The organism is Pseudomonas sp. GW821-FHT01D09, from assembly GCF_059422465.1.
Window position 1 is genome coordinate 1 of sequence record NZ_JBWKWY010000015.1, and the last position, 99,046, is coordinate 99,046.

At 60.7% G+C, this 99,046-nt stretch carries 85 protein-coding genes and 1 tRNA gene; 37 read left to right on the forward strand and 49 right to left on the reverse strand.

The genetic code is table 11. The annotated features are described in order from the left end of the window. The 10 genes from AC07W7_RS14990 to acnA form a co-directional block, all read right to left on the reverse strand. Positions 1–356 (reverse strand): IS110 family transposase (locus AC07W7_RS14990; protein ID WP_495039600.1); only part of this gene is annotated, 356 nt, incomplete at its 3' end. 232 nt (positions 357–588) lie between these two features. Then, complete coding sequence (locus tag AC07W7_RS14995; protein WP_076961249.1) at positions 589–2,154, reverse strand: methyl-accepting chemotaxis protein; 1,566 nt, start codon at positions 2,152–2,154, stop codon at positions 589–591. Between the two features lie 85 nt (positions 2,155–2,239). Next, positions 2,240–3,412 (reverse strand): glycosyltransferase family 4 protein, encoded by a 1,173-nt coding sequence (locus AC07W7_RS15000; protein ID WP_495039601.1) that lies wholly within the window; start codon positions 3,410–3,412, stop codon positions 2,240–2,242. Beyond that, positions 3,409–4,617, reverse strand: coding sequence for a glycosyltransferase family 4 protein (locus tag AC07W7_RS15005; RefSeq protein WP_236309407.1), 1,209 nt, complete (start codon positions 4,615–4,617; stop codon positions 3,409–3,411). Before AC07W7_RS15005 ends, AC07W7_RS15000 begins: the two co-directional genes overlap by 4 nt. A gap of 31 nt (positions 4,618–4,648) precedes the next feature. Continuing rightward, positions 4,649–5,461: a hypothetical protein gene (locus tag AC07W7_RS15010; RefSeq protein WP_495039602.1), complete on the reverse strand. Its 813-nt coding sequence runs from the start codon at positions 5,459–5,461 to the stop codon at positions 4,649–4,651. Then, the gene (locus tag AC07W7_RS15015) at positions 5,385–9,017 is read right to left on the reverse strand and encodes a glycosyltransferase family protein (RefSeq protein ID WP_495039603.1); all 3,633 of its coding nucleotides are present in this window, start codon (positions 9,015–9,017) and stop codon (positions 5,385–5,387) included. The genes AC07W7_RS15010 and AC07W7_RS15015 overlap by 77 nt, the downstream gene beginning before the upstream one ends. 13 nt (positions 9,018–9,030) lie before the next feature. Continuing rightward, positions 9,031–10,293 (reverse strand): UDP-N-acetyl-D-mannosamine dehydrogenase, encoded by a 1,263-nt coding sequence (wecC, locus tag AC07W7_RS15020; protein WP_495039604.1) that lies wholly within the window; start codon positions 10,291–10,293, stop codon positions 9,031–9,033. Further along, positions 10,290–11,429 carry a non-hydrolyzing UDP-N-acetylglucosamine 2-epimerase gene (wecB, locus tag AC07W7_RS15025; RefSeq protein ID WP_076961255.1) on the reverse strand — a complete coding sequence of 380 codons (1,140 nt, stop codon included), beginning with the start codon at positions 11,427–11,429 and terminating at the stop codon, positions 10,290–10,292. Before wecB ends, wecC begins: the two co-directional genes overlap by 4 nt. Positions 11,430–11,648: 219 nt before the next feature. Then, positions 11,649–12,440, reverse strand: a complete 792-nt coding sequence (locus AC07W7_RS15030; protein ID WP_076961256.1) for a CPBP family intramembrane glutamic endopeptidase — start codon at positions 12,438–12,440, stop codon at positions 11,649–11,651. A 141-nt stretch (positions 12,441–12,581) separates the two neighbouring features. Beyond that, a complete protein-coding gene (gene acnA, locus AC07W7_RS15035; protein ID WP_169897334.1) occupies positions 12,582–15,323 on the reverse strand; it encodes an aconitate hydratase AcnA in 2,742 nt (913 codons plus the stop codon). Positions 15,324–15,513: 190 nt separating this feature from the next. Between acnA and rlmM the strand changes: the two genes are divergently transcribed. Next, on the forward strand, positions 15,514–16,587 hold the full coding sequence (gene rlmM / locus AC07W7_RS15040; RefSeq protein WP_495039605.1) for a 23S rRNA (cytidine(2498)-2'-O)-methyltransferase RlmM: 1,074 nt from the start codon (positions 15,514–15,516) through the stop codon (positions 16,585–16,587). Between the two features lie 143 nt (positions 16,588–16,730). Then, positions 16,731–16,982, forward strand: coding sequence for a sulfurtransferase TusA (tusA, locus tag AC07W7_RS15045; RefSeq protein WP_076961259.1), 252 nt, complete (start codon positions 16,731–16,733; stop codon positions 16,980–16,982). Here the strand turns inward: tusA and AC07W7_RS15050 are convergent. Then, on the reverse strand, positions 16,979–18,364 hold the full coding sequence (locus AC07W7_RS15050) for an MATE family efflux transporter (RefSeq protein ID WP_495039606.1): 1,386 nt from the start codon (positions 18,362–18,364) through the stop codon (positions 16,979–16,981). The genes tusA and AC07W7_RS15050 overlap by 4 nt on opposite strands. A 142-nt stretch (positions 18,365–18,506) precedes the next feature. Here AC07W7_RS15050 and pdxB point away from each other — a divergent pair, with 142 nt between their 5' ends. After that, the gene (gene pdxB, locus AC07W7_RS15055; RefSeq protein WP_495039607.1) at positions 18,507–19,655 is read left to right on the forward strand and encodes a 4-phosphoerythronate dehydrogenase PdxB; all 1,149 of its coding nucleotides are present in this window, start codon (positions 18,507–18,509) and stop codon (positions 19,653–19,655) included. A 53-nt stretch (positions 19,656–19,708) separates the two neighbouring features. Here pdxB and AC07W7_RS15060 read toward each other — a convergent pair whose 3' ends face one another. Further along, positions 19,709–19,882: a PA1571 family protein gene (locus AC07W7_RS15060; protein ID WP_162843708.1), complete on the reverse strand. Its 174-nt coding sequence runs from the start codon at positions 19,880–19,882 to the stop codon at positions 19,709–19,711. 245 nt (positions 19,883–20,127) lie between these two features. Between AC07W7_RS15060 and AC07W7_RS15065 the strand changes: the two genes are divergently transcribed. After that, positions 20,128–21,903, forward strand: a complete 1,776-nt coding sequence (locus AC07W7_RS15065; RefSeq protein WP_495039608.1) for an ABC transporter transmembrane domain-containing protein — start codon at positions 20,128–20,130, stop codon at positions 21,901–21,903. A 63-nt stretch (positions 21,904–21,966) separates the two neighbouring features. On the opposite strand, the gene AC07W7_RS15070 is transcribed toward AC07W7_RS15065, so the two are convergent. Beyond that, entirely contained in the window at positions 21,967–23,895 is a 1,929-nt protein-coding gene (locus AC07W7_RS15070) for a transglycosylase SLT domain-containing protein (protein ID WP_076961263.1), read from the reverse strand. 212 nt (positions 23,896–24,107) lie between these two features. Between AC07W7_RS15070 and AC07W7_RS15075 the strand changes: the two genes are divergently transcribed. After that, positions 24,108–26,024, forward strand: a complete 1,917-nt coding sequence (locus AC07W7_RS15075; RefSeq protein WP_076961353.1) for an ATP-binding cassette domain-containing protein — start codon at positions 24,108–24,110, stop codon at positions 26,022–26,024. A 178-nt stretch (positions 26,025–26,202) separates the two neighbouring features. On the opposite strand, the gene AC07W7_RS15080 is transcribed toward AC07W7_RS15075, so the two are convergent. Continuing rightward, complete coding sequence (locus AC07W7_RS15080) at positions 26,203–26,640, reverse strand: universal stress protein (protein ID WP_076961264.1); 438 nt, start codon at positions 26,638–26,640, stop codon at positions 26,203–26,205. Between the two features lie 105 nt (positions 26,641–26,745). Between AC07W7_RS15080 and AC07W7_RS15085 the strand changes: the two genes are divergently transcribed. The 7 genes from AC07W7_RS15085 to AC07W7_RS15115 all read left to right on the forward strand — a co-directional run bounded on the left by AC07W7_RS15085 (position 26,746) and on the right by AC07W7_RS15115 (position 35,160). Beyond that, entirely contained in the window at positions 26,746–27,183 is a 438-nt protein-coding gene (locus AC07W7_RS15085) for a hypothetical protein (protein WP_099170775.1), read from the forward strand. Positions 27,184–27,656: 473 nt separating this feature from the next. Next, positions 27,657–29,804: a fatty acid oxidation complex subunit alpha FadB gene (gene fadB, locus AC07W7_RS15090; RefSeq protein WP_076961266.1), complete on the forward strand. Its 2,148-nt coding sequence runs from the start codon at positions 27,657–27,659 to the stop codon at positions 29,802–29,804. Between the two features lie 29 nt (positions 29,805–29,833). Continuing rightward, positions 29,834–31,009 carry an acetyl-CoA C-acyltransferase FadA gene (fadA, locus tag AC07W7_RS15095; RefSeq protein ID WP_003172567.1) on the forward strand — a complete coding sequence of 392 codons (1,176 nt, stop codon included), beginning with the start codon at positions 29,834–29,836 and terminating at the stop codon, positions 31,007–31,009. Between the two features lie 95 nt (positions 31,010–31,104). After that, positions 31,105–31,341, forward strand: coding sequence for a DUF1653 domain-containing protein (locus AC07W7_RS15100; RefSeq protein WP_076961267.1), 237 nt, complete (start codon positions 31,105–31,107; stop codon positions 31,339–31,341). A 114-nt stretch (positions 31,342–31,455) separates the two neighbouring features. After that, entirely contained in the window at positions 31,456–34,077 is a 2,622-nt protein-coding gene (gene topA, locus AC07W7_RS15105; protein WP_495039609.1) for a type I DNA topoisomerase, read from the forward strand. A gap of 129 nt (positions 34,078–34,206) precedes the next feature. Next, the gene (locus AC07W7_RS15110; RefSeq protein ID WP_076961269.1) at positions 34,207–34,728 is read left to right on the forward strand and encodes a DUF6586 family protein; all 522 of its coding nucleotides are present in this window, start codon (positions 34,207–34,209) and stop codon (positions 34,726–34,728) included. Positions 34,729–34,926: 198 nt separating this feature from the next. Further along, positions 34,927–35,160, forward strand: a complete 234-nt coding sequence (locus tag AC07W7_RS15115) for a hypothetical protein (RefSeq protein WP_026136850.1) — start codon at positions 34,927–34,929, stop codon at positions 35,158–35,160. Positions 35,161–35,308: 148 nt separating this feature from the next. On the opposite strand, the gene sulA is transcribed toward AC07W7_RS15115, so the two are convergent. Then, positions 35,309–35,788 (reverse strand): SOS-induced cell division inhibitor SulA, encoded by a 480-nt coding sequence (gene sulA, locus AC07W7_RS15120; RefSeq protein ID WP_076961270.1) that lies wholly within the window; start codon positions 35,786–35,788, stop codon positions 35,309–35,311. Positions 35,789–35,798: 10 nt separating this feature from the next. Beyond that, positions 35,799–36,407, reverse strand: a complete 609-nt coding sequence (gene lexA / locus AC07W7_RS15125; protein ID WP_029300096.1) for a transcriptional repressor LexA — start codon at positions 36,405–36,407, stop codon at positions 35,799–35,801. 263 nt (positions 36,408–36,670) lie between these two features. On the opposite strand from lexA, the gene AC07W7_RS15130 reads away from it, so the two are divergent. After that, positions 36,671–37,378, forward strand: a complete 708-nt coding sequence (locus AC07W7_RS15130; RefSeq protein WP_076961271.1) for a TetR/AcrR family transcriptional regulator — start codon at positions 36,671–36,673, stop codon at positions 37,376–37,378. A gap of 140 nt (positions 37,379–37,518) precedes the next feature. Continuing rightward, a complete protein-coding gene (nagZ, locus tag AC07W7_RS15135) occupies positions 37,519–38,529 on the forward strand; it encodes a beta-N-acetylhexosaminidase (protein ID WP_236309411.1) in 1,011 nt (336 codons plus the stop codon). Between the two features lie 93 nt (positions 38,530–38,622). Here nagZ and AC07W7_RS15140 read toward each other — a convergent pair whose 3' ends face one another. Genes AC07W7_RS15140 through mfd form a run of 3 tightly spaced genes read right to left on the reverse strand, consistent with a single transcriptional unit; the run spans position 38,623 to position 45,355 of the window. Beyond that, the gene (locus AC07W7_RS15140; RefSeq protein WP_495039610.1) at positions 38,623–41,316 is read right to left on the reverse strand and encodes an SNF2-related protein; all 2,694 of its coding nucleotides are present in this window, start codon (positions 41,314–41,316) and stop codon (positions 38,623–38,625) included. 9 nt (positions 41,317–41,325) lie between these two features. Continuing rightward, positions 41,326–41,895 carry a CsiV family protein gene (locus AC07W7_RS15145; RefSeq protein WP_495039611.1) on the reverse strand — a complete coding sequence of 190 codons (570 nt, stop codon included), beginning with the start codon at positions 41,893–41,895 and terminating at the stop codon, positions 41,326–41,328. A gap of 10 nt (positions 41,896–41,905) precedes the next feature. Beyond that, positions 41,906–45,355: a transcription-repair coupling factor gene (mfd, locus tag AC07W7_RS15150; protein ID WP_169864814.1), complete on the reverse strand. Its 3,450-nt coding sequence runs from the start codon at positions 45,353–45,355 to the stop codon at positions 41,906–41,908. A gap of 338 nt (positions 45,356–45,693) precedes the next feature. On the opposite strand from mfd, the gene AC07W7_RS15155 reads away from it, so the two are divergent. Then, a complete protein-coding gene (locus AC07W7_RS15155; protein ID WP_495039612.1) occupies positions 45,694–47,157 on the forward strand; it encodes a glyceraldehyde-3-phosphate dehydrogenase in 1,464 nt (487 codons plus the stop codon). A 177-nt stretch (positions 47,158–47,334) separates the two neighbouring features. On the opposite strand, the gene AC07W7_RS15160 is transcribed toward AC07W7_RS15155, so the two are convergent. Beyond that, entirely contained in the window at positions 47,335–48,633 is a 1,299-nt protein-coding gene (locus tag AC07W7_RS15160; RefSeq protein ID WP_495039613.1) for an MFS transporter, read from the reverse strand. Between the two features lie 263 nt (positions 48,634–48,896). On the opposite strand from AC07W7_RS15160, the gene AC07W7_RS15165 reads away from it, so the two are divergent. Together AC07W7_RS15165 and sthA are read left to right on the forward strand one after the other, a co-directional pair. Next, positions 48,897–49,922 (forward strand): FAD:protein FMN transferase, encoded by a 1,026-nt coding sequence (locus tag AC07W7_RS15165; protein ID WP_495039614.1) that lies wholly within the window; start codon positions 48,897–48,899, stop codon positions 49,920–49,922. A 190-nt stretch (positions 49,923–50,112) separates the two neighbouring features. Next, positions 50,113–51,507 carry a Si-specific NAD(P)(+) transhydrogenase gene (gene sthA / locus AC07W7_RS15170; RefSeq protein WP_495039615.1) on the forward strand — a complete coding sequence of 465 codons (1,395 nt, stop codon included), beginning with the start codon at positions 50,113–50,115 and terminating at the stop codon, positions 51,505–51,507. A 42-nt stretch (positions 51,508–51,549) separates the two neighbouring features. Here the strand turns inward: sthA and AC07W7_RS15175 are convergent, their stop codons facing one another. Both AC07W7_RS15175 and AC07W7_RS15180 read right to left on the reverse strand, forming a co-directional pair. Next, on the reverse strand, positions 51,550–52,272 hold the full coding sequence (locus AC07W7_RS15175) for a glycerophosphodiester phosphodiesterase (RefSeq protein WP_076961279.1): 723 nt from the start codon (positions 52,270–52,272) through the stop codon (positions 51,550–51,552). 43 nt (positions 52,273–52,315) lie between these two features. Beyond that, entirely contained in the window at positions 52,316–52,900 is a 585-nt protein-coding gene (locus tag AC07W7_RS15180; RefSeq protein WP_076961280.1) for a PilZ domain-containing protein, read from the reverse strand. Between the two features lie 94 nt (positions 52,901–52,994). Here AC07W7_RS15180 and AC07W7_RS15185 point away from each other — a divergent pair, with 94 nt between their 5' ends. Genes AC07W7_RS15185 through AC07W7_RS15195 form a run of 3 tightly spaced genes read left to right on the forward strand, consistent with a single transcriptional unit; the run spans position 52,995 to position 56,241 of the window. Further along, the gene (locus AC07W7_RS15185; protein ID WP_076961281.1) at positions 52,995–54,245 is read left to right on the forward strand and encodes a lipoprotein-releasing ABC transporter permease subunit; all 1,251 of its coding nucleotides are present in this window, start codon (positions 52,995–52,997) and stop codon (positions 54,243–54,245) included. Positions 54,246–54,252: 7 nt separating this feature from the next. Next, positions 54,253–54,936: a lipoprotein-releasing ABC transporter ATP-binding protein LolD gene (gene lolD, locus AC07W7_RS15190; RefSeq protein ID WP_162843709.1), complete on the forward strand. Its 684-nt coding sequence runs from the start codon at positions 54,253–54,255 to the stop codon at positions 54,934–54,936. 60 nt (positions 54,937–54,996) lie between these two features. Further along, positions 54,997–56,241, forward strand: a complete 1,245-nt coding sequence (locus AC07W7_RS15195; protein ID WP_495039616.1) for a lipoprotein-releasing ABC transporter permease subunit — start codon at positions 54,997–54,999, stop codon at positions 56,239–56,241. Between the two features lie 105 nt (positions 56,242–56,346). Here AC07W7_RS15195 and AC07W7_RS15200 read toward each other — a convergent pair whose 3' ends face one another. Both AC07W7_RS15200 and AC07W7_RS15205 read right to left on the reverse strand, forming a co-directional pair. After that, the gene (locus tag AC07W7_RS15200) at positions 56,347–57,711 is read right to left on the reverse strand and encodes a heavy metal sensor histidine kinase (RefSeq protein ID WP_076961284.1); all 1,365 of its coding nucleotides are present in this window, start codon (positions 57,709–57,711) and stop codon (positions 56,347–56,349) included. Beyond that, positions 57,708–58,388, reverse strand: a complete 681-nt coding sequence (locus tag AC07W7_RS15205; RefSeq protein ID WP_099170783.1) for a heavy metal response regulator transcription factor — start codon at positions 58,386–58,388, stop codon at positions 57,708–57,710. Before AC07W7_RS15205 ends, AC07W7_RS15200 begins: the two co-directional genes overlap by 4 nt. 157 nt (positions 58,389–58,545) lie before the next feature. Here AC07W7_RS15205 and copI point away from each other — a divergent pair, with 157 nt between their 5' ends. Further along, positions 58,546–59,070 carry a copper-resistant cuproprotein CopI gene (copI, locus tag AC07W7_RS15210; RefSeq protein WP_236309778.1) on the forward strand — a complete coding sequence of 175 codons (525 nt, stop codon included), beginning with the start codon at positions 58,546–58,548 and terminating at the stop codon, positions 59,068–59,070. Between the two features lie 67 nt (positions 59,071–59,137). Next, a complete protein-coding gene (gene queF, locus AC07W7_RS15215; RefSeq protein WP_495039617.1) occupies positions 59,138–59,968 on the forward strand; it encodes an NADPH-dependent 7-cyano-7-deazaguanine reductase QueF in 831 nt (276 codons plus the stop codon). Between the two features lie 139 nt (positions 59,969–60,107). On the opposite strand, the gene AC07W7_RS15220 is transcribed toward queF, so the two are convergent. Further along, positions 60,108–60,374 carry a DUF4404 family protein gene (locus AC07W7_RS15220; protein ID WP_099170784.1) on the reverse strand — a complete coding sequence of 89 codons (267 nt, stop codon included), beginning with the start codon at positions 60,372–60,374 and terminating at the stop codon, positions 60,108–60,110. 110 nt (positions 60,375–60,484) lie between these two features. After that, entirely contained in the window at positions 60,485–61,096 is a 612-nt protein-coding gene (gene pcrP / locus AC07W7_RS15225) for an HAD superfamily inactivated hydrolase PcrP (RefSeq protein WP_495039618.1), read from the reverse strand. A gap of 195 nt (positions 61,097–61,291) precedes the next feature. Between pcrP and AC07W7_RS15230 the strand changes: the two genes are divergently transcribed. Then, positions 61,292–61,978 (forward strand): MlaA family lipoprotein, encoded by a 687-nt coding sequence (locus AC07W7_RS15230; protein ID WP_076961290.1) that lies wholly within the window; start codon positions 61,292–61,294, stop codon positions 61,976–61,978. Between the two features lie 59 nt (positions 61,979–62,037). Here AC07W7_RS15230 and AC07W7_RS15235 read toward each other — a convergent pair whose 3' ends face one another. Continuing rightward, positions 62,038–62,334 (reverse strand): PilZ domain-containing protein, encoded by a 297-nt coding sequence (locus AC07W7_RS15235; RefSeq protein ID WP_076961291.1) that lies wholly within the window; start codon positions 62,332–62,334, stop codon positions 62,038–62,040. Positions 62,335–62,611: 277 nt separating this feature from the next. On the opposite strand from AC07W7_RS15235, the gene rssB reads away from it, so the two are divergent. Continuing rightward, the gene (rssB, locus tag AC07W7_RS15240; RefSeq protein ID WP_032863287.1) at positions 62,612–63,793 is read left to right on the forward strand and encodes a two-component system response regulator RssB; all 1,182 of its coding nucleotides are present in this window, start codon (positions 62,612–62,614) and stop codon (positions 63,791–63,793) included. Then, positions 63,793–64,275 (forward strand): anti-sigma factor antagonist RssC, encoded by a 483-nt coding sequence (gene rssC / locus AC07W7_RS15245; RefSeq protein ID WP_032863286.1) that lies wholly within the window; start codon positions 63,793–63,795, stop codon positions 64,273–64,275. Before rssB ends, rssC begins: the two co-directional genes overlap by 1 nt. Positions 64,276–64,410: 135 nt before the next feature. Here the strand turns inward: rssC and tal are convergent, their stop codons facing one another. The 4 genes from tal to AC07W7_RS15265 all read right to left on the reverse strand — a co-directional run bounded on the left by tal (position 64,411) and on the right by AC07W7_RS15265 (position 68,243). Continuing rightward, the gene (tal, locus tag AC07W7_RS15250; protein WP_076961292.1) at positions 64,411–65,337 is read right to left on the reverse strand and encodes a transaldolase; all 927 of its coding nucleotides are present in this window, start codon (positions 65,335–65,337) and stop codon (positions 64,411–64,413) included. Positions 65,338–65,578: 241 nt separating this feature from the next. Continuing rightward, positions 65,579–66,571 (reverse strand): tRNA dihydrouridine(20/20a) synthase DusA, encoded by a 993-nt coding sequence (gene dusA, locus AC07W7_RS15255; protein WP_495039619.1) that lies wholly within the window; start codon positions 66,569–66,571, stop codon positions 65,579–65,581. A gap of 90 nt (positions 66,572–66,661) precedes the next feature. After that, positions 66,662–67,210, reverse strand: a complete 549-nt coding sequence (locus tag AC07W7_RS15260) for a cytochrome b (protein ID WP_099170255.1) — start codon at positions 67,208–67,210, stop codon at positions 66,662–66,664. Between the two features lie 142 nt (positions 67,211–67,352). Next, positions 67,353–68,243 carry an alpha/beta fold hydrolase gene (locus tag AC07W7_RS15265; protein WP_495039620.1) on the reverse strand — a complete coding sequence of 297 codons (891 nt, stop codon included), beginning with the start codon at positions 68,241–68,243 and terminating at the stop codon, positions 67,353–67,355. Positions 68,244–68,754: 511 nt separating this feature from the next. Between AC07W7_RS15265 and mqo the strand changes: the two genes are divergently transcribed. Next, positions 68,755–70,401, forward strand: a complete 1,647-nt coding sequence (mqo, locus tag AC07W7_RS15270) for a malate dehydrogenase (quinone) (protein ID WP_099170259.1) — start codon at positions 68,755–68,757, stop codon at positions 70,399–70,401. Between the two features lie 107 nt (positions 70,402–70,508). Here the strand turns inward: mqo and AC07W7_RS15275 are convergent, their stop codons facing one another. After that, positions 70,509–71,357 carry a LysR family transcriptional regulator gene (locus AC07W7_RS15275; protein ID WP_076961296.1) on the reverse strand — a complete coding sequence of 283 codons (849 nt, stop codon included), beginning with the start codon at positions 71,355–71,357 and terminating at the stop codon, positions 70,509–70,511. Positions 71,358–71,478: 121 nt separating this feature from the next. Here AC07W7_RS15275 and AC07W7_RS15280 point away from each other — a divergent pair, with 121 nt between their 5' ends. From AC07W7_RS15280 to AC07W7_RS15290, 3 genes are read left to right on the forward strand one after another with little or no spacing between them, the layout of a single operon-like run. Then, positions 71,479–72,474, forward strand: coding sequence for a hypothetical protein (locus AC07W7_RS15280; RefSeq protein WP_076961297.1), 996 nt, complete (start codon positions 71,479–71,481; stop codon positions 72,472–72,474). A 15-nt stretch (positions 72,475–72,489) separates the two neighbouring features. Further along, positions 72,490–73,467 carry a HalD/BesD family halogenase gene (locus tag AC07W7_RS15285; RefSeq protein WP_495039621.1) on the forward strand — a complete coding sequence of 326 codons (978 nt, stop codon included), beginning with the start codon at positions 72,490–72,492 and terminating at the stop codon, positions 73,465–73,467. Further along, positions 73,467–74,390 carry a DMT family transporter gene (locus AC07W7_RS15290; protein WP_495039622.1) on the forward strand — a complete coding sequence of 308 codons (924 nt, stop codon included), beginning with the start codon at positions 73,467–73,469 and terminating at the stop codon, positions 74,388–74,390. The genes AC07W7_RS15285 and AC07W7_RS15290 overlap by 1 nt, the downstream gene beginning before the upstream one ends. A 36-nt stretch (positions 74,391–74,426) precedes the next feature. On the opposite strand, the gene AC07W7_RS15295 is transcribed toward AC07W7_RS15290, so the two are convergent. The 4 genes from AC07W7_RS15295 to ppnN all read right to left on the reverse strand — a co-directional run bounded on the left by AC07W7_RS15295 (position 74,427) and on the right by ppnN (position 77,072). Next, complete coding sequence (locus tag AC07W7_RS15295) at positions 74,427–74,801, reverse strand: hypothetical protein (RefSeq protein ID WP_197882547.1); 375 nt, start codon at positions 74,799–74,801, stop codon at positions 74,427–74,429. Between the two features lie 72 nt (positions 74,802–74,873). Then, positions 74,874–75,269, reverse strand: a complete 396-nt coding sequence (locus tag AC07W7_RS15300; RefSeq protein ID WP_076961301.1) for a type II toxin-antitoxin system VapC family toxin — start codon at positions 75,267–75,269, stop codon at positions 74,874–74,876. After that, entirely contained in the window at positions 75,266–75,580 is a 315-nt protein-coding gene (locus AC07W7_RS15305) for an AbrB/MazE/SpoVT family DNA-binding domain-containing protein (RefSeq protein WP_167376348.1), read from the reverse strand. The genes AC07W7_RS15300 and AC07W7_RS15305 overlap by 4 nt, the downstream gene beginning before the upstream one ends. Positions 75,581–75,698: 118 nt before the next feature. Continuing rightward, positions 75,699–77,072, reverse strand: coding sequence for a nucleotide 5'-monophosphate nucleosidase PpnN (gene ppnN / locus AC07W7_RS15310; RefSeq protein ID WP_076961302.1), 1,374 nt, complete (start codon positions 77,070–77,072; stop codon positions 75,699–75,701). Positions 77,073–77,399: 327 nt separating this feature from the next. On the opposite strand from ppnN, the gene fabV reads away from it, so the two are divergent. Next, positions 77,400–78,593 carry an enoyl-ACP reductase FabV gene (gene fabV, locus AC07W7_RS15315; protein ID WP_495039623.1) on the forward strand — a complete coding sequence of 398 codons (1,194 nt, stop codon included), beginning with the start codon at positions 77,400–77,402 and terminating at the stop codon, positions 78,591–78,593. A 186-nt stretch (positions 78,594–78,779) separates the two neighbouring features. Beyond that, positions 78,780–79,403, forward strand: coding sequence for an HAD family hydrolase (locus tag AC07W7_RS15320; RefSeq protein ID WP_495039624.1), 624 nt, complete (start codon positions 78,780–78,782; stop codon positions 79,401–79,403). On the opposite strand, the gene AC07W7_RS15325 is transcribed toward AC07W7_RS15320, so the two are convergent. Further along, positions 79,400–80,305 (reverse strand): LysR family transcriptional regulator, encoded by a 906-nt coding sequence (locus AC07W7_RS15325; RefSeq protein WP_495039638.1) that lies wholly within the window; start codon positions 80,303–80,305, stop codon positions 79,400–79,402. The two genes, AC07W7_RS15320 and AC07W7_RS15325, sit on opposite strands and share 4 nt — an antisense overlap. Positions 80,306–80,403: 98 nt before the next feature. Here AC07W7_RS15325 and AC07W7_RS15330 point away from each other — a divergent pair, with 98 nt between their 5' ends. After that, positions 80,404–81,570 (forward strand): aspartate aminotransferase family protein, encoded by a 1,167-nt coding sequence (locus AC07W7_RS15330; protein ID WP_495039625.1) that lies wholly within the window; start codon positions 80,404–80,406, stop codon positions 81,568–81,570. On the opposite strand, the gene punR is transcribed toward AC07W7_RS15330, so the two are convergent. Continuing rightward, positions 81,562–82,479 carry a DNA-binding transcriptional activator PunR gene (gene punR / locus AC07W7_RS15335; protein WP_099170267.1) on the reverse strand — a complete coding sequence of 306 codons (918 nt, stop codon included), beginning with the start codon at positions 82,477–82,479 and terminating at the stop codon, positions 81,562–81,564. The genes AC07W7_RS15330 and punR overlap by 9 nt on opposite strands. A 122-nt stretch (positions 82,480–82,601) precedes the next feature. Here punR and punC point away from each other — a divergent pair, with 122 nt between their 5' ends. After that, positions 82,602–83,786 carry a purine nucleoside transporter PunC gene (punC, locus tag AC07W7_RS15340; RefSeq protein WP_495039626.1) on the forward strand — a complete coding sequence of 395 codons (1,185 nt, stop codon included), beginning with the start codon at positions 82,602–82,604 and terminating at the stop codon, positions 83,784–83,786. Here the strand turns inward: punC and AC07W7_RS15345 are convergent. Further along, on the reverse strand, positions 83,783–84,616 hold the full coding sequence (locus tag AC07W7_RS15345) for a nucleoside-binding protein (protein WP_076961309.1): 834 nt from the start codon (positions 84,614–84,616) through the stop codon (positions 83,783–83,785). The genes punC and AC07W7_RS15345 overlap by 4 nt on opposite strands. Before the next feature lie 143 nt (positions 84,617–84,759). After that, entirely contained in the window at positions 84,760–85,710 is a 951-nt protein-coding gene (locus AC07W7_RS15350) for a LysR family transcriptional regulator (protein WP_076961310.1), read from the reverse strand. Positions 85,711–85,882: 172 nt separating this feature from the next. Here AC07W7_RS15350 and AC07W7_RS15355 point away from each other — a divergent pair, with 172 nt between their 5' ends. Next, entirely contained in the window at positions 85,883–87,394 is a 1,512-nt protein-coding gene (locus AC07W7_RS15355; protein WP_495039627.1) for a nucleobase:cation symporter-2 family protein, read from the forward strand. Positions 87,395–87,460: 66 nt separating this feature from the next. Here the strand turns inward: AC07W7_RS15355 and AC07W7_RS15360 are convergent, their stop codons facing one another. The 4 genes from AC07W7_RS15360 to AC07W7_RS15375 all read right to left on the reverse strand — a co-directional run bounded on the left by AC07W7_RS15360 (position 87,461) and on the right by AC07W7_RS15375 (position 91,902). Then, positions 87,461–88,213: an alpha/beta fold hydrolase gene (locus AC07W7_RS15360; protein ID WP_495039628.1), complete on the reverse strand. Its 753-nt coding sequence runs from the start codon at positions 88,211–88,213 to the stop codon at positions 87,461–87,463. A 142-nt stretch (positions 88,214–88,355) separates the two neighbouring features. Beyond that, positions 88,356–89,630 (reverse strand): MFS transporter, encoded by a 1,275-nt coding sequence (locus AC07W7_RS15365; RefSeq protein WP_099170271.1) that lies wholly within the window; start codon positions 89,628–89,630, stop codon positions 88,356–88,358. A 190-nt stretch (positions 89,631–89,820) separates the two neighbouring features. Further along, a complete protein-coding gene (locus AC07W7_RS15370) occupies positions 89,821–90,975 on the reverse strand; it encodes an acyl-CoA dehydrogenase family protein (RefSeq protein WP_076961314.1) in 1,155 nt (384 codons plus the stop codon). Positions 90,976–91,044: 69 nt separating this feature from the next. After that, the gene (locus AC07W7_RS15375) at positions 91,045–91,902 is read right to left on the reverse strand and encodes an IclR family transcriptional regulator (protein WP_495039629.1); all 858 of its coding nucleotides are present in this window, start codon (positions 91,900–91,902) and stop codon (positions 91,045–91,047) included. 279 nt (positions 91,903–92,181) lie between these two features. Here AC07W7_RS15375 and AC07W7_RS15380 point away from each other — a divergent pair, with 279 nt between their 5' ends. Then, positions 92,182–93,414: a CaiB/BaiF CoA transferase family protein gene (locus AC07W7_RS15380; RefSeq protein WP_495039630.1), complete on the forward strand. Its 1,233-nt coding sequence runs from the start codon at positions 92,182–92,184 to the stop codon at positions 93,412–93,414. A gap of 18 nt (positions 93,415–93,432) precedes the next feature. Here the strand turns inward: AC07W7_RS15380 and AC07W7_RS15385 are convergent, their stop codons facing one another. Beyond that, complete coding sequence (locus AC07W7_RS15385; RefSeq protein WP_495039631.1) at positions 93,433–94,053, reverse strand: hypothetical protein; 621 nt, start codon at positions 94,051–94,053, stop codon at positions 93,433–93,435. Positions 94,054–94,123: 70 nt separating this feature from the next. Then, on the reverse strand, positions 94,124–94,504 hold the full coding sequence (locus AC07W7_RS15390; RefSeq protein ID WP_099170274.1) for a DUF1640 domain-containing protein: 381 nt from the start codon (positions 94,502–94,504) through the stop codon (positions 94,124–94,126). Positions 94,505–94,790: 286 nt separating this feature from the next. Here AC07W7_RS15390 and AC07W7_RS15395 point away from each other — a divergent pair. Beyond that, positions 94,791–94,866: transfer RNA gene (locus AC07W7_RS15395), tRNA-Asn, on the forward strand. A 107-nt stretch (positions 94,867–94,973) separates the two neighbouring features. Next, complete coding sequence (locus AC07W7_RS15400) at positions 94,974–95,483, forward strand: hypothetical protein (protein ID WP_495039632.1); 510 nt, start codon at positions 94,974–94,976, stop codon at positions 95,481–95,483. Between the two features lie 40 nt (positions 95,484–95,523). On the opposite strand, the gene AC07W7_RS15405 is transcribed toward AC07W7_RS15400, so the two are convergent. From AC07W7_RS15405 to AC07W7_RS15415, 3 genes are all read right to left on the reverse strand, one after another. Next, on the reverse strand, positions 95,524–95,961 hold the full coding sequence (locus tag AC07W7_RS15405) for an N-acetyltransferase (RefSeq protein WP_169900633.1): 438 nt from the start codon (positions 95,959–95,961) through the stop codon (positions 95,524–95,526). Positions 95,962–96,105: 144 nt separating this feature from the next. Continuing rightward, on the reverse strand, positions 96,106–96,999 hold the full coding sequence (locus tag AC07W7_RS15410; RefSeq protein ID WP_076961320.1) for a bestrophin family protein: 894 nt from the start codon (positions 96,997–96,999) through the stop codon (positions 96,106–96,108). A gap of 77 nt (positions 97,000–97,076) precedes the next feature. Beyond that, positions 97,077–98,375: an MFS transporter gene (locus tag AC07W7_RS15415; RefSeq protein ID WP_076961321.1), complete on the reverse strand. Its 1,299-nt coding sequence runs from the start codon at positions 98,373–98,375 to the stop codon at positions 97,077–97,079. Positions 98,376–99,046 lie beyond the last annotated feature (671 nt).

Consider the following 99,046-nt stretch of genomic DNA (forward strand, 5'->3'; position numbering starts at 1 on the left):
TCAGGCGAAATGCGTTTTTCACGAGACCCATGAAGAACTTCGGCGAAATCGGCCAGAACAGCCGCATCAATCGGATCAGTTTTAGCCGTCTTGCCCATTGCCACGGCAAAGGCTCTGGCCCGGCGAGGATTGATCCGGAGTACGTTGAAATTTGCCTCCTGAAGCGCTGCCATAACCTGGCGCTCATAGCCTCCCGTAGCTTCAAGCAACACTCGGCCAACCTCGAAGCATCCTAAGCGTTTGATCAGTTCAGCAAAGCCTTCAGAAAGGTTTGAAACCTCAAATCCTTCGCCCTGGGGTTGAACCCAGACAACAAGATTTGATTTGGATATATCGATGCCGACCCAGGAAATCATGGCAAAACCCTCTTACACTCAGGAGTGAGAGCACTCTGGCTTAGCCCACGCTTGTGATTCGAGTGGCGCTCGTTCAACTGTTCGGGCTTATGGGCCAGAGTGGAAAGGTGGATGGCAGCTTTGCTCCCACTCGTGCTTCTAGCACTGCGGACTTACAGCTTGCCATCCACCCCTCTCACCTCAGAGTTTATTCCCAGATCAAGACACAAGCTGGCTTGCCTGCGATAGCGATCTAGCGGTTAAACCGCTCCACCAGCGAATACTGCGTATTGGCCGTATGGGTCAGCTCCTCACTCAACTGCGCCGAGTTCAACGCCTGCTCTGACGTCTGGTCCGCCAACAAGGCAATGGTGCTGATATTGCGGCTGATCTCTTCGGCCACCGAGCTTTGCTCCTCGGTCGCGGCGGCGATCTGGGTGGTCATGTCGGTGATGTGCGCCACCGCCTCGCTGATCCCCACCAGCGCTGCGTCAGCCTCCATCACCCGGGCCACGCCTTCTTCAGCCTGGCGATGCCCGGCATCCATGGTCTGCACGGCGGTGCTGGCGGTCTGTTGCAACTTGGCGATCAGGGCATGGATCTGCCCGGTGGACTCGCTGGTGCGTTGCGCCAGTTGCCGCACTTCATCGGCCACCACCGCAAACCCACGGCCCATCTCACCGGCACGTGCCGCTTCGATGGCGGCGTTCAGGGCCAGCAGGTTGGTCTGGTCGGCAATGCCCTTGATCACATCCACCACACCGCCGATTTCGTCGCTGTCCTTGGCCAGTTGGGTCACGGTGCTCCCGGTCTCCCCGACCACCACCGACAGGCGCTGGATGGCTTCGCGGGTTTCCCCGGCAATGTCGCGGCCACGGCTGGTCAGGCGATTGGCTTCCTGGGTCGCATCGGCCGTGCGCTGTACATGGCTGGCGACTTCCTGGGTGGTGGCGGCCATCTGGTTGACCGCGGTGGCCACCTGTTCGGTCTCCACGCGCTGGCGCTCCAGGCTCGTTGAGCTGTTGTGGGCCAGGGTGTTGGACTGCCGCGCCTGGTCGTTCAGATGCTCGGCGGTGTCCTGCAAACGGGTCAGGCAGGTCTTCAGGCGGGCTTCCTGGCTGAGGATCGACATCTCCAGGCGTGCTTGCGCGCCACGGCTGTCGGTGTACATCTGCGCGATCAGCGGGTCGGAGGTGGTCTGTTCGGCCAGGCGCAGCAGGCGCTTGAGGCCGCGCTGTTGCCAGCTCAAGCCAAGCAGGCCCAGCGGCACCGACAAGGCGGCGGCCAGGGCAAAGCCCCAGTGCGAGTTGAACCAGATGCCGATCAGGAAGCCCAGCTGGCTGACCAGAATAAACGGCAGCCAGTCCTGGAGCACCGGCAGCCATTGGTCGCTGCGTGGGATCGCCGACTTGCCCTGGTTGATCCGCAGGTACAGCGCTTCGGCGCGGCGGATCTGCTCGGCGGTCGGCTTGACCCGTACCGATTCGTAGCCGACCACCTGTTCGCCGTCGAACACCGGGGTCACATAGGCGTTGACCCAGTAGTGATCGCCGGTCTTGCAGCGGTTCTTGACGATGCCCATCCATGGCAAGCCTTGTTTGAGCGTCGCCCACATGTGCCCGAACACGGCCGCCGGCACGTCGGGGTGACGAACCAGGTTGTGTGGGGCGCGCATCAGCTCTTCCCGGGAAAACCCACTGATCTCGACAAACGCGTCGTTGCAGTAAGTGATCACGCCTTTGGCATCGGTCGTGGAGATCAACCTTTGTTGAGCCGGGAAGGTACGTTCGCGCTGGGTAACGGGTTGGTTATTACGCATGATTGATCAATCCGCAAGGCTTTGACGGGTTGTCGGCCGCGGCGGGCTTTTATTTAACTTAATTTTTGCAATAATCGGCGCGGCCTCAGCGGGTGCCCAGGATGTCGATAGCCATACGCTGTTGGATGGTGGTCCGGGCGTAGTCGCGGATGAAGGCCGAGCGGTCGGTGGGCTCCAGTTTCAAGCGGGCCAGGGCGGCGATGGCTGCCTCCAGGTCGGCGGGGGTAAACACCGAAGCGTTGGCGATATGAGTGGTAGCAAAGTGTTTTGGATAGCCGGCCAGGCCTGCCAGGATCGGCTTGCCGGTGGCGGCGTACTCGAACAGTTTGGAGGGGACGACCTTGAGGAACGCCTGGAATGTATTGAGGTGCAAAAAGAGCACATCGGCCTCTTGATAGTCATCAATGAGTTGGGAGCGGGGCCTGGGGGCAATCAGCTCGACATTGGTGATCTGCAGGCGTTGCAGCTCGTCGCGCAGCTTTTGCAGGGTGCCGCCATGGCCAATCACCGAGAAGCAGGCGCTGTCAGCCAGCCTTTGTGCCAGCGGCGGGATGATTTTTTCCAGGCCCTGGCCAGCACCGATATTGCCAGCATAGACAATTTTCAGTCGGTCGGTGGGTGCGCGGGCTGGGCCCTGTGGGAGCGGTGGCTTGAAAAAGGCATCGTCCACGCCATTGGTAAAGGTGGAAAACGTCTTGTGCGGATAGCGCTCGACGAAATAAGCGAGAAACCCCGGTGACACCAGGTTGACCCGCGACGCCTGGTTGATCGTCAGTCGTTCGACCACGGCAAACAGCCGGGCCAGGACCTTGCCCCGGATACCGGGGAAAAGCTCGGGCAACACATCGACGAAAATATCGCGGATATCCAGATAGAGCGCAGTCTTGCGCGTGTGGGCGATAGCGGCGGCCAGGGCGGCGGTCATCAGCCGCGAGGACGAAGCAAGGATCAAGTCGTACGCCTTGCCTTTTATCGCCTGGCGCACCCCACGGGCATAGGCCGTGAACCCCCAGGCCTGATCGCAGAAGTTGTTGGCGTGCCTGGGCAGGGCTATGCGCGTAATACAAAGCCCCGGGCGCTGCGGGTCAGTGCTGTCGGCGGTGTAGGAGGTGGCATAGCGGTTGGGGTGAGTGGTGAGCAAGTCGATCTGCACCTCGCCGCCAGGGTGCGCCAGCAGGGCCTCGACCATCGCTTCGACACGGAAGGCTGCCAGGTCAGGCGGGTAGTAGAAGCTCAAGAGCAGGATACGGGTGGTCATGGATGCCCCCGGCCCTTGCCCGCCAACCGCTGGTACAGCGTCACCAACTCTGCCTCCTGCTGTTCCCAGTTCAAGTATCTGGCGGCAATTCGTGTGTTGCCGGCATACCGGCGGCGTAGCGCGGGATCATTCAGCAGGCGCGTGAGAGCCGTTTGCAGTGGCAGGTCGTCGCCCGCCGGCACCAGCAGCCCGATGTCATGGGTCCTGACAATCCGACGAATTTCCGGGAAGTCCGTGGCGATCACCGGCAGCCCGGCAATCACGTACTCGAACAGTTTGTTGGAGTCGGTGGTGAAGTGGTTCAGGCAGGTGTTTTCGAGGGGCTGTACGCCAATGTCGGCCGATGCGGTGTAGCTGGGTAACTCCGCCAGGGGCACCACCGGGATAAAATGCACGCGTTCAGTCAAGCCCAGTTCATCGCGCAATGTCATCAGCGGTACGCTCAGTTTTCCGCCGCCGATCAGCACGAAGTACGCATTCTGTACGCTGGCTGCTACCCGCAGCAGGCGCTCCAGCCCGCGTCCCTGCTGCAATCCACCCTGATAGACGACGATCGGCCAGGGCTGCAACAGCCCCAGTTCCGCGCGGATCCGTTGTGTCGGCGGGCTGTTGCTGAACCGTGGCCGATTCTGCAGCACCTGCGGGCGGGCAATGGCGTAGGCCCGGGCAAAGAACTTCGCCCGGGCCTGGGTGGTGGTGATGTTGCCGTCAGTCCTGGGCATCAACGTGCGTTCGACCCGCGCCACCCACTGGCGATAGCGCCCGTAACCTTCGCGGCTGGTGCTGAGCTCATGGGCGTCATACACCAGCTTTGCGCCACTGAGCCGGGCGGCGAGCCAGGCACTGGGCAGGGTATTGACGTCATGGGCGTGGATCACGGTTGCGCGATGCCAGGCGATACGCGTTACCAGGCCGATATGGGTCCACAGCCGCGCCACGACGCGCAGGGCGGTCATGGGGTTGCCGGCAGCCGGCGCGCCCGTCGATGGGGGCACCTTGGCGCCGCGCCATCGCCATAGCGGACGGCGGGCTACCCGTATCACCTGGATACCCTCCGTGAGGGTTTCTTTACTACGGGTCACGCCGGGGGTATGCAGCGCGAATACCGTGACGTGATAGCCCGCCGACTGCAATGTCTGGGCCTGTTTCAAGACCCGGGCGTCGTGACGGAATTCGTTCCAGACGATCATGGCAATACGGGGCACGTGAACCCACTCCTGTTCGGGCAGTTGCAAATCAATGGGCCAAAAACAGGGCATTGATTTTGTGTTGGTGGCTTTTCAGATAGATCGCGTCCTCGATCAGCGCCTTGAGCCGGGCAAGACTTTGCCGGACCAGGATCAACGAGATCAGGGCGATATAAATGGGGGCAGGGTTCATGTACAGGAAGTCCATGACCATAAAGGCAAAGGTTCCCAGGAAACCCAGGGAGGACAGGGCATTGAGCAGTGGGTTGTGGTGGCGCTGCACAAGTGAGCGAATGCGCGCTTGGCGATTGTATAAAACGATGAGCAGTGTTGTGGCCACGACAATATAGAGCAGGGCAATGCTCAGTAACGCCGGGTAGATATACAGCAGGGTGCCGAGGGCGGTTGTCACAAAGGTGGCCGCGGACAAACCACGGGTGAACCTGGAAAACACCAGCACTGCCAAGGGTCGCTGATTATTTAAAGGGGCCGGCTTTGGGTGGCGGTTCATCAGTTGGTCGGCGCCCGTTCTTGAATAGCGCGACGCGATGAGTTCCGAGACTAAATACAGGCCGTAAAACACAGCGGTCAACACACTGAGGCCGATAATCAGCCAGGGCTTGCTGAACGCCTTGAATACCGGTGGTAAATACTCGGGTATCGAGTCGGAGCCCAGCAGGATGAGGATTTTGATCGGCAATAAGAACGTGACGATCAATAGGCCTTGTGCGCAGAAGTGTGCGGTATGTGCGGTCAAGGTGGCGGTTGGAGTGACCCGCATGAATTTACGAGCCAATGACATGCACCAACCGAGTGTCGAGAGCAGGATGATCTGTAGGGTCGACGCTTTCTCGATGGTCATTTGCATCTCGTATGAGGTTGAGTTCTGCCCTGGAAATCTGCAGCGTGTCGCTTTGCCTGACCACGCGTTGCCTGGCGTTCAGGGACTTTTCCTGGAAAATGCCCGGGTTCAGGAACAGGCTTTCAATGGCATCGCTCAGTTCGGTGAAACTGTCCGGGGCCGCCAGGAAACCACTGTCGTCATCGACAAATTCCGGTATTGCGCCGACCCGATTGGTGACGGGCACCAGGCCCGAGGCCATTGCCTCGTCGCGGGAAACACCTTGGGTGTCCATGCGGCTGGGGCACAGGAACACCCCATAGTGTTTATGCAGTTCAGCGATTTCGGATTGTTTCAGGTAACCCTTTTCAATCCGTACATTGGGGTATTGGCGCAGGGGGGCCAGTGTTTCCTCAAATAACGGCCCATCGCCGATCAGGCGAAACTCCAGTTCATTGAACCAGGGTTTTTGCGCCAGCAACTGGATGGCCTTGACACTCAGGTCATTGGCATAGGTGCGCGAGACATAGGGGCGGATCGAGAGGATTTTCTTGCGCTGCTCAGGCGGTTTTTCCTGATAGGAAAACAACTGGGTATTGATCGGGTTATGAATGATCCGGTACTGGTTGTTCGGCAGGCGAAAGCCCAGGTCCTCCATGACTTCCTCGGCAAAGTGGCGCGAGACGAAGACCAATTGCAAATTGGCCGGCATGGGGTTCAGCAGCGTGCGCCAGAACGCCAGGCGCCGGTCGCTTTCAAGTTTGCCCAATTGCCGTTGCTCTTCGCTGGCGTAGTTGTGCGCCCGTCGCCACCAGGGCTGGATTTCGGCGCCGTGGACCCAGACGATCATGCGCAGGCTGTGCACATGCAGGCGCAAGACTTCCCACATCTGCGGGTCCAGGAAGTGCACCAGCACCGAGGGGTATTCCCCCGACCCGAGCAGGGTGGCCAGGGCCGCCTGGGCGCCGGTGATGACATCCACATTTTCAAACTCTTGGTAGCTGACCGGCTCATTGGGCCGCAGGCGGAACACATCCACCGCCAGCCCTTGGGCTTGATAGGCGCTCACACGGGTGTGCAAGAAACCGTTGCGGTACAGGTCGTCATAGGCCGGGTAATGGTTGGTCAGCAGCAGGTGCCCGGCCTTGGCCAGCAGGGTCGATGGTTGGGTATCACGATGCTCCAGGACCAATGCCCGGATCGTCGTACTGCCGCCTCCATAAGCGCGTATTCCGAGGCGAACCCAGGCGGTTTCGGGTGGGACATCATAGGTCAGATGGCGATTGGCCGGCTGCATAACGTGGCTGATGCGTTGTTTCTGGGCATCAAGGAACAGGACAACCAACTGAATGTTCAGGCCAGGTGTGGCGTCGAGGTATAGCTTGAGGGGCGTGCTGCGTGTCAGTTGAGCAACGCTCAATTCCTGCCGGGCATAGCAGTACTCGTGCTTACCGTGTGCAAGGGAAGAGCTGATATGCCAGGCATCGGCATCAAGCCGATCTCGTATTTGGCGGTTGCCTATCGGGGTAAACAGTTTTGCCAAGGCCCTAGCGCTGATATGCGGAGCACGGGTACTGGTTACCTGTGCAGGGATGGTTTCTGCCTGATGTTGCAGCGTATCAAGGGTGATACCGCTGTCCATCCTAGGATCGTCCACTGTAGCGCTTACTTGCTGTGTAGGCAGGCCCGCAGCATGTTTGCAGTAGTTGAAGGCATCGGTTGCCAGTGCCTTCGGGTCCCGGTATTCAAGGGATGGCAAGGCATCGAGCCAATCGTGGGCAGCTTGCCCGGTCAGCAATGAGGTTTTGATCAGCGCGCATCGGGCGGCGATGGTGTCGGCACGACGGTAATCTTGCCCAGCGTTTAGCAGGTGGATGCCGTACTCGTCCCCCGCGTACTGCGCCACTTTGCCGAGCACATTGGCCTGGCTGTAGCGCGTGGCCAGGGCCAGGTCCAGCAGGTAATGAGGTCCGTAGTAATCCTCGGCGATCATCCCGCCGACCCAGTCCGCGCCGTTGGCCAACTCAGCCATGCTTGCAGCGTTCAGTTGCTTGCGGCTGATCAGGCGCAAGCGCGGGTCAGTGGAGGTTGCTCTGACGTTCACCACCACATTCATGGTGATATGGGGGTAGTGTTGGCGCTGCAGGTGTCGGGTCAGTGCCAGGAGTTCTGCGTTGTTGACTGCGTTGGCGATGAGGCAAATCGTGGGCAAGGGATTGTCTTGTAGCTTGCCGGTAACTTTGGCCATGACATAGCGCAAACGATGGGTGTAGGTATGTTCCTGCATCACCTTGCGTAGGCCGGCCAGGCGCAGTTTCGCGATGTCCAGGGGGGTATCCTCCAGCATCTTGAGCCGGCTTAGCATGTGTGCGCTGTCGTCGGTGGTGATCACCAAATCCCCCAGTAATAGGCGCAGGCCACGGGAGAAATTGCTGACGGTCAGGGTGTTGGAGCCCAGCAGCTCGAAGACGCGACGGGCAAACATGGATTGGGATTGTTTGACCGAGTTGAGATTGATGCCGTAGCGGTAGCCTTTGTAGGCTAGGGACATTTGGTCGGCACTCAGCGATCCCACGATGTAGGGCTGATACTCGTTTGGAAATTGATAGTTTGCGTGCTGGCGGCTGAGGTTACGATCAAAGATCTCCAATGGTCGAAAGCCGGGCAGTGCACTGAAAATATTCTCCAGATCGCGGATCCGAGCGGGATAACGGACGTAGTAGGAGCCGGCAAAGCAGAACCCGTCCTTGCGTTCATACAGCTCAATTGGGTTGTGCACTGCCGGCTGGCAGGCAAAGGGCAGCAAGTAGACGCGGTCGTGTCCCAGTGCGCCTTTATAGCGGTGAATGCAGTCGATATCAGTGGTGAATACAAAGTCGAATTGCTTGGCCGTGTTCAGGAAGGTTTCGTAGTGTACGGGGTCCTCCTTGTTCCAGAACACCGTAGGCACATCGTGCTCCCTGCACCACTGCAAGGCCCCGCGTAGCTCTTCACAGTTGTGGCCCACCTTGTTGCGCCACAAGTCATCCTGGCCGCGCCATGCCGACTCGATAAACAGTAGTTCGGGTTGGAACGCTTCGAGTTCCGCCAGGTAGTGGGCCGGGGTCAGTTGTAGCAACTGGCATTCGTGGCGGTAGGCGTCGTAGGTAAATGTGTCCATCACACAGGCCATTCTTAATGGCTTGGCATTGTCCTGGGCGGCTGGTAACAGATGGCGCTGGACATACTCGGCCTCTGCCAGCGGGCGGGGTGCGGGTGTCGCTATAACTGGAGCCGTGGCAGGCAGCGACTGCCGCATACGCTCAACCTTTGTGGGAGCGGTAATCGGGCGGTTCCTGCGGGTTTGCCGGTACAGATTGAACAAGGTCGCCGGCAGGCGCAGTAATGCACCCAGCGAGCGAGTGCCGGTCTTCAACTGGTAGCCCAATTGATAGGTGAGGCTGGCACGCGTCTTGATCAGCCGCTGTTCGGCCAGGTGGCGCTTGGCGTTGGCACTGTGCAGGTGGTCGTTGAGCGTGGCGATTTGCTCACGGGCCTGGGCCAGTTGTTTGCGTAAAGAGCGTTCCATCGCATTCATTCTCGGTATTTCCTCAAGCCGCCAGCACACCGCCAGCATCAATCACCAGGAGGTCATCGCGCAGGGCGGGCATTGACATGAATTCGCGGTGCCTGACCAGCAAGACATGAATCTGCGCCCGCTCAAGGGCGTCGGCGGCATCGGTCAGCGCGTGCATCGACAGGTCGGCGGGCAACGCCTCGATATTCGGCTCCACCAGCAGCAGCTTGACCCCCAGCTCCTGGCCTAGCTGCCGGGCGATACACAGGGCGGGGCTCTCGCGCAGGTCATCGATATCGGCCTTGAATGCCAGGCCATAGCAGGCAATCTGCACACTCCCTGCCGACAGGTCCGTGCGCTTGAGCAGCAGGGTGGCCAACGCCAGCTTGACCTGCTGGATCACCCACTGCGGCTTGTAGTCATTGACCTCACGTGCGGTGCGGATCAACCGCGCCAGTTCCGGGGCCTGGCTGACAATAAACCACGGGTCGACGGCAATGCAGTGCCCACCGACCCCCGGACCTGGCTGGAGTATGTTCACCCGCGGGTGATGGTTGGCCAGGCGAATCAGCTCCCAGGGGTTGATCTTCAACGGTGCGCAGATCATGGAAAGCTCATTGGCGAAGGCGATATTGACGTCGCGAAAGCTGTTTTCCGTGAGCTTGCACATCTCGGCCGTGCGCGCGTCGGTCACCAGGCATTGCCCCTCGACGAACGTCTGGTACAGCTGTGCGGCGGCGGCAGAACAGGCCGGCGTCAGGCCGCCGATGATCCGGTCGTTGCTCACCAGCTCGCGCAGTACATGGTCTGGCAACACGCGCTCCGGGCAATGGGCAACCCGGATATCGCTGGCTTCGCCGTGGGTCGCCGGAAAGCTCAGGTCGGGGCGCGCCCGGGCGAGCCACTGGGCCATGCGTTCGGTGGTGCCTACTGGCGAGGTGGATTCGAGGATGACCAGGTCGCGTTTTTTCAGCGCGGGGGCCAGGGCTTCGGCGGCGGCCCTGATGTAGCTCAGGTCGGGCTCATGCTGGTCCTTGAACGGGGTGGGGACGGCGATCAGGAACGCCTGCGCAGGTTCCACCGTGGTGGTTGCCCGCAGGTAGCCTTGGGTGATCACCGCGTGAACCAGTTGCTCCAGCTCGGGCTCGACAATATGCACGGCCCCGCGATTGATGATATCCACGGTGTGCGGGTTGATATCCACGCCGATCACCTGTTTTTTGCGCGAGGCAAAAATGGCGGCCGTGGGCAGGCCGATGTAGCCAAGGCCAATGACGCAAATCTGCTCGACACTCATGCGGCGGCTTCGTTTTTTTGGGGAAAGTCCAGCAGTGCTGCGCGGATACGCAGGCAAGCATTGCCATCGCCATAAGGGTTATGGGCAATGCTCATGGTTCGATAGGCGGCCTGGTTGTTGAGCAACATATTGAGGTGCTGGGTAATGCGCATGACATCGGTGCCCACCAGCTTGACGGTCCCCGCCTCGACCGCTTCGGGGCGCTCGGTGGTATCGCGCATCACCAGCACCGGCTTGCCCAGGGCGGGCGCTTCTTCCTGGATGCCGCCCGAATCGGTGAGGATCAGGTAGGCACGGGTCATCAGGTACACGAAGGGCAGGTAATCCTGAGGGGCAATCAGGTACACATTGTCGATCCCGGCCAACAGGCGTTTTACGGGCTGCTGCACATTGGGGTTCGGGTGCACCGGGTAGACAAAGGCCACCTCTGGAAAGTAGCGGGCGCTGTCAGCCAGGGCCCGGCAGATTCGCTCCAGGCCCTCGCCAAAGTTCTCGCGGCGATGGCCGGTCACCAGCACCATGCGTTGTTTTGGGGGCAGGAAGGAAAACTGCCGATCAAACCTGGCGCGCATTGGCACCAGTTTTTCCACGGCACTGAGCAGTGCATCAATCACGGTGTTACCGGTGACATGAATGTTTTGCGGGGCCACCCCCTCATTGAGCAGGTTCTGCCGCGACGTCTGTGTGGGCGCAAAGTGGAGGGTCGCCAGGCTGCCGGTCAGGCGCCGATTGCCTTCCTCCGGCCAGGGCGAATACAGGTCGTTGGTGCGCAGCCCGGCTTCGATGTGCGCAATCGGGATTTGCCGGTAATAGGCCGCCAGGCTGGCGGCGAAGGTGGTGGCGGTGTCGCCATGGACCAGGATCACATCCGGCTTGAAGTCGTCCAGCACCGCCTGCAGCCCCTGGATGATGGCGGTGGTCACATCCGGCAGGTTCTGCGCGGCTTTCATGATGTTCAGGTCGTAGTCAGGCACCAGCTCAAACAGCTCAAGCACCGGGTCCAGCATTTCGCGATGCTGCGCGGTGACGCAGATTTTCGAGTCGAAATGGGGGTCGTTTGCCAGTTGGATGGCCAGCGGCGCCATTTTTATGGCCTCTGGACGGGTACCGAAGATGGACAGGGTCTTGAGAGGCATGGGCATGGGTTCTTATTCGGTGCCTGGTGTAAAGGCGTGGGTTCCCTCAACACAGTCCCAGCACGTGAAGCCTGTGCTGGTTGGGTGAGTGCGAAAGCGCCTGGGCATTCTTGCCGAATAGGGTGATGGGCGACCACTGACCGTTCGGTTAGGTTTTTTGGCGGCCGAAAACGCAAAAGCCGCCCGAAGGCGGCCGTAGGGTCCAGGAAGAGGGTCGGTTCAGCCCGCCAGCATCGGGTAGGTAAACAAGCCGAAATGCAGCAGGTTCAAGCCAAAGTGCGTGGCAATCGCGGCGCCCAGGCCACCGAATCGATACGCCAGGCCATACCCCGCGCCGGCGATACTGGCCAGCAGCACCCACTGCCAGCCCGCGCCCACATGCACCAGGCCAAACAGCAGCGAGGCCAGCAGCAAAGCGAGGTTTTCGCCATAGGGCAACTGTTGGAAACGCCGGCTCAGGCCGCCCTGGATATAGCCGCGAAACAGCGCCTCTTCAACCAGGGTCACCAACAACAGGTTGTTCAACACCCAGAGCCAGGCCTGGTCCGGCCATTTGGGGGCCCAACTGATCATGCCCAGCAGCACTGCCCCGCCAAGGGCGGCGAGGGTGGTCAGGGTCAAGGCCAGCGCCGTGGCGTAGATCGACAGGCGCAACGGGCGGCGGGCGACGATCCACGGGCAGGCCAGCAGCAGCCAGAAGCCGATCAGCGGCTTGTCCTGGTTCAGGTACAGCGAGAAGGGCACGGCATCGGCCGTGAAGCGCTGCGGGTCGATCCCGCGCCCGTTGTAGAAACCCGGCAGCCAGTGCATTGCCAGGCCCAGGGCCAGGACGATGAACAGGCCGTGGCCGAGGTAGCGCGCCCAGGGGATGTGTTGCTGGCGCACGGCATAACCGGCCACCAGTAATAGGCCGATGGATACCAGGGCCAGTAACCCCAGTTGCCCGTAGGCCAGGGCCAATCCATAGCCAATGGAAAGAAGGGCCAGGTATAGCCAGGGTAAAGCGAACATCGGGAAATCCTTGTAACAGGTCGATGCAGGGGCGAGCCCGCTCGCGCCTACAGGAGGGATGGGCGCGCGATTATAGCGGCTGTCGCGGGCGGCAAAAATGAAAACACCGCCCGAGGGCGGTGTTTTGTCGGGCTTGACGCGTTAGGAAGCAATCAACTGGCGCAGCACGTAATGCAGGATCCCGCCCGCCTTGAAGTATTCAACTTCATTGAGGGTATCGATCCGGCACAGCACTTCGACCTTCTCACTGCGGCCATCTTCGCGGGTAATCACCAGCGTCAGGTTCATGCGCGGCTCGATCTCGGCATCGGTCAGGCCGAGAATATCGATCTTCTCCTTGCCGGTCAGTTGCAGCGCCTTGCGGTTCTGGTCCAGCTTGAACTGCAACGGCAGCACGCCCATGCCCACCAGGTTGGAACGGTGGATGCGCTCGAAACTCTCGGCAATCACCGCCTTGACCCCCAGCAGGTTGGTGCCCTTGGCGGCCCAGTCGCGGCTGGAGCCGGTGCCGTATTCTTGGCCTGCGACCACCACCAGCGGCGTGCCGGAGGCCTGGTACTTCATCGCCGCATCGTAGATCGGCATCTTCTCGCCGGTGGGAATGTAGAGGGTGTTGCCCCCTTCTTCGCCGCCGAGCATTTCGTTGCGGATACGGATGTTGGCGAAGGTGCCGCGCATCATCACTTCATGGTTGCCACGGCGCGAGCCGTAGGAGTTGAAGTCCCGGGGTTCCACGCCCTGTTCGCGCAGGTAGTGGCCGGCCGGGCTGTCGGCCTTGATATTGCCGGCAGGGGAGATGTGGTCGGTGGTCACCGAGTCGCCGAGCAGGGCCAGGATATGGGCGCCCTGTACATCCTTGATCACCGGCAATGGCCCGGCGATGTCATCGAAGAACGGCGGGTGCTGGATATAGGTGGAGTCTTTTTGCCACACATAGGTCGCGGCCTGCGGCACTTCAATGGCTTGCCACTGTTCGTCGCCGGCAAACACCTCGGCGTATTCCTTGTGGAACATGCTGGTGCTGACTTGCGCCACGGCGTCGGCAATCTCCTGGCTGCTGGGCCAGATATCGCGCAGGTAGACCGGCGCCCCATCCTTGCCGGTGCCCAGGGGCTCGCGGCTGATATCGATACGCACGGTCCCGGCCAGGGCATAGGCCACCACCAGCGGCGGCGAGGCCAGCCAGTTGGTCTTGACCAGCGGGTGCACGCGGCCTTCAAAGTTACGGTTGCCGGACAGCACCGACGCTACCGTCAGGTCGGCGTTCTGGATGGCTTTCTCGATAGGCTCGGGCAATGGCCCGGAGTTGCCGATGCAGGTGGTGCAGCCATAGCCCACCAGGTCGAAGCCCAGTTGATCCAGGTATTGCGTCAGGCCGGCAGCGTTGTAGTAGTCGGTGACCACCTTGGAGCCAGGCGCCAGGGAGCTTTTCACCCAGGGTTTGCGGGTCAGGCCCTTTTCCACGGCTTTTTTCGCCACCAGGCCTGCGGCCATCATCACGCTTGGGTTGGAGGTGTTGGTGCACGAGGTAATCGCGGCAATCACCACCGCGCCGTTTTTCAGGCGATAGGTCTGGCCTTCAAAGTCGTAGTCGGCTTCGCCCACCAGGTCGGCATTGCCCACTGCAACACCGCCGCCGCCTTCGCTTTCCAGGCGACCTTCTTCCTTGCTGGCGGGTTTGAACTGCAAGTCGAGAAAGTCAGTGAACGCCTGGCTCACATCCGGCAGCGAGACCCGGTCCTGGGGGCGTTTGGGCCCGGCCAGGCTGGCTTCGACGCTGCCCATGTCAAGGGCCAGGCTGTCGGTGAACACCGGTTCTTCCCCGGCATTGCGCCACAGGCCCTGGGCCTTGGTGTACGCCTCCACCAGCTTGACGGTGGCGGCCGGCCGGCCCGACAGGCGCAGGTAGTCCAGGGTCACCTCATCGACGGGGAAAAAGCCACAGGTGGCGCCGTACTCCGGGGCCATGTTGGCGATGGTGGCGCGGTCGGCCAGGGGCAGGTCGGCGAGGCCGTCGCCATAGAACTCGACGAATTTGCCCACCACGCCTTTTTTACGCAGCATCTGCGTGACCGTCAGCACCAGGTCGGTGGCGGTGATGCCTTCTTTCAATTTGCCAGTGAGCTTGAAGCCGATCACTTCCGGGATCAGCATCGACACCGGCTGGCCGAGCATCGCCGCTTCCGCCTCGATCCCGCCCACGCCCCAGCCCAGCACACCGAGGCCGTTGATCATGGTGGTGTGGGAGTCGGTGCCCACCAGGGTGTCGGGGAAGGCGTAGGTGCGACCGTCTTCGTCCTTGGTCCACACCGTGCGGCCCAGGTATTCCAGGTTGACCTGGTGACAGATGCCGGTGCCCGGCGGGACCACGCTGAAATTATCAAAGGCGCTCTGGCCCCAGCGCAGGAACGCATAGCGTTCGCCGTTGCGCTGCATTTCGATATCGACGTTTTGCTCGAAGGCGTCGGCATTGCCGAACTTGTCGACCATCACCGAGTGGTCAATCACCAGGTCCACCGGCGACAGCGGGTTGATGCGCTGTGGATCGCCACCGGCCTTGGCCACGGCGGCGCGCATCGCGGCCAGGTCGACCACGGCGGGCACGCCGGTAAAGTCCTGCATCAGCACCCGGGCCGGGCGGTACTGGATCTCGCGGTCGGAGCGGCGCTCCTTGAGCCAGGCGGCCAGCGCCTTGAGGTCGGCACCGGTTACGGTTTTTTCATCTTCCCAGCGCAGCAGGTTTTCCAGCAGCACCTTGAGGGACATCGGCAGCTTATCCAGGTCACCCAGGCTCTTGGCGGCTTCGGGTAGGCTGAAGTAGTGGTAGGTTTGGCTGTCGACTTGCAGGGTCTTAAGGGTTCTCAGGCTATCAACGGATGACATTACATGACTCCTTATGGTCCGCACGGCTACGGACCTGACGGGACGAACAGAGCTTATAAGCTAGCCCGGTTTTGAGTAGCAGGCTAATTACTGGACTCTATGGATAAGTCCAAGGTTCCGAACTCGGCTATCATGCGCGCGTTTTCATGACAGGCCTTGCGCTACAGCAAGCCAGTTGCCAGGAGATTCAATGAACACCCTTTTTATGCACTGCCGCCCGGGTTTTGAAGGCGAAGTCTGTTCCGAGATCGCGGAACACGCCGCGCGCCTGAACGTTTCGGGCTATGCCAAGGCCAAGACCGGCAGCGCCTGCGCCGAATTTGTCTGCACTGAAGAAGACGGCGCCCAGCGCCTGATGCGCGGCCAGCGCTTTGCCGAGCTGATCTTCCCGAGGCAGTGGGCGCGTGGGGTGTTCATCGATTTGCCGGAAACCGACCGCATCAGCGTGATCCTCGCGCACCTGCGGGATTTCCCGGTGTGCGGCAGCCTGTGGCTGGAAATGGTCGATACCAACGATGGCAAGGAGCTGTCGAACTTCTGCAAGAAATTTGAAGTGCACCTGCGCAAGGCCCTGCTGGTCGCCGGCAAACTGGTCGAAGACCCGGGCAAGCCGCGCCTGCTGCTGACTTTCAAGAGCGGTCGCGAAGTGTTTATGGGCCTGGCCGAGTCAAATAACTCGGCCATGTGGCCGATGGGCATCCCGCGCCTGAAATTCCCCCGTGACGCGCCCAGCCGCTCGACCTTGAAGCTGGAAGAGGCCTGGCACCACTTTATCCCCCGCGACCAGTGGGACGAGCGCCTGCACGGCGACATGACCGGCGTGGACCTTGGTGCCGCGCCGGGCGGCTGGACCTGGCAACTGGTCAACCGTGGCATGCTGGTGACCGCGATTGATAACGGCCCAATGGCCGAAAGCCTGATGGACACTGGCCTGGTGCAACACTTGATGGCGGATGGCTTTACCTTCACCCCCAAGCAACCGGTGGACTGGATGGTCTGCGATATCGTCGAGAAACCGGCGCGCAACGCGGCCTTGCTGGAAACCTGGATTGGCGAAGGCCATTGCCGCGAAGCGGTGGTCAACCTCAAGTTGCCGATGAAACAGCGTTACGCCGAAGTGAAGCGCCTGCTGGAGCGCATCGAAGAAGGCTTCAAGGCGCGGGGCATTCGCGTGGAAATCGGTTGCAAGCAGCTGTACCACGACCGCGAGGAAGTGACCTGCCACCTGCGTCGCCTGGACGTAAAGAAACCCAAGGCCCGTTGATCCTATGGCGGGCGCCGCTCCAAAATGTGGGAGCGGGCTTGCCCGCGATAGCGTTATAACAGTCGAAATCAATGTTGAATGTGCCCACGTCATCGCGGGCAGCCCGCTCCCACACAGGGGCGGGTCTGTTTTCGGAGTGAAGTATGAGTCAGTTTTCGGATGTACCCGTCGACGGCACCCTCGACGCCACCGGCCTCAACTGCCCGGAGCCGGTGATGATGCTGCACCAGCACATCCGCGACCTGGCGCCCGGTGGCCTGCTCAAGGTTATCGCGACCGATCCCTCGACCCGTCGCGATATCCCCAAGTTCTGCGTGTTCCTCGATCATGAACTGGTGGAGCAGCGCGAAGAGGCGGGGACTTACCTGTACTGGATCCGCAAGAAGCTCGCTTAACCCGCCGCGCGGATGCGCTTGCGCGCACTGCATGCCAGGCGCACCACCAGCATCGCCGCCGCGCAGCTGAGGCCGACGATCAGCCCCTGCCACAAGCCGCTTGGGCCGTTGGCCTGGCCCAGCCAGTCGGTGAGCCCCAGCAAGTAACCCACCGGCAGGCCCACGCCCCAATAGGCGAACAGGGTCAGGACCATGGTCACCCGGGTGTCCTGGTAGCCACGCAGGGCACCGGCGGCGGTCACCTGGATCGCATCGGAGAACTGGAACAGCGCCGCAAACACAATCAGCATCGCCGCCACCTGCACCACTCGCGGGTCGGCGGTGTAGATCGTGGCGATCTGCTCGCGAAACAGCAGCATCAGGCTGCACGACAGGCAGGCATACACCAGTGCGGTGCCCATCCCCACGCCGGCGGCGAAGCGCGCTTCACGGGGTTCGCCACGGCCCAGGGCCTGGCCGACCCGCACGGTCACGGCCATGCTCAGGGAGTAGGGGATCATAAACACCAGGGAGCTGAAGTTCAGGGCGATCTGGTGCCCGGCGACCACGGTTGCGCCCAGGCTGCCGATCAGCAGGGCGATCACCGCAAAGATGCTCGATTCGGCAAAAATCGCGATGCCGATCGGCAGGCCAATGCCCAGGATGCGCTTGATCACCGCCCACTGCGGCCAGTCAAAGCGCTTGAACAGCTCGCTGGCCTGATAGGCCGGGGCCCAGCGCGTCCACCCGACGAAGCCCAGCATCATCGCCCACATCACAATCCCGGTGGCCCAGCCGCAACCCACGCCGCCCATGGCCGGCACCCCGAAATGGCCATAGATGAACACGTAGTTCAGCGGGATATTCAACGCCAGCCCGCCCAGGCCGAGGATCATGCTCGGGCGCGTGCGGCCCAGGCCATCACTGAAACAGCGCAGCACGTAGTACAGCGCCACCGCCGGCATGCCCGCCGCGATGCCGTGCAGGTAGCCCATGCAGGGCGCGATCAGTTCGGGATCGACATTCATTGCATGCAGGATCGGTTCGGCACTGACCAGCAGCAATGACGCGGTAAACCCCACCACCAGCGCCAGCCACAACGCCTGGCGCACCAGCGGGCCGATCTGCGTGTGGCTACCGGCGCCAAAGCGTTGGGCGACTTTGGGGGTGGTGGCCAACAAGGTGCCGGTCATCAACAGATACACCGGGATCCAGATGGAGTTGCCCAGGGCCACCGCCGCCAGGTCCCGCGCACTGACGCGCCCGGCCATTACCGCATCGACAAAGCCCATGGCGGTGGTTGCCAGTTGCCCGATCATGATCGGCAGGGCCAGCGCCAGCAGGCTGTGGACTTCCCGGCGAACGCGGGCAGGGCGGGAAAGGGGCAGGGTGGCAGTGTTCACGTACAGATGTCCGATAAGGAGGAGCGCAGGACGGCGCATTCTACGCGTTGACGGATGGGTCAGGAAAATACCTGTGTAGCGGATTTGTAAACGCACCGCAGGCTGGTGCCTGTACACTGCGGGTCCGCCAAAGGAGCCTGCCATGCTGATTGTTGCCGACGAAAATATCCCGCTGCTCGATGCGTTCTTTGAAGGGTTTGGCGAGGTCCGCCGGGTGCCGGGGCGTGCCATCGACCGCGCCGCCCTTGAACAGGCCGATGTGCTGTTGGTGCGCTCGGTGACCAATGTCAACCGTGCGCTGCTGGAAGGTACGCCGGTACGGTTTGTCGGCACCTGCACCATCGGCACCGACCACCTGGACCTCGACTACTTTCAAAAGGCCGGTATCCAATGGTCCAGCGCGCCGGGCTGCAATGCCCGTGGCGTGGTGGATTATGTGCTGGGCAGCCTGCTGACCCTGGCCGAAATCGAGGGTGCAGACCTGACCCAGCGTACCTATGGCATCGTCGGTGCCGGTGAAGTGGGCGGGCGCCTGGTCAAGGTACTCAAGGGCCTGGGCTGGAAGGTGCTGGTCTGCGATCCGCCACGCCAGGCCGCCGAAGACGGTGATTACGCCAGCCTGGACCAGATCATCGAACACTGTGATGTGATCAGCCTACACACCCCGCTGAAAAAATCCGGCAGTGGCTCGACCTGGCACCTGCTCGATCGCCAGCGGCTTGAGCAGCTCAAGCCGGGCACCTGGCTGATCAACGCCAGCCGTGGTCCGGTGGTGGATAATGCGGCGCTGCGTGAGGTGTTGCTGGCGCGCGAAGACCTGCAGGCGGTGCTGGACGTCTGGGAAGGCGAGCCGCAAGTGGATGTGGCGTTGGCCGAGTTGTGCGTGCTGGCGACCCCGCATATCGCCGGCTACAGCCTGGACGGCAAGCAGCGCGGCACGGCGCAGATCTACCAGGCGTTGTGCGCGCACCTTGGCCAGCCGGCGAACATTCAGTTGAGCGACTTGTTGCCCGAGCCATGGCTGGCCGGGGTCAACCTCAATGCCAGCACCGACCCGGCCTGGGCCCTGGCGATGCTGTGCCGCAGCGTCTACGACCCGCGCCGCGACGATGCGGACTTTCGCCGTAGCCTGGTAGGAACGGTGGAAGAACAGCGCAAGGCATTCGACCTGTTGCGCAAGCACTACCCGGAGCGCCGGGAGATCGATGGCTTGCAGGTGCGGATCCATGGCGAGTCGACAGCCTTGCACGCCATCGTCAACGCCCTGGGCGCAACCCCGTCACCCTGGTAGGCGCGCATAAAAAACCCGGCCACCAGGGCCGGGTCTGAAAGAGCTTGGGCATATCAGCCTTGCTGGGCAGGCTTGACCAGTTTGCGTTCCAGTTCGGCGCAGGCGCCCTGGATCATCTCTTCGGTAATCTGCACTTCGCGACCCTGGGCATCGATATACGAGCAAGGCAACGGCTGTGGCTGGCGGATTACTTCAACTTTGTCAGTGCTGCGGGTTTGCAAGGACATGGCCTGTCTCCTCATCAGGGTGTGTAGCGACTCTAATTGCGCCGTATGACCGAGCTGTGACAACGCCTGGCTCAGGCGGCGGCTTGAATGCCCACTCCAGCAGAAATCGCTGCGGATTTCCAGCCGCAGTTTAGACCGATAGCCTCTAGGGCCTAGTCTTGCGGGGCATAATTAACCTGACTCATTGTGATTTACCCAAGTTCAATCCGATTGCGGTGTAGGCTTGGGTTTGTCTTCCTCAGGTGATGCTCTCCATGCTGTCAGCCCGTCAACGCCGCGCCATTCGCCTGGCCATGCGCTTTATCGCCCCGTATCGCTGGCAGGCCGTCGGCGCCTTGCTCGCACTGATCGTCACCGCAGGCATTACCTTGTCCATGGGCCAGGGCATCCGCCTGTTGGTGGACCAGGGCTTCATGACCCAATCGCCGCACCTGCTCAACCAGTCCATCGGCCTGTTTATGATCCTCGTGTTGGGCCTGGCGGTGGGCACCTTTACGCGCTTCTACCTGGTGTCGTGGATCGGCGAGCGGGTGGTGGCGGACATTCGCCGGCAGGTGTTCAATCACCTGATCTACCTGCATCCGGGGTTCTACGAGCACAACCGCAGCTCGGAAATCCAGTCACGCTTGACCGCCGACACCACCTTGCTGCAATCGGTGATCGGCTCATCCCTGTCGCTGTTCCTGCGCAATGCGCTGATGGTGATCGGCGGGATTGTGTTGCTGTTTATCACCAACCCCAAGCTCACCAGTATTGTGGTGGTGGCATTGCCGCTGGTGCTGGCGCCGATCCTGGTCTTCGGCCGCCGCGTGCGCAGCCTGTCGCGCCAGAGCCAGGACCGGATTGCCGACGTCGGCAGCTATGTGTCCGAGACCCTGGGCCAGATCAAGACCGTGCAGGCCTACAACCATCAGGTGCAGGATGAGCAGCGCTTCGCGGTGACGGTGGAGGAGGCGTTCGCCACGGCGCGCAAACGCATCGTCCAGCGCGCCTGGCTGATCACCCTGGTGATTGTGCTGGTGCTGGGGGCCGTCGGCGTGATGCTGTGGGTGGGCGGCATGGACGTGATCGCCGGGCGCATCTCCGGCGGCGAGCTGGCGGCCTTTGTGTTCTACAGCCTGATCGTCGGCAGCGCCTTTGGCACCTTGAGCGAGGTGATCGGCGAGTTGCAACGGGCTGCCGGGGCGGCGGAGCGGATCGCCGAACTGTTGCAGTCGAGCAATGACATCCAGGCGCCGGTCACGGGCGCGATTACGTTGGCGCAGCGGGTCAGTGGCCGCCTGGAGCTGCAAGACCTGTATTTCTCCTACCCATCGCGTCCCGACCGTTATGCCATCGAAGGCCTGAACCTGAGCGTCAAGGCCGGCGAAACCCTGGCCCTGGTCGGGCCATCCGGGGCGGGCAAATCCACCTTGTTCGATTTGCTGCTACGGTTCTACGACCCGCAACAGGGGCAGGTGCTGCTCGAAGGCCAGCCGCTTACCCGTCTCGACCCGCTGGACCTGCGCCGCTGTTTTGCCTTGGTGTCCCAAAGCCCGGCGCTGTTTTTTGGCAGCGTCGAAGACAACATCCGCTACGGTAACCCGCAGGCCACCTTTGCCCAGGTCGAAGCCGCGGCGCGCATTGCCCACGCCCACGATTTCATCCTGCAAATGCCTGACGGTTACCAGACCCATCTGGGCGATGGCGGCCTGGGCCTTTCCGGCGGCCAGCGCCAACGCCTGGCCATTGCCCGGGCCTTGCTGGTGGACGCGCCCATCCTGTTGCTGGACGAGGCCACCAGCGCCCTGGACGCCCAGAGCGAGCACCTGATCCAGCAGGCCTTGCCGCAATTGATGCAGGGGCGTACCACCCTGGTGATTGCCCACCGCTTGGCCACGGTAAAAAACGCCGACCGGATTGCGGTGATGGATCAGGGGAAGTTGGTCGCAGTGGGCACCCACCAGCAGTTGATCGCCAGCAACCCGCTGTATGCGCGGCTGGCGGCCCTGCAATTCAACGATGGCCACGACGAACTCTAAAAAAATGCCCGCGTCTCACAACGCGGGCACTTGCAGCTTCAAGTGTGCAGCTTTCGGCTGTTTTTACTGATCATCAAAATAACGCTCGTGCCAATCCACCAACGGCTGTGGCGAGTTGAGCTTCTGCCCGTAGATCACCGAATAAGACAGCACGTTCTGCACATACTGGCGGGTTTCGTCGAACGGGATGCTTTCCACCCACACGTCGAAACTCAGGTGATCGGCGCCGCGCAGCCATTGGCGTACGCGGCCGGGTCCGGCGTTGTAGGCGGCGGAGGCGAGCACGCGGTTGCCGTTGAACTGGCTGTGCACCTGGCTCAGGTAGGCGGCGCCGAGCTGGATGTTCTTGTCCGGGTCCAGCACCTGCTGCGGTGACGCCAGCGGGATGCTGAACTTACGCGCGGTTTCCTTGGCGGTGGCGGGCATCAGTTGCATCAGGCCGCTGGCACCGACGCCGGAACGGGCGTCATCCATAAAGGCGCTTTCCTGGCGGGTGATAGCAAACACCCAGCTCGAATGCAGGCCACGGACCTTGGCTTCACGCACCAGCGTATCGCGGTGGGCCATGGGGAAGCGGATGTCCAGGTCGTCCCAGTACTTGGCCTGGCTGATGGTGCGGATCGCCGGGAAGTACCACTTCATGTCGTAGGCGAGCTTGGCCTGGGCGACCATTTCGTCACGGTTGAAGTGGCGGCTGACGTGATACCACTCACGGCGGCCGTCGACGATCTGGCCACGGGCATAAAACTCCAGGGCGCGGCGCACACCCGGGGTGTTGCGCACCTTGTTGACCAGGGCGTGGCTCATTACCAGGGGCTGGTTATTCAACTGATACGGGGCCTGGGAGCGATCCGCCGCGAGGAAGCCATAGAAGTCCCGTTCCCGTGCCAGGCCCTTGTACAGCACCAGCGCTTGCGGGTTCTTCGGCTCGGCCAGCTCCAGGGCGCGGGCCTGCCAGTAGCGCCAGCGATTGGTGGTGGCCAGGTCCTGGGGCAGCTTGCGGGTCAACTGGTAGGCATCTTCCCAGCGGGCCAGGCGCAGCAACAGGCGCAGGCGCCATTCGGAGACGGTGTTGTCACGCAGTTCCGGGTCGTATTTGCTCATCACGTCCAGGGCGCGGGGGTCGTAGCGGCGTGCCAGGGTCAGGCCGATTTCCCGGGCGATGGACACTTTTTCGCCGCGCGAGAAGTGCATGCTGCTGGCATACCCATCCAGCAGGGCCATGGCCTGTTCCGGGTCCTGGCGCGCCAGGCGGCGCAGGCCCAGGCCGACGGCGTCGGCCATGGCTTCGGTGGCCGGCAGGAAGCGCGATGGGTCACTGAGCAGGGTGGGCTTTTGCGCCACGTCCACCATCAGGCGGCCCTGGGCGCCCAGGGTCGGCAAGGTTTTCACCAGGCTGTTGGCCAGCGGGTAGTTACGGGCTTCGGCGGCCAGCTTGGCGCGGTCCCAGATTTTCTGTTCGGTCAATTGCCCGGCGGCGGCCCACTGGCCAAAGGTGGCATCACAGGCGGCCGGCTGGGATTTGCCGGTCATCCACAGGGCTTCGGCGGTCTTGTAGCCTTCGGCCTTGAGGTTGTGGCTCAGTTGGTACTGGCCGTGGAGGCAGTCCAGTTCGGTGAAGTTGAGCTTGGCGTCGTAGTACTTTTCAAAGGTCTGCCAATCGCCACGCTCGGCCAGCCAGCGCAACCAGCGCAGTTTCATCCAGTTGGCCTGGGGCAGGTCGCCATGCTTGGCCAGGAACTGTTCGATTTCCTGGTTGCTCGCGGTCTTCAGGCGGGCGGTCAGTTCGTCGTAGGCCAGGTACGGCGTCAGCGGGTAATCGGCCAGGGCCTGGCGGTATTGCATATAGGGGCCGGTGTCACCCTTGGCCAGGGCGCGCTTGGCCTGGTCGTAATATTGGCGTTGGGTGGTCAGGTCCACTGCCTGGGCGGTCTGGACGGCGGTGGAGGAAAGAAGCAGGCAAGATAAAAAGCTGAAAAGGCGACTGCGCATGAGACGTCCGTGCAAAGAAATCAGGACTAGTGCCGGCGCCGCCGACACTGATTGCTCCTAGCTTAGCCTTTTGCCTACAGCCGGTGAAAGCTTTGCAGGGCGCTTCGCTGAAGTTCTCAAGAAATGTCCTACAGAACGTGTCGGGCATGAAAATGCCGGCCGCTTCACCCCCCAACTCAGGTAGAATGCGCGCCCAGTTTTTGGAGAAGCGTATGACCCTGCTCAAATTCAGCGATGTGTCCCTTGCTTTCGGCGCTATGCCGTTGTTGGACAAGGTGTCCTGGCAGATCGCCCGTGGTGAGCGGGTGTGCATCATCGGCCGCAACGGCACCGGCAAGTCCAGCATGATGAAGCTGGTAAAAGGCGACCAGAAGCCCGATGACGGCTCCGTGTGGCGCGCCCCGGGCCTGAAGATCGGCGAATTGCCGCAAGAATTGCCGGTGGCCGACGAACGGACCGTGTTCGACGTGGTTGCCGAAGGCCTCGATGGCGTGGGCGAACTGCTTGCCCAATACCATCACCTGGCGCAGAACTGCGTCACCGAGGAAGACCTGGACAAACTGATGCACGTCCAGCAAGACCTCGAAGCCCGTGATGGCTGGCGCTTGCAGCAACTGGTCGACAGTACCCTGAGCCGCCTGCAACTGCCGGCCGACAAGACCCTGGCCCAATTGTCCGGTGGCTGGCGTCGCCGCGTGCTGCTGGCCCAGGCTCTGGTATCCGAACCGGACCTGCTGCTGCTCGACGAACCGACCAACCACCTGGATATCGGCGCGATTGCCTGGCTGGAAGAAGCCCTCAAGGACTTCCAGGGCGCCGTGCTGTTTATCACGCACGACCGTTCTTTCCTGCAGAACCTCGCCACGCGCATCCTCGAACTGGATCGCGGCGGCCTGATCGACTGGAATGGCGACTACGCCAGCTTCCTGGTGCACAAGGAAGCCAGCCTGGCCGCTGAAGAAACCGCCAACGCGCTGTTCGACAAGAAACTGGCCCAGGAAGAAGTCTGGATCCGCCAGGGCATCAAGGCCCGCCGCACCCGTAACGAAGGCCGCGTACGCGCCCTGAAAGCCTTGCGTGTGGAGCGCAGCGAACGTCGCGAGCGCACCGGCAAGGCCAATATCCAGCTCGATACCGCCGACAAGTCGGGCAAGCAGGTTATGGTCCTGGAGAACGTCAGCTTCCATCACCCGGACGGCCCGTTCCTGATCAAGGACTTCTCCATGGTCCTGCAGCGCGGCGACCGCATCGGCCTGCTGGGCGCCAACGGCACCGGCAAGACCACCTTGCTCAAGCTGATGCTCAGCGGCCTGCAACCGACCAGCGGCACCGTGGAAGAGGGCACGCGTATCGACGTGGCCTACTTCGACCAGTTGCGCCACCAGTTGGACCTGGAAAAGACCGTGATCGACAACGTCGCCGAAGGCCGCGACTTTATCGATATCGACGGCCAGAGCCGCCACGTGCTGAGCTACCTGGGCGACTTCCTGTTCAGCCCGCAACGTGCCCGCACGCCGGTCAAGGCCCTGTCTGGCGGTGAGCGTGCGCGCCTGCTGCTGGCCAAGCTGTTCAGCAAACCGGCCAACCTGCTGGTGCTCGACGAACCGACCAACGACCTCGACGTGGAAACCCTCGAACTGCTGGAAGAGGTCCTGCTGACCTTCAACGGCACCGTGCTGATGGTCAGCCACGACCGGGCATTCCTCGACAACGTGGTCACCAGCACCCTGGTCTTTGAAGGCGAGGGCAAAGTGCGCGAATACGTCGGTGGTTACCAGGACTGGCTGCGCCAGGGCGGCTCGCCGCGCCTGCTGGGCGTGACCGAGAGCAAGTCTGGCAAGGCCGACTTGAACTCTGCGGTGGTTGCACCTGCCGCTGCCGAACCTGTTCAGGACGCTGCGCCGGCGGCCAAGAAAAAGCTCAGCTACAAGTTGCAGCGTGAGCTGGAAGCCTTGCCGGGTGATATCGACGCCAAGGAGCAGCAGATCGCTGCCGTGGAGGCCGAAATGGCTGACGCGGGTTTCTACCTGCGTCCTGCGGCGGAAACGGCCAAGGTCATCGAGTCTCTGGAGAAGCTGAACCAGGAGCTGGAAGTATTGGTTGAGCGTTGGGCCGAGCTGGATGCCTGAATGATTTCGCGGCAATAAAAAACCGGCGCTCTTACGAGCACCGGTTTTTTTATATGAAATGCACTTCAATAGGTAGGAGCTGGCTTGCCTGCGATAGCGGTATGCCAGCCACCAGATGTATCAACTGACAGACTGCTATCGCAGGCAAGCCAGCTCCTACATTTGATTTGCAGTGTTCTTACGAGCTTTTTACCAGCTTCACTGCCAGTACGTCGCACGGTGCGCCGTGCAGTACATCGTTGGCAGTGGAGCCCAGCAGCAACGCCAGGCCGTGACGGCCATGGCTGCCCACCACGATCAGGTCGCACTGTTGCTCCTTGGCCAGTTCGTGGATTTCCTGGCGCGGCTGGCCATATTTGAGGTGGTTTTGCTCTGCTTTCAACGCGGGATACTTATCGGTCAGCCGCCCCAGGCGCTCCTTGGCCTGGTCGAACTGCTGCTGTTGCAGTTGCGAAAGGTCCATCGGTACGTCGCCGCCAAAGGCCATGGCCATGGGTTCGACGATATGCACCAGGGATAGCTTGGCGCTATCGCCGGCAACGGCCATGGCGCGCTTGATCACCGGATCGCACTCTTCGGTCAGGTCCACGGCGACCAGAATATGTTCGTAAGTCATGAGGCGTTCCTCCAGGGGACTGCAATAAGTTCAGTATGGCTGCTTTCAAGCGGATGGGGTTGAGTCAGGTCAAATCCGCTCATCTAGAAATTCGGGAGTACACATATGACGGTCTGGATAGTGGTGTCAATCCTTCTCGTGGTCTTGAGCCCCCTGGCCTGGCTGCGCCCCTCGCGCCACCAGAGCGGGCGCATGGCCCTGCGCATGGAAGCGCGACGCATCGGCCTGGCCATGCAGCTGTCGCCCCAGGAATGGCCGCACTGGCTCAAGCAGGAGCCGCCCAGCCCTTGTGCGCAGTACTGTCGGCCACGGCGCGGCAGCAAACCCGCACTGTGGGTTTACTGGCAACTGGAGCCGGGTGTGTGGGTCAATCAATGGCAGGAAATCTGCGTTGACGAGAAGTTGTTGCCGCATTTTGCAACGCTGCCCGATAACGTCTACAAAATCGAAGCCGACGGGCAAATGATTGCCTTGTATTGGGGCGAGAAGGGCGAATTCAGTGACTTACAGGCCATCAATACCTTGCTCAAGGCCCTGGCCTGATACCTCGCCGCAATAAAAAGCCCGACATCATCATCGGGCTGGAGTTGGCCAGGCAGGCCGGTAAATTGTGCAATCCATCGCGCCGTGCATTCGCCCAGGCGTTCAAACGTGCCGCTAGCCTAGCCGGATATCTGCCGCTGTACAGGCACTTTCCAGGCTTTTTCGATTATTGATTCTGTGAATACCTGCGCATTGATTCGCCTTGGCGGTTCTGAAATGACTGAAAAGTCGCGTTTTGGCGGCTCTTTCGGGCGATTGACAATTGCCAGGAATTGGCTGAAGGTGGCGTACCCAAATCAAACGGGCGTATGAATTGAGTGTTTGTCTGTAAGGCATCTCATACATAATCCCGACTATCGCATTGGCGGGTGTGCCTGGCGCGTTGGCGTGAGCATTGACGACATGATCAATGCCCGACCAGGGGCCAGCGTCCGATGTGTACTGTTCAGCTTCCATATCGTGGAGATCAGTTGATGATTTACGAAGGTAAAGCCATCACGGTTAAGGCTCTTGAAAGTGGCATCGTCGAATTGAAATTCGACCTCAAGGGTGAGTCCGTCAACAAGTTCAACCGTCTAACCCTGAACGAACTGCGTCAGGCCGTAGACACCATCAAGGCTGATGCATCGATCAAGGGTGTGATCGTCTCCAGTGGCAAGGACGTGTTTATCGTCGGCGCCGACATCACCGAATTCGTCGACAACTTCAAGCTGCCCGATGCCGAGCTTGTGGCTGGCAACCTCGAAGCCAACAAGATTTTCAGCGATTTCGAAGACCTCAACGTACCGACCGTTGCCGCGATCAATGGCATCGCGCTGGGCGGCGGTCTGGAAATGTGCCTGGCCGCGGACTTCCGCGTCATGGCCTCCAGCGCGAAAATCGGCCTGCCGGAAGTCAAGCTGGGCATCTACCCGGGCTTCGGCGGTACTGTGCGCCTGCCGCGCATCATCGGTGCCGATAACGCCATCGAGTGGATTGCCGCTGGCAAGGAAAACCGTGCTGAAGACGCGCTGAAAGTGGGCGCCGTGGATGCTGTGGTTGCCCCGGAAAAACTCGCAGAAGCGGCACTGAACCTGATCAAGGGCGCCATCAGCGGCGAATTTGACTACAAGGCCAAGCGTCAGCCGAAGCTGGAAAAACTCAAGCTCAACGCCATCGAACAAATGATGTCGTTTGAAACCGCCAAGGGTTTTGTCGCCGGTCAAGCGGGTCCTAACTACCCGGCCCCGGTCGAAGCGATCAAGACCATCCAGAAAGCCGCGAACTTCGGTCGCGACAAGGCCCTGGAGATCGAAGCCGCCGGCTTCGTCAAACTGGCCAAGACCTCGGCTGCACAGAGCCTGATCGGCCTGTTCCTGAACGATCAGGAACTGAAGAAAAAGGCCAAGGCCTACGACGCCATCGCCAAAGATGTGAAACAGGCTGCCGTCCTCGGCGCCGGGATCATGGGCGGCGGTATTGCCTATCAGTCGGCGTCCAAAGGCACGCCGATCCTGATGAAAGACATCAATGAGCACGGGATCGAACAAGGCCTGGCCGAAGCCGCCAAGCTGCTGGTAGGCCGCGTTGATAAAGGCCGCATGACCGCTGCGAAAATGGCTGAAGTGCTTAACGGCATTCGTCCTACGCTGTCCTACGGTGATTTCGGCCACGTCGACCTGGTGGTCGAAGCCGTTGTCGAGAACCCGAAGGTCAAGCAGGCGGTACTGGCTGAAGTTGAGGCCCAGGTCAAAGAAGACACGATCCTGGCGTCCAACACCTCGACCATTTCCATCACCTTGCTGGCCAAGGCCCTCAAGCGCCCGGAAAATTTCGTCGGCATGCACTTCTTCAATCCGGTGCACATGATGCCGCTGGTGGAAGTGATCCGTGGCGAGAAGTCCAGCGAGCTGGCCGTTGCCACCACCGTTGCCTACGCCAAGAAAATGGGCAAGAACCCGATCGTGGTCAACGACTGCCCGGGCTTTTTGGTCAACCGCGTGCTGTTCCCGTACTTCGGCGGTTTCGCCAAGCTGGTCAGCGCTGGCGTGGACTTTGTGCGGATCGACAAGGTCATGGAAAAATTCGGCTGGCCCATGGGCCCGGCGTACCTGATGGACGTGGTCGGTATCGATACCGGCCACCACGGTCGCGACGTTATGGCTGAAGGCTTCCCGGACCGCATGAAAGACGACCGTCGCTCGGCCATCGATGCACTCTACGAAGCCAAGCGCCTGGGCCAGAAGAATGGCAAGGGCTTCTACGCCTACGAGACCGACAAGAAGGGCAAGCAGAAGAAAGTTGCCGACCCATCGGTTCACGAAGTGCTGGCCCCCATCGTCTACGAGCAGCGTGAAGTGTCCGACGAGGACATCATCAACTGGATGATGATCGCCCTGTGCCTGGAAACCGTGCGCTGCCTGGAAGACGGCATCGTCGAAACCGCCGCCGAGGCCGATATGGGCCTGGTGTACGGCATTGGTTTCCCTCCATTCCGTGGCGGTGCGCTGCGTTACATCGACTCGATCGGTGTGGCCGAGTTCGTTGCCCTGGCTGATCAGTACGCTGATCTGGGCCCGCTGTACCACCCGACCGCGAAGCTGCGCGAGATGGCCAAGAACGGCCAGAGCTTCTTCGGTTAAGCGCCCAAACGACTAGAGCGAGAATATTTATGAGCTTGAATCCAAGAGACGTCGTGATTGTCGACTTCGGTCGTACTCCGATGGGCCGCTCCAAGGGCGGCATGCACCGCAACACCCGTGCCGAAGACATGTCGGCGCACCTGATCAGCAAGCTGCTGGAACGCAACGTCAAGGTCGACCCGAACGAAGTCGAGGACGTGATCTGGGGCTGCGTCAACCAGACCCTGGAGCAGGGCTGGAACATCGCGCGCATGGCCTCCTTGATGACGCAGATCCCGCACACTGCGGCTGGCCAGACCGTCAGCCGCCTGTGTGGCTCGTCGATGAGCGCGCTGCACACAGCCGCCCAGGCGATCATGACCGGCAACGGTGATGTGTTTGTGGTCGGCGGCGTGGAGCACATGGGCCACGTCAGCATGATGCACGGCGTCGACCCCAACCCGCACATGTCGCTGTACGCGGCAAAAGCCTCGGGCATGATGGGCCTGACTGCGGAAATGCTCGGCAAGATGCACGGCATCACCCGTGAAGCCCAGGATGCATTCGGCGTGCGTTCCCACCAACTGGCCCACAAGGCCACCGTGGAAGGCAAGTTCAAGGATGAAATCATCCCGATGAACGGCTACGACGAGAATGGTTTCCTGAAACTGTTCGACTACGACGAAACCATTCGTCCAGACACCACCCTGGAAAGCCTGGCGGCCTTGAAGCCGGCGTTCAATCCAAAGGGCGGCACCGTGACAGCCGGTACGTCGTCGCAGATCACCGATGGTGCTTCGTGCATGATCGTGATGTCGGCCCAGCGTGCCCAGGACCTGGGGATCCAGCCTCTGGCAGTGATCCGTTCCATGGCCGTGGCGGGTGTGGACCCGGCGATCATGGGCTATGGTCCAGTACCGGCCACACAAAAAGCCTTGAAGCGCGCAGGTCTGAGCATCTCGGATATCGACTTCTTCGAGCTCAACGAAGCTTTCGCCGCACAGGCCCTGCCCGTGCTGAAAGATTTGAAAGTGCTCGACAAGATGAACGAGAAGGTTAACCTGCACGGCGGTGCGATCGCCTTGGGCCACCCATTCGGTTGCTCCGGTGCACGTATTTCCGGCACTTTGCTTAACGTGATGAAGCAAAATGGCGGCAACCTTGGGGTTGCAACCATGTGCATTGGTCTCGGCCAAGGCATTTCCACCGTCTTCGAACGCGTCTAAGCGTTGGGTTGACGGAAGCCGGGGCCCAGTGCCCCGGTTTTTGTTTTTTGGAATTTTTAATTTTTTTTTAACAAATTTTGTAAGAGGGCCAGAGCATGCAAGTCGAACCAGGGCTCTACCGGCATTATAAAGGTCCCGAGTACCGCGTTTTTAATGTGGCGCGGCACTCCGAGACCGAAGAAGAAGTGGTGTTCTACCAAGCGTTGTATGGCGATTACGGCTTTTGGGTACGCCCCTTGAGCATGTTCCTGGAGACCGTTGAAGTTGACGGCAAGCAGGTCCCGCGCTTTGCTTTGGTGCAGGTCGAACCCAGTCTTTTTTCAGGGCAATAACGGCAGGTTGCGCGCAATGCCGCGCTTGACCTCACTGTGTTGCCACTATATATAGCGTTGCCGCGTCAGGCGCCAACCGCCTTTCTCTTCTCGAATTCAGGAATTTTCCGATCCATGGGCAAATCGCTGGTCATTGTGGAATCCCCGGCTAAGGCCAAGACCATCAACAAGTACTTGGGCAACGAGTACGTGGTGAAGTCGAGTATCGGCCATATCCGAGACCTGCCCACCAGCGGTTCGGCTAGCGCCAGCAAGGAGCCTGCTGCCAAGCGCGGCAAGGCGGCTGCGGGCGAAGGTCCGGTGCTCTCGCCTAAAGAGAAGGCGCGCAAGCAGCTGGTCTCGCGCATGGGTGTGGACCCGGATCATGGCTGGAAGGCCAAGTACGAAATCCTTCCGGGCAAGGAAAAGGTGATCGAGGAGCTGCGCCGGCTCGCCAAGGATGCCGACACCATTTATCTGGCGACGGACTTGGACCGCGAAGGGGAAGCCATTGCCTGGCACCTGCGCGAAGCCATCGGTGGGGACGACAGCCGCTATAAACGCGTGGTGTTCAACGAGATCACCAAGAAGGCGATCCAGGAAGCCTTCTCCAAGCCGGGCGAACTGGACATTGACCGCGTCAATGCCCAGCAAGCGCGGCGCTTTCTCGACCGCGTCGTCGGCTACATGGTCTCGCCACTGCTGTGGGCGAAGATTGCCCGTGGCCTGTCCGCCGGCCGTGTACAGTCGGTAGCGGTCAAGCTGGTGGTGGAGCGCGAACGGGAAATCCGGGCGTTCATCCCGGAAGAATACTGGGAAGTGCATGCCGACCTCGGTACCGCCAAGGGCGCTACCGTGCGCTTTGACGTGGCCCGCGAGAAAGGCGAGGCCTTCAAGCCGCTCAACGAAGCCCAGGCCATGGCTGCGCTGGACAAGCTCAAGGCTTCCAGCTACAGCATCGTCAAGCGCGAAGACAAGCCCACCAGCAGCAAGCCGTCGGCGCCGTTCATCACGTCCACCCTGCAACAGGCCGCGAGCAACCGCCTGGGCTTTGGCGTGAAGAAGACGATGATGATGGCCCAGCGTCTGTACGAAGCGGGCTACATCACGTATATGCGTACCGACTCCACCAACCTGTCGGTGGACGCGGTGGCGATGGCGCGTACCTATATTGAAAGCGAGTTCGGCAAGAAGTACCTGCCGGAGAAGCCAAACGTCTACAGCAGCAAGGAAGGCGCACAAGAGGCTCACGAAGCGATCCGCCCCTCCGATGCCAATACCGAGCCAAGCAAGCTCACGGGCATGGAACGTGACGCTGAGCGCCTCTACGAGCTGATCTGGCGCCAGTTCCTGGCTTGCCAGATGCTGCCGGCGCAATACCTGTCCACCACCGTCACGGTGGGAGCTGGGGACTTCGAGCTGCGTGCCAAGGGCCGTATCCTCAAGTTCGACGGCTACACCCGCGTAATGCCGCAAATCGCCAAGCCGGGCGATGACGACGTGCTGCCGGATATGGCCCAGGGCGATGTGATGAAGCTGATCAAGCTTGATCCGAGCCAGCACTTCACCAAACCGCCGGCCCGTTATTCGGAAGCCAGCCTGGTCAAGGAGATGGAAAAGCGCGGGATCGGTCGTCCTTCGACCTACGCGGCGATCATCTCCACCATTCAGGACCGTGGCTACGTGGCCCTGCATAACCGTCGTTTCTATTCGGAAAAGATGGGCGATATCGTTACCGAACGTTTGTCCGAGAGCTTCTCCAACCTGATGGACTACGGCTTTACCGCCGGCATGGAAGAGAACCTCGATGACGTGGCCCAGGGCGAGCGCGACTGGAAAAACGTACTCGACGAATTCTATGGTGACTTCAAGAAAAAACTCGAAGTCGCCGAGAGCCCGGAAAACGGCATGCGCGCCAACCAGCCGGTGATGACGGATATTCCGTGCACCACCTGCGGGCGGCCGATGCAGATCCGCACCGCGTCTACCGGGGTGTTCCTGGGTTGCTCGGGCTACAGCCTGCCGCCCAAAGAGCGCTGCAAGGCCACGGTCAACCTGGTACCGGGTGATGAAATTGCTGCCGACGACGAGGGTGAATCCGAGTCGCTGGTGCTGCGTGGCAAGCACCGTTGCCCGATCTGCAGCACGGCGATGGATGCCTACCTGCTGGACGAGAAGCACAAGCTGCACATCTGCGGTAATAACCCGGATTGCAACGGCTACGAGATCGAAGAGGGCACCTACCGCATCAAGGGCTACGAAGGTCCGAGCCTGGAGTGCGACAAGTGCGGCAGCGAGATGCAACTCAAGACCGGCCGTTTCGGCAAGTTCTTCGGTTGCACCAACCCAACCTGCAAGAACACCCGCAAACTGCTGAAAAGTGGTGACGCGGCGCCGCCGAAGATGGACCCGGTGAAGATGCCCGAGCTCAAGTGCGAGAAGGTCAACGACACCTACATCCTGCGTGACGGCGCTTCGGGCCTGTTCCTGGCCGCCAGCCAGTTCCCGAAAAACCGCGAGACCCGTGCGCCCCTGGTGCTGGAAATCGTGCCGCACAAGGATGAGATCGATCCCAAGTACCACTTCCTGTGCGAAGCGCCGAAGAAGGATCCCGACGGTCGTCCGGCCGTGATCCGCTACAGCCGCAAGACCAAGGAGCAATACGTGCAGACCGAGGTGGACGGCAAGCCTACGGGCTGGAAGGCGTTCTACGACGGTGGCAAGTGGAAGGTGGAGGACAAGCGCCAGGGTGCTTGATCCCGCTCCTGCATTGAAATAAAGGCCGCCTTCACAGGCGGCCTTTTGTTTTGCGCTTGCAGTGGGCTTGTCTCATCCGTGACACTGTTCAGCCAGCATCACGTTTATGTCGTTGTGGAGACTGCCGTCATGGCCAACGAACTCTATACCCGTACCAACCAGAAAATTTACTTCGCGGGTTTGTCCCTGGAAGCCCTTGGTCGTGCCGAGGAAGGGAAGGAGATGAATGCTATTGCGCTGGTCCAGGCGGGGCGAGAGTCGGCCTTGTTCCATCTATATGGGGCTTTGCTGGGGTTGTGCCATGAAATTGCCGGATTTTATCGCCTGCCCCAGGCGAATGCGCCTCGGGCCGAGGATATCCTGACCCGTGAGGTGCTCGAGTCTATGGCCATCCCCGAGTTGGCCGAACTGGTGGAAATGGCCCGCAGCCCTGACAGTTGGCTGGCCCGTTTGTTGGCTGCCCATTCGGCGCTGTTCCAGCCGCCGCGTGTGCCGCACAAGCCCAAGGGCGATGTGACCCAGCCGTTGATCGTTGCGGTTAGCCTGGAAGAAGAAGGGCCGGAGCCGCTGAGCCGGGCTGAGTTGGAGAGCTGGCGCCAGGAGCTGAAGAAGCTGGCGATCCGCTTTCGGGATGGCTTGAACGAGTGCTGATCGGCAGGACAATGTAGGTGCCGGCTTGCCGACGATAACAATTGATCAAGCAATGCCAAGTTGACTGCCAGAGCGCTATCGCTGGCAAGCCAACGCCTACAGACCATTCATCAAGCCGTAAAGAAAGCTGTTCAGATCCTGAGCGAGGCCGCGTTGATGACTGATATAATGCCGGCCTTTCGTGGAGAACAGATTTTTATGCCAACGTCCTTTCTGGAAATTGTTGAATTGCCCGACGGCCGAATCGAGCTGCGCAGGGCTGAGGACGAGGGTTCTCTGGTGACTTTGGACTTTTCCGAAGACGCCAAAGCGTTCCTGCAAGGCCAGCACGTGGAAGTGGCAAAAGCCATGTTGAGCGTAGGTGTGCAGATGGCGGGGCGTCTGGCTGAAGGCGAACCAGAGAAAGACGACGGTCCACGGGTTCTTCACTGAGCCCGTTTGTCGTTTTAAGATTCAAATACTCAATCGGCTTCTTGGTTCTGTAGAAGCCTTGTGTCCATCGCAGGCACTGACCTGACGTCAGGCTGCAATCGGACGACCTGCAGTGCTCCCGATAACGCGTTGCGCGCCAGTCTCGGACTTATCCCAATCGAATATTCAAGCTTTGTGCATCGCCCGTGCGCGCTGCGCTGATCAACTGCTGCTTGGCCGAAGCACCCAGCGGGTTCAGCCAACTGACGACGGTGTGGCTACGCCCCAGGCGCAATGCCTCGCAGGTCAGTTGCTGAGCGCTCTGGGTGCCGCGTGGTTGCAACAGCAGGATACGCTCGCGGTTCAGGCCCGCATCGCGCAACCAGGCCTGGGTCAGGCTGGCGGGTGGGGCGATTAGGGTCAGCCAGCGGGCGTCCTGCTCCTCGCTCAATTCGCGCAGGATCGGCGCCAGCAGGCTCAGGCAGTTCCCGGCAGCGCCGCGCAACGACAATTCACTGAATACCTCAGGTTCAGCGGGGGCGGTCCATGGGGACTCCACCGCCTCGCTGAGGAGGGGGGCAAGTGGCTGGGCCAAAAAGGCCTCAAACAGCGGCAGTTGTGTGTGTTGTTGCGCGTGTGGGAACTGCATGATGCCTCCGTTAGCGGCGAATAACGCCGACACTCAAGCCTTCGATCACCAGGTCCTGATCCTTCAGGTTGACTTCAATCGGCGAAAACTCGGGGTTTTCTGCCAGCAGCCAGACTTTGCTGCCTTCGCGCTTGAAGCGCTTGACCGTCACTTCGTCGCCAATGCGGGCCACGACGATCTGGCCGTTGCGCGCTTCGCGGGTGGTGTGCACGGCCAGCAGGTCACCGTCGAAGATGCCCACGTCCTTCATGCTCATGCCATGGACCCGCAACAGGTAGTCGGCGCGAGGGTGGAAGAAGGTCGGGTTGATATTGCAGGATTCCTCGACGTGCTGTTGTGCCAGAATCGGCGCACCGGCAGCGACCCGGCCAATGATCGGCAGCGTCGATTCGTCGGCCTTGGCTTCAAAGCCGGGAATACGAATGCCACGGGATGCACCCGGGGTCATTTCGATCGCGCCCTTGCGAGCAAGGGCCTTCAGGTGTTCTTCGGCAGCATTGGGGGATTTGAACCCCAGCTCCAGGGCGATTTCTGCCCGGGTCGGCGGATAGCCGTTGTCGTCGAGGCAGCGCTTGATAAAAGCGAGAATCTCAGCTTGGCGTGGCGTCAGTTTTAGCATGTTGATCGCTCTGTCTTTTTATACAGTGACTGGGATTATATACAGTGAACTGCGCTTGGCAATCATCGTTTTTGCCGACTCCGCCGGACGGTCATCTGTCGGCCCTTGCAAAGCCTGGAGACAGCGCTGCCTACAGGTTGTTGAAGATGTGATTAAATAGGTGCGAATCGGGTGACTGCCCGGCCGGAAAACGGACCTGCAGGCTTGACATTGCACAAGGTGAAACGTATGTTTCAAACAAGTGTTTGTCAGGCGGAGTAGCCATGGCCCAGTCGGAAACCGTTGAACGCATTCTCGATGCTGCCGAGCAGTTGTTCGCGGAAAAAGGATTTGCTGAAACTTCATTGCGGCTGATCACCAGCAAGGCCGGGGTCAACCTGGCGGCAGTGAACTATCATTTCGGCTCGAAAAAAGCCCTGATCCAGGCGGTGTTCTCACGCTTTCTGGGGCCGTTCTGCGTTAGCCTCGACCGTGAGCTGGAGCGACGCCAGGCCAAGCCCGACAACAAGCCGAGCCTGGAAGACCTGCTGGAAATCCTCGTTGAGCAAGCCCTGGTGGTACAGCCGCGCAGCGGCAACGACCTGTCGATTTTCATGCGCCTCTTGGGCCTGGCCTTCAGCCAGAGCCAGGGCCACTTGCGCCGTTACCTCGAAGACATGTACGGCAAGGTATTCCGTCGCTACATGTTGCTGGTCAACGAAGCCGCCCCGCGTATTCCCCCCATCGAATTGTTCTGGCGCGTGCACTTCATGCTCGGTGCCGCGGCGTTCAGCATGTCCGGGATCAAGGCCTTGCGCGCCATTGCCGAAACCGATTTCGGCGTCAACACCTCCATTGAGCAGGTGATGCGCCTGATGGTGCCGTTCCTGGCGGCCGGCATGCGCGCGGAAAGCGGGGTTACCGACGCGGCCATGGCGGCCGCCCAACTGCGCCCGCGCAGCAAGTCCGTCCCCGTGGCCGCCAAGGTTTAACCGCTGGCGTCTGGGCGCAACTGCTTGCATCCGCTAAGCTAGCCGCCCATGCCGATTTCAACTCGTTACCCGCACCCCACCGCCTTGCCCGGCTCGACCAGGCGAGGTGGTGGCGCGCGCGCGTCATTCAAGGAAAATTTATGACTGCTGCCCTGCAAGGCTCTTTGATGGTGGACGTCGCCGGCACCTGGCTGACGGCTGAAGATCGCCACTTGTTGCGCCAGCCTGAAGTGGGTGGCCTGATCATTTTTGCGCGCAATATCGAGCATCCGCGCCAGGTGCGGGAATTGAGCGCCGCCATTCGTGCGGTGCGCCCGGACCTGTTGCTGGCCGTTGACCAGGAAGGCGGTCGGGTCCAGCGCCTGCGCCAGGGGTTTGTCCGCCTGCCGGCCATGCGGGCGCTGGCGGACAATGCCAATGCCGAATACCTGGCCGAGCAGTGCGGCTGGGTCATGGCCACGGAAGTGCTGGCGGTTGGCCTGGACCTGAGCTTCGCCCCGGTGCTGGACCTCGACTACCAGCGCAGCGCAGTGGTGGGCACACGCTCGTTCGAGGGCGATCCCGAGCGCGCCGCGCTGCTGGCCGGCGCCTTTATCCGGGGCATGAACAGCGCCGGCATGGCCGCCACCGGCAAACACTTCCCGGGGCATGGTTGGGCCGAGGCAGATTCCCACGTCGCCATTCCCAATGATGAGCGCAGCCTGGAACAGATTCGTGCTCATGACCTGGTGCCGTTCGCGCGCCTGAGCAAGCACTTGGCCGCCGTCATGCCGGCCCATGTCATTTACCCGCAGGTGGATAACCAGCCGGCCGGCTTCTCGCGCCGTTGGCTGCAGGACATCCTGCGCGGCGAACTGCAGTTCGACGGGGTGATTTTCAGTGATGACCTGTCCATGGCCGGTGCCCATGTGGTGGGGGACGCGGCGAGCCGGATCGAGGCTGCTTTAAGTGCTGGCTGCGACATGGGCCTGGTGTGCAATGACCGCGGGGCCGCCGAGCTGGCCCTGAGTGCTGCCCAGCGCATGAAGGTCACGCCGTCGGCCCGCATTGCCCGGATGCGTGGGCAGGCGATGGCGTCGACTGACTATAAGCAGGACCCGCGTTGGTTGGCGGCGCTCGGTGCGCTTCGGGATGCTCAGTTGATCGAATAAGACTGAGGCGCGTCTAGCGCAGGCAAGCTCCCACATTTTGAATGTATTCACAGAGCAAAATGTGGGAGCTTGCCTGCGATAGTGACCTAACGGTCAACGCTTCTCTTGCTTATTGGGCAGTGGCGCAAACAGCGCCTCGATCTCCTCGTTGCCCAGCTTCCAGTCGCCCGTGGTACGACCCTCCAGTACGCCCGCCGCCAGGTCTGATTTTTCCTGCTGCAAGGCCTGGATTTTCTCTTCTACGGTGCCGCGGGCAATCATCTTGTACACAAACACCGGCTTCTCCTGGCCAATGCGGTACGCACGGTCGGTGGCCTGGTTTTCCGTGGCCGGGTTCCACCAGGGGTCGTAGTGGATCACGGTGTCGGCTTCGGTCAGGTTAAGCCCCACGCCACCGGCCTTGAGGCTGATCAGGAAGATTTGCAGCTTGCCGCTCTGGAAGTCCCTGACCGGCGCGCGCCGATCGCGGGTCTGACCGGTCAGCAAGGCATAGGCGACCCCGCGTTTTTTCAGCTCGATTTCAATCAGGCTGAGCATCGAAGTGAACTGCGAGAACAGCAAAATCCTGCGTCCTTCGGCAAACAGTTCGTCGAGCATCTCCATCAGGCTGTCGAGCTTGCCGGAGCTACTGCCACGGGCGGGCGGGGTGGCATCGTTGACCAGGCGCAGGTCGCAGCAGACCTGGCGCAGCTTGAGCAGCGCTTCCAGAATGATGATCTGGCTACGGGCCACGCCCTTGCGGGTGATCTCGTCGCGCACCTTTTTGTCCATGGCCAGGCGCATGGTTTCGTACACGTCGCGCTGGGCTTCGTTGAGCTCCACCCAGTGGATGATCTCCGTCTTGGGCGGTAACTCAGTGGCCACCTGCTCCTTGGTGCGGCGCAGCAGAAACGGCTTGATCCGACCGTTGAGGTGTTGCAATCGCACGTCGCTGCCGCGTTTTTCGATGGGCACGCGGTAATCACGGTTGAAGCTTTTTACATCGCCCAGCCAGCCCGGCAGCAGGAAGTGGAACAGCGACCACAGCTCGCCCAGGTGGTTTTCCAGGGGCGTGCCGCTCAGGCACAGGCGCTGGCGTGCATTCAGCTCGCGGGCGGCCTGGGCGGCCTTGCTGGTGGGGTTCTTGATGTATTGGGCTTCGTCGAGAATCAAAACATGCAAGGGCTGCGCGGCCAGTTGCTCGATGTCTTTGGGCAGCAGGGCGTAGGTGGTCAGCAGCAGGTCGTAATCGTGCAACTGGGCGAAGTGTTTCTTGCGCCCGGCACCGTACAGCGCCAGCACCTTGAGCTGCGGGGTGAAGTGCGCGGCTTCGTCGAGCCAGTTGGGGATCAGGCTGGTGGGCATCACCACCATGCATGGCCGGTCCAGGCGCCCGGCGATTTTTTCGCTGAGAATATGCGCCAGGGTCTGCAGGGTTTTGCCCAGGCCCATGTCGTCCGCGAGAATCCCGCCCACTTCCAGTTGGCGCAGGGACTGCATCCAGCTCAGGCCTTCGAGCTGGTAGGGGCGCAACGTGGCGTTCAGGCCTTCGGGGGCGGTGCAGGTGAAGTCCTTGATGTCGCGCAGGCGCTGGGCAAAGCTGCGGATCTGCTCGCCACCTTCCCATTGCAGGGGCAGGTCTTCCAGCGGGTTGAGGCGAATGGCGTCGGCCTTGGCCAGGCGCAAGACGGTGGTGCCGGGCTCTTGCAGGTAGAACTCGCCGAGGGTCGCCAGCACCGGTTTGAGCCGGCCATAGGGCAGGGCGACTTGCAGCGGGCCGTGGCCGCCATTGGGCAGGCCGGGGATGTTCACCAGGATCAGTTCGTCGTCGCGGCGGCGCGCGAGCTTTTCCGGGTTGAGGATTTCGGTGTGGGAGCGCATCAGGTTCAACAGGATCGGCAGCAGGCTCAGGCGTTCGCCATTGACGATAATCCCCAGCTCCAGGTCGAACCAATCGCGCTCCGGCACTTCATCGACGCTGGCGTACCAGTCATCGACCGGGCTCAGGTCGAAGCCGAAATCTTCATCGATCTGCAACTCCCAGCCCTCGGCACGCAAGGTCGGTGAGGCATTGAGGGTGAAGTTCAGCCAGGCGCTGTCATTGACCATCTCAAATAGCTCGCCGGCGCTTTCCGGCAAGGCCTTGCTCTGGCGGGTGGCGATCTTGAAGCCCAGCAGGCGCAGTTGCTCGCGAAACCCTTGCTCGACCTCGGGGTGACGCTTGATCCGCAGGCTCTGGGTCTCCTGGCGCACCATGATATCGGCGTTTTTCTGGCCGCTGACGTAGTTGCCCAGGTAGTTGAACGACAGCGCCGCCCGGTGCTGGATATAGCGCTGCATCTTGCCGTTGCGCGGCTCAAAGGCGCTGAACTCGATGCTGGCCAGCCACAGCCGGGGAATGGGCTGCACATCCTCGAGCACCACTTGCGGCAGGACCACGCGGTTATCCAGCACGGCCTGCAGCTTTTCCAGCAGCTCGGCATCCTTGGCCGCTGCCGGGTAGGCCAGGGTTTCCTGGACTTGCAGCAGCACCGCCGCGATATGTTTGCAATTGGTGTGCACCGGGCAGGAGCAACGGCTGTCCACCAGGATCAGGGCGCCCTTGGCCGATTCGCGCAGGGAGATGGTCTGGCGATACACATTGCCGCCCGAGCCTTCGCAGCTGGCGATAATGGTGCTGTCGCCGGACTCGACAATCCGCACGCGGTTTTCCAGGGCGTAGCGCCGGCCGCGCTCCAGGCTTTGTTCCTTGAAGCGGTTGGCCCAGGAAGGGGCCAGGGGCTTGGTCAGCGGCGACGGCAGGGACATGGCGCTGGATCAGTCTGCCAGGCCGGGCGGCGGTGCGCTCGGTGGCTTGGCGGTGAGGGAGGTGATCTTGATCAGCAAGGCCAGGTGGCCGCCGTCCAGGTAGTTGAGCTGGTTGTTCTTGGTGCGCACGTCCGGCTGGCTCAGGTGTTCGCTGGCAATCACGCTACCGTTGTTGTCGAACTGGTTGAGCCAGAAGCTCGCATCAATGCTGGTGAAGCGCCCCAGTTTCAGCTCCAGGGCGCCCTGGATCGGGTACTGGCCGAACTGTTCCTGGCCGTCGGTGATTTTCACCTTCACCGGCTGTTCGCCCAGGGTCTGTTCCCAGGCCTTGTGCAGCAGCACAGTGTAGTCGCCGCTGGCCTGGAGTTTGTCGACGATGTTGTTCAGGCGCGGCGGGCTGATTTTCTCGCCTCCCTGGCGGGGTAGGCCGGCATCCCAGTTTTCCGGGGCCGGCCGGCTGTTGACCGGCGGCTCCGCATTCTGGCGGATCAGGATCATTTCCACCTGGTAGAGGCTGTCGGCAAACGCCGAAGGTGCGACTACTACCCACAACAGGCTCAGGATACGAAGCAGGCGCATGGGATGTCCTTCAAGCAGATTTCGGGATAAGGCGCTCAAACAGCGCCTCCAATGTATTAAAGCGTTCTTCGGCACGTTCCATCGGCACCATGAACTTGAACAGCGTGGCACCTTCGAATTTGTAACGGTTGGGCTGGCCCTGGATCAACTTGATCAGCACCAACGGGTCCACCGGCGTCTGTGCTTCAAACTCGATACGCCCGCCCTGGGGGCCGGCATCGACCTTCTTGATGCCCAATTGCTCGGCCTGCAACTTGAGCAGGGTCAGGCGCACCAGGTTCTTGGTCGGTTCCGGCAGCAGGCCGAAGCGGTCGATCATCTCCACTTGCAGGTCCTTGAGGCCTTCTTCGTCGGTGGCCGAGGCGATGCGCTTGTACAGGATCAGCCGGGCATGCACATCCGGCAGATAGTCCTCGGGAATCAACGCCGGCAGGCGCAGGTTGATTTCCGGGCCGCCGCCCAGGGGTTGGTCCAGGTTCGGTTGCTCGCCTTTGCGGATGGCCTTCACCGCACGCTCCAGCATCTCCATATACAGGGTAAAGCCCACGGCCTGGATCTGCCCGCTCTGGCCGTCGCCCAGCAGTTCGCCGGCGCCACGGATTTCCAGGTCGTTGGTGGCCAGCACAAAGCCCGCGCCCAGGTCCTGGGTGTTGGCGATGGCTTCCAGGCGCTTTTCGGCATCGCCGGTAATTTGCTGGCGCGGTGGCGTTAGCAGGTAGGCATAGGCCTGGTGGTGACTGCGGCCGACCCGGCCACGCAACTGGTGCAGTTGCGCCAGGCCGAATTTGTCGGCGCGCTCGATGATAATGGTGTTGGCGCTCGGCACGTCGATGCCGGTCTCGATGATGGTCGAGGCGATCAGCACGTTGAAGCGCTTGTGGTAGAAGTCGCTCATCACCTGTTCGAGTTCGCGCTCGCGCATCTGCCCGTGGCCGATGCCGATCCGCGCTTCCGGCACCAGTTCGGCGAGGTCGGCGGCGCATTTCTCGATGGTTTTCACATCGTTGTGCAGGTAGTAGACTTGGCCGCCGCGCAGCAATTCGCGCAACAGGGCTTCCTTGATCGTGCTTTTGTTCTGCTCCATGACGAAGGTGCGCACCGACAAGCGTCGCGCCGGCGGCGTGGCGATGATCGACAGGTCGCGCATGCCCGACACCGCCATGTTCAGCGTGCGCGGGATCGGCGTGGCGGTCAGGGTCAGGATATCGACCTCGCTACGCAGGGCCTTGAGTTGCTCCTTTTGGCGCACGCCAAAGCGGTGCTCTTCGTCGATGATCACCAGGCCCAGGTTCTTGATCTTCACATCGTCCGACAGCAGCTTGTGCGTACCGATCACGATATCGATCTTGCCTTCGGCCAAGTCGGCGACGGCTGCGTTGACTTCCTTGGCCGACTTGAAGCGGCTCATTACCTCCACGGTCACCGGCCAATCGGCGAAGCGGTCGCGAAAGCTGTTGTAGTGCTGCTGGGCGAGCAGGGTGGTCGGCACCAGGATTGCCACCTGGCGGCCGCCATGCACCGCGATAAACGCGGCGCGCATCGCCACTTCGGTCTTGCCGAAGCCCACATCGCCACACACCAGGCGGTCCATGGGCTTGGGCGCAAGCATATCGGCGCGCACGGCGTCGATGGTGGTTTGCTGGTCCGGGGTTTCTTCAAAGGCGAAGCCGGCGCTGAAGGTGGCGTAGTCGGCCTTCGGGTCGGCGAACGCATACCCTTCGCGGGCTGCGCGGCGGGCATAGATGTCCAGCAGTTCGGCGGCCACGTCGCGCACCTGTTCGGCGGCCTTGCGCTTGGCTTTCTGCCAGGTCTCGGAGCCCAGGCGGTGCAACGGCGCCAGGGCGTCGTCGCTGCCGGTGTAGCGGGCGATCAGGTGCAGGTTGGCCACCGGCACGTAGAGCTTGGCGCCCTCGGCGTATTCCATGGTGAGGAATTCGGCGGCCTGGTTGTCGATCTCCAGGGTCTGCAGGCCCAGGTAGCGCCCCACACCGTGGTCGATATGCACCACCGGCGCGCCTTCGCGCAGTTCGGTGAGGTTCTTGATCACCGCGTCGTTGTTGGCATCGGCGCGTTTTTCCCGGCGCCTGCGTTGCATCACGCGTTGGCCGAACAGCGGGCTCTCGGCAATCAGCGCCAGGGCCGGATCATCCAGTTGCAGGCCTTCGTTGAGCGGGGCAATGGTGATCGCCAGGCGATCCTTGCCAGCCACGAAGTCCGGCCAGCTGTCGACGGTTTTTGGCCGCAGCTTCAGGCGTTCCAGCAACTCCAGCAGCACTTCGCGGCGCCCGGCGGATTCGGCGGTAAACAGCACGCGACCGGGGAAGTCGCCGAGGAAGTCGGACAACGCTTGCAGCGGCTGGCTGGCCTTGGCCTCGATGGCCAGGTTCGGCAGGGTCTGGGCCGGGAAGCGTTCGCGACCGACGCCGGCTTCCACATCTTGCTGGCTGGCAACCACGCGCGGCCAGTTCTTGAGGCGGGCGAAGCAGTCTTCTACCGGCAGGAACAGCTCGGCAGGCGGCAATAACGGCCGGGATGGATCGACGCGGCGCTCTTCATAGCGGTTGCGTACGTCGTTCCAGAAGTTTTCCGCTGCCTGCTCGATGCCCGGCAACGAGAACACCTGGGTGTCCTGGGGCAGGTAGTCGAACAGGGTCGAGGTTTCGTCGAAGAACAGTGGCAGGTAGTACTCGATACCGGCGGGGGTAATCCCGCTGCTCAAGTCCTGGAAGATCGGGCAGCGGCGGAAGTCCACGTCAAAACGTTCGCGAAAGCGCGCCTTGAAGCGCGTGACCGCGTCTTTTTGCAGAGGGAACTCCCGGGCCGGCAGCAGTTTGATCGACTGCACCTTGTCGATGGAGCGCTGGTTTTCCGGGTCGAAGGTGCGCAGGGTCTCGATTTCGTCATCGAACAGGTCGATGCGGTAGGGCAGTTTGCTGCCCATCGGGAACAGGTCGATCAGCGCGCCGCGCACGGCGAACTCACCATGCTCGTACACCGTATCGACGCAGCGGTAGCCGCTGGCTTCCAGGCGCGTGCGCATTTGCTCCACGTCGAGCTTCTGGCCGATATCCAGCACCAGGCTGCTGCCCAGCAGGAACTTGGTCGGCGCCAGGCGGTGCAGGGCCGTGGTGATCGGCACCACCAGCACGCCGTGGGCCAGTTCCGGCAAGCGGTACAGGCTGGCGATGCGTTGGGAGATGATGTCCTGGTGCGGCGAGAACAAGTCGTAGGGCAGGGTTTCCCAGTCCGGGAAATGCAGCACCGGCAAATCGGGGGCGAAGAAGCTCAGCTCCTGCTCCAGCCGCTCGGCGCTTTGGCTGTCGGCGGTCAATAGCAGGGTAAAGCGCTTGGCTGCACTGGCAGCCTCGGCAATGGCCAGGCTCAGGGCGGCACCGGGCAAATTGCCCCAATGCTGTTTACCTGCCTCGGCAGGGAGTAGCGGTAGACGCAGGACGGGCACGGAAGGTTGAGCTCCAGCGTTGCGACAAAGTCGGTAATTGTAACGGCCTGGAGTGCCGCCTGTCAGTTGCTGACTGTGCCTAATACGGTTTGTAGGAAATGTAGTGGCTAAGACAAACAATGCGCGGTTTTGACTCGGTATGTAGTGCAAAAATGTACATATGTTTCGGAGGGTTACGGATAAGTCGCCAGGGCCTTTCCCCAAGGGGTGCGCTGGAAGCCGCGTATTTACTGGGCTGCGCCGCGGCAAAAATTATGTGCAAGGGCTTTTGTTGCGTGACGCGCATTGCTCAGGGGGCGGCCTGGCGGCATAATGTAGCCCCTTTTTTCAGCCCCTACATGTGGAAGGTTCCCGTGACTCAGAAGCCCGACCAGTGTCTTGGTGAATGGATCGACCGTGAAGCACTCGCAGAAGCGATGATCCCGCTTATCGGTCAGCTGTACCGCAATAACAATGTGGTGAGCTCGATCTATGGCCGCAGCCTGATCAACCAATCAGTCATCGCGATTCTCAAGGCTCATCGCTTTGCTCGCCATCGTTCTGCCGACGATAGCGAACTCTCCGTCCACGAAACATTCCCTCTGCTTAAAGCCATGAGCGAGCTCAAGCTCGGCGCGGCCTCGGTAGACCTGGGCAAGTTGGCGTTCAAATTCCGCGCCCAAGGCAATGGCCGCAGCGCCGAGCAGTTCGTGCGTGAAGAACTGGCCGACGTGGTTGGCCAGCAAAACGCCGCATCCCGTAAAGGCACCGACGTGGTGTTGTACGGCTTCGGTCGTATCGGCCGCCTGCTGGCACGCATCCTGATCGAAAAGACCGGCGGTGGCGACGGCCTGCGCCTGCGGGCTATTGTCGTGCGCAAAGGCGCCGAGAATGATCTGACCAAGCGCGCCAGCCTCTTGCGCCGCGACTCGGTACACGGTTCGTTCAATGGCACCATCACCATCGACGAAGAAAACAACACCATCACCGCCAACGGTAACCTGATCCAGGTGATCTACGCGAAGAGCCCGACCGAGGTGGATTACACCCAGTACGGCATCCAGAACGCCTTGCTGGTGGACAACACCGGCGTCTGGCGCGATGCCGACGGCCTGGGCCAGCACCTGGCCTGCCCGGGGATCGACCGCGTGGTGTTGACTGCGCCTGGTAAAGGCAAGCTGAAGAACATCGTTCACGGCATCAACCACAACGAAATCACCGCTGACGACAAGATCGTGTCTGCCGCTTCCTGCACCACCAACGCCATCGTGCCGGTGCTCAAGGCGGTGAATGACAAGTTCGGCATCATCAACGGCCACGTCGAGACCGTTCACTCGTACACCAACGACCAGAACCTGATCGACAACTTCCACAAGGGCGATCGCCGTGGCCGTAGCGCCGCGCTGAACATGGTGATCACCGAGACCGGTGCGGCCACCGCTGCTGCCAAGGCCCTGCCTGAGCTGGCCGGCAAGCTGACCGGTAACGCGATCCGTGTACCCACGCCGAACGTGTCGATGGCCATTCTCAACCTCAACCTTGAGAAAGCCGCTACCCGTGAAGAGATGAACGAGTACCTGCGCTACATGGCGCTGCACTCCGATCTGCATAAGCAAATCGACTTCGTCAACTCCCAGGAAGTGGTCTCCACCGACTTCGTTGGCTCGCGCCACGCCGGTGTGGTCGATGCTGAAGCGACCATCACCCAGGATAACCGCGTTGTACTGTACGTCTGGTACGACAACGAGTTCGGTTACAGCTGCCAGGTGGTGCGCGTGATGGAAGACATGGCTGGGGTCAACCCGCCTGCGTTTCCGCGCTAAGCATTAGCGGTAGATGAAAAAGCCCCGGCTGGTTCGGGGCTTTTTTGTGTCTGGGGATTTTGTGTTGGGTTTGAAGGCCTCATCGCGGGCAAGCCCGCTCCCACAGTTTGATTTGCGAATACATTCAAATGTGGGAGTGGGCTTGTCGGGCCGCCGCATCGCCGCGATAGCGATCTATCAGGCTCCACCGACTACCGAAGCCTGTGCAGTGCGCAGTTCATGCCGATTACCCTTGAACAGCACCAAGGTCGCAATCAACCCCAGCACCGCCGCCCCACTGAGCCAGATCCCCGGCGCGGCCTTGTTATCCAGCACATGGATCAGGTAGGTGCAGGCGGCCGGGGTAAAGCCGCCAAAGGTTGCGGTCGCCAGGCTGTAGGCCAGGGAGAAACCGGTGGTGCGGACTTCCACCGGCATGATCTCGGTCAGGGCTACCACCATGGCGCCGTTATATGAGCCATACAGGAAGGACAGCCACAACAGCACGATCAGCAGGTGGCTGAAACTCGGATTGACCACCAGCCACGACAACGCCGGGTATGCCGTGAGAATCGCCAGAATCGTCGCACCGAGCAGCAAGGGTTTACGGCCGATCTTGTCGGACACCGCCCCCATCACCGGCAGCCAGATAAAGTTGGAAATGCCCACGCACACGGTGACCAATAGCGCATCCAGGTCCGACAGGTGCAACTCGGCTTTGCCGAAGGTCGGGGTATAGGCGGTGATCAGGTAGAACGATACGGTGGTCATCACCACCAGCGCCATGCCCGCCAGGACGATGCCAAAGTTCTGGCCAATGGAGCGGATGATTTCCTGCAGGGTAGGGCGATGCTTGCGCGCCTGGAATTCCGGGGTTTCCTCCAGGGAGCGGCGAATCACGAAGATCACCGGCACGATCAGGCAGCCGATCAGGAACGGCACGCGCCAGCCCCATTCGCCCATTTCCTCGGGGCTTAGCCAGTGGTTCAGGCCTACCCCCAGCAGGCCGGCGAACACCACCGCAGCTTGTTGGCTGGCGGACTGCCAGCTGACGAAAAAGCCCTTGCGCCCCGGCGTGGCGATTTCCGCCAGGTATACCGAGACCCCGCCCAGTTCGACACCCGCCGAGAAGCCTTGCAGCAACCGGCCAAACAGCACGATCAGCGGTGCGGCCACCCCAAGGGTGGCATAGCCGGGCACGCAGGCGATCAACACGGTGCCGGCGGCCATCATGGCCAGGGTGATCACCAGGCCTTTTTTACGGCCATGGCGGTCGATGTAGGCGCCGAGGAAGATCGCCCCCAGCGGGCGCATCAGGAACCCGGCACCGAAGGTGGCCAGGGACAACATCAGGGACGCAAAGGCGCTGTCGGTAGGGAAGAAGGTCTTGGCAATGGCCGTGGCGTAGAAGCCGTAGACCATGAAGTCGAACATTTCGAGGAAGTTACCGCTGACAACGCGAAAGATCGCCTTGCCTTTGCCCGTGGTGCTGGCCATGTCATTTACTCAACTGGCTATCTTGTTGGAAATCCCTGGTCGTCGTTCATCCTTGCTGCAAGGTCTGGGCGCGAGCGGGCGCCGAAGAGTTTTGTAACCATATGTGTATCTGTCTTGGCGAGCAACAAAAACCGTTAGCAAGCTGGCTAGTTGCTCCACGCCAACCCTCGCCAGGCGACGACATGCCGCATAATGGCCCGCCCCGGAAATATGCTTGAGTGCGGCTTCATTCAGATTTCAGCAGCAATAAGGTTGTGTGGCTTATGAACGGTTTGCGGTACGCGGTGCTAGGCACTGTGCTGGGGAGTGCGCTGGCGATCCTGGCGGGCTGCGGTAAAGCGGAGTCCCTGGAGGCGTTTGGCGGCCCGACCATGGGCAGCACTTATTCAATCAAATATGTCCGCACCCCCGGCACGCCGGCAGCCAGTGAGGTGCAGCCGCAGGTCGAGAGCCTGCTTGCCGAGGTCGACCGGCAGATGTCGACCTATCGCAGCGATTCCGATATCGAGCGCTTCAATGACTTGCCGGCCAACAGCTGCCAGCCGATGCCCGAGCCGATCCTGCAGTTGGTGCGCACCGGCGAACAATTGTCCCAGGCCAGTGGCGGGGCTTTTGACCTGACCGTCGAGCCACTGCTCAACCTGTGGGGCTTCGGCCCCCAGGCGCGGCAGGTAAAAGTCCCGGATCCCATGACGCTGGCCCTGGCGCGCCAGCACGTCGGCCATCAGCACTTGCGTATCGACGGTCACCAGTTGTGCAAGGATGCGGCGGTGCAAGTGGACTTCAACAGTATTGCCGCCGGCTACACGGTGGACCGGATTGCCGAGCGGCTTGGGCAGTCGGGCATCCACCGCTACCTGGTCGAAGTGACCGGCGAGCTCAAGGCTGCCGGGCGCAAACCTGACGGTACGCCCTGGCGTGTGGCCCTGGAAGAACCGCGGGATGACCAGCAGGTAGCCGAGCGGATTATCGCGGTGGACGGCTTTGGCGTGTCTACTTCAGGTGACTATCGCAATTATTTCCAGCAGGATGGTCGCCGCTATTCTCACACCCTTGATGCCCGGACCGGCGCACCGATTACCCATCACCTGGCATCGGTCACGGTGCTGGAGCCTTCGGCGCTGATGGCCGATGGCTTGTCGACGTTGCTCTTGGTGCTGGGGCCCGACGAGGGCTGGGACTATGCAGAAAAACACCAGATCGCGGCATTTTTTGTGATGCGTGAGGGGGATGCTTTCGTCACACGCAGCAACAAAGCGTTTGAACAACTGACGGTGCTCAAGCCGTGATCAATACTGTGTAGTAAAGGCAAAACTGGCCTACGACGCGACCAAGGGTTAATGTGCGCGGCGTTGAGCCTTATATAGACTGTGCCCCGGCTCACACACCTGAGCCTATTTGATCCTTCATGACCGCTGGCCGCGGCATGATTTAGCCAGGCGCCCAACCGTGCGTCCTGGCCTGTTCTGAGGAGTACGCATGGCTGTCTACAACTACGACGTGGTGGTACTGGGTTCCGGCCCAGCTGGAGAAGGTGCGGCGATGAATGCCGCCAAAGCAGGACGCAAGGTGGCGATGGTCGATAGCCGTCGTCAGGTCGGCGGTAACTGCACCCACCTGGGCACCATCCCGTCCAAGGCCTTGCGTCACTCGGTGCGCCAGATCATGCAGTTCAACACCAACCCGATGTTCCGGGCCATTGGTGAGCCGCGCTGGTTCTCGTTCCCGGATGTGCTGAAAAGCGCCGAGAAAGTCATTTCCAAGCAGGTCGCCTCGCGTACCGGCTACTACGCCCGTAACCGCGTCGACCTGTTCTTCGGCACCGGCAGCTTTGCCGACGAGCAAACCGTCGAAGTGGTCTGCGCCAATGGCGTGGTCGAGAAACTGGTGGCCAAGCACATCATCATCGCCACTGGCTCGCGCCCGTATCGCCCGGCCGATATCGATTTCCACCACCCGCGTATCTACGATAGCGACACCATCCTCAGCCTGGGCCACACCCCACGCAAACTGATCATCTACGGCGCCGGCGTGATCGGCTGTGAATACGCCTCGATCTTCAGTGGCCTGGGCGTGCTGGTGGAGCTGGTGGATAACCGCGACCAGTTGCTGAGCTTCCTCGACTCGGAAATTTCCCAGGCGTTGAGCTATCACTTCAGCAACCACAACATCACCGTGCGCCACAACGAGGAATACGACCGCGTTGAAGGCCTGGACAACGGCGTGATCCTGCACCTCAAGTCCGGCAAGAAGATCAAGGCCGACGCCTTGCTCTGGTGCAACGGCCGTACCGGCAACACCGACAAGCTGGGCATGGAAAACATTGGGGTCAAGGTCAACAGCCGTGGCCAGATCGAGGTGGATGAGAACTACCGCACCTGCGTCACCAATATCTATGGCGCCGGTGATGTGATCGGTTGGCCGAGCCTGGCCAGTGCCGCCCACGACCAGGGCCGTTCGGCCGCCGGCAGCATTGTCGACAACGGCAGCTGGCGCTACGTCAACGATGTGCCGACCGGGATCTACACCATTCCCGAGATCAGCTCCATCGGCAAGAACGAGCACGAGCTGACCAAGGCCAAGGTGCCTTATGAAGTGGGCAAGGCGTTCTTCAAGAGCATGGCGCGTGCGCAGATCGCCGGCGAGCCGCAAGGCATGCTGAAGATCCTGTTCCACCGCGAGACCCTGGAAGTACTCGGCGTGCATTGCTTCGGCTACCAGGCCTCGGAGATCGTGCATATCGGCCAGGCGATCATGAACCAGCCGGGCGAGCAAAATACCCTCAAGTACTTTGTGAACACCACGTTCAACTACCCGACCATGGCCGAAGCCTATCGGGTAGCGGCCTACGATGGCCTCAACCGGCTTTTTTGAGCGGCTCCGGCCGGTGGCCTGAGCCGGCCGGGGAGACCGATTTCAGTAATTCCCGAGAGTGGCAGTGGCCAAACCGGGAAAGTCTGTAATCAGGCTATCTACGCCGAAGTCGGCGAGCCTACGCATCAGCGCAGGTTCGTTGACGGTCCACACGGACACGTGCAAGCCCTGGCGCTGGGCTTTTTCCAGTCGCTCAGGGGTGCACAACGTCCAGTTCAACGCCAAATACCCACAGCCATAGTTCTGCGCGACCTTCAGTGGGTCGAGCCAGGCGTATTCGGCCACCAGGCCACGGGACAGGTCCGGCGTCAGCTCCAGGGCGGCTTTCAACACTTCCCGCGAGCTTGAGGTCACGGTGACCTTGTCCAGCAGGCCAAAGCGCTGGGCCATTTCGCGGATCGCCAGCACGGTGGTCGCGGCGCGGGTGCGCGAGGCGCTCTTGACTTCCAGTTGCCAGTGGTCAAAGTCGCAGTGTTCAAACAGTTCTTCCAGGCGCGGGATCGGGCAGGGGCTGACCCAGCCCGGGCCGCCCTTGCGCGCGTCCATTTTCACCAGGTCGGCGGCGACGTATTCCACCACCTTTCCGCGCCGGTCGGCGGTGCGCTTCAAAGTCGGGTCGTGGATCACCATCAACTCGCCGTCCATGGACAGGTGCAAGTCCAGCTCGCAACGGCGCACGCCGTGCTTGAGGCATTGCTGGAAGCTGGTCAGGGTGTTTTCCGGTGCTTCGCCTTTAGCGCCGCGATGGCCATAAATCAGGGTCACAGATGCTCCTTTGCGCCAGGTGTATGGCGGGATAAATATCAAATCAGGTGTCTTGGCCGTCGCTTTGTTCCCGGGCCAGGCGCCGTTCCTGGGCCTGTTTTTGCAAAATATAGCGCGCTAGCAGCTGGCGCTGGGCGTCAGTCATGGATTCAAATTCGGTGCCCACGTCAAACCCATCGCCCTTCGGATCGCAATGGGTAACCTTGGCCCGCAGCAACAGGCCCAGCGCCTGGGGCAGCAGCACCAGCTTGACCGCCAGGTGGCTGCCGGGCGTGAGCGCCGTGGGGTGCTGGAAGTCGATACCGCCTTCGGAGATGATCACTGGCTGCGGCGCACCGATCTCGCCCAGCAGGCTTTGCGCCATGACCTGGCTGAGCAGATCCATGCGTTTGTTCTGCACCTTGAGGAAGGCGACGAGGGTGCGGTCGCGCTCGCCGAGCTGGCGCAGCAGGTGCTGGGACTCGAATTCGCTCAGGTGCAGTTCACTGAGCAGGTTGAACAGTGGGGAATCATCCAGCAACACTTCCTTGCTCGCCGCTTGCGGGGCAGACAGGCTTTTGATTTGGAGTGCGATCATGTCGTCGATACGGTAGTATTCGCGGCGATCTTCTTCATCTAATGTCGTCATGGCGAACCCCAGGTAACGGTAATGGTCTGAGTGTAAAGCTGCTTACCAGACCCCGCCACCGGGACGTCTTCTTTTCCTCCGAACAAGCCCCGACATGTTCAGACCTCTCTTCGTATTTATCGGCACGCGTTATACCCGTGCAAAGCGTCGCAATCATTTTGTGTCGTTCATTTCCCTGACCTCCATGATCGGACTCGCCCTGGGCGTTGTCGTGATGATCGTGGTGCTATCGGTGATGAATGGCTTCGATCATGAGATGCGCACCCGCGTGCTGGGCATGGTGCCCCATGCGACCATCGAGTCCGGCGAGCCCCTGGGTGACTGGCAAAGCCTGGCCGACAAGGTCAAGCAGAACCCCAAGGTGCTGGCCGTCGCGCCGTTTACCCAGATGCAGGGCCTGCTGACCAATGATGGCAAGGTGCAGAAAGTCCTGCTCAACGCCATCGACCCGGCGCAGGAGCGCAAAGTCTCGATCATTGATCAGTTCATGCAGCAGGGCCAGCTCGATGCCCTGTCGCCTGGCAGCTTCGGCATCGTGATTGGCGACCGCGCGGCGGCCAAGCTGGGCGTGGGTATTGGCGACAAGCTGACCTTCGTCGCCCCGGAGGTCACGGTGACCCCGGCCGGCATGTTCCCGCGCATGAAGCGCTTTACCGTAGTCGGCATCTTTCATGTTGGCGCCGGCGAGATCGACGGCTTCCTCGGCCTGACCAACCTCACCGACCTGGCCCGCCTGCATCGCTGGAAGCCGGACCAGGTACAGGGCCTGCGCCTGAAGTTCAACGACTTGTTCGACGCACCGCGCGGCGCCTGGGAAATCGCCCAGCAGTTGGGGGAAAGCGAGTATTACGCCCGCGACTGGACCCGGACCCACGGCAACCTGTACCAGGCGATCCGCATGGAAAAGGCCATGATCGGCCTGCTGCTGCTGCTGATTGTCGCCGTGGCCGCGTTCAACATCATCTCCACCCTGGTGATGGTGGTGAACGACAAGAAGGGCGATATCGCCATTCTGCGCACCCTGGGCGCCACGCCGGGGCAGATCATGGCGATCTTCATGGTCCAGGGCACGGTGATTGGCGTGGTCGGCACCTTGATCGGTACGGCGGTGGGGATTTTTGCCGCGCTGAACGTCAGTGCCGCCATCGCCGGCGTCGAAACCCTGATCGGCCACAAGTTTCTCAACGCCGACGTCTACTTCATCGACTATTTGCCATCCCAGGTGCAGAGCCAGGATGTGCTGATGGTCGGCGGCGCCGCGTTGGTCCTGAGTTTCCTTGCCACCCTGTATCCAGCCTGGCGCGCGGCACGTACCCAGCCGGCGCAGGCTTTACGTTATGAGTGAATCGGGCATGAGTGAAAAAGCAATCCTGAGCTGCCGCAACCTGGGCAAATCCTACGAGGAAGGCCCGGAATCGGTGGTGGTGCTGTCCAACCTGCAACTGGAGCTGCACCCGGGCGAGCGCGTGGCGATCGTCGGCAGTTCCGGCTCCGGCAAAAGTACCTTGCTCAACCTGTTGGGCGGCCTTGATACGCCGTCCCACGGCAGCGTGTGGCTGGCCGGTGAAGAACTCTCGGCATTGAACGAGAAGGCCCGTGGCCAGTTGCGCAATCGCTCCCTGGGCTTTGTGTACCAGTTCCACCACTTGCTGCCAGAGTTCACCGCCCTGGAAAACGTATGTATGCCGTTGCTGATCGGCAAGACCGCGATCCCAGAGGCGCGCCAGCGTGCCACTGCCCTGCTGGAGCGTGTCGGCCTTGGCCATCGCCTGGAGCACAAGCCGGCAGAATTGTCCGGCGGCGAGCGCCAGCGTGTGGCGATTGCCCGTGCCCTGGTCAACAACCCGGGCCTGGTGATGCTCGACGAGCCGACCGGCAACCTCGACTCCCACACCGCCCAGGGCATCAAGGACTTGATGCTGGAGCTGAGCACCCAGATGCGCACCGCGTTCCTGGTGGTGACCCATGACATGAGCATGGCCCGGCAGATGGACCGCGTGTTGCACCTGCAGGAAGGTCATCTGGTCGCCATCTGACCTGTTTCAAGCCCGGGCGCCTGTGCCTGGGTTTTCTATTTTTTCAGGCGGTGCAAGCGAATGTTCAGACCGTTATCGATTTTTATCGGCTCGCGCTATACCCGCGCCAAGCGCCGTAACCGTTTTGTCTCGTTTATCTCGATGACCTCGATGATCGGCCTCGCCCTGGGCGTGCTGGCGATGATCGTGGTGTTGTCGGTGATGAACGGTTTCCAGCGGGAAATGAGTTCACGCATTCTGGGCATGGTGCCGCACGCCACCATCGTCGGCGTCAACCCGATCAGCGACTGGCAGCCCGTGGCCGCCGCCGCCCTGAAAAATCCCGAAGTGACCGCCGCCGTGCCGTTCACCGAGATGGAGGGCATGCTGTCCTATAAGGGCTCGATGCAGCCGATCCAGATCAGCGGGATCGACCCGGCCCAGGAAGGCAAGGTGTCCATCGTCACCCAGCATATCGTCCAGGGGAACCTGGCAGACCTGCAGCCGGGTGAGTTCGGCGTGGTGATCGGGGAAATCACCGCGCGCCGTTTCCGCCTGAATGTGGGGGACAAGCTGACCTTGATCGTCCCGGAAATCAGCACGGCTCCCGGCGGCATTACCCCGCGTATGCAGCGTTTGAACGTGGTGGGGGTGTTCAAGGTCGGTGCCGAGCTGGATGGCTCGATGGCCTTGATCCATGTTGCCGATGCCGCGCAAATGCTGCGTTGGCAGCCCAACCAGGTGCAAAGCGTGCGCCTGGCGGTCAAGGACCTGTATGCGGCGCCCAAGGTTTCGGCGGACATTGCCGCCAGCCTGGGCGCGGCCTATAAGGCCGATGACTGGACTCACACCCAGGGCAGCCTGTTCAGCGCGATGAAGATGGAAAAGACCATGATCGGCCTGTTGCTGCTGATGATTGTCGCCGTCGCGGCCTTTAATATCATCGCCACGCTGATCATGGTGGTGAACGACAAGGGCGCGGACATCGCGATCCTGCGCACCATCGGCGCCACGCCACGGCAGATCATGGCGATCTTCATGGTCCAGGGCACGGTGATCGGTATCGTCGGCACCCTGATTGGCGGCGTGCTGGGGGTGATTGCCGCGCTGAACGTCAGCGCGCTGGTGGGCTGGATGGAGCGGGTAACCGGGCAGCATATCTTCAGTTCGGATGTGTATTTTGTCAGCAACCTGCCGTCGGAGCTGCAAGGTGGCGATGTGTTGCTGATTTGCAGTGCAGGGTTTGTGTTGAGCTTTTTGGCGACGATCTACCCGGCGTATCGGGCGGCGAAGATCGAGCCGGCGCATGCCCTGAGATATTCGTAGGTCTTCAGATCGCTATCGCAGGCAAGCCAGCTCCCACATTTGGATGTGTGAATCCAGTCAAATGTGGGAGCGGGCTTGCCCGCGATGAGGCCCGCCCAGATTGCCTCAAACCCCTTTTGGCAACTCAATCACAAACCGCGTCCACCCCGGCTGTGACTCACAGAAAATCCTCCCCCCGTGCGCCTGCACAATTGACTGGGTAATCGCCAGCCCCAGCCCTGCATGCTCACTGCTGCCTTCATGGCGTGCCGGGTCCGCGCGGTAGAACCGGTCAAACAGCTTGGGCAGCAACCCCTGGGGAATCCCGGTCCCGGTATTTTCCACGCTCAGTTTCACGCCCTGGGCGTTTTCGCTGATCCTCACCCGCACTTCACCGCCAGGCGGCGTAAAGCGCACGGCATTGTCCAGCAGGTTGGAAAACGCCCGGCGCAGCATGCTGCGGTCGCCGGCGGTCCTGGCGCGGCCGTCGCGCAGCAGGTTGACCTGGGCGTCCTCGGCCAACGGCGCGAAGAACTCCAGCAAGGCATCCACCTCGTCGGCCAGGGCCAGGGGTTCGCGCCTGGGGTTGAGCAGCCCGTGGTCGGCCTTGGCCAGGTACAGCATGTCATTGACCAGTTGGGCCATCCATTGCAGCTCTTCCAGGTTGCTGTGCAGCGCTTCGCGGTAATCCTCCAGCGGCCGGGGCTGAGTGAGGATCACCTGGGTCTGGGTCAGGAGGTTGGATAACGGTGTGCGCAGTTCGTGGGCGATATCGGCGGAGAACGCCGAAAGCCGTTGGAATGCATCGTCCAGGCGGCTGAACATGGCGTTGAAGGCCAGGGTCAGTTCCTCCAGTTCGGCGGGCATCTGTTCCTGGGGCAGGCGCTGGGTCAGGGAGTGGGCACGGATGCCGGCAGCCACTTCGGTCATCCGCCTGAGAGGGCGCAGGGCACTGCGCGCGGCCCAGGCGCCCAGGAGCGCAGTGGCCAGGGCGGACAGGCCGACCGTCAGCCAGATCAGGTGTTGCATGCTTTGCAGGAAGTGTTGGTGATGGGTGATGTCCAGTATCAGGATCAACTGCGCCGAGCCGCTCTGGGTGGGGTTCAATGGTGCGTTGTACGTCCGATAGCGGGTGCCGTCGCTTTGCAGGCTATGTAGGCCGGGCGCGGTGGGCAGGTTGGCGGGGATGCGCGGGGAGCTGTCAAACCAGCGCTGGCCATCGGCGGCGTTGATGCGCACCGACAGGTCGGGTTGATGGCTCAGTTCGCCCACCAGCGCGGCTTGGCGTTGGGCAAACAACGCGGGGGTGTCGGCGCCTTGCAGGGCACTGCGCAGGGCCATCAGCTTGCTGTCGAGCAATTGCTGGTCCAGCTCGATGAAGTGCTTCTCGCTGGCCTGGCTGAACAACACACCCGCCAGCAGCGAGACTACGGCGGTGCAGCCGGCAAACAACAGGGCCAGGCGGCTGGCCAGGGAGAGGCGCTTGATCAACTGAACCGCTCCTCCAGCACATAGCCCATGCCGCGCACGGTGTGGATCAGCTTGTTGGGAAAGCTATCATCGATCTTCAAGCGCAGGCGGCGAATGGCCACTTCGATGATATTGGTGTCGCTGTCGAAGTTCATGTCCCAGACCTGGGAGGCAATCAGTGACTTGGGCAGCACTTCGCCCTGGCGGCGCAGGAGCATTTCCAGCAGGGCGAACTCCTTGGCGGTGAGGTCGATACGTTGATTGCCGCGCTCGACACGGCGACGGATCAGGTCCAGGCGCAGGTCGGCCAGGTGTAGGCTGGTGTCCTGGGGAGTGCTGCTGCCCCGGCGCAGCAGGCTGCGCACCCGGGCCAGCAGCTCGGAGAACGCGAAGGGCTTGACCAGGTAGTCGTCGGCCCCCAGCTCCAGGCCGTGGACCCGATCCTCGACCGCATCCCGCGCGGTCAGGAACAGCACCGGGATTTCCAGGCCGGCACTGCGCACTGCCTGCAGGATCTGCCAGCCGGTGCGGCCCGGGAGCATCACATCCAGGATCAGCAGGTCATAGTCGCCCGTCAGCGCCAGGTGCTGGCCGGTGGTGCCGTCGGCCACCAGTTCGGTGTTGAAGCCGGCTTCGGCCAGGCCCTGGCGCAGGTATTGGCCGGTTTTGGGTTGGTCTTCGACGATCAGCAGTTTCATAGGCAAGCTCATGGCAGCGGGTGACGGTTGGCTTTATACCGTGTGCCTTGGAGGGCCGGGACAATCTGACAAAGTTGTAATCTAGCAGTCAGCTGGCTGGCAGCGGCACATTATTAGAGTGTCCCACAAGCGGATCCCGTACCTTTGGAGAATGAACATGTTATTGCGTAAAACCTGGTGGTGGGTGGGTTGCCTGATGGCGCTGAGCGCCCCGGCGCTGGCCGACGGCGCGCACACTTTTGCCTTTGGTGAGGCTGCGCCGGCGAGCAAGGCCACGCGTACTGTAGAAGTGCTGCTGCAGGATATTTCCTTTGCCCCTACATCGCTGGATGTAAAAGCCGGTGAGACGGTGCGCTTTGTACTGGTCAACAAAGGCCAGTTGCTGCATGAATTCAACCTGGGTGACGCGGCCATGCATGCCGATCACCAGAAGGAAATGCTCAAGATGCAGGCCAGCGGCATGTTGACCACCACCGGCATGGGCCAGATGGATCACGCGGCGATGGGCCATGGTGACATGGGCGGCATGAAACATGACGATCCCAACAGCATGCTGGTGGAGCCGGGCAAGACCGCCGAATTGACCTGGACCTTCAGCAAGGCTGGAGCCCTGGAGTTCGCTTGCAACCTCCCCGGGCATTACCAGGCGGGGATGGTTGGCAAGCTGAACGTCAACCCGTAAACCTCAGGCTCAAAGGCGGGAGCAAAGGCTGGTAGACTGGCGGGGTTTATTTAGCCAGGTTTCCGCCATGCATCCCGCAGCCGAACATTCGCCGCTGGGCAAGTCCAGTGAATACATATCCACCTACACCCCTTCATTGCTGTTTCCCATCCCTCGCGCCGCCAAATGGGCCGAACTGGGCCTGAGCGCCGAGACGCTGCCTTACAAGGGCGTGGATTTCTGGAACTGCTTTGAACTGTCCTGGCTGCTGCCGTCCGGCAAGCCGGTGGTGGCCATCGGTGAGTTCAGCATCCCGGCCGATTCGCCGAACATCATCGAGTCGAAATCCTTCAAGCTCTACCTCAATTCGTTGAACCAGACGCCGTTTGCCGATGGGCCAAGCCTTGAGGCCACCTTGCGTACCGACTTGAGCGCAGCGGCCGGCAAGCCAGTGGGCGTGCGTATCCGCAGCCTGGCCGAGGTGGAAGGTGAGGGTGTGGTCAGCCTGCCGGGCGTGTGCATTGATGACCTGCAGATCAGTGTCAGCAACTACGAGCACCCGCGCCCGGAACTGCTGCGCTGCGATGATTCCCGCGTGGTGGAAGAGAGCGTGCACAGCCATCTGCTCAAATCCAACTGCCCGGTGACCAGCCAGCCGGATTGGGGCAGCGTGGCGGTAGAGTACCGCGGCGCGGCCCTGGATCATGCGAGCCTGTTGGCCTACCTGGTGAGCTTTCGTCAGCACTCGGACTTTCATGAACAGTGCGTGGAGCGGATCTTTCTCGACCTGCAGCGGTTGCTCAAGCCTGAGAAGTTGACGGTTTATGCGCGGTATGTGCGACGGGGCGGGTTGGATATCAACCCGTATCGCAGCACCGAGGCTGTGCAGTTCCAGAACCTGCGCTTGGCCCGTCAGTAGCCTTCATACGATACAAATGTGGGAGCGGGCTTGCTCGCGATAGCGGTGTTTCAGTCAATATCTTCGGTGACTGGCACTCCGTTATCGCGAGCAAGCCCGCTCCCACATTTTTTGGTTCTGGGTTTGGCCTGGATGCGGATTAGATCCCGATATTGCCCAGGGTCACCACAATATTGCGCAATGTCCCGGCTATGCCCGGATGCTCCAGCTCGAAGCGTTCTACAGCCATGTTTACACCGTCGGCAAGGCTGGGGTTCTGAGTGGCAGGTTCCAGTTCCAGTTGCACTTCAAACTTGGCAATCAACGCTTCCAGCGCTTCGCGTTTTTCCAGCGACAGAGGCGGGTCCTGGTTCAATTGCTCGCGCAGGATGGAAACCTGTTCTTGCAGTTTTTCGCGGGCAGGCATGACGTTCTTCCTTTTATCGATAGGCACTGGCATAGACCACGGCACGCCGAGAAAGGTCTACGGGATGACCTGTAGATTAATCCACTGGCAGCGACTGTGCATGATCTTGATCAGGGCTTTTCGCCTTTGAGCCGGCGCAGGCGGATGTCCGCCAGGCAGGTGCCCAGTTCGCCCAGGTGATCGATCACCGAGTGTACGCCAAGCCCATATAGCGCGACGGTGGCTTTGGCGCGCTTGTGTTCGCGGGCTTGTTCGCTCAGCGCTTGCCATTGGGCAGGGGAGAGCCCGCACAGTGAGCCACAGGACGCCAGGCCAATCGTCCAGAGCCCGGCGTTGAGCCCGGATTGCAGCAATCGGGGTTCACCACTGACCAGCACACAGCCATCCAGGCGCTGGATATTCAGGTCCATCAAGGCTTGCCAGCAGGCATGGGGGGCGGGCCAGGGCAGGGTGGCCGGGCGGGTGCCTTGAACCCACTCCGGCAGGGCGGCGGCCAGCGGTGTGGTGACGCGGGTGGGCAACTCATCCAGCCAGGCGCTGGGGATGCCTTGGTCGTTGAGCCATTGCAGGATTTGCAGGGCGCCGGGGGTGGCCAGGGTTTCGCCTGTGGGGGCGGTGCTGGCGTGGGCCATGGAACCAAAGTCCACCAGGCAACCACTGAGGCCAAAGAGTACGGCGGTCAAGGGCGGGGCGTTATCTGCAACGATCTGAGGATGGGGCATGGGACGTCCCTGAAAATAGCTGTGACGCTATCGGACGGCCATGACAAGCAGATGACATCGGGTTGTGATTGTAGGAATTTTGTGCATTTTTTGAATGACAATTCCATCAAGCTGCCTAATCCTACACTTCCGTCATATAATACGGCCTTATTCAGGGCATAGCGCCCATGACAGACCATTCAAGGAGTTCAAGCTATGCGCTGGAGCCAGTGTCTTGCTCAACTATCCATGTGTGCCAGTGTCTTGCTGGTGCCTTTCGTTGCCCAGGCGGCGGAAGAAGACCCATGGGAAAGCATCAACCGCCCGATCTTCACCTTCAACGACACCGTTGATACCTACGCACTCAAGCCATTGGCCCAGGGCTACCAGTTCATCACCCCGCAATTTGTCGAAGACGGTATCCACAACTTCTTCCGCAACATCGGCGATGTGGGCAACCTGGCCAACAACGTGCTGCAACTCAAGCCCCACCAGGCCGGTGTCGATACTGCGCGCTTGCTGGTCAATACCACGTTTGGCGTGCTCGGCTTTATCGACGTCGGCACCAAAATGGGGCTGCAACGCAGTGATGAAGACTTCGGCCAGACCCTCGGCTACTGGGGCGTGGGCAGCGGTCCTTACGTGATGCTGCCACTGCTGGGCCCAAGCACCCTGCGTGATGCGCCGTCCAAGTATGTCGACAGCTACACCGAACCGTACCGCTACATGAACGACATTCCTACGCGCAACAGCGCTTTTGGTCTCGATATTGTCGATACCCGCGCCAGCCTGCTGTCGGCTGAAAAGCTGATCAACGGCGACAAGTACACCTTTATCCGCAATGCCTACCTGCAGAACCGTGAGTTCAAGGTCAAGGACGGCAATGTCGTGGATGACTTTTAAGGTTAAGCCTTGAATGAAAAAGGCGGCCTTCGGGGCCGCCTTTTTTGTGTGCATTGATTTCAGTACATCTTGAGGATTTTCAGGCCCAGGTGTTGGTCGTCGCCTTCCTTGCGGGCCCATACCACCTCAGTATCCGCCTCCAGACCTTTGAGCGCGGCGTGCTCTGAGTCGATACGCACCTTCAGTTGGTCGCCCACATTGAACGACTGCTTCGCCTGAACCTGCATTCCAGAGCTGGAGAGGTCCACGCAGACCCCGGCAATCTCTTGCCCGGCATGGATCAATGACACGTCGGCATCCACCCGCATGCGGATGAAATCGCGCTTTTCCGCATAGTCACGTTCGTTTGCGCTCATAGGTTTCATCCTTCCATTGCGTTGTGGTTTTGCCTGTTCTTATAACTCCCGGTGATTTGCGATGTAAAGACGCTCGGCGACCATCGGCATGAGCTTGAAACCCCTGGCGGATGGGAGTACCGTCTGCGCCTTAGAAGGGCACCTCTGCTTTACCTTTGTGCGTGAGCCAAGCGCTTATGTTTTGTAGGACAGAGAGGCTAGAAAGCGAATCCAGTAGTGCGAGCCGGGCCATTGCCTGACTGCCTACGCCAACCTAATTCTGGCGCCGTTTGCCCACATGCAAAAAACCAGTGCCACGCTGCTGATAATCGATGACGACGAAGTAGTGCGCGCGAGCCTCGCGGCCTATTTGGAAGACAGTGGCTTCAGCGTCCTGCAGGCCGGCAATGGTCTTCAGGGTCTCCAGGTGTTCGAGCGCGACCAGCCCGACCTGGTGATCTGCGACCTGCGCATGCCCCAGATGGGCGGCCTTGAGCTGATCCGCCAGGTGACCGAGCTTGCCCCGCAGACGCCGGTCATTGTCGTGTCTGGTGCCGGGGTGATGAACGACGCCGTGGAAGCCTTGCGCCTGGGCGCCGCCGACTACCTGATCAAGCCCCTGGAAGACCTGGCCGTCCTGGAGCACTCGGTGCGCCGAGCGCTGGATCGTGCCCGCCTGCTCCTGGAAAACCAGCGCTACCGCGAGAAGCTCGAAACCGCCAACCGGGAGCTCGAAGCCAGCCTCAACCTGCTCCAGGAAGACCAGAACGCCGGTCGCCAGGTGCAGATGAACATGCTGCCGGTCAGCCCCTGGAGCATCGACGAGTTCCAGTTCGCCCACCAGATCATCCCGTCGCTGTACCTGTCGGGTGATTTTGTCGATTATTTCCGCGTGGATGAGCGCCGCGTTGCGTTCTACCTGGCCGATGTCTCGGGACACGGCGCATCCTCTGCCTTCGTGACCGTGTTGTTGAAGTTCATGACCACACGGCTGTTGTTTGAATCCAAGCGCAATGGCACCTTGCCGGAGTTCACTCCCTCGCAAGTGCTGGGCCACATCAACCGGGGCCTGATCAGCTGCAAGCTGGGCAAGCACGTAACGATGGTGGGCGGCGTGATTGATGAAGAAACCGGTCTTTTGACCTACAGCATTGGCGGTCACCTGCCATTGCCGGTTTTATACACTCCAGACAGTGTGCGTTATCTGGAAGGGCGTGGTTTGCCGGTTGGCTTGTTCAATGAAGCCACCTATGAAGACCACATCCTGGAGCTGCCGCCGGCCTTCAGCCTGACGCTGATGTCCGATGGCATCCTGGACCTTCTTCCAGAGCCTACACTCAAAGAGAAAGAAGCCGCCTTGCCCCAACGGGTCAGGTCGGCGGGCGGCAGCCTGGATGGCTTGCGGCAGGTTTTTGGATTGGCCACGCTAGGGGAGATGCCGGATGATATCGCCCTATTGGTGTTGAGCAGGAATCTTTGATGAGTACCGGAAGAATCCAATTCGCCGAGCAAGAAGGGACCTTTGTCCTGAAGTTTGTCGGTGAAGTGCGCCTGACCTTGTGTTCGGCGCTGGATGCAACGATTGAGCGGATTTTCACAGCCCTGAACTTCTCGGCGATCGTGATCGATCTGACCGAAACCCGCAGCATCGATAGCACCACCCTTGGGCTGTTGGCCAAGTTGTCCATTCTGTCTCGGCAGAAGGTCGGACTGCTGCCGACCGTCGTCACCACCCACGAAGACATCACCCGGCTCCTGCAGTCGATGGGGTTCGATCAAGTGTTCAACATTGTTGACCGCCCGATCCCCTGCCCGGAATGCCTGACCGATTTGCCTTCCCAGGACCAATCCGAGGAAGTGGTGCGGCTCAAGGTGCTGGAGGCGCACAAGATCCTGATGGGGTTGAACGAATCCAACCGCGAAGCCTTCCACGATCTGGTCAACGCCCTCGAGCGGCACTGACTTCACTGTTGGAGCAGGGTCAAAATGTGGGAGCTGGCTTGCCTGCGATAGCGCCAGCTCAACCACCGCATATTGAACGGGTACAAAAAAGGGCGGCATCCTAACGGATACCGCCCTTTTTACCGCGCCCGCTTTTTACAGCTTGGCGCTCAACAACGCCTCCAGCTTCTCCTGGTCCCGGGCAAACTGACGAATGCCTTCCGCCAGCTTCTCAGTGGCCATCGCGTCCTCGTTGGACTCCCAGCGGAACTGCGCTTCTGTCATGTGTACACGGGCCTCACCGGCCTGGCCTGGCGCCAGCTTGCGCTCCAGCTTGCCATTGTCGGCCGCCAGCTTCTCCAACAAGTCCGGGCTGATGGTCAGGCGGTCGCAACCGGCCAGTTCCTCGATCTGGCTCAGGTTACGGAAGCTTGCGCCCATCACCACGGTCTTGTAGCCATTGGCCTTGTAGTAGTTGTAGATGCGCGTCACCGACTGCACGCCAGGATCATCGGCACCGGTGTAATCGTTGCCATTGGCCTTTTTGTACCAGTCGTAGATACGACCGACAAACGGCGAAATGAGGAACACCCCGGCTTCCGCACAGGCCACGGCCTGGGCGAAGGAGAACAGCAGGGTCAGATTGGTCTGGATGCCTTCCTTTTCCAGCTGCTCGGCGGCACGAATGCCTTCCCAGGTGGACGCGATCTTGATCAGCACGCGGTCGCGGCCAATACCTGCTTTTTCGTACAGGTCGATCAGGCGATGCGCACGCTTGAGTACTGCGTCAGTGTCGAACGACAGACGTGCATCCACCTCGGTGGAAATACGCCCAGGCACCACTTTCAAGATCTCCTGGCCCACAGCCACCGCAAAACGGTCACTGGCCAGGCCCACATCACCGTTGCAATCCTGCACACAGGCGTCCAGCAGCTTGGCATAGCCAGGAATGGATGCAGCCTTGAGCAAAAGGGAAGGGTTAGTGGTGGCATCCTGCGGCTTGACGCGAGCGATAGCTTCAAAATCGCCGGTGTCGGCAACTACAGTGGTGAATTGCTTGAGTTGTTCCAGCTTGGAAGTCATGGGCGTGCTCTGTCCTATGGGTCTGATGACATTACCCGAGGGTTGCTAGCCGCTCAAGGGCGCAAATGCGTTCGATCGTTTGCGAGGGCAACAACCTGAAAACGGCCGTTTGAATGACCGGCCGTGCTGCTAGATAGGAGGGCAAAATCGCCATCAGGTTCCACCTGCGCCGCGATCAAAAGGTGGGCTTGCCCGCGATAGCGATGGACCCGTCGCCCAATAAATCGGCTGGCCTGCTCCGTCAATGGCCCTCCAGCAACGCCCCTGCCTGATCCAGCAAAGCCAACGGATCGCTGGCCTTGTGAATATCCACCGACAACAACTGCCGAAACCTGCGCGCCCCTGGAAACCCGGTGCCCAACCCCAGCACATGCCGGGTAATGTGATGCATCGCCCCGCCCGTGGCCAGATGCTCGGCGATATACGGCCGCAGTTGCGCCAACGCTTCGGCCCGACTGATCACCGGCGCCGTACTGCCAAACAGCCGCTGATCCACGGCTGCCAGCAAATACGGATTGTGATAAGCTTCACGCCCCAGCATCACCCCATCAAACACCTGCAAATGCTCGTCGCATTGCTCCAGCGTCTTGATCCCGCCATTGAGAATAATCTCCAGCTCGGCAAAATCCCGCTTCAACTGCGCCGCCACGTCATAACGCAACGGTGGAATGTCCCGATTCTCCTTGGGCGACAACCCTTCCAGAATCGCAATCCGCGCATGCACGGTAAAACTGGTGCAACCCGCGTCCTTCACCTGCCCGACAAAATCACACAGCTGGGCATAACTGTCCCGGCCATTGATCCCGATACGGTGCTTCACCGTCACCGGAATCGACACCGCATCACGCATCGCCTTCACACAGTCCGCCACCAGAGCAGGGTGGCCCATCAGGCACGCGCCAATCATATTGTTCTGCACCCGGTCGCTGGGGCAGCCGACATTCAGGTTTACTTCGTCGTAGCCTGCATCCTGAGCCATGCGGGCACAAGCGGCCAAATCGGCGGGAACACTGCCGCCCAGTTGCAGCGCCAGTGGGTGCTCGGCTTCGTTGTGGCGCAGGAAGCGGTCATGGTCACCGTGGAGGATGGCGCCGGTGGTGACCATTTCGGTGTAGAGCAGGGCGTGCTTGGAGAGCAGGCGTAGGAAGTATCTGCAATGATGGTCGGTCCAATCCATCATCGGCGCAACCGAAAACCGACGGGAGAGTGGCATTGATGCAATTTGTAGGGACATTGAAGTATCTGGATGGGGAAGGCGAAGGGCAGTCAGTTTATCAGGAACGGAGTGGCCTCGTTGAGGCCAGGTACCGAGAGCCTTCCCACATCAGTCGACTCGCCCCGGCAGCATCCCCGCCAGGACCTTATCCTTATCAATAAAGTGATGTTTCAGCGCTACCACCATATGCCCGCCCACAAGAGCTCCGCATAGCCACGCGCTGTAGGTATGAATCGCCTTTGCCAGGTCATAGAGGCTTTTATCTGGTTCCACCAGCGGCGGCAGTAGGAATAAGCCGGCCACCAGGATGGGCTTGTCAGCCACCGAGCTCCAGTACCAGCCGGATATCGGCAGCCCGACCAGCGCCACGATGTATAGCAACAGGTGGCCAATGAAGGCTGCACGCTTGACCAGCGGTGTCATGGTGTCTGGCATCGCCGGTGCCGCATGGGTCAGGCGCCAGGCGATGCGCAGGACGATGAGGAATATCAGCGTGCTCGCCATCGCCTTGTGTAAAAAGGTGAGTTGATGCTGCGGGTTGAATTCGTCGCGCCAATGAACGGCCACGAGCCCCACCAGCCAGGCGGCAATCCAGATGAGTGCCATGCCCCAGTGCAGCCACTTTGCCGTGGCTGTGTAGCTTTTTGCCTCTGTCATCTGGATACGCGCCTCCCTTTTGGTAGGCGCGATTATCGACAATTGGGCATGGCGGAAAACAGTAAAAACTTGATGATTCCTATCGGCTTTTCTGATTTCTGAATTTTCCTACGTTGCCCCGTCACTCGTCTGGCACGGAGTTTCAGCTTTCAGGATGCGCGAGCAAAAACCCAAGCAAGTGCTGCAAAAAAGCCTCTGGTGCCTCCTCCATCACAAAATGCCCGCAATCGGCAATGATTGCCCCGCGCAGGTCAGTGGCGTGCCCTTGGAGCGTCACCAGTGGTGCATCGTTGGTGGCATGTTCGGCGCCGATAGCCAGTACTGGCATTGCCAGCCTGCGGGTGGCGCGCTCGGTGTTTTGTCGGATTGTGTCGGGAATTGCGCGGTAGTAGTCGAACCCAGCACGCAAGTCGCCGGGGGTCGAGTAGGCGCGAATGTAGACGTCGCAGGCCACGGCATCGCGGTGGAATGACCAGCGGTCGAACATGAAGTTGAGGTACGTGTCCTCCCGTCCGGTGATGAGGGCTTCGGGCAGGTCCTGGATCTGGTTGAAGAGGAAGTGCCACAGGAAGATGTTTTGTTCCGGCGCGACAAAAATCGGTGGCGGTGGGGCCAGGCCGGGGATGACGGCCTCGGTTACGGTGAGTGTGCGCACGGCGTGTGGCTGGTCACTTGCCAGGGCATAGGCTACCCACATGCCGACATCGTGCCCAACCAGGTGATAGCGCGGGATGCCCAGCCCCAGCATCATCCGATGGAGCACGTCGGCAATATTGCCGGTGTCGAAGCCCAGTGCCGGCCGGTCTGAGTTGCCCAGGCCTGGCGGGTCGACGGCAATGGCCTGCAAGCCCTGAAGTGCCAGGGCTTGCATGATGTGCCGGAAGGCGTACCAGGTTTGCGGCCAGCCTGGGATCAGCAACACCGGCTCCCCGGCACCGGCCATGACGCAGTGGATTTTCTTGCCGTCGATTCGCACATAGTGGTGTGTGAAAGCGTCGCTGGTATTGGGCGATGTGGCGGTGCGAGCGTTCATGGGCGTGCCTCGTGCTGCAGGCCGAGCATGGCCTGGATCTGCCGCTGATCGACCGGCGCACCGGCGAATGTGCAGGCGCTGGGGGACTTTTATGCGACCTTTTTGCACGGTATTTCCATCCAGGCGCGGGATGGGGTTGCACCCGAGCGTCTGCGCCAGTCTGTCGAGGTGGCGCTGAGCCTGTTGCCAACACGACCGTCAAGTCCAGAACAGACGCCCGATCCCGCCGGAGCATGATATTCTGCGCGCCATCTTGGTCTATCCTTTCTCTGGTACGCACTCCCGAATGCGTACCGGCAGAGAGCTGTCGCCGAGGTAGCTGAAGCCAATAATGATAAAAAGTCAGCGCAGAAGGGACATAAAAGTGAGGTCGATACGTCGGCCTTGTGTGCCCACCCTGCAGTGCTTGCGAGTACGGGAACCAGCCGGACATTGCCTGATGTTTGGCGTACCACGGTTGCCGGAAGGTCGAGGATGGTAGGGCGGAAGGCGTTTTATCATAGGTGCTACGATGTTTAAAAAAGTGAACACTGCTCTGTTGGGGCTGGCTTTGTCCATAGGGATCACTTCCGTCCAGGCGGAAGAGGCAAAGAAAGTCGATGTGCTATTGATCGGCGGCGGCATCATGAGTGCGACCCTGGGTGTATGGCTCAACGAGCTGCAGCCGGATTGGTCGATGGAGATGGTCGAGCGCCTGGACGGCGTCGCCGAAGAAAGCTCCAATGGTTGGAATAATGCCGGTACCGGTCACTCGGCCCTGGCTGAGCTGAACTACACCCCGGAAAACAAGGACGGCACCGTTGAGATCCCGAAAGCGGTCGAGATCAACGAAGCGTTCCAGATTTCCCGCCAGTTCTGGTCGTGGCAGGTTCAGCAAGGCGTTCTGAAGAACCCGCGCTCGTTCATCAACTCCACTCCGCACATGAGCTTTGTGTGGGGCGATGACAACATCAAGTTCCTGAAGAAGCGTTACGACGCACTACAGGCGAGCCCGTTGTTTGCTGGCATGGAATACTCCGAAGATCCGGTACAGATCAAGAAGTGGGTGCCGCTGATGATGGAAGGGCGTGACCCGAACCAGAAAATCGCCGCCACCTGGTCGCCGCTCGGCACTGACGTGAACTTCGGTGAGATTACCCGCCAGTTCGTCGCTCACCTGCAGACCACACCCAAGTTCGACCTGAAACTGTCGAGCGAAGTGCAGGACATCACCAAGAACGCCGACGGTTCGTGGCGTGTGAGCTACAAAAACCTGAAAGACGGCACCAAGACCGAGACCGACGCCAAGTTCGTGTTCATCGGCGCGGGCGGCGGTGCCCTGCATCTGCTGCAAAAATCGGGTATTCCTGAAGCCAAGGAATACGCAGGCTTCCCGGTGGGTGGTTCGTTCCTGGTGACCGAGAACCCAACGATTGCCGAGCAACACCTGGCCAAGGCTTACGGTAAAGCTTCGGTTGGCGCGCCACCGATGTCGGTGCCGCACCTGGACACCCGCGTGCTGGATGGCAAGCGCGTGATCCTGTTTGGCCCATTCGCGACCTTCTCCACCAAGTTCCTCAAAGAAGGCTCGTACCTGGACCTGCTGACCAGCACCACCACCCACAACATCTGGCCAATGACCAAAGTCGGTATTCGTGAATACCCACTGGTCGAGTACCTGGCCGGCCAACTGATGCAGTCGGATGACGACCGCTTCAAGGCGCTGCAAGAGTACTTCCCGAACGCCAAGAAAGAAGACTGGCGCCTGTGGCAGGCCGGCCAGCGTGTGCAGATCATCAAGCGTGACGAAGAGCTGGGCGGCGTCCTGAAGCTCGGCACCGAAGTGGTCAGCTCCGCCGATAACACCATCGCCGGCCTGTTGGGTGCATCGCCAGGTGCGTCCACCGCAGCGCCGATCATGTTGACCGTGCTGGAAAAAGTGTTCAAGGACAAGGTCGCTACCCCGGCCTGGCAGGAAAAGCTCAAGCAGATCGTGCCGAGCTATGGCACCAAGCTGAACGGCAACCCTGAGCGGGTTGCGCAAGAGTGGGCCTACACCGCCAAGGTTCTGCAACTGACGCCTCCGCCAGCCATTCCACCAATGGCTGCACCCGCAGCGACCGAGGCTGCCAAGCCTGCGGCTGAGCCGAGCAAGCCGGCGGCTGACATTGCGCTGTAAGCGGTTGGCAAGGTCCTGAGACAGGATTGAGTTGCCCCATAAAACCCGCTGAACCGGTAACGGTCAGCGGGTTTTTGGTTTATGGCTTTTCGATCTGCTCATAGGAGTCAAATGCTGAAACCTTTTTTGATCTGCTCATGTAAGTGAAGTGCCAGGTGATTAGCGCTATCAGACAGTAGATAAAGCTGATGCGGCGGCAGCCCAGGTAACTGTATGCCGGGGATGAGCCTGGTCAGCCCGGCGCCCATGCGCTCTTCCTCGATCATCCCGACCGCCAATCCACACATGATGGCCGCCTCCACCGCCGTCGAGCTGGCACTCTCCAGCAGGACTCGGTAATAAACCCCATGTTCTTTCAGGGCCCGCAAGGCCGATGCCCGGTATGGGCAGCCGGTCAGTTGCACGGCGATGGGCAGTGGGGCCTGCTCGGGTCTCTGGAAGTTCTCGGCAACGACCCAGACAGGCTGGATCGTGCCGAGACGCTCGCCCTGTTCCAGCGGCTGCGAGCTGACAACCAGCGCCAGGTCAATTTGTTCGCGACTGAACATCGTGAACAGCTCACCACTGGACCTGGCCTCCACCTCCAACTCAAGCAGTGGATTGTCTGCAATCAGCAGCGGTAGGAAGTCGCGCATAAATGCTGGGGCGTATGAGTCAGGCAAGCCCAGGCGAATTTTGCCCTGCATGCGTTGTGGGCTGAGTGAGGCGAGCAAGCGGTCATGACTTTTCAGAAACTCCGTGGTTTCACTCAGCAATTTCTTGCCATACATCGTCAGTTCGACGCCCTGGTTGTTGCGGCTGAATAACCTTTGGCCCACCAGGTTTTCCAGCTTGTGGATTTGCGTGGTGACGGTCGACGCACTGCGATGCACATGGTTGGCTGCTTCGTTGAACCGTCGAAAGCGGGCAACCGCATGAAAGGTGCGTAGGAGGTCGATGTTCAATTGCTTGTTCATGATTCCTCTTTTGAGGATTAGTGGTGCAGATTATTCAAATATACAAAATCATGACCTCACTTTAGTCTTTTGGTCAAACAGGAGCGTGCCTGTCTATCGAATAAAAAGAGTTGGAGCGTATATGGATATCAACACGCTGGTTGTAGCGTCTTTGCAGAATAATCATGACCTCGGAGGGCGAATCTGGACCATTGAAAACGCTGAGAAATACTCGACCCTGTCTGAGCATCGGACGGCGCTTTCGCAGCAGGTCAGCGAAGAAATATTAGCGCTGATGACCGCCCTGAATAACCAGGGGATAAGCGCCGAAGGCATATGCGCTGCGCCTTGTGGGTCGGGTTCCCTGGGCGAACTGCTGCAATCGGTCGCCAATGATCTGGTTGACCTGCTGGGGCAGGGCAGCTTGCATTACGTCGAGTTGGGTCCGGAGCCGGTGAAAACATCCGCCCTGATGGGGTATTTGCTGGAGTGTGGCGCTGAACCTGAGTATTACACCGCGGTTGATATCAACTGTGCTTCCCAGGGCATCATGCGCCGCGCGGTTGAGCCGATGCTGGCCACGCCCCAGGGGTTCTCCTATCTGGCCACCGATTTCCGGGACTTGCGCCGGCACCAGCTTGAACGCGGCCAGGATATAACGCTGATTACAATGCTGGGCTTCCAGGAGGGCAATGAGTTGCCCGATACCGTTGGCCAGATCATCCGCCGGGTGGGTGGCAGGCGAACGTATGTCTTGTCAGAAATGCAATTGTCCACGGTTGAGGATGATGCCCACATCCATCGGTTTTATAGCCACGAGTGCATGATTCGGTTCTCCGACCTGATCGGTTTGAAACTGGGGCTGGAGAAAACGGATAACCATCGGGTCGTCATCTCCGAGATCGAGCACCACGATGATCGCTACCGTGTCGCCGCAACGTTGCTGCCTGTCCACGACGGTCATGATGATGGCTATCTCTTGACGAATGTCTGCCTGAAATACACCCGCGAGCAATTTATCCGGGTACGCCAGGAGTACGGCAGTTGCCGAGTGATTGGTGAGTATTGCAGCGGAGATGGCAGTGTCATGTATCAACTGTCCGAATATTGCCCGGACCACGATTGCACTGACCGATAATAGAGGTGGATAGCCATGAGACGAGACGGTGACCTTCCGGTATTTGCGCAGGGAGCAGGGCGGCTGAAACTGGCGTTGCAGGCATCGCTGTCTCCGGCATCGGGGCGATGCAAACATCCTGGGGCATTGCTCGATACCTTGAAGCATTGGAGTGATAGCTACTTACACAACAGTGTTCCGGCACTTGGCTATCACCGAAGCCTTGCCGAACTGGGTTATGTGAACTCGCCGTTGGCCGTCGCCTCGGTTGAGCAACTCACCGCCGTGGCGCAGGTGGCGGGGTTATTTACCGAAGAGGGCGTCACGCAATTGCGTCGTGCCTGTTATCAGTTGGAGGCGGGCTCTACCACCAGCGACTGGATTATTTCCAATCGCACCCGTGCTGCCACTGAGTCCTCGACCCTTATTCGGGAAATGATGGGCAGTCGCGCCTTTTTGTTGGCGGTGTCGCATATTGCAGGCGTGCCTTTGGTGCCCCATCCATTTTTACGGGCGCGTTCACAGGTCAACTATTTCTACCCGCGCCAGACGCCTGAAGATAAAGCCCAGATTGGCATGTGGCATACCGACGGTACCAGTTTCGTATTGAATATCTTGCTATCGGACCCTGGTGAGTATGAAGGTGGAGAGTTTGTGTTTTTTGAAGGGCAGAACGAGCGCTTTGATCTGAATAACCTGGACGGGCACCTATGTACCAGCGTTGTCCGGTCCAGTGGCGATGCGGTCTACCTTTACGGCAGCCGTGTGTTTCATGGCGTGCGCCCTGTCACGGCCGGCCGGCGCATGTCGTTGGTACTTTCATTTCATTGTCCCTACAGTTCGGTCGATGTGAACAAGTTCTGGCACCTGGCATCCGATGACGGTGTGTTGAGGACGATCAGGCCATGGTTCCAGCTGAGGCGAAACCTGGCATTGCCTGCCGAGGAGCAATACCGTCGACTGGGCATTGCGCCTATTACCTTTGCCGAACTGGCGATGCCCAGGGGGCAATAATGAGGCTGCCCAAGCGCGCGACCCTGGGAACGCTGAAGTTACTGCTCTTGCAGATGGTGTTTGTCTTGTCTTGGAGCTCCGGTTTTATTGGGGCGAAGATGGGGGCTCAGGATGCAGGCGCGTTCAACTTACTGTTCTGGCGTTTTTTGCTGGTCTCGGTGTGCCTGGGGCTGTTTTTGAATAGTGCGCTGCTGAAGGTTTCCTGGGCGCAAATTCGCCACCACGCGGTGATCGGTTTTTTGTCGCAGTTTCTTTATTTGAGTTGTGTCTACGTGGCCATCCAAAATGGGTTGCCGCCGGGGATTGCAGCAATCATTGCGGCGCTTCAGCCACTGATGACGGCCGCACTGTCGTCGGGCAGTACCACAGAGCGCAGCGGAGCGTGGCAATGGCTGGGTTTGCTGGTGGGCTTTTGCGGGGTGTCGATTGTGATCGCGGGGCAGTACCGCAATAGTGGTGCCGAGGTCGGGCTGGTCATGTATTTACTGCCGCTTGTCTCGGCCTTGGGGCTGACGATGGCGACATTGTATGAGCGCCGCTCAGCACTTAAGCAGACCCAGCGCAGTAGCTTGAGCCTGTCGCTGTTTATCCAGTCGCTGATGACCTTGATGGGCTTCACTGCGGCGGTGCTTTACACCAATACGTTAAGCGTTCCCCAGGACCGCGCCGTACTGGTCTCGATCGTTTGGCTGACGGTGTTTTCTACGTTTATCGCGTATCTGAGCCTCTGGATGTTGTTACGGGTTATGACTGCGACCCATGTCGCGGCACTGGTTTACCTGGAGCCCCCCGTGACGTTGGTCTGGGCGGCAATCATGTTTGGCGATGTGATTTACACCTCGACGTATGTGGGTATTGCCGTGGTGGTGGCAGGGTTGATTCTGGTCCGTTTGAAAAGACAGGCGATGGCGTGTGCGTCGTGAGCATTATGCCCACGCCGCTTGCTTGGAGGGTGGTGTTCAGCTCGGCTTTTTCGTTCCCAAAAGCCGCACTTCCTTGAGCAACGCCGCGCCCAATTGCTCCGTACCCAGTTCCTTGTACCCCACAGCCTTGATATCACCGTTCTGTTCCGCCTGGATGATGATCACCGGCGTCTCCTTGCCGGTACCTGCTTCGACATGCAGGGCGTATTGGGGAATATCCATCTTGATCGGCGTACCTGCCGCCTTGCCTTTCACATTGATCAGAAACGCCGCACAGCCATTGTCGACATCGTCGTTGGTCGCAGACCGTCCACTGACGAAGCAGGTCTCGGGGAGGTCCGGCCAGGCAATGGTTTCTGCCTGGGCGAGGGTGGGGGTCAGGAGCAGGGCAGCGAGCAGAAGCGTGCGCACGTTGGGCGGTCTCTCAAGGGGCGGTGGAACACAGGTTTTATCAAAGCCGGTCCATTGCAGCAACGCCAGGGGTCAGCCCAGGCGGCGCATGCCGGTGGCTTTCGCGGCGTCGTTATCAAAGGTGGCCGTGTATTCGCACCCGGCAGCGTGGGCGCAGCGCTCGATCAGGCAGTCGGCAAAGTCCGCCTTGGTCGTGGTGAATCGGCGCACGGCCTGCCAGATGAGTTCGGCCTGTTCGATGATCAGTTCACGGGTGCGCAGCAGGGTTTCCAGAACCGCCACCACTTGCGTCTTGGTGCATGGGTAGCAGCTCTGCAACACCCAGACCAACTCCACCACCGAGACCAGGCTGACGAAACCCGGCGCAGTAACGGTCAGGGATTCGATCAGGTGCGTGGCCTTGGCCGATTGAACCGGGTCGTCCTGAGTGACATAGCGCACCAGCACATTGGTATCCAGGCCAATCATCCCGCTTTGGCTCCCTGCACGGCGATTGCCTGGTTCATCTGTTCAATGCTGACGGCCGTGGCGGGCTTGCGGATCAGCCCCTTGAGGTCCTGGACGCTGTGGTTGGCGGCGATGATGGCGAACTTGCCATCGTCCATTTCGACAAATTCCACCCGGTCTCCGGTGTCCAGGCCCAATGCGGCCCGGACTTGAACGGGGATGGTGATTTGCCCTTTTGAGGTAAGTGTGGCGGTGGCCATAATGAAGATCTCCAGCGGGATATTCCTTACCTTAGGGTAAGGAATAATGGAGGACAAGATCCGTTGGTCCATAGGTCGCTCTTCTGCAGGTGTCGGTGGTCGGAATAGATAAAACCCTAGTCCGCTTTTATGCCTTCGACACCCCTCAGACAGCCCTAAAGCAATACAACCTATGACCTGGCCATTTGCCTTATTGCACCACGCGATAGCACGGCACATACGCCGCGCCGCCGGGCAGTTTCATCCGGTGTTGTTCCACAAACGCCTTCAACAGCTCATCCAGCGGCTTCATGATGGTCGGGTCGCCGTGGATTTCGTACGGGCCGTTCTGTTCGATCAGGCGGATGCCCTTGTCCTTGACGTTACCCGCCACAATCCCCGAGAACGCCCGGCGCAGGTTGGCCGCCAGTTCATGGGGCGGCAGGCTGTGGCTTAGTTGCAGGCTGGCCATGTTGGCGTGGGTCGGGTCGAATGGGCGCTGGAAGCCTTCGTCGATCTTCAGCAGCCAGTTGAAGTGGAAGGCGTCGTTGCGCTCGCGGCGGAACTGTTTGACGGCCTTCAGGCCCGCAGTCATCTGCCGGGCAACTTCGGCAGGGTCGTCGATGATGATCTGGTAGTGGGCCTGGGCCGCCTCACCCAGGGTCGCGCCGACAAACGCATGCAGCTGTTGCAGGTACGGTGCCGCCTGTTTTGGCCCGGTGAGGATGACCGGGAAGGGCACATCACGGTTGTCCGGGTGCATCAGGATACCCAGCAGGTACAGGAACTCTTCGGCCGTACCGGCGCCGCCGGGGAAGATGATGATGCCGTGGCCGACACGCACAAAGGCTTCCAGGCGTTTTTCGATATCCGGCAGGATCACCAGTTCGTTGACAATCGGGTTCGGCGCCTCGGCGGCGATGATGCCAGGCTCGGTGAGGCCCAGGTAGCGCCCGCCGGTGATGCGTTGCTTGGCGTGGGAAATGGTCGCGCCCTTCATCGGGCCTTTCATCACGCCTGGGCCGCAACCGGTGCACACGTCGAGGCTGCGCAGGCCCAGTTCGTGCCCGACTTTCTTGGTGTATTTGTATTCTTCGGTATTGATCGAGTGCCCACCCCAGCACACCACGATCTTCGGCTCGACACCGGGGCGCAGCGTACGCGCGTTGCGCAGCAGGTGGAATACGTAGTCGGTGATGCCCTGGGAGGTGCTCAGGTCGATGCGTTGGCTATCGAGCTCGTTTTCGGTGTAGACGATGTCGCGCAGGGCGCTGAACAGCATTTCTCGGGTGCTGGCGATCATTTCGCCATCCACGAACGCATCAGCCGGCGCGTTCAGCAGCTCCAGGCGTACGCCACGATCCTGTTGATGGATGCGCACCTCGAAGTCCTTGTAGGCGTCGAGGATGGTCTTGGCGTTATCGATATGGGCGCCGGTGTTGAGGATAGCCAGGGCGCACTGGCGGAAAAGTGTATAGATGCTGCCGGAACCGGCTTCGCTCAGTTGCTGGACTTCACGTTGCGACAGCGTTTCGAGACTGCCCTTGGGGCTGACGGAGGCATTGATGACTTGGCGTTGAGGCATTCTTATTCCCTGAAAGCGCAGCCACCGGCGATGAACAGCCCGTGGCATGAGGATGACGAGCGCCGAATACGGTCGCACAGGACAGGCATTCTCCCCGCCCTACAGGCAGGACGCAAACGCCGCCCTGGCTCATCATGCCGCAGAATTTGCTGAATTCGCGCCCTTGTTGGAAAAATATAGCGCCTTTGGCCGGTGTGGATTGGATTTTGCGAACAGAAGAATTGCGACTATCGTGACGCTTCGGTTTTTCGGACGTCATAGACCAGTACGATTGACGCCGTAATGGCCACCATTGGCCATCGGCACCTTGGAAGAGGCAGAAATTTTATGATCATCAAACCGCGGGTTCGTGGCTTTATCTGTGTGACCGCCCACCCTGTTGGCTGCGAAGCGAACGTCAAAGAGCAGATCGACTACGTGACCGAACACGGTGCCATCGAAGGCGGCCCGAAGAAAGTCCTGGTGCTCGGTGCGTCCACCGGCTACGGCCTGGCTGCGCGTATCAGTGCCGCTTTTGGTTGCGGCGCCGGCACCCTTGGCGTGTTTTTTGAAAAAGAAGGCGAAGAAGGCAAGCTCAGCTCTGCCGGCTGGTACAACAGCGCCGCCTTCCACAAGTTCGCCGCCGAAAAAGGCCTGTACGCCAAGAGCATCAATGGCGATGCGTTCTCTGACGAGATCAAGCGCCTGACCATCGAAACCATCAAGAAAGACCTGGGCAAGATCGACCTGGTGGTCTACAGCCTGGCCGCGCCACGCCGTACCGACCCCCAGGGCGTGGTGCACAACTCCACCCTCAAGCCGATCGGCAAGGCCGTGACCCTGCGTGGGATCAACACCGACAAGGGTGTGGTCGTGGATACCACCCTGGAACCGGCCACCCAGGAAGAAATCGACGGCACCGTCAAAGTGATGGGCGGCGAAGACTGGCAGCTGTGGATCGACGCCCTGAGTGATGCCAACGTGCTGGCCGAAGGCGCCAAGACCACCGCCTTCACCTACCTGGGCGAAAAACTGACCCAGGATATCTACTGGAACGGCTCCATCGGCGAGGCCAAGAAAGACCTCGACAAGAAAGTCCTGACCCTGCGCGACAACCTCGCGGCACTCAAGGGCGATGCCCGGGTCTCGGTGCTCAAGGCCGTGGTCACCCAGGCCAGCTCGGCAATCCCGATCATGCCGCTGTACCTGTCGCTGCTGTTCAAGGTGATGAAAGAGCAGGGTACCCACGAAGGTTGCATCGAGCAGGTCTACGGCCTGTTCAAGGACAGCCTGTACGGCAGCGAACCGAAGCTCGACGCCGATGGCCGCCTGCGCGCCGACCTGGCTGAGCTGGAGCCAAAAGTCCAGGACGCCGTGGCGGCATTGTGGAACCAGGTCACCGATGACAACGTCAACGAGATCAGCGACTTTGCCGGCTACAAGGCGGAGTTCCTGCGCCTGTTCGGTTTCGAGATTGCTGGCGTGGATTACGAGGCTGACGTCAATCCGACCGTGAAGATCGAAGGCCTGGTCCAGGCTTAAGCGCTAACAAACGAAGCGAAACCCTTGTGGGAGCTGCCGAGCCCCGGCGAGGCTGTGATAGTGGTGGTTCAGGCAACATAATGTTGCAGTGCCGTCGCTATCGCAGCCTCGCCGGGGCTCGACAGCTCCCACATTTGCTTCATGCTGGGTGTTCCAGTGAGCACACTCGGCTAACGGAGGATCTTCATGACGATTCGTGCAGTAGTTTTTGATTTCGGCGGTGTCCTGTTTGATTGGAGCCCGCACCATCTTTACCGCCAACTGATTCCCGGTGACCAGGAACGCCAGTGGTTCCTCGACAACATCTGCACCCAGGCCTGGAACACCGAACAGGATGCTGGGCGCACCCTGGCTGAAGCCACCCACAGCCTGATCGCCGCACACCCGCAACATGAAGCCCTGATCCGGGCCTACTACGAGCGCTGGCATGAAATGCTGCGCGGCCCGCTCGCAGGCGGCGTGGCGATTCTTGAAGACTTGCATGAGGCCAACGTGCCGCTGTTCGGCCTGACCAACTGGTCCGCAGAAACCTTCCCCTATGCCCGTGCCAACTACCCCTTCCTCCAATACTTTCGCAATATCGTGGTGTCTGGCGAGGTGAAGTTGATCAAGCCCGACCCGGCGATCTACCGCGCCAGCCTCGACCAGGTGCGCGCCCAACTGCCGGATATCCAGCCCGAAGAAGTGGTGTTTATCGACGATGTGGCCGAAAACGCCAATGCCGCGACGGCCCTGGGCTGGCGTGGTATTCATCATGTTTCACCCGAGCAGACCCGCCGTGAACTCCAGGCCCTGGGGGTGAGTGTCTAGCGCGCCCATTGTTCGAGCGCGAAGTCGACGAAGGCCCGCAGCTTGGGCAGGCGATAGCGGTCCTGCGCATATAGCAGGTGCATCGGGCGCGAAGGTGACTGGTAGCCTGGCAGGAGCGCCACCAGGCGCCCCGCCAACAGATCGGCGCCGACCAGGGCGTCGGGCAGCATCACGATGCCCATGCCTTCGACGGCGGCACGGTGCAGGGCCTGGGAGCTGTTGATGGTCATGGGCCCGGACACGGCGACTTCGATTTCACCCTCGGCACCCTGCAGGCGCCAGAGTTTGTCGGCGTTGCGCCAGTCATCGGTCGAGGGGTAGGCGAATGCCAGGCAGTCGTGGTTCTGCAAATCCATGGGGTGCAGGGGTGTACCCCGGCGGGCCAGGTAATCCGGCGATGCGCACAGGGTCATGGTGTAGTCCTGCAAGGGCCGGGCGATCAAGCTCGAAGGTTGCAGCTCACCGAGGCGGAGCGCCACGTCGAAGCCGCTGTCGATCAGGTCCATCGCTTGATTGCTCAGCACCACGTACAGCTGGATCTGCGGGTAGCGCCGGGAGAATTCGCTGAGCGCCGGTGCCAGGCGCTCGGCGCCGAACGCGGGCGGGGCCGTGATGCGCAGTAGCCCTTGTGGCGCCTCGCGGTGGATCTGTTCAGCCAGTTGCTCGGAGTTGGCCACCAGGCCCAGTACTTCCAGGCAGCGCTGGTAATAGAGGCCGCCGAACTCGGTCAGGCTTTGCTTGCGGGTGGTGCGCTTGAGCAAGCTGACGCCGAGGCGCCGCTCCAGGGCCCGCAGGTGGTTGCCGACCATGGTGGTCGACAGGCCACAGGCCTGGGCTGCTGCGGTCATGCTGCCGGTCTCCACCACCTTGACGTAGACGGTCATTGCCTGGAACAGGTCCATTATCAAGCCCTGATTAAAAGTCATTGCAGATCTGCGCAGTTTATCCAGCTTGAGTGGCTAACGATACTAGGGCCCTGACCCCGATGGAGCCCGATGCCATGACCGCCGCTTGCCTGATGACCACCTATCAACCCCTGGCCCTGAGCTTTACCCGTGGCCTGGGCACCCGCCTGTGGGACCAGCAGGGCCGTGAATACCTCGACGCCGTGGCCGGGGTTGCCGTGACCAATGTCGGTCACTCCCACCCACGGCTGGTGACGGCGATCAGCGAGCAGGCCGGGTTGCTGTTGCATACCTCCAACTTGTACGGCATCGACTGGCAGCAGCGCCTGGCCCAACGCTTGAGCCAGCTCTGCGGCCTGGACCAGGCGTTCTTCAACAACTCCGGCGCCGAAGCCAACGAAACCGCGTTGAAACTGGCGCGCCTGCATGGCTGGAAAAAAGGCATCGAGCAGCCGCTGGTGGTGGTCATGGAGAATGCCTTCCATGGCCGCACCCTGGGCACCCTGGCTGCCAGTGACGGGCCATCGGTGCGCCTGGGGTTCCAGCGTTTGCCGGGGGATTTCATCAAGGTCGGCTTTGGCGACCTGGCGGCACTGGACGCGGTGACCCGTGAGTTCGGGCCCCGGATCGTGGCCATATTGCTGGAACCGATCCAGGGCGAAAGTGGTGTGCAACTGGCGCCGCCGGGTTATCTGAAAGCCTTGCGTGCCCACTGCAGCCAACACGGTTGGTTATTGATGCTCGATGAGATCCAGACCGGCATCGGGCGGACCGGCACCTGGTTTGCCTTCCAGCAGGAGGGAATCGTCCCGGACGTCATGACCCTGGCCAAGGGCCTGGGCAACGGTATTCCGATTGGCGCCTGCCTGGCCCGCGCCTCGGTGGGCAAGCTGTTCACCCCCGGCAGCCACGGCAGCACCTTTGGCGGTAACCCGCTGGCGTGCCGTGTGGGCTGTACGGTGCTGGACATCATTGAAGAACAAGGCCTGCTGGAGAACGCCGCACGCCAGGGCGAGCGCCTGCTGGCGCGGCTGCGGGTGGAGTTGAGCGAGCACCCGCAGGTGCTGGCGATCCGCGGGCGTGGCCTGATGATTGGCATTGAGCTGGCCACGCCGCAGCGCGACCTGGCGGAACGGGCCGCACGGGAGCAGGGTTTGTTGCTCAATGTCACGCGGGGCAAGGTCATTCGCCTGCTGCCGCCCCTGACCCTGAACAGCAAGGAAGTGGAGATGATTGTGCGGGGCATCGTTCGGCTACTGTGACCCCGGCCCGTTCAGCCATTCCTGGTTCATCGTCTGGCTGTCCCCCAGGTAGTCCAGGAGCCAGGCCATGGCCGGCGACAGTTTGCTCTGCGCCCAGGCCATGCAGGATGGGCTGGCCGGGAAGGGGCGAGACAGTTGCAGTACCACCAACTCACCGCTGTCGATCAGTGGCTGTGCCAGGTGCGAAGGCACCATGCCGACACACAGGCCGTCCCGCAGGCAGTCAATGGCGGAGGTCCAGTTCGGTACGACCAGCCGCCGCTGGTTATCCAAAGTCCAGGTGTCGCGCTTGGGCAGGCTGCGCGAGGTGTCGGTCAGGCACAATGACGCGAACGGGCGCAGTTGCTCGTCACTGATCAAGCCCGCTACCTGCGCCAGGGGATGCCGGGCACTGACCACGCCCGACCAGTTCAACAACCCCATGTCGCGAAACGTAAAATGGCTGGCCACCGGCACCGCGCTGGTGGCGCCGATCACGATATCGGTACGCTCGTCCGCCAGGGCATCCCACACCCCGTTGTACACCTCGTACTCCAGCAACAACTCCACGTCGGGGAAGTGGCGATAGAAGTCCAGCACCAGTTGCCGGCAGCGCTGCTGCTTGACGATGGAGTCCACCGCCACTTTCAACTGGCCGCTCCAGCCATTGGCTACCTGCTGGCACAGCCGGCGGGTGCCGAGCATGGTTTTCATCACGCCCCGGGCTTCATCGATAAACAGGCGCCCGGCAGGCGTCAGTTCCACATCGCGGTGGCGGCGGACAAACAACGGCACCGCCAACCATTCTTCGATTTGCCGGACGGTGTAGCTGATGGCCGAGGGCACGCGGTGCAGTTCCTGGGCGGCTGCACTGAAACTGCCGTGACGGGCCACGGCATCCACCACATCCAGGGAGTATTCGGACCACATGGGTGTTGCCTTCAAAAATATTGATAAGAGTCTCCAATTATTATCGCTTCACAGGGTAACTGTCAGCTTCATAATAGGCATCAGTCAGCAAATTGTTTGATGGCAGGACTTACAAGGCTTCAATGAAAAACTCTTTTGGTTTTACCTGGTACCTGGCGGGGCTGAGCATGCTCGGCTACCTGGCCATGGATATGTACCTGCCCGCGTTCGGCGCCATGGGTGAACACCTGCAGATTTCCCCCGGTGCGGTGGGGGCCAGTTTGAGCATCTTCCTCGCCGGGTTTGCCGTGGGGCAACTGCTGTGGGGCCCGCTGTCGGACCGCCTGGGGCGCAAGCCGATCCTGCTGGCGGGGCTGAGCCTGTTTGTGCTCGGCTGCCTGGGAATGTTCTGGGTCGAGACCGCGCCGCAACTGCTGGCGTTGCGTTTTGTACAGTCGATCGGGGTGTGCAGTGCCGCTGTCAGTTGGCAGGCGCTGGTGATTGACCGGTACCCGGCGGACAAGGCGCACCAGGTGTTTGCCAGCATCATGCCGCTGATGTCCCTGTCACCGGCGCTGGCGCCGCTACTGGGCGCGGTGGTGCTGAATCACTGGGGCTGGCAGGCGATCTTCGCCGTATTGCTGGGTGTCTCGCTGTTGCTGCTATTACCGACCCTGTTTCTCAAACCCATGCCCAAGCGCCTGGCCGCTGACGGTGAAAAGGCCCGGCTGGGCTACGGGCAATTGTTCAAGTCGCGGGTGTTCACCGGCAATGTGCTGATCTTCGCCGCGTGCTCCGCCAGCTTCTTCGCCTGGCTCACGGCCTCGCCGTTTATTCTCGGGGGCATGGGCTACAGCCCCAATGATATTGGCCTGAGTTATGTGCTGCCGACCCTGGCGTTTCTGGTGGGTGGCTACAGTTGCCGCAGCGCCTTGCAACGGTTCCAGGGCAAGCTCCTGTTGCCCTGGCTGCTGGTGGCGTACTGCATCAGCATGGTGGCGTTGTACCTGGTGGCAACCCTGACGGTGCCGACGCTGACCACTTTGCTGATTCCGTTCTGCCTGATGGCCCTGGTCAACGGCGCCAGCTACCCGATTGTGGTGGCGAATGCGCTGATGCCGTTTTCGGAAAACTCCGGCAAGGCCGCCGCCCTGCAAAACACCCTGCAACTGGGCTTGTGCTTTGTCGCCAGCCTGTTGGTGTCGTCGCTGCTGGAGCAGCCGTTGCTGGTCACGGTGATTGTGATGCTGGTGACCGCGCCGCTGGCAATGTTGGGCTATTGGCTGGCGCGGCCCAAGCCGGATGAGTCGGAATTGGCGGCCGCTTAAAACGTCACTTCCATATTCACGGTTGGCGTCGAGGTGCGGCTGCCACGGCCGCCATCCACACCGAACTTGTTATGCCAGTATTCGTAGCCCACCCCCAGGTACAGGTTGGGCTTGACGCTTTTGCCCGGCCGTACCGCAACCATCAGCGCAGTGCGCATCAGGGTTTCTGCGGCGGTGTCGCGGCTGTTGTAGTCATGGCCCTTGTCACCGACATGGTTGATAAAACCCTGGAACTTGGCGCCATGGTTGCCGAGCTCGAACGGGCGCATCCAGGTCAGGTTGAGCATGTAGGTGTCGTCGAAGGTGTGGTTCGGATCCTTCGCGCCGGGGATGCCGGAATGGTTGTTTTCCTTGTAGTACATCAGGCTCAGGTCCAGCACCCCGACCGTATTGAACTTGAGGGTCGGCCCGAGCACCAGGGCGCGCTTTTTTGCCGACGCCAGGTTGTTGTTGCGGTTGGCATCGAAGCCCAGGGTCAGCGCGTAATCCTTGATCAGCCCGGTGCCCAGCGGCCTGTCGAATACCCGTGAGGCATACAGCTGGTGCCGGTACACCGCATACACCTCGCTGCCGCCGTGATCGGTGCCCTTGCGCGGGTCGTGGCTGTCGGACAGGAAGACGTCGAGGTTGAGGAAGTTGCTGCCGTACCGGTAGCCGCTGGCGTGGGTGAAGCTGTAGATGCGTTTGCTGAAGTCGTCGGGGTTGTTCGGATTGGTGAACTGTTGCCCGTAGCGAAACCCTACGCTGTTGTTCATCCATTCCACCGCGACAGCCTCCCCGCCGCCGAGGAGTGTGAGTAAAACGGTTGCGCCGTGCAGTGCCTTTTTCATTGTTTTAGTTCCTTTGGCGTTTGGCTCATGGCAGCCATGCAGGGGCCGCCGGGCGCAGTATCGACACAACCGCCGCGCTGCTCAAAGAACAGAATATCGACTGGGCTGCTGCCGAATCGGCAGCACGGAAGCTGGCCTGAAGGTCAGGAAATACGTGGGGTACAGGGGGATTCTTCGCGCTCGCGCAAAGCGATTTCCTCGCTGATCAGGTGGGCCATCGACTCCACCGCCGTAGGCAAATCCCGACCCTTGCGCGCATACAGCCCCAGGTCGCTGAACATCCCGCCCTGGTCACTCAAGGGGATATGCAGCAACTCACCCCTGGCCAAGTCGGCCTCGATGCCGATGCGCGTCTGGAACGCCACCCCCAACTGCTGGCGTGCCAACTGCCGCGCCAGTTCCATGGAGTTGCTTTGCAGCAACGGCTTGTGCGCAGCCGGCGAACGCTTGTGCAGCGGTGCAATCAGGTGATGGATCGACAGCTCGCTGTTGGCCTGGATCACCCCGTGTTCAGCGCACAGGGTGTAGCTGACGCTGGCATGGGAGGCCAGGGGATGCCCCGGTGCCACCAATGCACCAAGGCGGAAATGCCCGACACATAATTGTGTGGTTTCCGCACTGCGCGGCAGGGCAAAGGCCAGCCCCAGGTCCGCCTGGCCGTTGATCACCGCGGCTGGAATCGATTGTGAACCCTGCACGGTCACCCCGATCGTCACCGCCGGATAGCGCTGGCGCATGCGCTTGAGCACGGCGGGCAGTAACTCCACCGTCGCGCCTTCCACCGTGGCAATTTCCACATGCCCGGTCTGTACCTGGTTCAGGCCTTCCAGTTCGCCGCGTACCCGTTCCACATCCTGCAGCACCAGGGTTACATGGCGGGTGAGGATTTCCCCGGCAGCGGTCAGGCGCAGCCCGCCGGGCAAGCGCTCGAACAGGGCCGCGCCGACTTCATCTTCGAGTTTGAGAATCTGCCGGTTCACCGCCGACGACGCCACGTTCAGCCGGCGCGCAGCTTCGCGGATCGAATGGCAGCGCCGGACCATATCGAAGTAGCAAATGGCCGCAGAGTGGATGCGCAGCGTGCGGTTGAGCATTTTTTTCAGACCCTTGTGGGCACGCCGTCAAGCCTCGAGGCTGGGCGGCTGAATGGATTTTTGTAACGTCGATGCCGGGTATCTTGTGCAAATGATTGTATACAACTCTATGGACATCCAATCTTTCTATTGCATACAGTGAGCGCACAACAAAAACAGAGAACCTCTCACCATGACTATCCCGAAGGCGTCACCGCAACGGCCAGAAGATGAGAATCTTGGCGTCGCTGCCAACATGGCTTACGGCCTGCAGCATGTACTGACCATGTACGGCGGCATCGTGGCCGTGCCGTTGATTGTCGGCCAGGCGGCCGGGTTATCCCCCGCGGATATTGGCCTGTTGATCGCCGCGTCGTTGTTTGCCGGTGGCCTGGCCACGCTGTTGCAAACCCTGGGCCTGCCGTTTTTTGGCTGTCAGTTGCCCTTGGTGCAGGGCGTGTCGTTTGCCGGTGTGGCGACCATGGTGGCGATTGTCGGCAGCGACGGCGCGGGCGGTGTGCCGGCGATCCTGGGCGCGGTGATGGCCGCGTCGCTGATCGGGTTGCTGATCACCCCGATCTTCTCGCGAATTACCAAGTTCTTCCCGCCCCTGGTGACCGGGATCGTGATTACCACCATCGGCCTGACGCTGATGCCGGTCGCGGCCCGTTGGGCCATGGGCGGTAACAGCCGCGCTGCCGATTTTGGCAGCATGCCCAACATCGGCCTGGCGGCCATCACCCTGGTGTTGGTGCTGTTGCTGAGCAAGGTGGGCAGCGCCACTATCTCGCGCCTGTCGATCCTGCTGGCCATGGTGTTTGGCACGCTGATCGCCGTGTTTTTGGGCATGGCGGACTTCTCCGGCGTGACCCAGGGCCCGATGATCGGCTTCCCCGCGCCGTTCCATTTCGGCATGCCGACCTTCCATGTGGCGGCGATCCTGTCCATGTGCATCGTGGTCATGGTGACCCTGGTGGAAACCTCGGCGGATATCCTCGCGGTGGGCGAGATCATCGACACCAAGGTTGACTCCAAGCGTCTGGGCAATGGCCTGCGTGCCGACATGCTGTCGAGCATGTTCGCGCCGATCTTTGGCTCGTTCACCCAAAGCGCCTTCGCCCAGAACGTCGGCCTGGTGGCGGTGACCGGGGTCAAGAGTCGTTATGTGGTGGCCACGGGCGGCCTGTTCCTGGTGATCCTTGGCCTGTTGCCCTTTATGGGCCGGGTGATTGCCGCAGTACCGACCTCGGTGCTGGGCGGCGCCGGGATCGTGTTGTTCGGCACCGTGGCGGCCAGTGGCATCCGTACGCTGTCCAAGGTCGATTACCGCAACAACATGAACCTGATCATTGTCGCCACCTCCATTGGCTTCGGCATGATCCCCATCGCCGCGCCGAGCTTCTACGATCAGTTCCCTAGCTGGTTCGCCACCATCTTTCACTCGGGGATCAGCTCCTCGGCGATCATGGCGATCCTGCTGAACCTGGCGTTCAACCACTTCACCGCCGGCAACTCGGACCAGCAGTCGGTGTTCGTCGCCGGTACCGAGCGCAGCCTGTGTTTCCAGGATGTGGCGGCACTGCGGGACGGGGATTACTTCAGCAAGGGCAAATTGTTTGATGCCGAGGGCAAGGAGATTCCGCTGGTGGATACAGCCCTGCAGAAAGCGGCGGTGGCGGGGCGGGCTGAAACCAGTGAGGTGTAGCCAAAACACCACAAAAAACTGAATGTAGGAGCGGGCTTGCCCGCTCCTACATTTGATTGGTGGTGTTTAGAAGACCGTTGGTGAGCACACCTCATCCAAAAACTTCACCACCGTGCCCATGCACGGCTGGCGCTCCTCCACATGGGGCATATGGCTGGAGTCTTCAAACAGCGCTGCGCGTACATCGGCGATTTCATCGAGGAATGCCTTGAATTCCAGCGGTGTGGCCTGGTCATGCCGCCCGGAAATTATCAGGGTTGGCACTTGGATCTGCGTCAGCCGGCCAATGCTGATCGGGCCGTGCAGGGCGTTGTAAACCGTAGGATCGGCCGCCATCTGGGCGAAGGTACGTGCCACTTCTTCGGGCCACGGGTTGATCCGGCACAAGGGTTGCTCATCGAAGCCGGCTGCCAGGTTGGCGGCGATCAATGCGCGCAGGCCCTGGGGCTGGCGAATCGCGTGTTCACTGCCGAGCCTGCCGCCCCAGGCATGCCCGAGGAGCGCGTAATGCCCGCTGATGTGCAGATGGTCGAGCAGGTTGTCCAGCTCTGCGAGAAACAGCTCAACCGTCCAGAAATCGGCGGGCTGGTGGGGCAGGTGGGTGGACTGGCCATTGCCCAGTTGATCGTAGTGAATCACCGCATGCCCACTGGCAGCCACGTCCTTGAAGGCGTCCAGGTAGTCGTGGGTAGCGCCGGGGCCGCCATGGAGGATGACCAATGGGGTCTTGCCGCTGTCGAGGTTGCCGGTCACGCGATACCAGGTCTGGTAGTCGCGAAAGGTTGCGTAGCCCTGGTGGCTTTGTTCGATGAATTCCATTTCCGGCCCTGCCATCAAAAATTGGTCGGGTACACGATAGTTTGAACAAAACGTTTAAGTAACTGGCAAAACGGCTAGGTTTTCCTGACGAAGCGGCAATGCCCCAAGTGGCGCCGGCAATCCGGGGCCACTCGGGCCTGGCTTATTGTTTCTGCGGGTCAAACTGCTTGTCGCGGATAAATAGCGCCGGGATCACCCCGCAGATAAAGTACGCCGCGCCCATCACCATAAAGCCCACGCCAATCGAGCCATGGGACGCCAGGAAGCCAATGGCCGCCGGCGCGACCGCCGCGCCAATACGCCCGATGTTGTAGGCACCGCCCACTGCCGAACCGCGGAATTTGGCCTCGAAACTCTCGGTCATGTAGGTCGCATTCACGCCGTAGGGAATGCCGTACAGAAAACCGAAGGCAATCAGCAGCCAGAGGATATTCTCCGGGCTCTGGTACAGCACGATCACCGGCAGGAACACCGCCGTGCCCAGGGCGCCGAAGGCAAACACCACGCGCCGGCCCAGGCGATCGGCCGCCAGGCCGGCGAGGATCTTGCCGAAAATCATCGCCGCGTAGGTGCCGACCATGTAGCTGGTCATCGACTTGAAGTTCATCCCCAGTTCGCCTTCCAGGTAGGACGGCATCCAGTTATTCACCCCGTAGTAGCCAAACTGCAGGAAGCCTGCAGTCAGTGCCCAGAACAGGAACATGCGGCTGGCCTTGGGGTCGCTGAAAATCAGCTTGAACATACCATCGGGTTTTTTTACCGAGACGCGCTGGATGCCTGCGGCCTTTTCCCGCGCACGCTCGGCCTGGGCGTTGAGCCAGGCCTGGGGTTCCGGCACCAGGCGCTGCATCAGCACGGCGAGGATCACCGGGATGATCGCCACATAGAACAGCCAGCGCCAGCCGTGGTCCGGCAGGATCCAGCCGGCCAGCAAGGTGGCGACGATATACCCCACCGACCAGCCGGCCTGCAGGGTGCCGAGCACGGTGGTGCGGTAGCGGGTCGGTACGTATTCGGCCATCAGGGTGTTGCAGGCAACATACAATGCGCCCAACCCGAGGGAGGCGAAGAAGCGGGTGGCTGCGAACTGCCAGTAGCTGTGGGTCAGGCCGAGGATCGCGGTACCCACCGAGAACAGCACGATGCTCCACACCACGGTCTTGACCCGGCCGAAGCGATCACAGGCCCAGCCCCCGTAAATCCCGCCGACCGCCATCCCGGCCAGGGTGAAACTGCCCAGGCTGCCGGCTTCGACACTGGTCAGGCCGAACTCGGCTTTCAGGCTGCTGAGGCTGTAGGACAGGAGCATCAAGTCTGCGCCGTCGATCAAAAGACCGAGGAAGCAGAAGATGAAGACAATGATCCACAGGTTGTTTTTTGCGGGCGACAACGCACCCGCCGATGTGGCGACTTCCATAGCGATACCTTGTTGTAGTTGTAGGGCACGGGTTATGGGTGTTGCAGATGTTGTATGAACAAAGCCGATCTACTTGTGGGAGCGGGCTTGCTCGCGATAGCGCAGTGTCAGTCAACTATTTATTAACTGACCCACCGCCTGCGCGAGCAAGCCCACACAAGCTCGGTTCCCACATAGGGTTGTGTGGGTTTTAGTGCCTGGCCTCGCGAATCATGTTGCGCGCAATCACCAACTGCTGGATCTGGGTCGTGCCCTCATACAGCCGGAACAGCCGCACATCGCGGTAAAACCGCTCGATCGCATACTCGCTCACATACCCCGCGCCACCATGAATCTGTACGCAACGGTCAGCCACGCGGCCGCACATCTCCGTGGCGAACATCTTCGCGCAGGAGGCTTCGGTGCTGATGTCCAGGCCCTCGTCACGCTTGCGCGCGGCGTCCAGCACCATGCAGCGGGCGGCATAGATCTCTGCCTTGCTGTCGGCAAGCATGGCCTGGATCAGTTGGAACTCGGCAATCGGCTGGCCGAATTGCTTGCGGTCGATGGCGTAGTGCAGGGCATCGTCGAGCATGCGCTCGGCGGCGCCGACGCTGACCGCAGCGATATGCAGGCGGCCCTTGTCGAGCACCTTCATCGCGGTCTTGAACCCCACGCCTTCGACGCCGCCGATCAGTTGCCCGGCGGGCACCCGCACATTGTCGAAAATCACATCGCTGGTATGGGCGCCTTTCTGGCCCATCTTGTGGTCGCGCTTGCCCAGGGACACCCCCGGGGTATTGCGCTCGACGATAAACGCGCTGATCCCGCCCGAGCCCTTGATCTCCGGGTTGGTACGAGCCATCACCGTGAAAATCCCGGCATGGGGCGCATTGGTGATAAAGCGCTTGGTGCCATTGATCAGGTAATGCTCGCCATCGCGCAGGGCGGTGGTCTTCAGCGAGGCAGCGTCGGAGCCGGCGTCCGGTTCGGTCAGGCAGAACGAGCTGAGCAACTCGCCGCTGGCCAGCTTGGGCAGGTAATGCTGTTTCTGTGCCTCGGTGCCGTCCAGCAGGATGCCGATGGAACCGATGCCATTGTTGGTGCCGAAGTAGGAGCGGAAGGCCGGCGAGGTGCGCCCCAGCTCGAAAGCAATGCTGACTTCTTCTTCCATGGTCACGCCCAGGCCGCCATAGGCTTCGGGCAGGGTCAGGCCGAACAGGCCCATGTCCTGGAATTGCCGGACGATGTCCGCAGGGATCTCATCGGTCTCGGCGACTTCGTTTTCCCGTGGGATCAGCACTTCGTTGACGAACTGGTGGATGGAGTCCAGCAGCAGATGCAGCGTTTGCGGGTCTCGGATCATGTACATTCCTCAGCGGCCCGTTCGGCGGGCCTGTTGTATTGGATCTGCCGAGGCCGTGCACCGATCTGTCTAGCGGGCGGCGGCCTCGATGTTGTTGACCATGTGCTTGAGACGCGGCCCTATGGCGTCTTCGAGTTTTTCCCGGGAAAGGTGAAAACTCGGCCCGCCACAGTTGAACGTCAACAACCCATGTTGTGTGTGCAGCATGGGCACGGCGATGGCGTTGACATCGCGGTGCCACTCACCGATCGACATGCAATAGCCGAAATCGGTGTAATCCCTGAACGCACGCTCCAGCCCTTTGCGAATCGTCGGCCAATCCTCCAGATGCCGCTGGCGGATATGCTCAAGCATGAATTCGCGCTCGTTCTCCGGCATCGCCGCCAGGCAGGCACGGCCTGCCGAACTCAAGTGCAGCGGCAGGCGCGTACCGACCTGGCGGCGCATGGTCATGTTCGCTTCGCCCTGGATCACGTCCAGGTACACCATGTCCAGGCGGTCCCGGGTGGCCATCGCGACGGCGGCCTGGGCGTACTTGGCCATGGTCTCCATCAGCGGGTGGGCCACGGCCCGCACCGACAGGTTGGAAAGCATTGCGTAACCAAATGCCATCACCCCCACATCCAACTGGTACCGGCCCGACTGCGGCATGTGCTTGAGGTAACCCAAGCGGGTCAGGGTGTGGGTCATGCGGGTAATCGTCGGCTTGGGCAGGCCGGTCTTGCGCGCCAGTTCCTGGTTACTCAACACGCTTTCGCTGGGGGTGAAGCAGCGCAGCAGTTCCAGGCCACGGGCCAGTGACGTGATGAACTGGCGGTCCTTGTCTTCCTCCTCTTCGGTGTTCATCGGATCTACCAGCAGGTGTTCAAAGGCAGTGCTGCCTGCTGGTGTCTCTGGTGTGTTCGGGTCCAGGCTTCGACGGCGCATGGTAGACATCCTTCTTTTGTAAAATCAACAAAACAAAACCATATTCCGCTGTGCGAAACAATTGAATTTTTTGGATTTTTACTGTGTCTTTATATTTATTCGTTTATAAACAATTGCTTATGTTTATTTCTTTTGGATCTATACGTTCTTGCGTTTACATTCTTAATGTAGATACTTATTATTTTTTGAAAATACGGAATATAATTTCGCACTGCAAAATAAGTAGCAGGGTTATCTATAGCCCACAGTCGGCGATACAGACCTTCAGGAATAAAAACAATGGGTGCATTAACAGGTTTGCGTGTACTGGATTTGAGCCGGGTCTTGGCCGGTCCCTGGTGTGGCCAGGTGTTGGCCGACCTGGGCGCGGAAGTGATCAAGATCGAGCGCCCGCACAGTGGCGACGACACCCGTGGCTGGGGGCCGCCGTGGATGAAGACCGGCACCGGCGAGGCGTCCGGGCAGGCGTCGTATTACCAGTCCACCAACCGTGGCAAGCTGTCGGTGGCCATCGACCTGGCCAGTGCCGAAGGCCAGGAACTGGTGCGGGCGCTGGCGGCCAGCTCCGACGTGTTGATCGAGAACTACAAGGCCGGCTCCCTGGCGCGCTACGGCCTGGACTACACGACCCTGGCCGCGCTCAACCCGCGCCTGGTGTATTGCTCCATCACCGGCTTTGGCCAGACCGGCCCGCGTGCCGAAGAGCCTGGCTATGACTTCATCATCCAGGGCATTGGCGGCCTGATGAGCATCACCGGCGAACGCGATGACTTACCGGGCGGCGGTCCACAAAAAGTCGGCGTGGCCTTTTCCGACCTGATGACCGGGCTGTATTCCACGGTGGCGATCCAGGCCGCGCTGCTCAGCCGCGAACGCACCGGCGTTGGCCAGCATATCGATATGGCCCTGCTGGATGTGCAAGTCGCGACCCTGGCCAACCAGAGCATGAACTACTTGGCCTCCGGCAACGTGCCCCAGCGCTTTGGCAATGCCCACGCCAATATCGTGCCGTACCAGGTGTTTCGCGCCGCCGACCGCGACTTCATCATCGCCTGCGGCAACGACAGCCAATTCATCGCCTTATGCCAGAGCATTGGCCTGCCGCACCTGCCGGATGACCCACGCTTTCGGCGCAATGCCGACCGCGTGGCCCATCGGGCCGAAATCGTCGGGTTGCTGTCGGCGCACTTCCTTGGCCGCACGGCAGATGAGTGGGTCAGTTGCATCCATGCCGCGAAAGTCCCGGTGGGCGCGATCAACAATATCGCGCAATCTTTGGAAGAGCCGCAGGTGATTGCCCGTGGACTGATGGTGAAGATCCCCCATCCGCAAAACCCCGATTTCGCCATGGTCGGTAGCCCGATCAAGATGTCTGGCACTCCGGTGGAGTACGTACGGCCGGCGCCGATGTTGGGGCAGCATACGGATGAAGTGTTGGTGGGGCGGTTGGGGTTGAGTGGTGAGCAGTTGGGGCAGTTGAAGAGTCGTGGGGTGATTGAGCAGTTGCCGTGATGGACGCGCGTTGGCTGACTACTGAAGTATTTTGCCCAGCGCGCCCATATCCATGGCTTCATTGATGCCCAAGGGGGCGGAAAGGATGAAGGGCTCCTTGTAGAGTGACTCATAGTGCATCTCTACAAAGACGTCATTCCTTTGCAGGAACAGACTCATTTGCAGCAGGCACAAGGGGCCGAACTGTGTGCTTTTAGTCGGCTCCAGAATCACGATGTCATTACCCGGCCTGACGGCTGCACCCTCGGTGGGCCAACCTTTGGCGAAGCATTCTGGATTCAACCGTGCCTTTTCCAGCACGGCGGGCCAGCGACTGTCCCCCAGCCCATCGAACTGTTCGTCGCCGACGCGAATGTTGAACGCGGTGATGATGCCCGGGCCAATCCCTTCATTGGACAGGTACAGGCCGCTTTTCCCGCCCGCCAGATACGGTGTGATCATCAGGTAGGGCCTGACGGACAGCCGGTTGTGCTCGCGCATCAGGTCCAGTTGCCAGAAGGAAATCGACGCGGCGGCGATGGAGATCACCACGGCAGCCAGGGAGAGGACAGTGCCGGAGGAGAGCTTGGGTTTTTCCGGTGTCAGCGGTGCAGTGGGGCGACGTGGCTTGAAAAAGGGATGGTCATGCAGTTTTTTCACGGGTCGACTCCCTGTCGATAAGGCTGCACGAGAAATTCCGTGTCGAGTGCTGAAAAGGTAAAGCCATGAGTCAGGAGGAAATGACACTCCCGTAAATCTCGTAAAGGTTTTTGATGATAGGAAACCCGAAGCAGATGACCAACAGCCAGAATTGCCAGCGCAGCAGGGTCATGCCCGATTCCAGCTTTGAAATGGCCCCTTGAAACTGGCTCGCCTGACGTTCCATCAGCGCGCGGAATTCTACACCTTGCTCTCTGATTGCAACGCCTTGGTCTTTGATCAGGGCGCTCAGGTCGGTGCGTAATGCCGCGATCGAATCCTTGAGGTGGGATTCGGTGCGTTCTAAGTCGGCTTTTGATGCGAAATGTTTCACATCGTCCTCCCAAGCATTTACGGCGGCTTTGGCTGTTTTATTTGGCACGCTGATGGAGGTCAGTGCGTCATATAGCAAGCGATATTTTCATCGTGTCTCCAGCAGCAGGCAAGCGACGTAGAAACCCACCGGGCAGTAGGCTCCGTCACTGTGAGGGGGGCACTCGATCGGCGAGAGCGCTATCGGTGGAATAGTCGGCTTAAGCGCATTGAGGTTCCAGTCGGACGGTTCCTGCATTTTTGTAGGTTGAGTAAGGCTGCTGAGAGTTGAATCACCGCGGATTTTTCAGGGTTCCTGAAAAGTCGCAGGTAAAAACCCATTAAATATTTGACTTGTCCTTTTCAATCAGTAAGATACGCCGCATTCCGCGATAGCTCAGTTGGTAGAGCAAATGACTGTTAATCATTGGGTCCCTGGTTCGAGTCCAGGTCGTGGAGCCAGATAGAGAAAAGCCTGCAGCGATGCAGGCTTTTTTTTGCGCGCAATTTAGTGCCTGATGCTACCTGCCAAGCTGGATCGCTCACCGGCAACCCGCCAAGGAAAGCACATGGATATCAGTTGGATGGCGTTAGCCTTCGGCGCGATGGTGGTCATTGCCCAGGGCCTGTCGTTTTGGTTCATGTACTGGTTGTTCAAGAAGCTGCGCAAACCCAAGTCGGTCGCTCCCGCCTATGCCCCTGGCACGGGCCTTGATGGCAAGGCGATTGCGGTATTGGCCACCTTTATCGGGTTGCGCAGGCTGCCTTGGGTGGCCTTGGCCAGCAACAGCCTCAACCCGGTGTTTCGTCTTGAGGGGCCGCAGGTGATTTACCGGGTTTTACGTCAGAAGCAACGACCGTTGGGCGATGTGTCGCGAGTGGATATGCGCAGTGCTTATGGCACCTTCAACCTGGTGTTTGAATTTGCCGATTCGCCGTTCACATTGATCGTGAACCTGGGGAGTGCGTCGCGGATGGCTTATGTGCTGTCGTTGCTACCACCTGGCATACCGCTGTCCGAACGGGCGCAAGCCGCGCGACTAGCGGGGAACGCCGCGCAATATCAGCCTTGGGTTTAGCGTGTGGCCCCGGCAAGGCGCCCGCTGAGGTGAGGACGGATTACTGAGGCGCGCTGGCGACGCTGCTCATCGAGTATTGCGCCTGGCCGCTGTGTTCATCGATCTCCTCATGGGTGACCACAAACCCTTGTGACAGGTAGAACTGGTAACTGGCGCTATTGTTTTTATAAACCGCCAGGGTCAGTACGGGCCGTTGCCTCCTGGCGTGGGCCACCAGTTGCTTGCCGAGGCCCTGGCCCTGGCAGTCGGGGGCAACAAACAGCGCGGCCATCTGCTGGTCGAGCAGCGAGTAAAACCCCACCACCCTCGATTGACGCTCGATAACAAAGGTCTGGGATGCAGGAATGTACAGGTTGCGCATGTTCTCGACCTGCGACTGCCAGAAGGCGGCGTCGATAAAGTCGTGGGCGATAAGCGAGGCATCCAGCCAGATCTGCAGGACGCAATCGAGGTCTGTGGGGTCAAGGGGTCTGATCATTTTTTTAAGTCTTGCGATGGGTTATTCAAAGCTCAGGCGCCAGGCAGCCCCCGGGCCTGATACTGCGTGGTTGCGCAACATCACGCCAAACAAAATGTTTAACGCGACGCTTTATTATAGAGGCGCTTGAAGAATGCAGGCTTTTTAATGGCTCCTGCAAACATCCCCCAACGAATCACGCTGCATCGACTGCAGGTTTTTCTCGATGGTTTCGCAGATGGCTTCGGTCTGGATCTGGTGTTCGCTGGAGCGGAACGGGCTTTGCAGGTCGGTGCCGATGCGTTCGATGGCCAGCAGCATAAACCCCACCACCGTCGAGGCCAGCGGGGTGAACCAGCCCAGGGACTCCACCAGCCCCACTGGCACAATCAGGCAGAACAGCGAAATAAACAGTCGTGGAAAATACACATACGGGTAGGGCAGTGGCGTATTGGCGATGCGTTCCATGCCGCCCTGGCTGTTGGACAGGTCGACCATGGTTGATTCCAGGCGCGCCAGGCGAATGCTGTCCAGGCGCCCGGCCTTGTACTCGCGGGCCAGCAGGGCGGCGGAGCCGGTGAGGATGTCGTTGGCAAAGTTGTTGGTGGCGCCGTTGCGCGCAAACTCATCCCCAGGAATAAATGCCCGCACTTCCTCCGGGCACGGCTCGCCCCGCAGGTGCGCCGCCAGGCAATTCACATAGGCCACGTGGCGGCGCAGCAGGGTGGATTTGATGGGGTTGATTTCGCTGTCGGGGTCATCGAGCAATGTCAGCACCTGCCGTGCAAAGCTGCGCGAATTATTGACCATCGCGCCCCATAGCGTGCGCGCTTCCCACCAGCGGTTGTAGGCGCTGGTGTTACGAAAACTGATCAGCACCACCAGTGCCGAACCGAGCAGTGTCAGGGGCATCAGTGGCAGGTTGATCTTGGCGTTGAGGAACAGCATGAAGTCCACGGTGACCGCAATATCCCAGAGCAACAGCCAGAACAGCGCCCAGCCGACATAACCCATGGTCTTGATAATCAGGCGGTATTTTTTGACGATGGCAGCTTTCAAACACAAACCTCCGAGCAGGCGAAAAACATCAGTGCCCTAGCTCGGACGGTGTTTGTGCAAGAAAGGTTCGCCGGGTGTCAGGCGTCGTGCAGGGAAATGCGCGAGGTCTCCGGCAAGGCCAGGCCACCGGCCAGTGCGAGCAGGGCCACGGCCATCAGGTAAAACGCCGGTGACAGGTTGCTGGCGGTGGTGCTGATCAACCACGTCGCCACCAGCGGCGCGGTGCCGCCGAAGATCGTGTAGGCCATGTTGTAGGTGATCGCCGAGGCGGTATAGCGCGTGCGGGTCGGGAAGGTTTCCGAGAGCAGCGCCGCCGTGACCACGCCGCACAACACCGCGCCCACCGCCAGCAGCATCACGCCGACCACGGAGGCCGCGAACGAGCCGGAACTGGCCATCAGGAACGACGGGTACACCACGGCCATCAACAGCCCGCAAGCGCTCATCACCGTGACACGCCGCCCGACGCGGTCGCTATACCAGCCGGCCAGCGGACAGATCGCCGCGGCGAAGATCAGCGCAATCAGCGACACCAGCAACGCCGTCGCCCGGCTCAGGCCACCGGCCACTTGCAGGTACGTGGCAAAGTAGGTGGTGAACATATAAAACGACAGCGCCGTCAGCGACACAAAGGCGCCCAGGCAGCAGATCGCCGCGCCATGGTTGCGCAGGGTTTCCTTGAGCGGCGAGTGAGACACCGCGTGTTCCTGCTTTACTGCCTGGAAGGCCGGGGTTTCATCCAGCCGCCAGCGCAGGTACAGACCTACCAGGCCCAGCGGCGCGGCGATCAGAAACGGCAGGCGCCAGCCCCAACTGCCCATGGCCTCGGCCGACAGCGAGGCCTCCAGTGCATAGGCCACCACCGCCGCCGAGGCGAAGGCGGCAAAGGTCGACACCGGGATAAAGCTGCCGTACCACGCCCGTTTATCACTGGGCGCGTGCTCCATCAGGTAGGCACAGGCCCCGGCGTATTCACCGCCGGCGGAAAAGCCCTGGGCGCAGCGGATCAGCGACAGCAGGATCGGCGCCGTGACGCCAATTGCCGCATACGTGGGCAGCAGGCCGATCAGGGTCGTGGCCCCGGCCATCAGCAAAATCGTCATCGCCAGGGTGCGCTTGCGGCCGATGCGATCGCCCAGCATGCCAAAGAAAATCCCGCCCAGGGGCCGAAAGGCAAAGGCCACGGCAAACACCGCGAAGGTCTTGAGCAACGCCGCACTGGCATCGCCACTGGGGAAAAACTGTTGGGCGATGGTGGTGGCGAGAAAGCCATACACGGCGAAGTCGAACCACTCGACAAAATTGCCGATACCGGCGGCGACGATGACTTTTCTCAGGGTTTGCGGCGGGACCTGTTCGGTGGATGCGCGCGTCATGGCGGGGCCTCGGCATTTCGTCAGTAAGCCCTCGATTATCGGGAAAGCGCCCGGGGTGGCTTACTTCAAAAGTGTCATCGGCGTAGTCAACACCGACCTGCCAAGGCAATGAAGATCAAATGTGTGTGGCTTGCCTGCGATAGCGGCGGGCCAGCCAACATCCTTCCCAGCAATGCCGCCGTCATCGCAGCCTCGCCGGGGCTCGACAGCTCCCACCTTGATTTTCGGGGGTTGGAGGCTTGCATTTCAGCCACCACCGCAGGATGCATGCGGTGCCCAATGCCCTGAAGATCCAATGTGGGAGCTGGCTTGCCTGCGATAGCGGTGGGTCAGCCAGCATCCCTCCCAGCCATGCCGCCGCCATCGCAGCCTCGCCGGGGCTCGACAGCTCCCACCTTGATTTTCGGGGAGTGGAGGCTTGCATTTCAGCCGCCACCGCAGGATGCATACGCTGCCCAATGCCCTGAAGAACCAATGTGGGAGCTGGCTTGCCTGCGATAGCGTCGGGTCAGCCAGCATCCCTCCCAGCAATGCCGCCGCCATCGCAGCCTCGCCGGGCGAGACAGCTCCCACCTTGATTTTCAGGGTTTGGAAGCTTGCATTTCAGCCGCCACCGCAGGATGCATACGCTGCCCAATGCCCTGAAGAACCAATGTGGGAGCTGGCTTGCC

Bases quoted from the DNA above. Each gene is read 5' to 3' on its own strand.
- lexA (WP_029300096.1), bottom strand. From the start codon at position 36,407: ATGCTAAAACTGACGCCACGCCAAGCTGAGATTCTCGCTTTTATCAAG.
- tal (WP_076961292.1), bottom strand. From the start codon at position 65,337: ATGACTTCCAAGCTGGAACAACTCAAGCAATTCACCACTGTAGTTGCC.
- AC07W7_RS15235 (WP_076961291.1), bottom strand. From the start codon at position 62,334: ATGAGCGCAAACGAACGTGACTATGCGGAAAAGCGCGATTTCATCCGC.
- AC07W7_RS15030 (WP_076961256.1), bottom strand. From the start codon at position 12,440: ATGTTCGCTTTACCCTGGCTATACCTGGCCCTTCTTTCCATTGGCTAT.
- AC07W7_RS14995 (WP_076961249.1), bottom strand. From the start codon at position 2,154: ATGCGTAATAACCAACCCGTTACCCAGCGCGAACGTACCTTCCCGGCT.
- AC07W7_RS15350 (WP_076961310.1), bottom strand. From the start codon at position 85,710: ATGCTCAACCGCACGCTGCGCATCCACTCTGCGGCCATTTGCTACTTC.
- AC07W7_RS15140 (WP_495039610.1), bottom strand. From the start codon at position 41,316: ATGTCCCTGCCGTCGCCGCTGACCAAGCCCCTGGCCCCTTCCTGGGCC.
- AC07W7_RS15160 (WP_495039613.1), bottom strand. From the start codon at position 48,633: ATGGCCAGCACCACGGGCAAAGGCAAGGCGATCTTTCGCGTTGTCAGC.
- topA (WP_495039609.1), top strand. From the start codon at position 31,456: ATGGGCAAATCGCTGGTCATTGTGGAATCCCCGGCTAAGGCCAAGACC.
- AC07W7_RS15130 (WP_076961271.1), top strand. From the start codon at position 36,671: ATGGCCCAGTCGGAAACCGTTGAACGCATTCTCGATGCTGCCGAGCAG.
- AC07W7_RS15145 (WP_495039611.1), bottom strand. From the start codon at position 41,895: ATGCGCCTGCTTCGTATCCTGAGCCTGTTGTGGGTAGTAGTCGCACCT.
- AC07W7_RS15355 (WP_495039627.1), top strand. From the start codon at position 85,883: ATGACTATCCCGAAGGCGTCACCGCAACGGCCAGAAGATGAGAATCTT.
- AC07W7_RS15100 (WP_076961267.1), top strand. From the start codon at position 31,105: ATGCAAGTCGAACCAGGGCTCTACCGGCATTATAAAGGTCCCGAGTAC.
- AC07W7_RS15080 (WP_076961264.1), bottom strand. From the start codon at position 26,640: ATGACTTACGAACATATTCTGGTCGCCGTGGACCTGACCGAAGAGTGC.
- fadB (WP_076961266.1), top strand. From the start codon at position 27,657: ATGATTTACGAAGGTAAAGCCATCACGGTTAAGGCTCTTGAAAGTGGC.
- mqo (WP_099170259.1), top strand. From the start codon at position 68,755: ATGTTTAAAAAAGTGAACACTGCTCTGTTGGGGCTGGCTTTGTCCATA.
- AC07W7_RS15110 (WP_076961269.1), top strand. From the start codon at position 34,207: ATGGCCAACGAACTCTATACCCGTACCAACCAGAAAATTTACTTCGCG.
- AC07W7_RS15230 (WP_076961290.1), top strand. From the start codon at position 61,292: ATGCGCTGGAGCCAGTGTCTTGCTCAACTATCCATGTGTGCCAGTGTC.
- AC07W7_RS15275 (WP_076961296.1), bottom strand. From the start codon at position 71,357: ATGAACAAGCAATTGAACATCGACCTCCTACGCACCTTTCATGCGGTT.
- AC07W7_RS15370 (WP_076961314.1), bottom strand. From the start codon at position 90,975: ATGATCCGAGACCCGCAAACGCTGCATCTGCTGCTGGACTCCATCCAC.
- sthA (WP_495039615.1), top strand. From the start codon at position 50,113: ATGGCTGTCTACAACTACGACGTGGTGGTACTGGGTTCCGGCCCAGCT.
- AC07W7_RS15015 (WP_495039603.1), bottom strand. From the start codon at position 9,017: ATGAATGCGATGGAACGCTCTTTACGCAAACAACTGGCCCAGGCCCGT.
- AC07W7_RS15325 (WP_495039638.1), bottom strand. From the start codon at position 80,305: ATGGACCTGTTCCAGGCAATGACCGTCTACGTCAAGGTGGTGGAGACC.
- AC07W7_RS15185 (WP_076961281.1), top strand. From the start codon at position 52,995: ATGTTCAGACCTCTCTTCGTATTTATCGGCACGCGTTATACCCGTGCA.
- nagZ (WP_236309411.1), top strand. From the start codon at position 37,519: ATGACTGCTGCCCTGCAAGGCTCTTTGATGGTGGACGTCGCCGGCACC.
- tusA (WP_076961259.1), top strand. From the start codon at position 16,731: ATGAGTCAGTTTTCGGATGTACCCGTCGACGGCACCCTCGACGCCACC.
- AC07W7_RS15000 (WP_495039601.1), bottom strand. From the start codon at position 3,412: ATGACCACCCGTATCCTGCTCTTGAGCTTCTACTACCCGCCTGACCTG.
- AC07W7_RS15415 (WP_076961321.1), bottom strand. From the start codon at position 98,375: ATGACGCGCGCATCCACCGAACAGGTCCCGCCGCAAACCCTGAGAAAA.
- AC07W7_RS15180 (WP_076961280.1), bottom strand. From the start codon at position 52,900: ATGACGACATTAGATGAAGAAGATCGCCGCGAATACTACCGTATCGAC.
- AC07W7_RS15265 (WP_495039620.1), bottom strand. From the start codon at position 68,243: ATGAACGCTCGCACCGCCACATCGCCCAATACCAGCGACGCTTTCACA.
- AC07W7_RS15365 (WP_099170271.1), bottom strand. From the start codon at position 89,630: ATGGAAGTCGCCACATCGGCGGGTGCGTTGTCGCCCGCAAAAAACAAC.
- wecB (WP_076961255.1), bottom strand. From the start codon at position 11,429: ATGCCTCTCAAGACCCTGTCCATCTTCGGTACCCGTCCAGAGGCCATA.
- AC07W7_RS15305 (WP_167376348.1), bottom strand. From the start codon at position 75,580: ATGGACCAACGGATCTTGTCCTCCATTATTCCTTACCCTAAGGTAAGG.
- AC07W7_RS15070 (WP_076961263.1), bottom strand. From the start codon at position 23,895: ATGCGCAGTCGCCTTTTCAGCTTTTTATCTTGCCTGCTTCTTTCCTCC.
- AC07W7_RS15115 (WP_026136850.1), top strand. From the start codon at position 34,927: ATGCCAACGTCCTTTCTGGAAATTGTTGAATTGCCCGACGGCCGAATC.
- AC07W7_RS15075 (WP_076961353.1), top strand. From the start codon at position 24,108: ATGACCCTGCTCAAATTCAGCGATGTGTCCCTTGCTTTCGGCGCTATG.
- AC07W7_RS15380 (WP_495039630.1), top strand. From the start codon at position 92,182: ATGGGTGCATTAACAGGTTTGCGTGTACTGGATTTGAGCCGGGTCTTG.
- AC07W7_RS15010 (WP_495039602.1), bottom strand. From the start codon at position 5,461: ATGACCATCGAGAAAGCGTCGACCCTACAGATCATCCTGCTCTCGACA.
- rlmM (WP_495039605.1), top strand. From the start codon at position 15,514: ATGAACACCCTTTTTATGCACTGCCGCCCGGGTTTTGAAGGCGAAGTC.
- punR (WP_099170267.1), bottom strand. From the start codon at position 82,479: ATGTGGTCCGAATACTCCCTGGATGTGGTGGATGCCGTGGCCCGTCAC.
- AC07W7_RS15280 (WP_076961297.1), top strand. From the start codon at position 71,479: ATGGATATCAACACGCTGGTTGTAGCGTCTTTGCAGAATAATCATGAC.
- lolD (WP_162843709.1), top strand. From the start codon at position 54,253: ATGAGTGAAAAAGCAATCCTGAGCTGCCGCAACCTGGGCAAATCCTAC.
- dusA (WP_495039619.1), bottom strand. From the start codon at position 66,571: ATGTCCCTACAAATTGCATCAATGCCACTCTCCCGTCGGTTTTCGGTT.
- AC07W7_RS15065 (WP_495039608.1), top strand. From the start codon at position 20,128: ATGCTCTCCATGCTGTCAGCCCGTCAACGCCGCGCCATTCGCCTGGCC.
- copI (WP_236309778.1), top strand. From the start codon at position 58,546: ATGTTATTGCGTAAAACCTGGTGGTGGGTGGGTTGCCTGATGGCGCTG.
- AC07W7_RS15205 (WP_099170783.1), bottom strand. From the start codon at position 58,388: ATGAAACTGCTGATCGTCGAAGACCAACCCAAAACCGGCCAATACCTG.
- AC07W7_RS15195 (WP_495039616.1), top strand. From the start codon at position 54,997: ATGTTCAGACCGTTATCGATTTTTATCGGCTCGCGCTATACCCGCGCC.
- AC07W7_RS15060 (WP_162843708.1), bottom strand. From the start codon at position 19,882: ATGTCCTTGCAAACCCGCAGCACTGACAAAGTTGAAGTAATCCGCCAG.
- punC (WP_495039626.1), top strand. From the start codon at position 82,602: ATGAAAAACTCTTTTGGTTTTACCTGGTACCTGGCGGGGCTGAGCATG.
- AC07W7_RS15320 (WP_495039624.1), top strand. From the start codon at position 78,780: ATGACGATTCGTGCAGTAGTTTTTGATTTCGGCGGTGTCCTGTTTGAT.
- pdxB (WP_495039607.1), top strand. From the start codon at position 18,507: ATGCTGATTGTTGCCGACGAAAATATCCCGCTGCTCGATGCGTTCTTT.
- AC07W7_RS15300 (WP_076961301.1), bottom strand. From the start codon at position 75,269: ATGATTGGCCTGGATACCAATGTGCTGGTGCGCTATGTCACTCAGGAC.
- fabV (WP_495039623.1), top strand. From the start codon at position 77,400: ATGATCATCAAACCGCGGGTTCGTGGCTTTATCTGTGTGACCGCCCAC.
- AC07W7_RS15400 (WP_495039632.1), top strand. From the start codon at position 94,974: ATGGATATCAGTTGGATGGCGTTAGCCTTCGGCGCGATGGTGGTCATT.
- AC07W7_RS15155 (WP_495039612.1), top strand. From the start codon at position 45,694: ATGTGGAAGGTTCCCGTGACTCAGAAGCCCGACCAGTGTCTTGGTGAA.
- sulA (WP_076961270.1), bottom strand. From the start codon at position 35,788: ATGCAGTTCCCACACGCGCAACAACACACACAACTGCCGCTGTTTGAG.
- wecC (WP_495039604.1), bottom strand. From the start codon at position 10,293: ATGAGTGTCGAGCAGATTTGCGTCATTGGCCTTGGCTACATCGGCCTG.
- pcrP (WP_495039618.1), bottom strand. From the start codon at position 61,096: ATGCCCCATCCTCAGATCGTTGCAGATAACGCCCCGCCCTTGACCGCC.
- AC07W7_RS15165 (WP_495039614.1), top strand. From the start codon at position 48,897: ATGAACGGTTTGCGGTACGCGGTGCTAGGCACTGTGCTGGGGAGTGCG.
- AC07W7_RS15375 (WP_495039629.1), bottom strand. From the start codon at position 91,902: ATGCGCCGTCGAAGCCTGGACCCGAACACACCAGAGACACCAGCAGGC.
- ppnN (WP_076961302.1), bottom strand. From the start codon at position 77,072: ATGCCTCAACGCCAAGTCATCAATGCCTCCGTCAGCCCCAAGGGCAGT.
- AC07W7_RS15285 (WP_495039621.1), top strand. From the start codon at position 72,490: ATGAGACGAGACGGTGACCTTCCGGTATTTGCGCAGGGAGCAGGGCGG.
- rssB (WP_032863287.1), top strand. From the start codon at position 62,612: ATGCAAAAAACCAGTGCCACGCTGCTGATAATCGATGACGACGAAGTA.
- AC07W7_RS15330 (WP_495039625.1), top strand. From the start codon at position 80,404: ATGACCGCCGCTTGCCTGATGACCACCTATCAACCCCTGGCCCTGAGC.
- acnA (WP_169897334.1), bottom strand. From the start codon at position 15,323: ATGTCATCCGTTGATAGCCTGAGAACCCTTAAGACCCTGCAAGTCGAC.
- fadA (WP_003172567.1), top strand. From the start codon at position 29,834: ATGAGCTTGAATCCAAGAGACGTCGTGATTGTCGACTTCGGTCGTACT.
- AC07W7_RS15290 (WP_495039622.1), top strand. From the start codon at position 73,467: ATGAGGCTGCCCAAGCGCGCGACCCTGGGAACGCTGAAGTTACTGCTC.
- queF (WP_495039617.1), top strand. From the start codon at position 59,138: ATGCATCCCGCAGCCGAACATTCGCCGCTGGGCAAGTCCAGTGAATAC.
- AC07W7_RS15085 (WP_099170775.1), top strand. From the start codon at position 26,746: ATGACGGTCTGGATAGTGGTGTCAATCCTTCTCGTGGTCTTGAGCCCC.
- rssC (WP_032863286.1), top strand. From the start codon at position 63,793: ATGAGTACCGGAAGAATCCAATTCGCCGAGCAAGAAGGGACCTTTGTC.
- AC07W7_RS15405 (WP_169900633.1), bottom strand. From the start codon at position 95,961: ATGATCAGACCCCTTGACCCCACAGACCTCGATTGCGTCCTGCAGATC.
- AC07W7_RS15220 (WP_099170784.1), bottom strand. From the start codon at position 60,374: ATGCCTGCCCGCGAAAAACTGCAAGAACAGGTTTCCATCCTGCGCGAG.
- AC07W7_RS15345 (WP_076961309.1), bottom strand. From the start codon at position 84,616: ATGAAAAAGGCACTGCACGGCGCAACCGTTTTACTCACACTCCTCGGC.
- AC07W7_RS15360 (WP_495039628.1), bottom strand. From the start codon at position 88,213: ATGGAATTCATCGAACAAAGCCACCAGGGCTACGCAACCTTTCGCGAC.
- AC07W7_RS15260 (WP_099170255.1), bottom strand. From the start codon at position 67,210: ATGACAGAGGCAAAAAGCTACACAGCCACGGCAAAGTGGCTGCACTGG.